This is a genomic window from Pseudovibrio sp. Ad26, from assembly GCF_001623285.1.
Classification (GTDB): Bacteria; Pseudomonadota; Alphaproteobacteria; order Rhizobiales; family Stappiaceae; genus Pseudovibrio; species Pseudovibrio ascidiaceicola.
Genome location: NZ_LMCE01000094.1, coordinates 111,374 through 221,742, shown reverse-complemented (window position 1 = coordinate 221,742; position 110,369 = coordinate 111,374). Strand labels below are relative to the sequence as shown.

Annotated in this window: 124 protein-coding genes, 4 tRNA genes and 1 pseudogene (2 of these 129 running past the window's edge); 91 read left to right on the top strand and 38 right to left on the bottom strand. The window is 51.4% G+C overall.

The window, feature by feature from the left end:
• A protein-coding gene (locus tag PsAD26_RS20780; protein WP_063296315.1) for a metalloregulator ArsR/SmtB family transcription factor crosses the window boundary here: on the top strand, positions 1-163 show its final stretch. It extends 176 nt beyond the left edge of the window; the window shows 163 of its 339 coding nt (coding positions 177-339); its start codon lies off the left edge, out of view; the stop codon is at positions 161-163.
• Positions 135-596, top strand: coding sequence for an SRPBCC family protein (locus PsAD26_RS20775; protein WP_063296316.1), 462 nt, complete (start codon positions 135-137; stop codon positions 594-596). The genes PsAD26_RS20780 and PsAD26_RS20775 overlap by 29 nt, the downstream gene beginning before the upstream one ends.
• A gap of 42 nt (positions 597-638) precedes the next feature.
• Here the strand turns inward: PsAD26_RS20775 and PsAD26_RS20770 are convergent, their stop codons facing one another.
• From PsAD26_RS20770 to PsAD26_RS20710, 12 genes are all read right to left on the bottom strand, one after another.
• On the bottom strand, positions 639-1,439 hold the full coding sequence (locus tag PsAD26_RS20770) for an ABC transporter permease (protein WP_063311939.1): 801 nt from the start codon (positions 1,437-1,439) through the stop codon (positions 639-641).
• Positions 1,432-2,199 carry an ABC transporter ATP-binding protein gene (locus PsAD26_RS20765; protein ID WP_063311938.1) on the bottom strand — a complete coding sequence of 256 codons (768 nt, stop codon included), beginning with the start codon at positions 2,197-2,199 and terminating at the stop codon, positions 1,432-1,434. The genes PsAD26_RS20770 and PsAD26_RS20765 overlap by 8 nt, the downstream gene beginning before the upstream one ends.
• A 63-nt stretch (positions 2,200-2,262) precedes the next feature.
• Entirely contained in the window at positions 2,263-3,282 is a 1,020-nt protein-coding gene (locus PsAD26_RS20760; protein ID WP_063311937.1) for an ABC transporter substrate-binding protein, read from the bottom strand.
• 404 nt (positions 3,283-3,686) lie between these two features.
• On the bottom strand, positions 3,687-5,849 hold the full coding sequence (locus PsAD26_RS20750) for an anthranilate synthase component I (RefSeq protein ID WP_063311935.1): 2,163 nt from the start codon (positions 5,847-5,849) through the stop codon (positions 3,687-3,689).
• A gap of 287 nt (positions 5,850-6,136) precedes the next feature.
• Positions 6,137-7,291 carry an acetylornithine deacetylase gene (gene argE / locus PsAD26_RS20745; protein WP_063311934.1) on the bottom strand — a complete coding sequence of 385 codons (1,155 nt, stop codon included), beginning with the start codon at positions 7,289-7,291 and terminating at the stop codon, positions 6,137-6,139.
• A gap of 72 nt (positions 7,292-7,363) precedes the next feature.
• The gene (locus PsAD26_RS20740) at positions 7,364-8,296 is read right to left on the bottom strand and encodes an ROK family protein (protein ID WP_063311933.1); all 933 of its coding nucleotides are present in this window, start codon (positions 8,294-8,296) and stop codon (positions 7,364-7,366) included.
• Between the two features lie 67 nt (positions 8,297-8,363).
• Positions 8,364-9,062, bottom strand: coding sequence for a class II aldolase/adducin family protein (locus PsAD26_RS20735; protein ID WP_063311932.1), 699 nt, complete (start codon positions 9,060-9,062; stop codon positions 8,364-8,366).
• A 72-nt stretch (positions 9,063-9,134) separates the two neighbouring features.
• The gene (locus PsAD26_RS20730) at positions 9,135-10,772 is read right to left on the bottom strand and encodes a dipeptide ABC transporter ATP-binding protein (RefSeq protein ID WP_063311931.1); all 1,638 of its coding nucleotides are present in this window, start codon (positions 10,770-10,772) and stop codon (positions 9,135-9,137) included.
• Positions 10,769-11,653, bottom strand: coding sequence for an ABC transporter permease (locus PsAD26_RS20725; RefSeq protein ID WP_063311930.1), 885 nt, complete (start codon positions 11,651-11,653; stop codon positions 10,769-10,771). The genes PsAD26_RS20730 and PsAD26_RS20725 overlap by 4 nt, the downstream gene beginning before the upstream one ends.
• Positions 11,650-12,597, bottom strand: a complete 948-nt coding sequence (locus tag PsAD26_RS20720) for an ABC transporter permease (RefSeq protein WP_063311929.1) — start codon at positions 12,595-12,597, stop codon at positions 11,650-11,652. Before PsAD26_RS20720 ends, PsAD26_RS20725 begins: the two co-directional genes overlap by 4 nt.
• Before the next feature lie 197 nt (positions 12,598-12,794).
• Complete coding sequence (locus PsAD26_RS20715) at positions 12,795-14,306, bottom strand: ABC transporter substrate-binding protein (protein ID WP_063311928.1); 1,512 nt, start codon at positions 14,304-14,306, stop codon at positions 12,795-12,797.
• 20 nt (positions 14,307-14,326) lie between these two features.
• A complete protein-coding gene (locus PsAD26_RS20710; RefSeq protein WP_063311927.1) occupies positions 14,327-15,640 on the bottom strand; it encodes an acetylornithine deacetylase/succinyl-diaminopimelate desuccinylase family protein in 1,314 nt (437 codons plus the stop codon).
• Positions 15,641-15,891: 251 nt separating this feature from the next.
• On the opposite strand from PsAD26_RS20710, the gene PsAD26_RS20705 reads away from it, so the two are divergent.
• Both PsAD26_RS20705 and PsAD26_RS20700 read left to right on the top strand, forming a co-directional pair.
• On the top strand, positions 15,892-17,280 hold the full coding sequence (locus PsAD26_RS20705; protein ID WP_063312024.1) for a mannose-1-phosphate guanylyltransferase/mannose-6-phosphate isomerase: 1,389 nt from the start codon (positions 15,892-15,894) through the stop codon (positions 17,278-17,280).
• A gap of 109 nt (positions 17,281-17,389) precedes the next feature.
• Positions 17,390-18,901 (top strand): phosphomannomutase/phosphoglucomutase, encoded by a 1,512-nt coding sequence (locus tag PsAD26_RS20700; RefSeq protein WP_063311926.1) that lies wholly within the window; start codon positions 17,390-17,392, stop codon positions 18,899-18,901.
• Positions 18,902-18,986: 85 nt separating this feature from the next.
• Here the strand turns inward: PsAD26_RS20700 and PsAD26_RS20695 are convergent, their stop codons facing one another.
• Both PsAD26_RS20695 and PsAD26_RS20690 read right to left on the bottom strand, forming a co-directional pair.
• A complete protein-coding gene (locus PsAD26_RS20695; RefSeq protein ID WP_063311925.1) occupies positions 18,987-19,826 on the bottom strand; it encodes a hypothetical protein in 840 nt (279 codons plus the stop codon).
• Between the two features lie 112 nt (positions 19,827-19,938).
• The gene (locus tag PsAD26_RS20690) at positions 19,939-20,829 is read right to left on the bottom strand and encodes a LysR family transcriptional regulator (protein WP_063311924.1); all 891 of its coding nucleotides are present in this window, start codon (positions 20,827-20,829) and stop codon (positions 19,939-19,941) included.
• Between the two features lie 190 nt (positions 20,830-21,019).
• Between PsAD26_RS20690 and PsAD26_RS20685 the strand changes: the two genes are divergently transcribed.
• Positions 21,020-22,519 carry a CoA-acylating methylmalonate-semialdehyde dehydrogenase gene (locus tag PsAD26_RS20685; protein WP_063311923.1) on the top strand — a complete coding sequence of 500 codons (1,500 nt, stop codon included), beginning with the start codon at positions 21,020-21,022 and terminating at the stop codon, positions 22,517-22,519.
• A 46-nt stretch (positions 22,520-22,565) separates the two neighbouring features.
• On the opposite strand, the gene PsAD26_RS20680 is transcribed toward PsAD26_RS20685, so the two are convergent.
• Positions 22,566-23,066 carry a hypothetical protein gene (locus PsAD26_RS20680; protein WP_208860527.1) on the bottom strand — a complete coding sequence of 167 codons (501 nt, stop codon included), beginning with the start codon at positions 23,064-23,066 and terminating at the stop codon, positions 22,566-22,568.
• Positions 23,067-23,517: 451 nt separating this feature from the next.
• Here PsAD26_RS20680 and cydD point away from each other — a divergent pair, with 451 nt between their 5' ends.
• Positions 23,518-25,323, top strand: a complete 1,806-nt coding sequence (gene cydD / locus PsAD26_RS20675; protein WP_063311922.1) for a thiol reductant ABC exporter subunit CydD — start codon at positions 23,518-23,520, stop codon at positions 25,321-25,323.
• On the top strand, positions 25,320-27,059 hold the full coding sequence (gene cydC / locus PsAD26_RS20670; protein WP_063311921.1) for a thiol reductant ABC exporter subunit CydC: 1,740 nt from the start codon (positions 25,320-25,322) through the stop codon (positions 27,057-27,059). Before cydD ends, cydC begins: the two co-directional genes overlap by 4 nt.
• Positions 27,060-27,156: 97 nt before the next feature.
• Here cydC and PsAD26_RS20665 read toward each other — a convergent pair whose 3' ends face one another.
• Positions 27,157-28,278, bottom strand: a complete 1,122-nt coding sequence (locus PsAD26_RS20665; protein ID WP_063311920.1) for a saccharopine dehydrogenase C-terminal domain-containing protein — start codon at positions 28,276-28,278, stop codon at positions 27,157-27,159.
• A 243-nt stretch (positions 28,279-28,521) separates the two neighbouring features.
• Complete coding sequence (locus PsAD26_RS20660) at positions 28,522-29,001, bottom strand: Lrp/AsnC family transcriptional regulator (RefSeq protein WP_057465942.1); 480 nt, start codon at positions 28,999-29,001, stop codon at positions 28,522-28,524.
• Positions 29,002-29,250: 249 nt separating this feature from the next.
• Here PsAD26_RS20660 and PsAD26_RS20655 point away from each other — a divergent pair, with 249 nt between their 5' ends.
• Complete coding sequence (locus PsAD26_RS20655) at positions 29,251-30,360, top strand: zinc ABC transporter substrate-binding protein (protein ID WP_063311919.1); 1,110 nt, start codon at positions 29,251-29,253, stop codon at positions 30,358-30,360.
• 192 nt (positions 30,361-30,552) lie between these two features.
• On the opposite strand, the gene PsAD26_RS20650 is transcribed toward PsAD26_RS20655, so the two are convergent.
• Positions 30,553-31,053: a MarR family transcriptional regulator gene (locus PsAD26_RS20650; RefSeq protein ID WP_181952086.1), complete on the bottom strand. Its 501-nt coding sequence runs from the start codon at positions 31,051-31,053 to the stop codon at positions 30,553-30,555.
• Positions 31,054-31,199: 146 nt separating this feature from the next.
• On the opposite strand from PsAD26_RS20650, the gene PsAD26_RS20645 reads away from it, so the two are divergent.
• Complete coding sequence (locus PsAD26_RS20645) at positions 31,200-32,078, top strand: DMT family transporter (RefSeq protein ID WP_063296335.1); 879 nt, start codon at positions 31,200-31,202, stop codon at positions 32,076-32,078.
• 67 nt (positions 32,079-32,145) lie between these two features.
• On the opposite strand, the gene PsAD26_RS20640 is transcribed toward PsAD26_RS20645, so the two are convergent.
• From PsAD26_RS20640 to PsAD26_RS20620, 5 genes are all read right to left on the bottom strand, one after another.
• The gene (locus tag PsAD26_RS20640; protein WP_057465945.1) at positions 32,146-32,382 is read right to left on the bottom strand and encodes a hypothetical protein; all 237 of its coding nucleotides are present in this window, start codon (positions 32,380-32,382) and stop codon (positions 32,146-32,148) included.
• A gap of 196 nt (positions 32,383-32,578) precedes the next feature.
• Positions 32,579-34,066: a hypothetical protein gene (locus PsAD26_RS20635; RefSeq protein WP_063311917.1), complete on the bottom strand. Its 1,488-nt coding sequence runs from the start codon at positions 34,064-34,066 to the stop codon at positions 32,579-32,581.
• Positions 34,067-34,368: 302 nt separating this feature from the next.
• On the bottom strand, positions 34,369-35,856 hold the full coding sequence (locus PsAD26_RS20630) for an NAD(P)/FAD-dependent oxidoreductase (protein WP_063312022.1): 1,488 nt from the start codon (positions 35,854-35,856) through the stop codon (positions 34,369-34,371).
• A gap of 11 nt (positions 35,857-35,867) precedes the next feature.
• Entirely contained in the window at positions 35,868-36,338 is a 471-nt protein-coding gene (locus tag PsAD26_RS20625) for a cupin domain-containing protein (protein ID WP_082830661.1), read from the bottom strand.
• Between the two features lie 439 nt (positions 36,339-36,777).
• Entirely contained in the window at positions 36,778-37,062 is a 285-nt protein-coding gene (locus tag PsAD26_RS20620; RefSeq protein WP_063311916.1) for a putative quinol monooxygenase, read from the bottom strand.
• A gap of 170 nt (positions 37,063-37,232) precedes the next feature.
• On the opposite strand from PsAD26_RS20620, the gene PsAD26_RS20615 reads away from it, so the two are divergent.
• On the top strand, positions 37,233-37,589 hold the full coding sequence (locus tag PsAD26_RS20615; RefSeq protein ID WP_063311915.1) for a helix-turn-helix domain-containing protein: 357 nt from the start codon (positions 37,233-37,235) through the stop codon (positions 37,587-37,589).
• A gap of 100 nt (positions 37,590-37,689) precedes the next feature.
• Here the strand turns inward: PsAD26_RS20615 and PsAD26_RS20610 are convergent, their stop codons facing one another.
• Positions 37,690-37,935 carry a hypothetical protein gene (locus PsAD26_RS20610; RefSeq protein ID WP_063311914.1) on the bottom strand — a complete coding sequence of 82 codons (246 nt, stop codon included), beginning with the start codon at positions 37,933-37,935 and terminating at the stop codon, positions 37,690-37,692.
• A 438-nt stretch (positions 37,936-38,373) separates the two neighbouring features.
• Here PsAD26_RS20610 and PsAD26_RS30370 point away from each other — a divergent pair, with 438 nt between their 5' ends.
• Positions 38,374-39,114 carry a calcium-binding protein gene (locus PsAD26_RS30370; protein WP_063311913.1) on the top strand — a complete coding sequence of 247 codons (741 nt, stop codon included), beginning with the start codon at positions 38,374-38,376 and terminating at the stop codon, positions 39,112-39,114.
• Positions 39,115-39,806: 692 nt separating this feature from the next.
• A complete protein-coding gene (locus PsAD26_RS20600; protein WP_063311912.1) occupies positions 39,807-40,586 on the top strand; it encodes a tetratricopeptide repeat protein in 780 nt (259 codons plus the stop codon).
• 127 nt (positions 40,587-40,713) lie between these two features.
• Here PsAD26_RS20600 and PsAD26_RS20595 read toward each other — a convergent pair whose 3' ends face one another.
• The 4 genes from PsAD26_RS20595 to PsAD26_RS20580 form a co-directional block, all read right to left on the bottom strand.
• Positions 40,714-40,977: a pyocin activator PrtN family protein gene (locus PsAD26_RS20595; protein ID WP_063311911.1), complete on the bottom strand. Its 264-nt coding sequence runs from the start codon at positions 40,975-40,977 to the stop codon at positions 40,714-40,716.
• A gap of 35 nt (positions 40,978-41,012) precedes the next feature.
• A complete protein-coding gene (locus PsAD26_RS20590; protein WP_063311910.1) occupies positions 41,013-41,585 on the bottom strand; it encodes a hypothetical protein in 573 nt (190 codons plus the stop codon).
• Positions 41,586-41,587: 2 nt separating this feature from the next.
• Entirely contained in the window at positions 41,588-41,872 is a 285-nt protein-coding gene (locus PsAD26_RS20585; RefSeq protein ID WP_063311909.1) for a hypothetical protein, read from the bottom strand.
• Between the two features lie 764 nt (positions 41,873-42,636).
• Positions 42,637-42,951: a helix-turn-helix transcriptional regulator gene (locus PsAD26_RS20580; RefSeq protein ID WP_063301859.1), complete on the bottom strand. Its 315-nt coding sequence runs from the start codon at positions 42,949-42,951 to the stop codon at positions 42,637-42,639.
• Positions 42,952-43,040: 89 nt separating this feature from the next.
• Here PsAD26_RS20580 and PsAD26_RS20575 point away from each other — a divergent pair, with 89 nt between their 5' ends.
• From PsAD26_RS20575 to PsAD26_RS20560, 4 genes are read left to right on the top strand one after another with little or no spacing between them, the layout of a single operon-like run.
• Positions 43,041-43,295, top strand: coding sequence for a hypothetical protein (locus tag PsAD26_RS20575; protein WP_063311907.1), 255 nt, complete (start codon positions 43,041-43,043; stop codon positions 43,293-43,295).
• The gene (locus tag PsAD26_RS20570) at positions 43,279-43,491 is read left to right on the top strand and encodes a hypothetical protein (protein ID WP_063311906.1); all 213 of its coding nucleotides are present in this window, start codon (positions 43,279-43,281) and stop codon (positions 43,489-43,491) included. Before PsAD26_RS20575 ends, PsAD26_RS20570 begins: the two co-directional genes overlap by 17 nt.
• 12 nt (positions 43,492-43,503) lie before the next feature.
• Positions 43,504-43,998 carry a hypothetical protein gene (locus PsAD26_RS20565; protein WP_063311905.1) on the top strand — a complete coding sequence of 165 codons (495 nt, stop codon included), beginning with the start codon at positions 43,504-43,506 and terminating at the stop codon, positions 43,996-43,998.
• Positions 43,995-44,513, top strand: a complete 519-nt coding sequence (locus tag PsAD26_RS20560; protein WP_063311904.1) for a hypothetical protein — start codon at positions 43,995-43,997, stop codon at positions 44,511-44,513. Before PsAD26_RS20565 ends, PsAD26_RS20560 begins: the two co-directional genes overlap by 4 nt.
• Positions 44,514-44,542: 29 nt before the next feature.
• On the opposite strand, the gene PsAD26_RS20555 is transcribed toward PsAD26_RS20560, so the two are convergent.
• The 7 genes from PsAD26_RS20555 to PsAD26_RS20520 form a co-directional block, all read right to left on the bottom strand.
• Entirely contained in the window at positions 44,543-44,863 is a 321-nt protein-coding gene (locus PsAD26_RS20555) for a hypothetical protein (RefSeq protein WP_063311903.1), read from the bottom strand.
• A 383-nt stretch (positions 44,864-45,246) separates the two neighbouring features.
• Complete coding sequence (locus PsAD26_RS20545; protein ID WP_063311901.1) at positions 45,247-45,663, bottom strand: hypothetical protein; 417 nt, start codon at positions 45,661-45,663, stop codon at positions 45,247-45,249.
• Between the two features lie 186 nt (positions 45,664-45,849).
• Complete coding sequence (locus PsAD26_RS20540) at positions 45,850-46,287, bottom strand: hypothetical protein (RefSeq protein ID WP_063311900.1); 438 nt, start codon at positions 46,285-46,287, stop codon at positions 45,850-45,852.
• 228 nt (positions 46,288-46,515) lie between these two features.
• The gene (locus PsAD26_RS20535; RefSeq protein WP_063311899.1) at positions 46,516-46,953 is read right to left on the bottom strand and encodes a hypothetical protein; all 438 of its coding nucleotides are present in this window, start codon (positions 46,951-46,953) and stop codon (positions 46,516-46,518) included.
• Positions 46,954-47,181: 228 nt separating this feature from the next.
• Complete coding sequence (locus PsAD26_RS20530; protein WP_063311899.1) at positions 47,182-47,619, bottom strand: hypothetical protein; 438 nt, start codon at positions 47,617-47,619, stop codon at positions 47,182-47,184.
• Positions 47,620-47,709: 90 nt separating this feature from the next.
• Entirely contained in the window at positions 47,710-48,138 is a 429-nt protein-coding gene (locus PsAD26_RS20525) for a hypothetical protein (protein ID WP_063311898.1), read from the bottom strand.
• The gene (locus tag PsAD26_RS20520) at positions 48,139-49,737 is read right to left on the bottom strand and encodes a pentapeptide repeat-containing protein (RefSeq protein ID WP_063311897.1); all 1,599 of its coding nucleotides are present in this window, start codon (positions 49,735-49,737) and stop codon (positions 48,139-48,141) included.
• 330 nt (positions 49,738-50,067) lie between these two features.
• Between PsAD26_RS20520 and PsAD26_RS20515 the strand changes: the two genes are divergently transcribed.
• From PsAD26_RS20515 to PsAD26_RS20505, 4 genes are read left to right on the top strand one after another with little or no spacing between them, the layout of a single operon-like run.
• A complete protein-coding gene (locus PsAD26_RS20515) occupies positions 50,068-50,349 on the top strand; it encodes a hypothetical protein (RefSeq protein WP_063311896.1) in 282 nt (93 codons plus the stop codon).
• Positions 50,337-51,104, top strand: a complete 768-nt coding sequence (locus tag PsAD26_RS20510; RefSeq protein WP_063311895.1) for a Rha family transcriptional regulator — start codon at positions 50,337-50,339, stop codon at positions 51,102-51,104. Before PsAD26_RS20515 ends, PsAD26_RS20510 begins: the two co-directional genes overlap by 13 nt.
• Positions 51,101-51,274, top strand: a complete 174-nt coding sequence (locus tag PsAD26_RS29730; RefSeq protein ID WP_193758323.1) for a hypothetical protein — start codon at positions 51,101-51,103, stop codon at positions 51,272-51,274. Before PsAD26_RS20510 ends, PsAD26_RS29730 begins: the two co-directional genes overlap by 4 nt.
• Positions 51,274-52,074: a phage antirepressor N-terminal domain-containing protein gene (locus tag PsAD26_RS20505; RefSeq protein WP_193758322.1), complete on the top strand. Its 801-nt coding sequence runs from the start codon at positions 51,274-51,276 to the stop codon at positions 52,072-52,074. Before PsAD26_RS29730 ends, PsAD26_RS20505 begins: the two co-directional genes overlap by 1 nt.
• 35 nt (positions 52,075-52,109) lie before the next feature.
• Here PsAD26_RS20505 and PsAD26_RS20500 read toward each other — a convergent pair whose 3' ends face one another.
• A complete protein-coding gene (locus PsAD26_RS20500) occupies positions 52,110-52,871 on the bottom strand; it encodes a hypothetical protein (RefSeq protein WP_063311893.1) in 762 nt (253 codons plus the stop codon).
• Positions 52,872-52,957: 86 nt separating this feature from the next.
• Here PsAD26_RS20500 and PsAD26_RS29455 point away from each other — a divergent pair, with 86 nt between their 5' ends.
• From PsAD26_RS29455 to PsAD26_RS20380, 26 genes are all read left to right on the top strand, one after another.
• Positions 52,958-53,200, top strand: a complete 243-nt coding sequence (locus PsAD26_RS29455; protein ID WP_153041544.1) for a hypothetical protein — start codon at positions 52,958-52,960, stop codon at positions 53,198-53,200.
• The gene (locus tag PsAD26_RS20495) at positions 53,200-54,339 is read left to right on the top strand and encodes a CHC2 zinc finger domain-containing protein (RefSeq protein WP_063311892.1); all 1,140 of its coding nucleotides are present in this window, start codon (positions 53,200-53,202) and stop codon (positions 54,337-54,339) included. Before PsAD26_RS29455 ends, PsAD26_RS20495 begins: the two co-directional genes overlap by 1 nt.
• Positions 54,336-55,994: a phage/plasmid primase, P4 family gene (locus PsAD26_RS20490; protein WP_063311891.1), complete on the top strand. Its 1,659-nt coding sequence runs from the start codon at positions 54,336-54,338 to the stop codon at positions 55,992-55,994. Before PsAD26_RS20495 ends, PsAD26_RS20490 begins: the two co-directional genes overlap by 4 nt.
• Positions 55,995-56,306: 312 nt before the next feature.
• The gene (locus PsAD26_RS20485; protein ID WP_063311890.1) at positions 56,307-57,038 is read left to right on the top strand and encodes a hypothetical protein; all 732 of its coding nucleotides are present in this window, start codon (positions 56,307-56,309) and stop codon (positions 57,036-57,038) included.
• A gap of 115 nt (positions 57,039-57,153) precedes the next feature.
• A complete protein-coding gene (locus PsAD26_RS20480; RefSeq protein WP_063311889.1) occupies positions 57,154-57,690 on the top strand; it encodes a phage tail protein in 537 nt (178 codons plus the stop codon).
• Between the two features lie 169 nt (positions 57,691-57,859).
• Positions 57,860-58,543: a hypothetical protein gene (locus tag PsAD26_RS20475; RefSeq protein WP_063311888.1), complete on the top strand. Its 684-nt coding sequence runs from the start codon at positions 57,860-57,862 to the stop codon at positions 58,541-58,543.
• A gap of 13 nt (positions 58,544-58,556) precedes the next feature.
• Positions 58,557-60,611, top strand: coding sequence for a terminase gpA endonuclease subunit (locus tag PsAD26_RS20470; RefSeq protein WP_063311887.1), 2,055 nt, complete (start codon positions 58,557-58,559; stop codon positions 60,609-60,611).
• On the top strand, positions 60,596-62,227 hold the full coding sequence (locus tag PsAD26_RS20465; RefSeq protein WP_063311886.1) for a phage portal protein: 1,632 nt from the start codon (positions 60,596-60,598) through the stop codon (positions 62,225-62,227). Before PsAD26_RS20470 ends, PsAD26_RS20465 begins: the two co-directional genes overlap by 16 nt.
• Positions 62,220-62,480 carry a hypothetical protein gene (locus tag PsAD26_RS20460; RefSeq protein ID WP_063311885.1) on the top strand — a complete coding sequence of 87 codons (261 nt, stop codon included), beginning with the start codon at positions 62,220-62,222 and terminating at the stop codon, positions 62,478-62,480. The genes PsAD26_RS20465 and PsAD26_RS20460 overlap by 8 nt, the downstream gene beginning before the upstream one ends.
• A 24-nt stretch (positions 62,481-62,504) precedes the next feature.
• Positions 62,505-63,569 (top strand): head maturation protease, ClpP-related, encoded by a 1,065-nt coding sequence (locus PsAD26_RS20455; RefSeq protein ID WP_063311884.1) that lies wholly within the window; start codon positions 62,505-62,507, stop codon positions 63,567-63,569.
• Between the two features lie 12 nt (positions 63,570-63,581).
• Positions 63,582-63,962: a head decoration protein gene (locus PsAD26_RS20450; RefSeq protein ID WP_063311883.1), complete on the top strand. Its 381-nt coding sequence runs from the start codon at positions 63,582-63,584 to the stop codon at positions 63,960-63,962.
• 11 nt (positions 63,963-63,973) lie between these two features.
• The gene (locus tag PsAD26_RS20445) at positions 63,974-64,984 is read left to right on the top strand and encodes a major capsid protein (protein WP_063311882.1); all 1,011 of its coding nucleotides are present in this window, start codon (positions 63,974-63,976) and stop codon (positions 64,982-64,984) included.
• Positions 64,985-65,056: 72 nt separating this feature from the next.
• Entirely contained in the window at positions 65,057-65,371 is a 315-nt protein-coding gene (locus tag PsAD26_RS20440; RefSeq protein WP_153041543.1) for a hypothetical protein, read from the top strand.
• Positions 65,372-65,373: 2 nt separating this feature from the next.
• Positions 65,374-65,748: a hypothetical protein gene (locus tag PsAD26_RS20435; RefSeq protein ID WP_063311880.1), complete on the top strand. Its 375-nt coding sequence runs from the start codon at positions 65,374-65,376 to the stop codon at positions 65,746-65,748.
• Positions 65,748-66,536: a hypothetical protein gene (locus tag PsAD26_RS20430; protein ID WP_063311879.1), complete on the top strand. Its 789-nt coding sequence runs from the start codon at positions 65,748-65,750 to the stop codon at positions 66,534-66,536. Before PsAD26_RS20435 ends, PsAD26_RS20430 begins: the two co-directional genes overlap by 1 nt.
• Before the next feature lie 15 nt (positions 66,537-66,551).
• Positions 66,552-67,166 (top strand): phage baseplate assembly protein V, encoded by a 615-nt coding sequence (locus tag PsAD26_RS20425; RefSeq protein ID WP_063311878.1) that lies wholly within the window; start codon positions 66,552-66,554, stop codon positions 67,164-67,166.
• Between the two features lie 12 nt (positions 67,167-67,178).
• A complete protein-coding gene (locus tag PsAD26_RS20420; RefSeq protein ID WP_063311877.1) occupies positions 67,179-67,379 on the top strand; it encodes a hypothetical protein in 201 nt (66 codons plus the stop codon).
• Positions 67,380-67,382: 3 nt separating this feature from the next.
• Positions 67,383-67,757: a GPW/gp25 family protein gene (locus tag PsAD26_RS20415; RefSeq protein WP_063311876.1), complete on the top strand. Its 375-nt coding sequence runs from the start codon at positions 67,383-67,385 to the stop codon at positions 67,755-67,757.
• Between the two features lie 22 nt (positions 67,758-67,779).
• A complete protein-coding gene (locus PsAD26_RS20410) occupies positions 67,780-68,739 on the top strand; it encodes a baseplate J/gp47 family protein (RefSeq protein WP_063311875.1) in 960 nt (319 codons plus the stop codon).
• A complete protein-coding gene (locus tag PsAD26_RS20405) occupies positions 68,732-69,469 on the top strand; it encodes a phage tail protein I (protein WP_063311874.1) in 738 nt (245 codons plus the stop codon). The genes PsAD26_RS20410 and PsAD26_RS20405 overlap by 8 nt, the downstream gene beginning before the upstream one ends.
• Positions 69,466-70,161, top strand: a complete 696-nt coding sequence (locus PsAD26_RS20400; protein ID WP_063311873.1) for a phage tail protein — start codon at positions 69,466-69,468, stop codon at positions 70,159-70,161. The genes PsAD26_RS20405 and PsAD26_RS20400 overlap by 4 nt, the downstream gene beginning before the upstream one ends.
• Positions 70,158-70,904, top strand: a complete 747-nt coding sequence (locus tag PsAD26_RS20395; protein ID WP_063311872.1) for a hypothetical protein — start codon at positions 70,158-70,160, stop codon at positions 70,902-70,904. Before PsAD26_RS20400 ends, PsAD26_RS20395 begins: the two co-directional genes overlap by 4 nt.
• A gap of 46 nt (positions 70,905-70,950) precedes the next feature.
• Entirely contained in the window at positions 70,951-71,376 is a 426-nt protein-coding gene (locus PsAD26_RS20390; protein ID WP_063302260.1) for a hypothetical protein, read from the top strand.
• Between the two features lie 338 nt (positions 71,377-71,714).
• Positions 71,715-71,891, top strand: a complete 177-nt coding sequence (locus PsAD26_RS29725) for a hypothetical protein (RefSeq protein WP_193758321.1) — start codon at positions 71,715-71,717, stop codon at positions 71,889-71,891.
• The gene (locus PsAD26_RS20385; protein ID WP_063311871.1) at positions 71,888-72,982 is read left to right on the top strand and encodes a GNAT family N-acetyltransferase; all 1,095 of its coding nucleotides are present in this window, start codon (positions 71,888-71,890) and stop codon (positions 72,980-72,982) included. Before PsAD26_RS29725 ends, PsAD26_RS20385 begins: the two co-directional genes overlap by 4 nt.
• Positions 72,979-73,536: a formyltransferase family protein gene (locus PsAD26_RS20380; protein ID WP_063311870.1), complete on the top strand. Its 558-nt coding sequence runs from the start codon at positions 72,979-72,981 to the stop codon at positions 73,534-73,536. The genes PsAD26_RS20385 and PsAD26_RS20380 overlap by 4 nt, the downstream gene beginning before the upstream one ends.
• Positions 73,537-73,828: 292 nt before the next feature.
• Here the strand turns inward: PsAD26_RS20380 and PsAD26_RS20375 are convergent.
• A tRNA-Thr gene (locus tag PsAD26_RS20375) sits at positions 73,829-73,904 on the bottom strand.
• A 603-nt stretch (positions 73,905-74,507) separates the two neighbouring features.
• Between PsAD26_RS20375 and PsAD26_RS20370 the strand changes: the two genes are divergently transcribed.
• From PsAD26_RS20370 to PsAD26_RS20355, 4 genes are all read left to right on the top strand, one after another.
• Positions 74,508-75,176 (top strand): response regulator transcription factor, encoded by a 669-nt coding sequence (locus PsAD26_RS20370; protein ID WP_063311869.1) that lies wholly within the window; start codon positions 74,508-74,510, stop codon positions 75,174-75,176.
• The gene (locus tag PsAD26_RS20365) at positions 75,173-76,207 is read left to right on the top strand and encodes a HAMP domain-containing sensor histidine kinase (RefSeq protein ID WP_063311868.1); all 1,035 of its coding nucleotides are present in this window, start codon (positions 75,173-75,175) and stop codon (positions 76,205-76,207) included. Before PsAD26_RS20370 ends, PsAD26_RS20365 begins: the two co-directional genes overlap by 4 nt.
• A 222-nt stretch (positions 76,208-76,429) precedes the next feature.
• Entirely contained in the window at positions 76,430-76,915 is a 486-nt protein-coding gene (locus PsAD26_RS20360) for a plastocyanin/azurin family copper-binding protein (RefSeq protein WP_063301300.1), read from the top strand.
• 165 nt (positions 76,916-77,080) lie between these two features.
• Positions 77,081-77,590, top strand: coding sequence for a hypothetical protein (locus PsAD26_RS20355; protein WP_063301270.1), 510 nt, complete (start codon positions 77,081-77,083; stop codon positions 77,588-77,590).
• A gap of 329 nt (positions 77,591-77,919) precedes the next feature.
• Here PsAD26_RS20355 and PsAD26_RS20350 read toward each other — a convergent pair whose 3' ends face one another.
• Positions 77,920-78,798, bottom strand: coding sequence for an RNA methyltransferase (locus PsAD26_RS20350; protein WP_063311866.1), 879 nt, complete (start codon positions 78,796-78,798; stop codon positions 77,920-77,922).
• A 422-nt stretch (positions 78,799-79,220) separates the two neighbouring features.
• On the opposite strand from PsAD26_RS20350, the gene PsAD26_RS20345 reads away from it, so the two are divergent.
• The 41 genes and pseudogenes from PsAD26_RS20345 to PsAD26_RS20145 all read left to right on the top strand — a co-directional run.
• A tRNA-Tyr gene (locus PsAD26_RS20345) sits at positions 79,221-79,305 on the top strand.
• Positions 79,306-79,324: 19 nt separating this feature from the next.
• Positions 79,325-79,398, top strand: a tRNA-Gly gene (locus tag PsAD26_RS20340).
• Between the two features lie 106 nt (positions 79,399-79,504).
• A complete protein-coding gene (tuf, locus tag PsAD26_RS20335) occupies positions 79,505-80,680 on the top strand; it encodes an elongation factor Tu (protein WP_063311865.1) in 1,176 nt (391 codons plus the stop codon).
• A gap of 111 nt (positions 80,681-80,791) precedes the next feature.
• Positions 80,792-80,867 (top strand) — tRNA-Trp (locus PsAD26_RS20330).
• Positions 80,868-80,986: 119 nt separating this feature from the next.
• On the top strand, positions 80,987-81,178 hold the full coding sequence (secE, locus tag PsAD26_RS20325; protein ID WP_063297949.1) for a preprotein translocase subunit SecE: 192 nt from the start codon (positions 80,987-80,989) through the stop codon (positions 81,176-81,178).
• A gap of 38 nt (positions 81,179-81,216) precedes the next feature.
• Positions 81,217-81,750, top strand: a complete 534-nt coding sequence (nusG, locus tag PsAD26_RS20320) for a transcription termination/antitermination protein NusG (protein WP_057464835.1) — start codon at positions 81,217-81,219, stop codon at positions 81,748-81,750.
• 121 nt (positions 81,751-81,871) lie between these two features.
• Positions 81,872-82,300, top strand: a complete 429-nt coding sequence (gene rplK / locus PsAD26_RS20315) for a 50S ribosomal protein L11 (RefSeq protein ID WP_057464834.1) — start codon at positions 81,872-81,874, stop codon at positions 82,298-82,300.
• Positions 82,301-82,306: 6 nt separating this feature from the next.
• Complete coding sequence (gene rplA, locus PsAD26_RS20310; RefSeq protein WP_057464833.1) at positions 82,307-83,002, top strand: 50S ribosomal protein L1; 696 nt, start codon at positions 82,307-82,309, stop codon at positions 83,000-83,002.
• A gap of 342 nt (positions 83,003-83,344) precedes the next feature.
• Positions 83,345-83,863, top strand: coding sequence for a 50S ribosomal protein L10 (gene rplJ, locus PsAD26_RS20305; RefSeq protein ID WP_063289485.1), 519 nt, complete (start codon positions 83,345-83,347; stop codon positions 83,861-83,863).
• 60 nt (positions 83,864-83,923) lie between these two features.
• Positions 83,924-84,292 (top strand): 50S ribosomal protein L7/L12, encoded by a 369-nt coding sequence (gene rplL, locus PsAD26_RS20300; RefSeq protein WP_063289484.1) that lies wholly within the window; start codon positions 83,924-83,926, stop codon positions 84,290-84,292.
• 202 nt (positions 84,293-84,494) lie between these two features.
• The gene (rpoB, locus tag PsAD26_RS20295; protein WP_057464830.1) at positions 84,495-88,637 is read left to right on the top strand and encodes a DNA-directed RNA polymerase subunit beta; all 4,143 of its coding nucleotides are present in this window, start codon (positions 84,495-84,497) and stop codon (positions 88,635-88,637) included.
• A 101-nt stretch (positions 88,638-88,738) separates the two neighbouring features.
• Entirely contained in the window at positions 88,739-92,941 is a 4,203-nt protein-coding gene (gene rpoC, locus PsAD26_RS20290) for a DNA-directed RNA polymerase subunit beta' (RefSeq protein ID WP_063297946.1), read from the top strand.
• A gap of 215 nt (positions 92,942-93,156) precedes the next feature.
• Entirely contained in the window at positions 93,157-93,459 is a 303-nt protein-coding gene (locus PsAD26_RS20285) for a hypothetical protein (RefSeq protein ID WP_063311864.1), read from the top strand.
• Positions 93,460-93,638: 179 nt separating this feature from the next.
• Positions 93,639-94,417, top strand: a pseudogene (locus tag PsAD26_RS20280) (SDR family oxidoreductase).
• Between the two features lie 581 nt (positions 94,418-94,998).
• The gene (gene rpsL, locus PsAD26_RS20275; RefSeq protein ID WP_057464826.1) at positions 94,999-95,370 is read left to right on the top strand and encodes a 30S ribosomal protein S12; all 372 of its coding nucleotides are present in this window, start codon (positions 94,999-95,001) and stop codon (positions 95,368-95,370) included.
• A gap of 16 nt (positions 95,371-95,386) precedes the next feature.
• Positions 95,387-95,857 carry a 30S ribosomal protein S7 gene (rpsG, locus tag PsAD26_RS20270; protein WP_063297944.1) on the top strand — a complete coding sequence of 157 codons (471 nt, stop codon included), beginning with the start codon at positions 95,387-95,389 and terminating at the stop codon, positions 95,855-95,857.
• Positions 95,858-95,881: 24 nt separating this feature from the next.
• Positions 95,882-97,957, top strand: a complete 2,076-nt coding sequence (gene fusA / locus PsAD26_RS20265; RefSeq protein WP_063311863.1) for an elongation factor G — start codon at positions 95,882-95,884, stop codon at positions 97,955-97,957.
• 48 nt (positions 97,958-98,005) lie between these two features.
• Positions 98,006-99,181: an elongation factor Tu gene (gene tuf / locus PsAD26_RS20260; protein ID WP_063289481.1), complete on the top strand. Its 1,176-nt coding sequence runs from the start codon at positions 98,006-98,008 to the stop codon at positions 99,179-99,181.
• A gap of 69 nt (positions 99,182-99,250) precedes the next feature.
• Positions 99,251-99,559: a 30S ribosomal protein S10 gene (gene rpsJ, locus PsAD26_RS20255; protein ID WP_008547405.1), complete on the top strand. Its 309-nt coding sequence runs from the start codon at positions 99,251-99,253 to the stop codon at positions 99,557-99,559.
• Between the two features lie 21 nt (positions 99,560-99,580).
• Entirely contained in the window at positions 99,581-100,297 is a 717-nt protein-coding gene (gene rplC, locus PsAD26_RS20250) for a 50S ribosomal protein L3 (RefSeq protein ID WP_057463439.1), read from the top strand.
• Positions 100,297-100,914, top strand: a complete 618-nt coding sequence (gene rplD, locus PsAD26_RS20245; protein WP_063311862.1) for a 50S ribosomal protein L4 — start codon at positions 100,297-100,299, stop codon at positions 100,912-100,914. The genes rplC and rplD overlap by 1 nt, the downstream gene beginning before the upstream one ends.
• Entirely contained in the window at positions 100,914-101,207 is a 294-nt protein-coding gene (locus PsAD26_RS20240) for a 50S ribosomal protein L23 (protein ID WP_057463437.1), read from the top strand. Before rplD ends, PsAD26_RS20240 begins: the two co-directional genes overlap by 1 nt.
• Before the next feature lie 13 nt (positions 101,208-101,220).
• Positions 101,221-102,054 (top strand): 50S ribosomal protein L2, encoded by an 834-nt coding sequence (gene rplB / locus PsAD26_RS20235; protein ID WP_057463436.1) that lies wholly within the window; start codon positions 101,221-101,223, stop codon positions 102,052-102,054.
• A gap of 12 nt (positions 102,055-102,066) precedes the next feature.
• On the top strand, positions 102,067-102,345 hold the full coding sequence (rpsS, locus tag PsAD26_RS20230; protein WP_057463435.1) for a 30S ribosomal protein S19: 279 nt from the start codon (positions 102,067-102,069) through the stop codon (positions 102,343-102,345).
• Between the two features lie 2 nt (positions 102,346-102,347).
• A complete protein-coding gene (gene rplV / locus PsAD26_RS20225; protein WP_057463434.1) occupies positions 102,348-102,728 on the top strand; it encodes a 50S ribosomal protein L22 in 381 nt (126 codons plus the stop codon).
• Positions 102,728-103,444 (top strand): 30S ribosomal protein S3, encoded by a 717-nt coding sequence (gene rpsC, locus PsAD26_RS20220; RefSeq protein ID WP_057463433.1) that lies wholly within the window; start codon positions 102,728-102,730, stop codon positions 103,442-103,444. Before rplV ends, rpsC begins: the two co-directional genes overlap by 1 nt.
• 43 nt (positions 103,445-103,487) lie before the next feature.
• Positions 103,488-103,901 carry a 50S ribosomal protein L16 gene (rplP, locus tag PsAD26_RS20215; RefSeq protein ID WP_057463432.1) on the top strand — a complete coding sequence of 138 codons (414 nt, stop codon included), beginning with the start codon at positions 103,488-103,490 and terminating at the stop codon, positions 103,899-103,901.
• A 23-nt stretch (positions 103,902-103,924) separates the two neighbouring features.
• Positions 103,925-104,125 carry a 50S ribosomal protein L29 gene (gene rpmC / locus PsAD26_RS20210; protein ID WP_063289479.1) on the top strand — a complete coding sequence of 67 codons (201 nt, stop codon included), beginning with the start codon at positions 103,925-103,927 and terminating at the stop codon, positions 104,123-104,125.
• Between the two features lie 10 nt (positions 104,126-104,135).
• Positions 104,136-104,378: a 30S ribosomal protein S17 gene (gene rpsQ, locus PsAD26_RS20205; RefSeq protein ID WP_057463454.1), complete on the top strand. Its 243-nt coding sequence runs from the start codon at positions 104,136-104,138 to the stop codon at positions 104,376-104,378.
• A gap of 58 nt (positions 104,379-104,436) precedes the next feature.
• Entirely contained in the window at positions 104,437-104,805 is a 369-nt protein-coding gene (gene rplN, locus PsAD26_RS20200; protein ID WP_057463430.1) for a 50S ribosomal protein L14, read from the top strand.
• Positions 104,805-105,122 (top strand): 50S ribosomal protein L24, encoded by a 318-nt coding sequence (gene rplX, locus PsAD26_RS20195; protein ID WP_057463429.1) that lies wholly within the window; start codon positions 104,805-104,807, stop codon positions 105,120-105,122. The genes rplN and rplX overlap by 1 nt, the downstream gene beginning before the upstream one ends.
• Positions 105,115-105,672 carry a 50S ribosomal protein L5 gene (rplE, locus tag PsAD26_RS20190; protein WP_057463428.1) on the top strand — a complete coding sequence of 186 codons (558 nt, stop codon included), beginning with the start codon at positions 105,115-105,117 and terminating at the stop codon, positions 105,670-105,672. The genes rplX and rplE overlap by 8 nt, the downstream gene beginning before the upstream one ends.
• A gap of 33 nt (positions 105,673-105,705) precedes the next feature.
• A complete protein-coding gene (gene rpsN / locus PsAD26_RS20185; RefSeq protein WP_057463427.1) occupies positions 105,706-106,011 on the top strand; it encodes a 30S ribosomal protein S14 in 306 nt (101 codons plus the stop codon).
• A 12-nt stretch (positions 106,012-106,023) separates the two neighbouring features.
• Positions 106,024-106,422, top strand: coding sequence for a 30S ribosomal protein S8 (gene rpsH / locus PsAD26_RS20180; RefSeq protein WP_057463426.1), 399 nt, complete (start codon positions 106,024-106,026; stop codon positions 106,420-106,422).
• Between the two features lie 44 nt (positions 106,423-106,466).
• Positions 106,467-107,000, top strand: coding sequence for a 50S ribosomal protein L6 (gene rplF, locus PsAD26_RS20175; protein ID WP_063297934.1), 534 nt, complete (start codon positions 106,467-106,469; stop codon positions 106,998-107,000).
• Between the two features lie 11 nt (positions 107,001-107,011).
• A complete protein-coding gene (gene rplR, locus PsAD26_RS20170; protein WP_057463424.1) occupies positions 107,012-107,365 on the top strand; it encodes a 50S ribosomal protein L18 in 354 nt (117 codons plus the stop codon).
• Between the two features lie 41 nt (positions 107,366-107,406).
• Entirely contained in the window at positions 107,407-107,970 is a 564-nt protein-coding gene (gene rpsE, locus PsAD26_RS20165) for a 30S ribosomal protein S5 (RefSeq protein WP_008548041.1), read from the top strand.
• 37 nt (positions 107,971-108,007) lie between these two features.
• Entirely contained in the window at positions 108,008-108,202 is a 195-nt protein-coding gene (gene rpmD / locus PsAD26_RS20160; RefSeq protein WP_057463423.1) for a 50S ribosomal protein L30, read from the top strand.
• 19 nt (positions 108,203-108,221) lie between these two features.
• Complete coding sequence (rplO, locus tag PsAD26_RS20155; protein ID WP_063311861.1) at positions 108,222-108,689, top strand: 50S ribosomal protein L15; 468 nt, start codon at positions 108,222-108,224, stop codon at positions 108,687-108,689.
• Positions 108,690-108,737: 48 nt separating this feature from the next.
• Entirely contained in the window at positions 108,738-110,078 is a 1,341-nt protein-coding gene (secY, locus tag PsAD26_RS20150) for a preprotein translocase subunit SecY (protein ID WP_063289476.1), read from the top strand.
• On the top strand, positions 110,075-110,369 hold the 5' portion of the coding sequence (locus PsAD26_RS20145; protein ID WP_057463420.1) for an adenylate kinase. The gene runs 278 nt beyond the window's last position; only the first 295 of its 573 coding nucleotides appear in the window; the start codon lies at positions 110,075-110,077; its stop codon lies off the right edge, out of view. Before secY ends, PsAD26_RS20145 begins: the two co-directional genes overlap by 4 nt.

Below are 110,369 nucleotides of genomic sequence, written 5' to 3'. Positions count from 1 at the left end.
TCAACGCGGAACGTCGAGATTCTACGCAGTAAGGCGTGAGGGCATCTCACCTTTGCGTGACTACCTTGATCAGTTCTGGGAGGACGTCCTGAACGCTTTTGCAACTGAAGTCACCGAACAACAGGAGATGGGGCATGATCACACCAGTGGTGAAAACGATTAGGGTGGACTGTAGTCCGGAAAGAGCCTTCGAGGTTTTTACAGGGGATTTCAGTAAATGGTGGCCAATTCAAACCCATTCTGTAACAGCAATGAATGGCAGCGAACTACCTGAGGTCTTTTGTGAGCGGCAGGAAGGTGGCAAGCTATATGAAGTCGCAAAGGATGGCACGCGGCATGACTGGGGAACGCTCAAAATCTATCAGCCCTCAAAAGCCCTCTCGTTTCTCTGGCACATTAATAACCCGGAGAGCATGGCAACCTGTGTGGATGTGACGTTTGAGAAGGACGGCGAGGGTACCAAAGTGGTTCTAAGCCATCATGATTGGGAGAAGATGGGCGAAATCGGCTCCACAATGCGCGAAAGCTACAACAACGGCTGGGTCAGCGTTTTTGAGGTGCATTTCAAAAACGCGTGTAATTCCAGTCCTGCTTAGGAAGCAAAGCCTCGCTGTTTTTTCTCCAGCGAGGCCTGTTTGTTATCCGCGCCAGTTCAGCAGGGCCTTTTCCACCTTCCCGATCAACCAGCTGACGCAGAGCCCCAAGATGGAAAGCATCGCGACGCCGACGATCAACTGATCTGTTGCGAATAAAGAACCAGCCATCAACACATAAGCGCCAATGCCATATTCTGCGCCGATCATTTCTGCAGCGACCAGTAGAATAATCGCGATACTTGCGGAGATCCGAGCTCCGGACAGGATCGCAGGTAAGGCTCCGGGCAAAATGATCTTCCGTACGATGGAAAGCCAGCTCATACCGAAGGATTGTCCCATGCGGACCAATCCACGCTCCACATTATCAACGCCGCCATAAGTGGCGATGACTGTTGGAAAAAATGTACCAAACAGGATTGTCGCAACTTTAGAACCTTCCCCGATCCCAAACCAGATGATGAAGAGCGGCAGCAAGGCAATCTTTGGAATTGGGAAAAACGCTGAGGTAAGAGGCAGCAGACTGGATCGTGCCAGTGAGAACAGCCCAATCAACAATCCCACCAAAATGCCGAGTGCTGTTCCAATGCTCCAGCCAAAGACAAGCCGATAAAGACTTGTGCTCACGTGCTTCCAGAATAGACCTGAATTATAGAGATCTAAGAAGGCCTGAAACGCTTCTGATGGTGCTGGTAAAACCAGATTGCTGATGATGCCTGTGCGGGAGCCAAACTCCCAAAACAGGACCAATGCCAGAAACACAAATGGAGCAACAAAACGGATAGGGCGGGGCTTAAACCCGCCTCCACGAAACGGAACTTTCTTGCGGTTTACCGGATCAGACATCGGCAAGCTCCCTGTCGGCAGCAAGAGCTTCTTCACGCATCATGTGCCACAACTGCTGCTGCACCTCCTCAAGCTCAGCGGCACGTTCACGGCGCTCATTTAGCGGGATAGAGATCTCTACAATCTCACGAACCTTGCCAGGGCGACGAGACAACACGATGACTTTGTGACCAAGGCGAACAGCTTCTGCAAGATTGTGTGTAACGTAGCAGGCTGAGAATGCCTCACGGGACCATAAAGCCACCAGATCATCCATCAGAAGTTCTCGTGTCTGGCTGTCCAAAGCTGACAGAGGCTCATCCATAAGAAGAAAGGCAGGGCTAACTGCCAACGCTCGCGCAATTGCTACACGTTGCTTCATCCCTCCGGAAAGCTGGCGTGGAAGTGCATCATGAAACTCTGAGAGGTTGGTGCGTGCAAGGACATCATCAATGATCGCCTTGCTCTGCTGTTTAGAGAGCTTGTGGTCCTCAAGCACCAAAGAGATGTTGCCGGCCACAGTGCGCCAAGGCAACAGCGCGAAGTCCTGAAAAATATAGGTGAGAGGGTTGAGAGACCCTTCTGGTGCCTGGCCTGCAATGTAGGCAGCGCCCTTGCTCGGCTCTTCGAGACCACCCATCAGACGCAGCAGCGTAGACTTTCCGCAACCAGATGGGCCGATGATCACGGCAATTTCACCGGGTTCAAAGGTCAGGTTGATATCATTAAGGACCTCGACAGAGCCGTAGGCATGCGAGAGTTTTTCAATTGAAATTTGCATGTAATCCAACCGGATTATGGGAAAAGGCATTGCCCACTCGTAGCGGGCAATGCGTATGTTGGATTAGAAGGTTTCGACGAACTTCACATCAACCAGCTTATCGAGTGTTACGCCTGCTGGTACCAGCTTCTCGCTCTTGAACCAGTTAAGCTGATCTTCCACACTCGCCATGTTTAGCGCAGCACCTTCGTTAAGACGCATCGCACCATTGCGAATGGATGGAGCAGCTTTCTCATAAGGACGATCAGCATAGACGTACTTATGAATGAGCTTCACCATGTCTTCCACAGCTGCATCACCTGCGGATTTGTCCACCAGAGCCGCGTTAAAGTCAGCCGCGCCTTTGGAGTAGGCACCGAGGAAGGTTTGAACCAGTTCAGGATTGTCATTAATGTTCTTCGTAGAAGTGAAGACAGTTGTTACCTGATAATTTGGCACGTAATCAGAAACTTTACCGATCATCTCCACCTGAGGTGACTTGGCTAAACCCTTTGCGATGTGCGGAACAATAGACCACGCATCAATTTGACCACTCTTCAGTGCCCCAATCACTGCGCCAACCTTCTGAAGGGGACGGATCTTGATGTCTTTGCGGTCAAAGCCCTCTTTATCCGCAATCTTATGTGCCATGTAATGGAAAGACGAGCCTGCCGTCGTCACACCAAAGCTCTTTCCTTTCAGATCAGCCGGTGTCTTCAGGCCTGCATCAAACGCAGCTTTGGAAGCAAGGATCATCTGGCCGTCAATGCCGGCTTCTTCCTGCAATGCGCCGCCAACAACTTTCACTGCGCCCTTGTCTGCAAGACTAATTAAGCCACCGGAAATCGCTGTAAGGCCGAAGTCCACATCGCCGGAGGCAATTGCAAGCGCCATCGGTTGCGCAGCCTGAAAGAACTTGAACTCAACTTCCAAGCCTGCTTCGTTGAAGTAACCCTTTTCAAACGCAACAAAATTCGCCGCATGAGAAGTGAAGCGCAATGCGCCGACCGTGATCTTCTCTGCTGCAGTTGCTGTAGTCGCAAACGTTCCTGTTAGAACCGCTGCGCCCATCAAAACGCCGCTTAAAATACCGCGTACCTTCATTTTTATCCTCTTAAGTGAACCTTGAGAGCAAACTCTCGTCAATCAAAGCGTATTCCCGAAAAGTGGCAATTGGTTTTCGGTAAAAACATGCAGGAAAAATCTTTTGCAGCCTTTGGATCTCTATAAAAACAACTGCGCCAATCACTTCAATCGTGCATAGATTAGTCATATAACGCAACCCGGCGCACATGAGACTTGCAATATTCTCAATCTGAACAGGTTCACCATCGCTATCTAGCGCATTTATATGCTGCAATTCATCAATAATGCGACCAAATATGCTTCTAGGTTTCGTGCAGATAAACCATCTGTACAAAACTCTAGGAAAAAGGCTGGAGGTGATCGCTCAATCCCAGCCTTTGATTTGGTCCAATTGATGAAATCAATTTGGTCAGAGACCAGATCTAATCTCTAGCAAGAAGCTTGGTCATCACATTTTCAATGATCTTGTGACCGCCGTCTTGATCTAGGGACATGATGGACTCCGGATGGAACTGAACGGCGCCAATAGGCTCGTTCTTGTGTTCAATTGCCATGATCACACCGTCTTTGGTTTCTGAAGTCACTTCAAAACAATCTGGCAACACATCCCGCTTAGCGAACAAAGAGTGATAACGGCCAACACTGACAGGTGAACTCAGCCCATCAAACAGCTTGGAGCTGTGACTAAAGGAAACAAGAGATGGCTTCCCATGTACAGGAACATCAAGCTGATCCAACTCACCACTAAATGCTTCGGTCAGCGCCTGCAGACCAAGACACACACCAAAGATTGGGAGCTTGCGAGCACGGGCTCTTTCGATGGTAGCTCGACAGTCAAAGTCCTTCGGAGAACCTGGGCCAGGGGATAGAACGACCAGATCCGGGTTAACCTGATCAAAGACTTCATCCAGCACCGGACTACGATAGGTGACAACCTCAGCACCTGTCTGACGGAAGTAATTTGCCAGTGTGTGCACGAAGCTGTCTTCGTGGTCGACAAGCAAAATCTTTTTACCTTTACCCGGCTTAGCTTTAACAACTTCCTCTTCAGCGGTAAGCGCAAGTCCAGCCTCGCGAACGGCAGCAATCATTGCAGACGCTTTCAGCTCAGTCTCAGCTTCTTCATCCTCTGGGATACTGTCATAAAGCAGCGTCGCACCAGCACGGATCTGAGCCACACCATCCTTGATGCGAACAGTGCGCAGCGTCAGTCCGGTGTTCATGTCACCATTAAACAATACAGCACCGATCGCGCCGCCATACCATGCACGAGAGCTTTTCTCATGGTCCTCGATAAACTGCATGGCCCAACGCTTTGGTGCACCAGTAACAGTTACAGCCCATGTATGAGAAAGGAACGCATCCAACGCATCCTTACCATCAAGCAGAGTGCCTTCAATGTGATCCACGGTATGGATCAGACGAGAATACATCTCGATCTGACGACGACCAATTACACGCACAGACTCTGGAACACAGATGCGGCTCTTATCGTTCCGGTCCACGTCAGAACACATGGTCAGTTCCGCTTCATCCTTGGCAGAGTTCAGCAGCTTGCGGATTTGCGCTTCATCTTCAATCGCGTTCTTGCCACGGCGGATCGTGCCGGAAATAGGGCAGGTCTCCACACGGCGACCACCAGTCACCCGTACATACATCTCAGGAGAGGCGCCAACCAGATACTCGGCGTTGCCTAGGTTGATGAAGAAGGAATAAGGCGAAGGGTTGATCTGCTGCAAACGTCGCGAAACAGCGGATGGCGGGTTTTTGCAAGGTTCATAGAACACTTGCCCGGGAACGGTCTCAAACAGATCACCGCGCTTGAAGTAATCGACTGCAGATCGCACTAGATCAGCATACTCACCCGGCTCATGGTCACCACGTTCTGGAGTTTCAGTCGCAGCCTTATAGGGCGTCTCTTCACCATCACGCGGCAGACCGTCTGTCGTCTTGGCGTTGAACTCAAAATCGTATTCCAGCACATGGGCTTTACGGCCATAGTGGTCAACAATCAGGATTTCATCGGGCAGAAACAACACCATGTCCCGCTGCTCGTCAGGACGCTGCAGTTTCTGATTGATTGGCTCAAACTGGAACGTCAGATCATACCCGAACGCGCCATAAAGCCCGAGCTGGTCATCGTCACAGGAAAACAGATCAACAAGTGTACGCACCACGGAGAAGGTTGAGGGCTGGCGGGAACGCTCTTCCTCTGAAAAGGCTCTGTCCGGTGTTTTGATGGTCAGATCAATGCGATACTCATCTGCATTGAAATCCGCGATGTCCTTGTGACCGTCCAATGCGCCTTGAACGGCAGGCATCAACACGCGCCCACGCTCGTTCAAAGCTTGAATGGTAATCTTGCGGTCGTTGGATTCGATCAGCAGCGGTGGGTTGGCCAGCGCCATATCCCAGCGCGTGTAGCGGCCCGGATATTCGTAGGAAGAGGAAAGCACCGCACCGCGTTGACGGTCCAGTCTGTCCATCCATTCGCTCGTACCAGCGGCATAATCAGCATTTCGGCTTTTACGACGGATGATAACGCCGCCTTTGCTCTTATAAGTCCGTTCTGCCGTAATCGGCATGGTCAATCCTCCGGGTCGTGCACACCTGTTTCCGATGTTTGCGAGGCGGTAGATACAACAAAGCCGCCTGCAGAAAATGCGGCGGCTTGGAAATTACAAGTCAACAAGACATGCGTGTTCAGCCACCGTCACCGGCGCCACCACCACAGCATGTTTTGTGCTTGCATAGTCATCATGCGATTTTCATAACCTAAGGAGCTCATAGGTGCAACTCCTGAAACAAAATTGCACCCAGCAATGAAAAGAAGAACCCTTCAACCCATCGTGAAGAGCTCTCCATCCTCAGCTTAAGCACACGAGTGCTGGATAAGGCGGTCTAGGAAACCGTCGCATTTGTCGAGTTCGGATTGCTTGATGTATTCGTCCGGTTTGTGGGCCTGCTCAATGCTGCCCGGGCCACACACGACGGTTGGGACTTTCAAGATAGTCTGGATCAAGCCTGCTTCCGTGCCATACGCAACTTTTGCATGGTCATTGCGGCCTGCCAGTTTCTTCGCCAGAACAGTCACATCCGCTTCCACTTCTGTATCCAGTCCTGGGATCTCGGAGTAAGGAATGAGCTCGATATTTGCATCTTCAGAAACTTTGCGCATTTCAGGAAGAAGCTCTTCTGTGGCATAACGCCTGATCTCGTCCATGCATGCCTGCAGGCTTTCGGTAGGCAAAACGCGGAACTCAAAAATCACTTCGCAGTGTTCCGGTACAATGTTGAGTGCAGTTCCACCTTTCATGACACCTGTGTGAGCGGTGGAGTACGGTAAATCAAACAGATCATCACTAGGACCTGCTGCCAGTTCCCGTGCCATCTCTTCCAGTTTTGCAACAAGGCGAGCACCATAATGCACCGCGTTTACGCCCTGTGGTGCGAGAGACGAGTGGCAGGAAAGGCCGGTAAACACAGCACGGTATGAGGCTTTGGATTTATGTGCCACCACAACCTGCATTTCAGTCGGCTCACCAACGAAACATGCTTCCGCCTGAAACCCTTCGCCAGCCAACTTATGAAGCACAGGCTGAACGCCGGTGCAGCCGGTTTCTTCGTCATAAGAGAACATGAGGTGGAACGGCTTGTTCAGCGATGCCTTGAGCATCTCTGGCACTTTGGCAAGAGAGCACGCAACAAAGCCTTTCATGTCGCAGGAACCGCGACCGTAAAGCAGACCGCCTTCCTCGCGAAGGGAAAAGGGGTTGCTTGTCCAGTCTTGTCCTTCGACCGGCACTACATCTGTGTGGCCTGAAAGAATGTAACCATCGGTCCCATCTCCACCGATCGTCGCAAACAGGCTCGCCTTCTCACCTGTCTCGTCTGGCAGTATGGAAGAAGAGACCCCCAGATCATTAAGATACTCTTCGATCCACTTGATCAGGGGGAGATTGGTTTTTGCGCTGACCGTGTCAAAGCTAACCAGCTTTGCAAGGATTTCTTGGCTTGTCATTGTCATGGAAATTTCTTTCAGGAAATCGGAATCGTGAGTTCTGACTATAGAAAGAGAAATGCATAAGGAAAAGTACGTTTACGAGCTTTCGTTGACATGCCGTGGCGTTGTTTCGCCCTTACCCCACAGCCAGGCAGCTCCGCGCACACCAGAGCTGTCACCGTGTTTGGCCTTGCGGATATCAAAATCATAACCATCAGAGAAAATGTAAGGACGCATTGCAGCAGGAAGATCCTTGTAAATCTCTTCCACGTTGGACATGCCACCAGCCAGTACAAAACAGTCTGGATCTAAAATGTTGGCTGCCATCGCCAAGGCACGGCCCAAGCGGCTTACATAACGCTGATACGTGCCCATAGCAGCTTCATCACGAGCGCGCATAAACTCAATGATCTCGCTGCCCTTAAGAGCCTTTCCAGTGGCATTCTCATAATCCCACTGAAAGCCTGTGCCAGAGCACAAAAGGTCAATCGTACCGTGGTGTCCGGTCCAATTGAGCGGCCCCGGGAACTCGCCTTCCTGCATCCATGGCACTGTGACGTTTCCCCATTCGCCGCCAATGCCATTCGCGCCTTTATGAGGACGTCCATTAATCGCTATGCCTGAACCACAGCCAGTGCCAATGATGACACCGTGAACAACACCGCATCCTGCTCCGGCGCCGTCAATGGCCTCAGATACTGCCATACAATTGGCGTCGTTCTGAATGCGCACTTCACGGCCAAGGGCATCGCACAGATCTTTGTCGAGAGGTTTGCCGTTCATCCACGTGGAATTTGCGTTCTTAACCAGTCCGGTACTTGGAGAGATGGATCCTGGAATGCCAATGCCTACTGTGCCGACTTCGCCAGTTGTCGATTCAGTTGCTGCAACAAGTTCGATAACAGCTTCTACACAGCCCTGATAATCGTTCTTGGGAGTTGGAACGCGCTTGCGAAACAGTTCTTCACCTTCGTTAGAAAGTGCCAGCGCTTCAATTTTGGTACCACCCCAGTCAAGTCCAATTCGCATGTTCCAATCATTCCCCCGTTACATGCATAAAAGGCCTAAGCCTCTGCATTTTTTGTTGTCTTCTGGCTTAGTCGCGTCGCTGGGGCATTTCAAAAGCACCTGCGTCGTCTCCATCCAATGTATCCAGCTGTTTACCGTAGCTTTTGAATTTTCTCAAAATCTCTTTCATCTCAGCAGGAGAAAGAGGTGCAGGTTCTCCCAGAACCAGTGCAGATAAATACTGATCTGCCAATGCTTCCACTTCACCGGCAAGCCCAAGCGCCTTGTGCAGCGAAGGGCCAAAAGCAATCTGACCATGATGCGCCAAAAGACAGGCAGTCCGGTCTTCAAGCGCATCGATCATTGCTTTAGAAAGGGCTTTGGTCCCGAACGTTGCGTAGTCTGCACATTTGATCTGATCTCCGCCAGCAACCGCCACCATGTAATGAAAAGCCGGAATGCCTTTATTATGAGTTGAAAGCGCAGTCGCTCTGGCTGAATGGCAGTGAACAACAGCCTCTGCATCTTTGTAGTTGCGGTAAATGTCCATATGCATACGCCACTCGGATGAGGGCAGAAAATTTCCAAAGTATCCGCTCTCAAGATCCATGAAGACAATCTTTTTCATCTCCAGGTCTTCGTAAGGAATGCCAGAAGGCGTAATCAACATGCCATTGTTATATCGGGCGCTTACATTGCCAGAGGTTCCATGTGTCAAACCAGTGCTTTGTAAAGCACGCGCCGTTCTTATTACTTCCCGGCGAAGCTGGTTCTCAGCTGTTGTCATAACATGTCTCCGCTTGCTGTCGCCTAGGCAAATGTAAGGCTAGCCGCACTGGTTTGCTTCAGGCAATAGCGCTCAATGCGTATGCTTGTTCTCTTCTTCTCTGCGTTTGCGCAAGGCTTCATTGAGGTCTGGTGCCGCAGAAACAAGGGTACGTGTGTAAGGGTGTTTGGGATTGGAAAAGACTTCTCCGGTTGGACCTTCTTCCACAATCCGGCCAGCGTTCATCACAATCACTCGATCAGTAATGGCCTGCACGACAGACAGATCGTGTGAAATGAACAGATAAGCCATACCCAGTCGATCGCGAAGGTCCGCGAATAAATCGAGGATCTGAGCTCTGATGGAAACATCTAGGGCTGAGACGGGTTCATCCGCGACGATCAGGCTTGGATTGGTGACCAGCGCGCGCGCAATCGCGATACGCTGCCTTTGGCCGCCAGAAAATTCGTGCGGATATTTGTTGGCATCTGCGGAAGAAAGCCCCACGCTTTCCAAAACCTCATGAACGCGTTTTTTACGTTGAGAACGAGACAGTTCGTTACGCATCAGGTGCAAAGGTTCTCCAACGGTACGTTCAACCGTATGCCGTGGATCAAAGCTTCCATAAGGGTCCTGAAACACAGCCTGAATGCCCAGTTGCAAATCCTGACGGTCTTTTCGTGAAACCGAGTAGGGGTCTTTGCCAAGAAACTGGATATGGCCTGCGTTTGGCGGTGTTAGTCCCAAAATAGTGCGCGCAAGGGTGGACTTGCCACATCCACTTTCACCCACCAGTCCCATGCTCTGACGCGGCGCAACGTGGAAGGAAACGTGTTGTACGGCCCTGTGCCATTGTCTGCGTGTGAAGATGCTGGCGCGAGGGAGAGGATATTCCCGCAGTACATTGCTCACCTTCAAGAGCGGCTGCGTGATCTCGTCAACAGGCTCTTGTCGTGGAACAGGTACGTGATTTGAGGCTTCAAACAGCTTCTTGGAATAGGGATGAGAAAGATTGTCGAACAGCTCGCAAGTTGGGCCTCGCTCAACAATCACGCCATCCTTCATAATCGCAACAGTGTCTGCCATGTCTGCAACAACTGCCAAATCATGCGAAATGAGCAGCATGGCCATCTGTTCTTTGCGTACGATGTCTTTCAGCAATGTCAGGATCTGCGCCTGAACGGTCACATCAAGTGCTGTGGTCGGCTCATCTGCAATCAGCACCTTGGGCTTACAGGCAATGGCAATAGCAATGACAACGCGCTGCCTCTGTCCGCCGGAAAGCTGGTGAGGGAAACGATCAATTAAACCATATTCAAGACCCAGGCCTACCCGTTCCAGAACATCAATGGTCTGGTCCATTGCTTCTTTGCGCGTAAGACCCTGATGCCAGCGAAGGCCTTCAGCAACTTGTTCGCCAATGGTGCGGGTTGGGTTGAGAGCGGTCAGCGGTTCCTGGAAGACCATAGAGATGTCTTTGCCGCGGACATGGGTCATCTCTGTGTCCGTAGCACGTGTGAGGTTCTTTCCCTCAAACATCAGATCGCCAATCTGATGAGCACCCTCTGGTAATAGCTGCATGGCAGAGAGCGCACTCATGGATTTGCCAGATCCACTTTCGCCAACAAGACCGAGGATTTTGCCCTGCTCAAGGTCAAAGCTCACATTGCGCAGGATCGGCTTGCCAGAAATGGAAACGCAAAGGTCAGTGGCGGAAAAGACAGAAGTCACGCAACTCTCCTCCGCATCTTCGGATCTAGCAAATCCCGTAGTCCGTCGCCAAGCAGGTTAAAGCCGAGAACGGAAAAGATAATCGCGAATCCTGGATAAAGCGCCAGTTGTGGTGCAAAGGCAACCATGGTCTGGGCCTCGTACAACATGCGGCCCCAACTCGCCATTGGTGGTTGCGTCCCCAAACCAAGATAGGAGAGGCCTGCCTCTGAAAGGATTGCAAGAGAAAGCTGAATGGTTGCCTGCACGATCAACAAATTAGCGATGTTCGGAATAACGTGTTCCAGAGTGATCAAAAACGAGCTCTTGCCGGAAAGACGGGCGGCAAGCAAAAACTCGCGTCCTGAAAGAGACAGGGCACCACCACGGGCGACGCGGGCAAAAACCGGAATATTGAAGATACCAATCGCAATCACAGCGTTGATAGTACCCGGTCCGAAAATAGACGTGATGAGCACGGCGGAGAGCAAAGAAGGAAATGCGAAAATCAGATCATTGGTGCGCATCACCAGTTCTTCCAGAAAACCCTTTTGGGCCGCAGCCAGAAGTCCTAATGGCACGCCGATCAGCATACCGATGCCAACAGCAATCAACGCTACAATGATGGAGGTGCGTGCGCCAACCATCAGCATGGAGAAGATATCGCGACCATACTGATCCGTCCCAAACCAGAATTCAGAACTCATCGGTTTAAGGCGCTTTGAAACATCCAGAACATCGATCGCATAGGGTGTCCAGAAGACGGAAGTAATCCCTGCGATGAGAATAACGAGAGCAAGCACTGCCCCGATCACGAAAGAACGGCTGTGAAGGGCCTTCTTCCAGATGGAGATTTCGTCAAAACTGGCAAGCGACGGATAACTTGGGAGTTCCTGATTCATGCACGTCGCCTCAGTCTTGGATCAATGGCTGCATAGGCGATATCGACGAGAAACGTCACAAAGATTGTAAGAGCAACGAGCAGCATGACACTGCTTTTCACCACGATCAGATCGCGCTGAGTAATACCCTGGAAAATCAAACGCCCTAAGCCTGGCAGGTAGAAGAGGTTCTCAATAATCACCGTACCTGCGATCAAGAAAGAGAATTGAAGGCCCAAAATAGTCAGGACCGGAATAAGTGCGTTGCGCACGCCGTGTCTCCAAAGCGTGGCTTTGTTGGAGAGCCCTTTAGCACGTGCTGTGCGGATATAATCTTCATGCAACACATCCAGCAGGGCTGAGCGCATCACGCGCGCCAGAATACTCGCCTGTGGCAAAGCCAGCGCGATAACAGGCAACAACAGTGCCTGCAGTGAGCCAAAGAAACTCACATCCCAGCCCGGGAACCCGCCAGATGGCAACACCCGCAGCACGATTGCAAACACGTAAACCAGCAAGATTGCAATCCAGAAATTTGGAATTGCAATGCCGATCTGGGCAACAGACATAATGCCTGTGTCGATGATCTTGCCATGATAGCGGGCGGAGTAAACGCCAATTGGGATGGCTATAACTGTCGAGAGGATCAACGCGCCAGTTGCAAGCGGAAGGCTGACCTGGATGCGTTCGCTGATCAGTTCAGAAACTGGAACCGAATAGGTGTAGCTTACACCAAAATCACCCTGCAGCATGCCCAGTAACCAGTTCACATAGCGGGTGGATACAGGAGCGTTAAGACCAAGTTCAGCACGCAAAGCCGCTAATGTGTCTGCCTGAGCATTCAGCCCAAGCATCACCTCAGCCGGATCACCGGGAATAACCTCAAGCACAACGAAGATGACGACGCTTGCGGCTAGTAGAGTTGTCAGTAAGCCTATGAGACGAAGGAACGCAAACCAGAGCATCGGACAAATCCGCAAAACCAATCAAACTTGCGTTGCACAAGCAAATTGCACAATGAGAGAAAAGGGTTACCCCTAAAGTAACTGTCAGTTTGGCAACCGCTTAAACCATATAATTTGGAATAGCAATTGAGAAGGACTGCGATTGCGGTTGCAACCGCAGTCCTGTGCAAATATCTACGTGTATTTGCTAGGTGTTTTTAGTTATTTGCCCAATAGACCTGTGACAGATCGTTACCCGGTGTCGGGGAGTTTCGCCAAAGCCCCTTCACATTGGCATTCCACACAGCAGACTTCGCCAGCTGGAACAAGTAGACGTTCACAGCATCCTCAGAGATGACTTGCTGTACTTGTTTCAAAAGCTCATACCGCTTCTCTTCATCAACAGTCACATTCAGCTCTTCAATCAGTTGCTTGAAGGCATCGCTGTTGTAGTTGAAGTAGTATTTATCGCGTGCATAGATACCAATATCCATTGGCTCAACATGAGAAACGATCGTGAAGTCGTAATTGGTCTCTTTGAAGACCTCGGAAAGCCACTGGGCCCATTCAACAGGAATGATCTTCAGGTCAATGCCGACTTTTTTCAGGTCAGAAGCAATCAGCTCACCGCCGCGGCGCGCATAGGTTGGCGGCGGCAGTTTCAGCGTTGCACTGAAGCCATCTGGATACCCTGCTTTGGCAAGGAGTTCTTTCGCTTTCGCTGGATCGTAAGGGTAAAGCCCTGTCAGATCATTATAAGCTGGATGGTGAGGAGCAAAGTGCGTTCCAATTGGCGTACCAAGTCCAAACATAGCCCCGTCAATCAATGCTTGCTTATTGACCGCATGCGAGATTGCCTGACGTACGAGCTTGTTCTTGAGCGGGCCGCGGGCGTTGTTCATTGCAAGGATGGTTTCACCCTCGGTCGTGCCAATCGCAACTTCAAAGCGTGGGTCCGCTTGAAACTGTACAATAGTTTCAGGAGCAGAAAAAGTTGGGAACGCATCCAGATCGCCAGAGATCATAGCAGTAAAGGCGGCATTAGGATCAGAGATGAAACGGAAAGAGGCTTTGTCCAGCTTTGGTTGATCTCCCCAATACTGGTCGAAACGGGAAATCCGAATTTCCTGCCCCTTCATCCAACGGTCAAACTTAAACGGTCCGGTGCCCACTGGTTTCGTTTTATTCGTTTTAGCCGTTTTAGGAGATACAATCACCGCATCGCCCCAGGCCAGATTGTAAGCAAGGTTTCCGCTTGGTGTGGTGAGTTTGATATCAACGGTTTGCGGATCTACGACAACCACATCAGAGATCGCTGCAAAGAGTGGCTTTTGTGCATTTACGCTGCCTTCAGCGCGTGCACGATCCAAGGAAAATTTCACATCATCAGCAGAAAACGGCGTTCCATCATGAAAGAGGACATCCGTCTGCAAATGGAAGCGATAGGTCATGCCATCTTCGCTCACATCCCATGACTTGGCGAGAGAGGGCAGAACACTTCCGTCTGGCCCGATACGCGTCAGGCCTTGAAAAATGTTCTGATAGACCACTTCATCGATAGCAGCTGCAGCGCCTGCAGTTGCATCAAGATGCGGTGGTTCGAGTACCATTCCCAAAGACAGGGAAGATTTGGCTTCAGCAGAACCGTGCGCACCTGTTAGTGCAGCAAGGACGAGGGCCGCGCCTCCGGCAAGGCAAAGCAGCCGGCTTTTTAATGACTTTGCATGCATTCCATTCCGTCCCTTATACTTTAAGAGTGCACGTGATCAGACAGTGTTCTTGTTATTGGTCTTGCATCAGGCTCCGTCAAAAGAGAGTACGCGGCCAATGCCATCACTTTGGCACTGTCAACGAGATCCTCAATTCCAACAAATTCGTCCGGCCTGTGCGCCATCTCAAGTTTGCCTGGACCATACGCAATACAATCGTGCAAGTGGCCCAATCGTGTTATGTGCTTCTGATCATAAGTCCCCGGAGAGACAACATATGATGCATCTTTTTGAAGCACGTCTTTAATTCCGCCTGCAACAGCGCGAGCGACTGGAGAGTCTTTCTCTGCCATCACGGGGAGAACTTCAAGGAGATCCTTAAGTTCATATTCGAAATTTCTACGTGTTTTACGCAGATTTTCTAATATTTCAACTATCTCTTGTTTCACATCCTCCAGCGGCTCCTCAATCAGGAAACGACGATCCAGTATGATGCGGCAACTATCTGCAACGCAAGGGGAAGGAAGACCATCGTGTCCTTCATCCTGTCCGCCATGTAGGGAGTTGATATTTAACGTGGATGATCGGGCGCCCGGAGGAATAACTGGCATTTGTGTTTGTTTTTTGCTGAGCGAAGGGTAAAGCTCGGTTTCCAGCACATTCAGGAAAGCACTCATGTGACGAATTGCGCTGTCACCCAAAAACGGCATAGAACCGTGAGCAATCGAGCCACGCGTCTCAATTTCACTCCACCACACCCCTCGATGCCCGAGACAAACCTGATCCTTATGCAATGGTTCAGGGATGATGACATGGTCGACACGTGGCTTGGAAAAGTAGCCATGTTCGGCAAGATAAGCCACACCGCCAAGACCGCCGGATTCCTCATCAACCGTTCCTGATATCTCGATGGCACCGCAAAACTCAGGGAAACATTCAATCAGACTCTCAGCCGCGATTATGGAAGAAGCCAAACCACCCTTCATGTCACAGGCACCGCGCCCAAAGACTTTTCCGTCTTTCACCACGCCAGCAAAGGGATCAACCGTCCAACCATACCCAACTTCGACAACATCAATATGGGAGTTGAAGTGGACACAAGGGCCGGGACCGCGTCCTTCATAGCGGCAAATGACATTGATGCGCGGGTAACGGTCAGAGTCTCCGGGGGTACTCTCTCCTCTGACATATTCGACAGAAAAGCCCTTACGTTTCAAACGTTCTCCGATGAACTCCGCACAGGGACGGTATGCTTCCCCAGGTGGATTGATTGTTGGAAATGCAATCAGGTCACGAGTGAGAGCAACCAGTTCATCCACTTTCCGCTCAACGGATTGGCTTAATTCCTCCCGCATCTTCCCCCCAGAACAAATGCTTAAATGAATTAATTAATATCGTGACCGTTCCCAAAACCGCTGAATACCCCTGAAAAATAATGGAGTACCTAACGGCAATGGGACTGGTAAAAAACCTTAATTATTTCCAAGAGAATGTGTGGAACACTGAAACTCCACGTGTTTTGAGGGTTTTGGGCGGCAACATCTAAGTTTACGAATAGTCTATTCGTTTGTTTGAAAGTGATCCTGAAAATATGACTGGCAATAGCATGAGCAAAATCACACCTGTGATTCTGTCGGGTGGGTTTGGATCTCGCCTCTGGCCTCTGTCCCGTAGAGAAAGGCCAAAGCAATTCTTGCCAATCTTCTCAGGTCAAAGCCTCTTTCAAAAGACATGTGAGCGTGTCAGATCAGAGCAGTTCCGTGCGCCGCTCGTTATTTCAAATCAAGACCACCGCTTTCTGATCGGCGAGCAGATGGCCGAACTTGGGATAGAGCCACAAGCTATCGTATTGGAACCATGCGGACGAAACACTGCAGCCCCCGCTGCACTCGCTGCACTTATGGCGCTTGAAACAGATGAAAATGCAATTGTCCTTCTGTTGCCGTCGGACCATCTGGTCGCTGATGACAAGGAGTTCTTGTGTGCCGTTGATGCCGCTCACGCAGCCGCGGAAGCTTGCCAGATCGTCACATTTGGTATTGAGCCAAGTGAACCCAACACCGGTTATGGCTATATCAAACTCTGTGAAGGCGGAGCTTCCGTCCGCAAAGTAGATACTTTTGTCGAGAAACCAGACTTGGCGACCGCTGAAGAGTTTCTCAAAGACGGCAATTACCTCTGGAACGCTGGCATCTTCATGTATTCCGCAGCCGCTATGCGTGATGCCTTCTTAAAACATGCGCCAGATATTTGGGAGCAGGTGGTCCTAGCTTCCCAAAATGCACGACGCGATCTGGACTTCCTACGGCTTGAAGAAGAAGCCTTCGCACAGGTGCGCAACATCTCTTTTGACTATGCGATTATGGAGAATGAAGAGAACGTCGCCTGCGTTCCAACCGACCCAGGTTGGAGCGATCTTGGATCATGGCCTGCCATTTGGGAGTCTATGTCGAAGAATGATGAGGGTAACTCGGCTTTAGGCGATGCGATCTTCGAACAGTCCAAAAATTGCCTCGTTTATTCTGAAGATGCCCTCGTCAGTGTTGTCGGCCTTGAAGATGTTATGGTCGTAAATACCAAGGACGCGCTCCTCGTCGCCGCAAAAGACAAGGCGCAGGACGTGAAGAAGGTGGTGGAGCAACTGGATAAGGCAAACCGGCCCGAAACTGTGCAGCACCGCCGCGTGTACCGTCCATGGGGCTGGAGCGAGCGCATCTCAGAAGGTGAGCGCTTCCGCGTACAGTCCATGATGATCGAACCCGGTAAAGGCCTGACCTTGCAGCGCCACATCCACCGTGCGGAGCACTGGGTTGTTGTAAGTGGCACGTTGGAAGTGACCATTGATGGGAAAGATGAGCTGATTTCAGAAAATCAGTCGGTCTTTGTCCCGCTTGGCGCAAGGCACAAACTACAAAACCCGGGAAAAATCCCGGTTCGCATGATCGAAGTCCAGTCCGGCGCATACATCGCCGAGGATGATATCTTGCGAGTATAACGTGAATTTGAAACCGTTGGGTGGGGGAACGCCCCACAACCAAACGGAGTTTGATAAAAGCGTCACGTCTCTGCATTACCAGTGGCCTGAAGCTTATCTAGGAGAGAATATGTCAGTTAAACCGGTTTCACAGCTAACGCCAAACACCTTGGCGTATGAAACGACACCGTTGGTCAAGCCGACCGGTTTTCGCGAGTACGATGCGCGCTGGCTCTTTGAAAAAGAGATCAACCTGAAGGGTATTCAGGCGTTGGGCGAGGGACTTGGAACCCTCATTCACGAACTTGGCGTACGTCCTGAGATCGTCACCGGTCACGACTTCCGCGGCTACTCCGCCTCCATCAAGATGGCACTGGTTACTGGCCTGATGTCTGCGGGTATCAAAGTGCACGACATCGGCCTCGCCATGTCTCCGATGGCTTATTACGCTCAGTTCGATCTGGATGTCCCATGCGTTGCTATGGTCACTGCCTCCCACAACGACAACGGCTGGACTGGCGTGAAGATGGGTGCAAACCGCCCGTTGACCTTCGGACCAGAAGAAATGGGCCGCCTTAAAGAGATCGTTTTGGAAGGTGCCAGTGACCTGCGTGGTGGCGGAGCTTACGAATACCATCCTGATTTGACTGACCGTTACATCGCTGACCTCACAGAGCGCGAAAAGTTCAAGCGTCCAATCAAAGCTGTTGTTGCATGTGGTAACGGAACCGCAGGTGCGTTTGCACCGCGTATTCTCGAAGCGCTGGGCGTTGATGTAATTCCACTCGACTGCGAGCTGGATCACACCTTCCCGAACTACAACCCAAACCCGGAAGACATGAAGATGCTTCATGCCATCCGTGACAAAGTGTTGGAAACCGGTGCTGAAGTTGGTCTGGGTTTTGATGGGGATGGTGACCGCTGTGGTGTGGTCGACAACGAAGGCAAAGAGATCTTCGCTGACAAAGTGGGCGTCATGCTGGCCCGCGATATCTCTGCCCTTCATCCAGAGAGCCAGTTTGTGGTTGATGTAAAATCAACTGGTCTGTACCACACCGATCCGGTCCTCAAGGCCAATGGTGCAAAGACCGATTACTTCAAAACAGGCCATTCCTATATCAAGCGCCGCGTAACTGAGCTTGGGGCTGTTGCTGGTTTTGAAAAGTCCGGCCACTACTTCTTCAACCCGCCAATCGGTCGTGGGTATGATGACGGTGTTGTCTCAGCGATTGCCATTCTGGATATGATGGACCGCAATCCGGATAAGAGCATGGCTGACCTGCGCCGCGATCTGCCAAAGACTTGGGGCTCCCCAACCATGGCAGCCAAATGCGCGGATGAGATCAAATACGATGTGGTTGATCGTGTGGTTGAGCGCTTCAAATCCATGCATGCTGAAGGCGCGAAGGTATCTGGTCAGGATATCGCTGATCTGATCACCGTAAATGGTGTCCGAGTTGTGTGTGAAGATGGAACATGGGGTCTTGTTCGCGCATCCTCCAACAAACCAGAATTGGTTGTTGTTGTTGAAAGCCCGGTCTCAGAGGTGCGCCTGCACGAGATGTTCAAAGCGATGGACGCAGTTCTTCGCGAGAACCCAGAGGTTGGCGACTACAACCAAACACTGGCAGAGCTCGCCTAAGATCTCTCATAAAAGACATAAAAACGCCGGTCGTTGAGGCCGGCGTTTTTCGTTTATGTGAGATCTGGTGACTGCTGTGTGCTGGCTAGTAGCCTGCAAAGTAGAGCAGGTCCACAATGTATTTGCGCATTGCAGGGCCATGTGGTGCGGGCAGGCCAACAAGAGCATCGTAAAGGCGGATCTCACTGTCACACAGTTGTTTGTCAGTTGGATCAGCAGCGAAAATGCGGCTTAGGGAGCCCATCGGATACACCTTCATCAACGCATCAAATGCTGGGTTCGCAGCCAGATACAAATCCGCATCAGTTGGCTTATCCGTGGCCTTACCAATCACACGCACTTTTGTCTGCGCAGGCTCTGCGGTGTAATCGATCATGAGCCCGTCGTCCTTGGCTTTAACCTGAGCATCAGCGAGCAACTGGAACAGTGCTAGCCCTTCCTGCATGCTTTCACTCTCCACCATGGCGTAGCTGTCCAGAAACGCACCAGTGGAACCGGAAAATACTTGAGCGCACACCAGCTCACCTTTGCTTTTCTTCAGCTTCAAGGTGAGGGCACGTTTCGCCTTTAGGACCGTGATGACCTTTTCATTATCAGCATATTTTAGCAGCGGGCGATAAACCTGAAGTGCGCGATAAAGCAAGTCATGCAGACGCTTTGCCAGTACGCGCTCATCTGCCCTGGATTGAATCTCTTTCTCAATCTGGCTTTGCAGGTCTTTGTAAAGACTCGGAAATTCAATCTTAATCACAGGCAGGGAAGGGATATCCGGTGCAAGAGTATCCAGTAGAGCCTGCTGGTATTTGCTATCAGCTGCGTGGCTTTCCTGTGTCAGAGATCCGCCAAAATCAAAGTAAAGCAGGGTCGCGACAATGGCGACAACAATCAAAGGGACGCCAACGAATTCCGCAAGCTTACCAATCATCTCATTTTGCCTTCAAGTTACAGTCGGGAAGTGGTGCGCACTGTATATTATAAATTATCAAAAATGACAATTTATAAATTTGAAGGCTTAATTCGTATTGTAATTCAAAGCGTTACAGATGATTTCTAAACAGATTTTTCTCCTGTTTTACCAAATCACCAATGAAATCAGAAACTGCTTTAATGCGGCGCAGGTGTCGTGCACTTTCATGGGTAACAAGGTAGTAACTCCGCGAAATACGCCGCTTCGGAAGCACTGGAACGAAATCGTCATTACCATCTGCAATGAAGCCGTGGAGGATACCGATCCCGCTACCAGCTCGTACTGCTTCAGTCTGGCCAAGTGCGCTGGCACATTCCAGACGAGACTGCCAGTCCTTGGAAAATTCTGCGGAGTAGTTGAGCGAAGAGGCAAAGATCAAATCGTCCACATAGCCAATCAGGCGATGTTCTTTCAGCTCTTCCTCGTTCTCCGGTAGCCCGTAGCGTTCGGCATATGCACGAGAGGCATAAAGACCCAATGAGTAGTCAGTCAACTTGCGGCTCACCAAGCGGCCATGCTCCGGTTGTCCAACGGTAACGGCCAGATCAGCTTCGCGCTTGGAAAGAGAAAAGGCGCGGTGCAGGGGCACTAACTGCAATGTGAGATCTGGATAGCGTTCATTCAGTGCCCCCAGACGCGGCGCCAGAAAAGCCACCCCAAAACCGTCGGGAGCACCTATACGCACAGCGCCGGAAAGCTCCACATCCGTCCCGCCGATCTCGGCGCGGGCAGAAAGCATCTCCGTTTCCATCGATTCAGCAAACTCAAAGAACCGCTCTCCCTCGCTGGTGAGCGCACATCCCGTGGTACGCCGATTAATCAACTTGGCCTGCAGAGCAGTTTCAAGTGCGGAAAGACGGCGGGCAACCGTTGCGTGGTTGAGGCCAAGCCGCTGCGCAGCGCCCAAAATCTGTCCAGAGCGTGCCACAGCAAGAAACACTCTTGCATCATCCCAGTTCATGTTTTTTGATAGCTCCCAGTCCACACGCTGCACGTCGTGTGCTTTAATTTTTGCACAACGGTTTCGAATATTATCTCATTGATATGCGAAAAATATAGTTCATGCTAGGGGCATAAAGAAATTCGCTCGCAGACCTGTAAAACGCATGTGTTTGCGGGCCGCAAGAATAGACTTGGAGAGGGAGGACCTCATGGAAGAGATCGGTCATTTTATCAATGGTAAGCGAGTAGCTGGCAAGTCCGGCCGCACTGCAGACGTTTTCAACCCTGCAACCGGCGAAGTAACTGCAAAGGTTGCTCTGGCAACTGCAGCAGAAATGCAGGAAGCAGTAGCCGTCGCTGAAAAAGCGCAGCCAGCATGGGCAGCAACCAACCCACAGCGCCGCGCTCGCGTTATGATGAAGTTCGTAACCTTGCTTCACCGCGACATGGACAAGCTGGCATCCAAGCTGTCTTCCGAGCACGGTAAAACACACCCGGACGCTAAAGGCGACGTGATCCGTGGTCTCGAAGTTGCAGAATTCTGCATCGGCGCACCACACATGATGAAGGGTGAGTTCACCGAGGGTGCAGGTCCTGGCATCGACATGTACTCCATGCGTCAGCCTCTGGGCGTTGTTGCAGGCATCACGCCATTCAACTTCCCGGCAATGATCCCGATGTGGAAGTTCTGTGTTGCGATTGCAGCTGGTAACTCCTTCATCCTCAAGCCATCCGAGCGCAACCCGTCTGTGCCAATGATGCTTGCTGAACTGATGCAGGAAGCTGGTCTTCCAGACGGCATCTTGAATGTTGTAAACGGCGACAAGGAATCCGTAGACGCGATCCTTGATGATCCAATCATCCAGGCTGTTGGCTTCGTTGGTTCCACTGCGATTGCTGAGTACGTTTACACCCGCGGTACAGCTTCCGGTAAGCGCGTTCAGTGCTTCGGCGGCGCGAAAAACCACATGCTCATCATGCCGGATGCTGATTTGGATCAGGCAGCTGACGCTCTGGTTGGCGCAGGCTTCGGTGCTGCTGGCGAACGCTGCATGGCAATCTCCGTCGCTGTTCCTGTTGGTCAGGAAACTGCAGACCGCCTCATCGAGAAGCTCATCCCACGCGTTGAAGCTCTCAAAGTTGGCCCTTACACTGCAGGCGACGACGTTGACTTCGGTCCAGTCATCACTCCACAGGCACGTGAGCGCATCCTTGGTCTGGTGAACTCCGGCGTTGAGCAGGGCGCAAAGCTCGTTGTTGACGGACGTGACTTCAAACTGCAGGGCTATGAAAACGGAAACTTCGTTGGTCCTTGCCTGTTCGACAACGCAACCAAAGATATGGACATCTACAAAGAAGAAATCTTTGGTCCAGTTCTGACTGTTGTACGTGCAGAAACCTATGAAGAAGCTCTGAGCCTGCCAATGGATCATGAGTACGGCAACGGCACAGCAATCTACACCCGCGATGGTGACACTGCACGTGACTTTGCAAGCCGCATCAACATCGGCATGGTCGGCATCAACGTTCCGATCCCTGTGCCACTCGCATACCACACCTTCGGCGGTTGGAAGCGTTCTGGCTTCGGCGATCTGAACCAGCACGGCCCAGATGGCTTCAAATTCTACACCCGCACCAAGACAGTGACATCCCGCTGGCCTTCAGGTGTGAAAGAAGGTGCAGAATTCTCTATCCCAACAATGGGCTAAGCCTTCGGGATAACAGTTTTGAAAGGCGCTCTTCGGAGCGCCTTTTTTATTCGTTGCTGCCAAGAGGGTAGGCACAGGGAGCAGCTCCAACCGCGCGGCAGGGTTCATAATATGTAATCTTGCTGGTGCTTCCGTCATCCCACGTCAGCTGTACTGCAAGAGCCTGTACTGTCCCGCCAGGAAACTCCATTATGTAGGGCTTATGGATGCTCTGTGCTTCCACGCGGAAGGGGTATTCAGGATCGCAATCAGGAATGGGAAAGCTCTTATCCAGATCCTTGGAGTCGATCGAATACTTAATTTCTTTCAGCCTGCAACGCAGCGACATGATGGGTGCAAAGTTGATGATTTGCTTGTTGTCCAGAGTCTGGAAGGTGATCCAACCCTCTGGCTCCAGGTCACTGGCCATCGTCTTGAAAATGTCCAGTGGTGGAATCACATCATCCCGTTCTGCAGTAAATCCGGCTTTTTCAGAGGCAAAGGATGAGGAGGCAAGGCCCAGGCCCCAAATTGCCGCCAGACACAGGCGGCGAAAAGAGCAAAACATGGCAGGTTCTCTCCTTTTTGTTGTTATTCAGCAATATCAACTCGTTAGTTCGATGTAGGCTGAGAGCTATAAGAGAACTCGGGGACCCTAGCGGAAAGCAGTTAATATTCCCGAAAACTCGGGGATCCATGAGCCAATTTGATTTTTATCGTGGCAGCTCTTCGGTAAAACCCCGTAAACCTCGGCAAAGCAACGCTCTGCGGGGCACCTATGATCTCTCAATATGCGCACCTGTGCGCTTATGTCCCATACAAATTGGGGGGTCTTCGCCTCTGAGTTTGTTGCGATTTATTAAAAAACTGGAGTAATTCTAACGAGCGTGTTGCAATCACAGACCGGACGGGTCGATTCCATTGCGCAAGCAAGTCTAGGCAATTGAAGAGTTTTTTCGGAAATTGTCTTTATGAATTACAGGCAGATGCCCCGGCGAAGAGGGAACCGGACAAGCGGAATGACTGAAAACCTAGCAAACGTAACAGAGCTATCTGATGCAGACGTCGCGGAGGCAAATGCCCCCGCCAAGAAACGTGGACGCAAAAAATCCGCGGGTCAGGTTTGGCTGCAGGATGCGGTTCGCCCGGAAATGAAACTGGTGAAACGCGGTGCAATGTTACAAGGCCTCTCGGAACTCCTCTGGATTCCGCAGGCAGCATTATTGGCATTGGCAATCGCTGGCCTGATCGATCCACACGGACCGGGCCTGGATCCATTCTATGCAACAGCTTCCATACTTATCTTAGCCGTGATCCGCCATTTTCTGCGCATCAAGGGCGGTGAGATCGCAGTTCGCGCAGCCTCAAAGGCGCGCCATAGACTGGAAACCAGTCTGCTGAGCAATCTGACCAACCTGTCACCGGCAACCGAACTGCCTGCAAGTGGAAAAATCGCGTCCATCGCGGTGGAACACATTCAGGCAATCGGCCCTTATCTTGGCCGTTTTCTCCCAATTCAGGCGCGTCTTTCACTCGTCCCTCTCATCTTGATTGCGTCTGTCGCCTATGTCAGCTGGTTTGCAGCTCTGTGTCTGCTGATCTTTGGCCCGCTGGTGCCGGTCTTCATGGCAATCGTTGGTATTCGCGCCAAGAAAGCCAGCGATCGTCAGCTTGGCGTCCTTGCCGATATGGGCGGGCTGCTGCTGGACCGCCTCAGAGGCATGGAAACTTTGCGTCTGTTCGGCGCGGTTAAACGCTCGGAAGACGACATCCGCAAGCTGGGTGGCGACTTCCGCACATCCACCATGCGCGTTCTTCGTATTGCTTTCCTCTCCAGCACTGCACTGGAACTGTTCAGCGCCGCCGCAATTGCAATCACCGCAATCTACGTCGGTTTTTCCCTGCTTGGAGAATGGAGCTTCGGCGCATATGGTTCTCCGCTCACGCTGGCCGGTGGCCTGTTCGTGCTGATGATCGTTCCCGAATATTTCGCACCACTTCGCGCCTTTGCAGCAGCCTACCATGATCGTGCAGCAGGCATTGCAGCAGCAGATCATATCGTTGAACTGCAAAAGCAGCTGGAGGACGATGGTCAGGAAGATATCATCGGGACTGGGCTTGATGTTGTGCCGCTGCCAGCAACAGGTGCGCTGACGATCAGAAATCTGAGTGTTTCCCGCGGCCACCGCAAGATCCTCTCTGACGTCAACTTGTCTCTGGGAGAGCCGGAACTGGTCGTTGTCAAAGGTCCGAGTGGAACCGGTAAATCAACCCTGATGGATTGCATTCTCGGCTTCTTACCAGCCGATCAGGGCCAGATCGCTTATGGCGGGCTTCCTCTGACCTCTTATGGTCTGACCAACTGGCAACAGTCCATCTCTGTCCTTTCTCAAAATCCTGAGCTGTTCCACGGCACGCTACGCGCCAACCTGCGCCGTGCTGATCAATCAGCAGACGATGCAACACTTACACAAGCCTTGAAGCTTGCTGCAGTTGATGAGTTGCTCGCCAAGATCCCAGGAGGCCTCTCAGGCCAGATTGGTGAAGACGGCAAGGGCTTGTCATTAGGGGAGCGTCGCCGCTTTGCGTTGGCACGTGCTGCCCTGCGCGAGGACGCAAGACTGATCATTGCAGATGAACCAACTGCCGATCTCGATGGTGCAACCGCACAGAAGGTTGTCACAGCTCTCAAGCAGTTGGCACACAACAAACCAGTTTTGGTCGCAACTCACGATCCGCGCGTTGTCGGCTCAGCCGACCGCGTGTTGACCCTGAAAGAAGGTGTGCTGGTTGAGTTGAATGAACGTGAAGGAGAACAACAATGAGATCGTCCCTTCGCATCATCTGGCTTTTGCAAAAAGAAGAACCGCTCGCATTCTGGGGTGGTCTGTTCCTAGCATTTCTCCCAGCCGCAGCAGGCATCGCATTGCTGGCAGTCTCTGGTTACTTCATCACCGCAACGGCCCTTGCTGGCCTCTCAGCAGGTGCAGTTGCTTTCAATACCTCATCTGCGGCAAGCAGTATCCGCCTTTACGCCTCCATGCGCATCTTCGGTCGCTATATTGAACGGGTGATCACGCATGACGCGACCTTTCGTTTTCTCGCGAACCTGCGTTCCGGCGTTTTTCGCGGTCTTGTTGCCCGGGAAAGTAATGGCACACTGAGCCAACGCTCCGCGACGGCGCTCTCCCGAGTGGTGAGTGATGTGGATCAGCTCGATGGCTTGTTCCTGCGTCTTGTAGTGCCACTTGCCTCAGCAACCATCATCACTGGTCTGACACTGGTTATCCTGTGGCAGTACTCCCCAATGGCGTCGATCGCTCTGGGGGCTGTTCAGGCAGCAGGGCTCACTATTCTGGCAAAATCAGGCGGTCACAGCCAAAAGGCACAAGCGCGCAAACTCAATGCAGCCCGTGATGCTCTGCGTGTTCGTGTCTCGGATCTGGTGCGGGGACGACGTGACCTTTCCGTCTTCGGTGGTCTGGAGCAACAGCGTGTTGCCGCACTCAAAGCAGTCAACCAATTGGACGATGTGCAAGAGCAGAACGAATTGACAGACATGCGCAATCAGGCTGTGGTGAGCACCATGAGCCAGGTGATGGTCGCTGTTACGTTCCTGTTCGCAGCTTATTCCTATCAGCAAGGGCAAATGGAGCTGAAGCACATCGCTCTGTTCGCCTTCGTTGCTTTGGCTCTGCCAGAGCTGCTCATCTCCCTTGCCAACAGCGCAGGCAGCTGGAGCAAGATGTCTGGCGCAGCTGACCGCGTCCGGTCCCTGCTCACAGTAGGCCAGGACAGCGAAGCGCTTCAGAACGCCCGCAGCAATTCTGAGACACCTTCTTTTGAAGTTGGCGAAGACGCTTTGAACCTTAAGGACATCCACTTTGCCTACACACCAAAGGCAGCTGCTATTTTGGACGGTGTCGACCTTGCGCTGCCAACTGGTAGTCGCACAGTGGTAATCGGCCCAAGTGGTGCTGGCAAGTCCACACTCGCGGCTATCGTTGCACGTTTGCAAACGCCGCAATCTGGTGCGATTCAGATTGGCGGCGTTGAGCTGAGCGGTATGGCAGAAGACAAACTGCGCGCTGCTTTGACTGTTGTCGGTCAGCGTACGCAGATCTTCCACAGCACCATCGCAGAGAACCTGCGCGTTGCCCGTGAAGATGCAACCGATGCAGAGCTTTGGGAAGCACTGGCCCATGCTGGTTTGAAAGAGCTTGTCGAAGGCAGACAGGAAAAGCTGGTAACCCATCTGGGTGAGGGTGGTTTGGGTCTGTCCGGCGGTGAAGGTCGCCGTCTGGCATTGGCTCGTGCGTACCTGCGTAATCCGGAAATCTGGGTGGCGGATGAGCTGACAGAAGGTCTCGACCATGCCACTGCAGACAAGGTGCTCGCATCTTTCCGCGCCATGACCAGAGGCAAAACCGTCCTCATGGTCTCGCACCGTGCCAGCGAGCTGGAAGGTGCAGACCGCGTTCTGGTCCTTGAAGATGGCAAGCTGGGCGAAGTCACCCTGCCACTATCCGACGAGATCAAAGGCCGTCTCCGCGACGATTGATCCGGGAAACTAAGTCTAAAAGAAAAGCGCAGCCTCAGAGATGAAGCTGCGCTTTTTTGTTGTCTCAGTGGTCGCAAAAGGGATCAGGTCGACAGCTTTATGCTGCGATCTGACGCCCCGGTGTTTCGTGATCAGACCCATCGTTGTTGTAAAGACCGCCGAAGCGATTGGAGAGGAAGTCATCTAGGTTGATGCTTTCCTGCTTCACAAAGCCTTTGGCGTTCAAACTGCCATCCATCAGCAGATCCAGCGTGGCACAGATGCTGGCCGCTGTGGTGATCTGAATACCGCTCCAGTGCTTGCCCATGATCTCACGGTCATTGACCACATGAGAATAAGACTTCTGCTGGAACCGACCATCTTTCATACCTGTGGCGGTGATAAAGATGAGCACGCGGTCCTGCATGGTGACCGGAATGGAATCTTCCATCACCTCTTTCAGCAAATCACGCTTGTTGATGAAGCCTAGATCCTTCAGCAGCAGCTCCATGATGTCCCGGTGACCCGGATACCGGATGGAGAGGTAACGCAGGCTCTGCACCTTGTCCTTCAGCGTCTCAGAAAGAGAACCCAGACCACCGGACGTGTTGAACGCTTCATAATCAACGCCATCCAGAGAGAAATGCTGCAGACCGGCCAAAGCTGGCACCTTGGTCAACTCACCGTTCTCGATGGCAAGACATGGGTTGCAGTACTCGTTGATCAGGCCGTCGGTTGACCAAGTGAGATTGTACTTCAGCTTGTTGGTCGGGTAGCGGGGCAGGGCGCCCACACGCAGATGCAGATCTTCAAGACTGTCAAACTGCTTTGCAAGATCATAACCGGCGATGGACACAAAACCAGGTGCGAGGCCGCATTGCGGAGCAAAGGCCTTGTTGGCGCCTTCTGCAATCTTCTCCACTTCAGCAGTGCTGGCCACATCTTCGGTCAGGTCAAGATAGTGGCAGTCTGCATCTTTTGCGGCCTGCGCGATCACCGGCGTCAGGAAAAACGGTGCAGCTGAAATGACAGCGTCGCATCCTTTAAGAGCTTCTGTGAGTTTTCCCAGATCACTCACATCCAGTGCTTCTGTTGTCACATGCGGCACGTCCAGCGCACTCAGCGCTTCCACACTCTGGTCCAGTACCTTGATCTGATAATCACCTGAACCTTGTAGCAATGCAGCGATCATCCCACCGATCTTACCTGCACCCACAACAGCAACATGATGTCGGCTCATAAGCCCCTCCAAGCTTGTTTCTATTGACTAGGAGTCTACGTGAAAACACTGCCGGAGTTTACGGGGCAACTTGCCGAAATGACGTTTTATTTCGTGTAAATGACGGTAACTATGTCATATTGACATTAAAATTGTAAATATGACGAATTTTACGTGCAGTACTCACACGATTCGAGACAAGGAAAGCAGGCAAAAAGTGCCACTTAAATCGAATGGGCAAAATAAACGAATGCTCAGGATCTGTTACTTCTCAAGGCTATAGGTATTTTGAGGCATGAAAGGCCGCTGTCGCTCAAACTTCTTCGTCAGCACGATAGAGGACCGCGTGCGCTCAACACCCGGAATAGCAGCAATCTCGTCCAGCACAGCATCCAGCTCTTCCAGACGGTCAGGCTCAACAATCAGGCAGAGATCAAATTCACCGGAGATGGTCAGACAGCTGCGGATTTCAGGGTAGGACTCCAACTGAGCAATCAGTTCGCGAGAGCGTTGCTGGGCAACGGAGAGCATGACAAGTGCCTGAACCCGCTTCTGATCCTCTTGGTCTCCCAAAATAGCTGTATAGCCGATAATGATGCCTTTGCGTTCAAGCCGGGCAATGCGCTCTTGAACTGTTGAGCGGGCAACATCCAGACGTCGTGCAATAGAAGACACCGGCTCCCGAGCGTTTCCCTGCAAGATGGCAATTAGCTTGCGGTCCAGCTCATCCTTAATCTCGGCCATAGAAAGTCCTTTAAATTTTGCGGCAATATAACAGATATCTCGTTAATTTGGCAGTAGGATCAGGCAAAACTAACAGTTTACTGGCTAAGTGCAGAACGAACCTGCTGAGATCAATAGAGTATTTACCCCGTCATTTTGAGTTTTGCCCAGTCTTGAATTAATCACAAAAAGGCCGTTGCACTCCAAAATTTGTGACGTTATAAAGTAACAAATCGAATGTAATATTATAACAAAATGGTTGTGAGACGTATGAAGCATCTCTTAGGTTCACTAAGCATTCTCGGTCTTCTTGCCGGAAGTGTATCCTTTCCTGCTTTGGCTCAGGCCGAGGTCAATGTAGTGGCATCCATAAAGCCAATTCACTCTCTTGTGGCGAGCGTGATGGAAGGCGTAGGTGCGCCTGATCTGGTGGTGGAAGGTGCTGGCTCTCCGCACACTTACAGCCTGCGCCCCTCAACAGCACGCAAAATTGCTAATGCAGATGTGGTATTCTGGGTTGGTCCGCAGATGGAGAGCTTCCTTGAAACACCGCTGGATAACCTTGCAGATAACGCAACGATCGTGACGCTGAAAGATGCCCATGGTCTGACACTTCTGAATTTCCGTGAAGGTGGCAACTTTGAAGGCCATGACCACGGCACACATGCAGGTGAAAGTGCCGCTGAACATGCCGAGCATGCTGACGAGGCGCATGAGGATCACGACCACGAGAAGCATGATGACCACGCCGACCACGATCATGAGAAACACGAAGATCACGCTGACCATGATCATGACAAGCATGAAGAGCATGAAGAACACGCTGAGCATGCAGGTCACGATGAACATGGTGATGAAGCCGTAGATATGCATATTTGGCTGTCGCCACAAAACGCGATCGCCATGCTGCATGAGATTGAAGAAACCCTCTCAAAAGCTGATCCTGCAAACGCGGCCAAGTACGCTGCCAATGCAAAAGCAGAAGCCGCTGAGATTACTGAGGTCTCTGAAGCACTGAAAGCAGACCTGAAGAATCTCCAGACCAAGCCGTTCGTGGTGTTCCACGATGCTTACCGCTATTTTGAAGAGGCTTACAACCTCAATGCAGTCGGCTCAGTTACAGTCAGCCCGGAAGTGCTGCCGGGAGCAAAGCGCCTGTCTGAAGTGCGTCAGAAGCTGGAAGGTTTGGGCGTCAGCTGCGTCTTCTCTGAAGTACAGTTCAATCCGCGCATGGTTGCTGTGCTGAAAGAGGGGACTGGGGTTAACTCCGCTGAACTTGATCCTCTCGGATCAACGCTGGACTCAGGCCCGCAGCTTTACACCGAGTTGCTCAAGGAAATGGGCGGTGCCTTCAACACTTGCCTCTCCGGCAACTCTTAGGTCTGAGAGATAACAAAAACAAAAGTCAGACAGGCTGTGCGAAGTCAACGAGCACTGCCTGATCTGCTCACCCCCAAACTGAGCCACGGGTAACCACCACGTACCTGTGAAGATCATCTACCAGTTTTCATGGATGAGCGAGTGTGAAGGATATACGGGGAAGTAGCTTGCATTGCCCAAGTTAAAAGCAGGCTACATCGTTCCGTTTTCTTCCAGCCTGTGGCTCCATCTTTCCAAAATACCCTCAAGGGCCTCCCTATCCTGCGGGTCCAGAACCTTGAGCATCTCTGCTTCCATTTCAAAGTGCGCTGCTGCAGCTTCCTCCACCAGGGAGCGGCCTTTGTCCGTCAAATGGATCATCAGAGCCCGGCGATCTTCCGGATTAGGATTACGGCACACCAACCCCAGCTTTTCCAGCTTATCGAGGCGGCTGGTCATGGTGCCGGAGGTCAGCATGCTGGACCTGGTCAGTTCAGTCGGGCGCAGTGCATAAGGCTCACCGCTCCGGCGCAAGGTTGCCAGAACATCAAAGTCACCCGTCGCCAGACCAAACTTCGCAAAGTTGGCTGAAAGATCTTTGTTGATCTGCATGTTGAGACGCATCATCCGCGCCAGCACATACATCGGGCTGGCATCAACTTCAGGATGTTCGCTCTTCCACTGGCGCACAACGCGTGCAACGTGATCACTCATTGTCATTCTCAATAATCTGGCTTGCAGCAATACAAAGCTATATTGCAGAGGAATTACTTGATATCAAGATACTTGACGCTTCTGCGTATATATCCTAAGCATCATATCGAATTAATTTGAGATCAAGATAATTGAGGTCGAAGTACATGCTTGTTCAGCTGCGCACGGCGCTTACGCCCGCAATTTGGGGCACCACCTACGCCGTTACAACGTTGCTCTTGCCCGCAGAAGACCCTGTCTGGATGGTGGTCTATCGCCTGTTACCCGCAGGCTTGCTGCTATTGGCTTTTGCTCCGGGTTTGCTCAAAGGCCCTTGGGTGAAGAGAGCGATGACCATTGGCCTGACCAATCTTTCCATGATCTTCTTTGTGTTCATTGCCGCTTTCCGCCTCCCAAGCGGAATGGCCGGAACTCTTATGGCAACACTGCCCTTGCAGATCATCTTTTACATCTGGATTCTGGATGGCAAAACACCCGTCGCCCGCCAGCTCATTGCGTCTCTCATCGGGCTGTTCGGTGTCGGCTTGCTGTTACTTGGCGCTGTTGAGTTGGATTGGATCGGTATCGGCGCTGCAATGGCCGCCTGCCTGAGCACCTTCACAGGCGTTTACCTCAGTGGTAAATGGGGCCGGCCAGACGTCAGCATGGTCACATACACAGGCTGGCACGTCACATTAGGCGGTCTCTACGCCGTACCAATCGCACTTGTACTGGAAGGCGCCGCTCCGGTGCCGGACCTGAACATGGTACTGGCCTTCTTCTGGATCGGTATTTTGGGAATGGGCCTGGCATCGGTCAACTGGCTGAAGGGGATCGTACAGCTCAACCCAACAACCATAGGCTTTCTGTCTCTGGTCAATCCGGTATCCGCTGTCTTATGCGGTCAGTTGCTGGTGGGGGAGCAGTTTGGTGTGCGCCAGTGGGTCGGCATTCTCATCGTGCTGGGAAGTATCGTCTTTGCACTAAAAACCCCTGGCACAAGAAAAGCCACAACACAAACCAAGGATGTGGCTGCAACCAGTTAGGCGCATTTTCAAAAAGTGCGCCCGATTGTGAGGGAATGGCACGCACCTTAAATTGAAAAACTAAGGATTAGCGCAGGTAAGCGATATAAGCATCCTGCGCTTTTTGCATGGCCTCAACCTTGTCGTTGACGTCACCTTTGCACACAACACCATTGTGATGCAGTTCCCACCGCCATGGCTTACGCGCTTCATCATCACCTTCGCGATGAACCCGCATGCTCATCTCGGTATTGAGAACGCCTGTCCCTACAGTGTGATCCGGAACATTTCTCCAAAGCTGTCGCCACTGAAACTTCTTGGACATAGTAATCTAACACCCGATGTTCTTCCTATGTTCTCATTGTGAAATGATTCCATTAAAATTCTCCTAACGGATGTTAAGGATTAAATCCGAGATGGCGCGAAAACAGCCCAAACACGGGGTTGGGCTGTTTCTTTTTTGATGAAATTTTCTGTTCCCAAACACCAGATCTCAAGCGGTATGTCTTGGGCAAACCAGATTATCGGCTCGGTTTCGGCGGAGTCTTGACCTTACCATCCGGCGAGACTGTACCTTTAGAGCCGCCTTCCAAATCAAAACGATAGGCATCTCTGTTAACAGCGTCATCTTCTGCTGTTTCCAGCTTGGTCTCGAGCTCTCCGACAATCTCTTCACTGGAGATCTCAAACCCCTTGCCTTTGATCGGTTCGGAGAAGGGTTCGGTATAAAGGTCAGAACCCCATTGAGGCTTCAGGCCATGATTGGCGGCACCCAGATTCACCTCAACGGCAGAGTGGTGCTCATCACCCACCAGATAACCAGTCGCCAACCATCTACCCAGTTCTTTCACTTGGTTTTCAGCGTTTGGACCTTCCAGACCCAGTTCCTTCATCACACCTTTGCCAAGCAGGCGAATACCGGTGAGGAAACGGTCAGTGGTTCCGGATGGCCCAGCAACGGTTGGTTTGTTGTGTAGCTCTGCATCCTTGGCAAAACCTGTTCCATCCTTCACATCCCAAACTGAAAAACCAGGCTGGTGTTCAACAATAACCTTATCTTTCGGCATTTCACCGCCTTTGACAGGTTTGTTCTCTTTGAACTGGTAATCCTCTCTGTCATGTCGGTTACGTGGATTGGTTTTTGCAAAATTGATTTCGCGTTCCGTCAGGCGCTTGTTAGCTTCCAGATCAGCAGCCGTTGCCCAGGCACCATCGCCGCCTTTCTTGCTGCGCTCACGATATTTCCGCTGGTTCTCTGTCAAACTCTGACCTGCAAGCGCGTCATTTTGAGGAACGGGTCCATCGACTTGATCTGTGCCGGGGACATCGCCATAAAGCTCAGGATTCTTGGAAGCGTTCTGCGTGTTCTCGTTACGATAAGTGTACAGCTTTAACTCATCTGGATCATCGTCGGATCTTGCATTGCGCGGGCGACCGAACTTGAAGCTGTGCAGGTAATCAATATCGATGATGTCTTTCATCTTTTCCTGAAGTTCAGGGGAGTGATAGATCTTCTCCATGGCCTTTCGGAAAGCAGGGGAGTTGGACAAATCGAAATAGGCCGTGCCTTTTTCGCGGATTGTCACATCGCTATCTTCTTTGCCCTTCTTGGCACCGTCGACAATCTTGGTAAAACCGCCAGCACCCAGCTGACCGACAACACCGTATTTCGGATTGTCGCCCGTATAAGCCTGCATGGCATCCATCATGCCCTTGAGCTCGTCGTCACCTTCAAGCCGCGTGAACACGGTCACAATGCTCTTGATCAGGCTGTCAGCTGTCTTGTGTGCGGCTGGACTATCAGAAGCAATCTGCGCCATCGATGCTTCAACGGCTTTGTTGTCAGCAACGCTCAGCACATCAGCCTTGGGCATGCTGGCTTCTATCTGCTCAGCCTGCTGCACACTATCAGGAAAATCGATACCAAGATGCTGACATACGCGTTTCGCCCAGCTCAGCTCGTCTTGATTTCCTGAACTCTCAGGTTGTTGTTGTGCACCACCCAGCATAGACACACTCCTTAGACAGATGACCATTTATTCTCATCTCTCGACAATGTCGGGGGCGTGTTGCGTAGGTTTTAAAATAATCGATAAAATATCGTGAGAAGCATTCACAAAGATCACGATGGTTATATCGGCATTGTTATGTTGCAAGTGGTTTGATTAAAACGCCGCTGATCACCGTTTAAAGGTGGTTCTCCAGCACCTTCAGCAAAACCGAAGGCGCTGGAGAGACATTTAGAGATTATACGTGAGAAACAATCATTTAGCGCTATAGGCTTAACAGATGACGGCGTCTCACGATGTTGTTATTGCGCAAGATACTGCGGAGCTGACTTTAGGTAACTCCCATAGGCCTGCGCATTGGGATAGGAGAACTGCTCTGCAACAGGATTACTGCGCTTGCGTTTGGCCGCTCCAATATCTTCCAGCAGTTCATCAAAATGCTTGAAGTGGAATGGAGCTGAGCACAATCCGCCATAAACCTGAGCTGCTGGCCGGTCATCACGCCGCCAATCCAGCATCTCATCAATGTTCTGACGCATCTGTCCATCCGTTGGTTGCTTCTCCAGCTGCCCATCCGCATAGCGCACCAGCCAGTTGGCAATCATCTCTGCAGAAAGCACCGTGCAGAAGCTGGAATTGAAGCCCACAAACCCCATTTCTGGCAGGTCAGGGTTTACAGAAAGACGGTAGGTCCGATACTGCCCGTCCTTTTCAATCAGCTTGTCACGATACTCTTTTGCCAGATACGGAATGCCCAGCTTCCACCCCACCGCAAGCACCGAAACATCACAGCCCACTTTATCGCCGCTCGTTAGCACTGCCTGACCATCTTCATAATGATCAATCGTGCCTTGAACCGGCTTGATAACGCCGCTCTTGAACCCCTCAAACAGTCCTGGGGTGACAATGGGAATAGAGCAGGAAATATCCTTCTCAATCGGCACCTTTGGCACCATATCCCACTTCTTCAGTCCCAACTGAAGCTTCAGCAACATCTCAAGACCGCGGAAATTTGCCCAGATCAGCGGCTTTGCAATTGCAGCCATCGCCTTTTGTAGCGGATTTCTGCCCCAGCTGTTGAATTGCAACTCCTGCGCCCGCATGTAAAGCAGCCGCTTGAAGTTGATGCCGCCCACAAAGTACGGCACCCGCCACACCGGCTCACGATACACCAGTGTCACTTGAGAGGCCCCATTCTTCGCCGCATTAACCGCCACATCTGTTGCCGACTTGGAACCACCCAGCACCACCACCCGTTTGCCCTTGGCAAGGGACGGATCGGTATAGTCGGAAGAGTGCATGACGTGCCCGCCCTGCGCCTCAAAACTGTCCTGTCCCGGATGGCTGATAATATTCTTTTCAGAAAACTGTCCCGTTGAGATGACGACAAAATCGAAGTCTTCTTTGCGAACCTGCCCTGCCGCATCGAGCGTCAGTGTCCATCCTGGCTGGCCGTCCTCCCGGCGGTCCATGGAAAGGACCGACGTATTCAGCTGAAACAACCGATGCAGCTTGTGTTTATGAGCATAGGAATGCAGATAAGCATGCACTTGCGGCCCCTTGGGCCATTCCGGATACTCCTTGGGCATAGGATGATCCGTATAACAATACAGATCTTTTGGAGACTGGGTCTGCACCCCCGGATAGGATCTGGAAAGCTCCCAGACCCCGCCAAAATCGTGGGTGCGCTCATAGCCGAACACTCGGTGCCCACGTTCGTCAAAGGCTTTGGCAGCCGCAAGACCGCTCACGCCGCCGCCAATGACAGCAACTTTCTTCTTCTTCACCATGTCAGCCACCTTTATTCAGCTGGTGGCGGTAAGAAGTCGACTTCATGCAAGGCAGAGATGCGCACAAGCTCTTCTGGATCTGTTACGCCGTCCAGGGCCTCAAACAGATCATAAAGCTTGCGGGAAGGGGCCACGCCAAACACACAGGTTGCTTCATCGCCGGAGCGGTTGAAGATCCCATGCGCAATTCCGCGTGGCATTCTGATTGTGTCACCCGGCCCGGCTTTGTGGCAAGCTTCCCCAAACTCCACCTCAAGGGCACCAGTCAAAACTGTAATCCACTCATCCTGCGTTGGATGAATGTGCGGTGGCACAAAGGTCCCGTCCGGAATAGTTGCATGCCAGATAAACACGTTCTCGGTCAGCACTTTAGGTGTGTATGTATGGCCAACAACATTCCAGCTGGTGTTGTCATTAAGGCCTTCCCCCACAAGCGTCACACCTTGCAAAGCACCTTCCGGCATCAAGACTTGATCAGACATAATTCCCTCCTCATCAATAGAATAAAGTGGCTGCTTAGCTCTGATTATTTATTTTGAAAATTTATCAATCTATCTCCGCAACTCCTCCGCAACTCCTCCGTCATGAATACATAGAAATACTAGACATTCAGGCGGCGTTGGTCAGGTTTATCTCGCATCTGCGAGATAAATATTTACCTAGTCTGGATAGATTCTTTTTTAAACTTAAAACAATGATATCTGCGAGGAGAGATAGTTCAAGCTTAAAATGTTATGGGGCTCTACAAACTATCGATTTTGGAGGATGAAATGAAAAGTGTAGAACGCATAGGGAAGGACGTAACCAGCGGGATTTGCTGGGATTCGTCTGAGAAGGTTTCGGTTGTTACAATGTACGATAAAATTATGCAGAGCCCTCACAACATTGGAAAGACTCTGCAAAATACTCTCGTAGCAGCTGTTAGATGCGTGTCATCTCGTTCACAGTAAACGCGTCAACGGCGCCCTCTGTTGCCACCATGTAAGCAGCCAGATGAGGGGCGCTCATGTGCTCCTGCCACAGCTCACGTGTTTCCCAGTTCTCATAGAACATGAAGTGAGCGGGATTTTCATTGTCCACGTGCAGATCATATTGCAGGCAACCAGCTTCAGCGCGGGTCACATCAATCAGCTTCTCCAGCTCTGCTTTCACAAGATCTTCCTTGCCTTTGGCTGCATGGATATTGGCGACGATGGTCAAGGTCATGGGAGCAATCCTTTCTTTTGTTTTGCTGGCAGAGAACTTATATAGTCGCTATATTAATAACAAGTACGCACAATTTTGGCCTATAGGTACAAGAAGTATACTAATGCGTAGCCCCGAAAAGAGATTCCGGTTTTCCAATAGGATTACGCGCAAAAATAAAGGCTTAGAGCATGAGTGATAAAAACCAACGCTTCGAACAATACAATTGCAGTCAGGGATGCCCGGTGGAAGCTGCTCTGGAGCTGATTGGAGGCAAGTGGAAAGGCGTTATCCTCTACCACCTGATGGAAGGGACACAGCGTTTCGGTGAGCTGAAAAAACAAGTCGGAACAGTCACTCAACGCATGTTGACCAAGCAGCTGAGAGAGCTGGAAACCGACGGTCTGGTCTCCCGCAAAGTCTTCGCTGTGGTTCCACCTCACGTAGAGTACTCACTCACACAAAAAGGAGAAACCCTGCGCCCCATTATCACCGCACTGCGCGATTGGGGCGTCGATCATGCTGTACAGGAAAAGCAAGAGGCTTGAAGAACGAAGAAAGAGCGTATCGACCAGAATGACCCTGGCGCTCAAGCAAGGATACGCTCAAAACATAAGAGATAAAATGGTGTGACGAGATCTGACCTCTTTAATGGCCCTCACCAAACGGCCACGAAAATGGCCAGAAAAACGGTCCAAGTCCAACCGTGCCGAAGAATAAGAAGTAAGCGCCAACCATGCGCACCAGATCCAGTTTATAAAGTGCCAGCGCCGCCTCGTAAAACACGTAAGCACTAAACACCATAAATCCAACCCCAAGCAGCACCTGCACGCCAAGGATCACCATTTCCTGAAAAGGCCGCGAAGCCTCCGGCTGTGTCGCACGACCACTCATCGATCTATTCCCTCTTCTTCATCCAAACTCACCCCAAACCCTACCAGATCCCCCCATCACTCACATACCACAATGTTGTGTGCTGGGAGGCGACAGATCTGACTACAAAACAATGTAGCGAGGACCTGCAATGCTAATTGAGAAGTATATGGCAAAGTTTTGGGTGGCCGTAGATTCTGTGAGAGGTCGATATCAACCAGAAAATTGACAGCGCCCTGATGAAAGTAACTCATCTAGGTTTTGTGAAAATTGAAGAATAAAAAATAATAAGATGTATTATACATATAAATCTATTTCAGGCTGTAATTGCTAAAATTAATTAGTCTCATCAATGAGATATATTCGATGTTATTTGAGTAAATTAAGAGTTAAATCATATTTGATATCACTTTTTTCAGTGAAAGCCTTCCGGAGTAATTTCTTATTTCTGAGGCTGACATGTCTGATTCTGTTACTTCAATATCATCTCAAAACGTATCTCCTTCATCTGAAGAGCAAACGACAGTTTATTATTATGAATATGGTGGTGGTCATGAAACGATCATCGATGTGCATGCAGACAACTCTGAGATCAACGAGCTGGTTGTCGGGTCCGGATATCAGCCATATGACGTGCAATTCAGCCGCCCATCTGGCACGGACAACGATGACCTTCTGCTGACGTTCCACGATGGCGGGACGTTGCTGATCAAGAACCAATTTGCCGATGGCCAAGGCCTCCAGACCATCCGCTTTACTGAGGCTGACTATTTTGTCCTATCAGATTATGAGATCATGGAGGCCACGTTCAACTCCACTGACGGTGATGATGTCATCCATGGCGGCGATCAGGGCGACACGCTTTATGGCGGATTCGGTAATGATACGCTTCATGGCTATGAGGGCGATGATACGCTGATCGGTGGGGATGGCGACGACATCCTGACCGGTGGTGCAGGCAATGATACCTTCAGGTTTGAGTATACATATTTCGGCAACGACACCATCACTGATTTTGATGTTGATACTGAAGTTATTCAGTTTGAGTTTGGAGTACTGACAAGCTTTGGCGAACTGTTGGAAGCTGCAAGTGATATGGGAACAGACGTTGTCATTCAGCTTGATGATGAGACATCGATTACTCTGAATGGTGTTCAGACGGACAACCTTCAAGAGAGCAATTTTGAGTTTCTGATCTAAGCGCCATAAGTCGTTATAGAAGGTTGATATTTTGGGGCGGTCGGTTTGCAATCGGCTGCCCTAAGTGCATTTCAAGCGAATACTTTGATGAACCACCACTAGACCTGCCCAAACCAATCTCCTCACTCGTCTTAACCATCCATTCCGTCATTGCAGTCCATTCGTACGTTTCTGGTGGGTCTGACTTGCCAATTTGGTACAGAAAGGGCAAAAGACTGCGACTTGAGGCAGTTTGAGACCGTCGTGAATGACTGAAGCAACAAAAAAACTCTATAATATCAAGAACCCCGTCTTCGCAGTCGCGCCGATGCTTGACTGGACGGATTACAAATATAAGTGATTAAAAAACAATGCATTGAGTGTGTTGGTATGTTCAGTTCGTACTTGAAGTCGTACTAATATTCCAAAGCGGTTTTGTTATGCAATGTATAGGGCTCAGCACTTCTAATTAGTTCAGCTTGCAAGTATCCCAATTTTCAACCCAGATTATTTATCTCCATCCAAACGATTAATCCAGATTACCTGCGTCCAGCCACCGGTTTGCGAGTAGGAATGGCGAGAAAGTTATCTATGGAGTTAAGCAAGTTTCAAGCTAGATTTGAGTTGTAGAAGAAGGTTGCCGGATTGCGCTAACTAGATGTCACTAGGTTAAGCGAAAGATCTATTAGTTTATATGTTTTCAAGAGATGAATATGTTAAAAATATTATCCGAATTTCGTAAGGCAATTCTAATTACTGTATTGCTTGTGTTTTCTTCGATTAATGCCTTCGCGTCTGATGATGTAGAAGAACTTATAAAACGTGCAGAGAATGGCAATGCCAATGCGCAGTTTAGTTTGGGAATAAAGTACGAAATCGGCCAGGGAGTCGCGAAGAACTCCTTTAAGTCTGTGAGATGGTATGGTCTCGCAGCAGAACAGGGAAACGTCGATGCTCAGTACAGACTCGGTAAGATGTACGCAGTGGGCAGAATAACTCCACAAGACTACGTATTAGCTCATAAATGGTACAGTATGGCTGCCAAGAAAGGGCATGCGCGTGCACAGCTTAATCTGGGGGTCCTTTATGGCAAGGGAATGGGAGTGCCCAAGGATCTAAAAAAGTCCGTAAAGCTGTATACAAAGGCTGCGCTCCAAGGGGAACGGGTCGCTCAACATAATCTAGGCGCAATGTACCTTTTTGGCGAGGGGGTCGCTGCTGATGAAGAAAAGGCTATCAAGTGGCTGAGTTCAGCTGGGAAGAAAGGTTATGTTCATTCGCAGCATTTGCTAGGTATCAAATATCGAACTGGAATTGCTGGAGAGCATGATAGTACAAAAGCGTTGATTTGGTTTTCTCTTAGCGCTGCTGCAGGGGAAAGGGATGCTGCTGCTTATGTAAATACGATAAAGTCTGAGCTCGGTGAGGCAGAATTGGCCTTCGCGGAGAGAGAAATATCTCGTCTTAAACAGGAAATTGCTGAGAGCAACTGACCGAAGTCAATTGATCCTGGCGGGGAATAATAATAGCAAGTTATATCGATTAGGTTTGCAAGGTACCTCACTGATAGGCGAAAGAAAAGGCCGCACAAGGGGCCTATATCTTTTTATTTGAGCAGTTTTATCTTCCGAACATCGCATTGTTTTCTTTCGTAGCTTCTTCCCTCTTTTTGTCCAGGTAATGCGCCAGATCCACGAGGTGGACGCCTCTGGCGCATTTTTGGCTGTCTTCGATCCGGACAATTGGAAGGTCGATCTCGCCGCTGTTGTGCTTGCGAAGGAATTTTTGCAGCGTCAGATGTCCGAAGAAGTCTTTACATACTTCCTGCACGGGTATGATTGTTTTTCCAGAGTACTGAGCCAGTAAGAGAAACTGGGTGTTCATAGAGTCACCTTCCAGAGTTCGAAAATCAACTTTAATTACGCCGCATCGCGCTGCTTTAAAGAGGGATGCCTACAGCATTCTTCCATCGCTTCAGCCCAGTCCAGAGCCGCCATTTCAGGGCTCTTAGGCTTGATAGTGGCTGCAAGAGGAAGCGTTGGGCCTGACAGGCTTCTGCGGGAGAGTTGGTTGAGAGTTGTGATGGTGGCTGCGTGTCGGATCTCTTCAAGTTTGCGGCTCTCTGCCCTGGAAAGTTTCGCTGGCCTTGGGATGAGGTCCCCAAGGGCTTTGGCAAGCTCGCATAGACCGCCTTGAGGTCTCTGGAGTGTTGTTTGGCCGCTATCGCAGTCTGTCTCCACATAGGCGAGGTTGGCCAAGATCACCTGTAGCCCGGAGGTCATCATCAACGGCTGGAGAGGGCGCGGTGTAAACCGGGTGGCCAGCAAGTTGAACTGGGCCTGAGAAAGGAACACATCTGTGAGGTTCGGCAGAGCAGCCACGCGGCCCAGAACGATGCCGACCGATCGCCATGTAAGCCTTGATGAAGATGGATGCGTCAGGTTGATGTAACAGCGCTCAGGCAGGGGAATGAGGTTTGTGGGCTCTTTCATATTCACCCCCGACCCAGTTTGTTGAGTGCGACTTGGCAGAGTTGCCAGCCGTCGCGGTAAAAATCCTGTAAGTTTCGGATCTGGGCGATGACAGCCGGACTGTCCTCCGGGGTATCTTTCAGAACCTGTTTCAGGTCCTCTCGTTTCAATGCAATTTCACCGAAGCTCGGAGCAATCTGGTCAAGTAGCATATGACCTTGCTGCTCGGCAGTGCTGGTGGTGGGAACTTGCCAAGGCTGAGGGCGTGGGTCGGCGGTATGGGCGACCAATGTCAGATAAGAGCTCATGCAGAAATCTCCTGAGCGTAGGTAAAAGAGTGGCGCGGGCACAAATGTTGGTGGCAGCACCCGCGCCGTTCGCCTGCCGTTTGAGGGGATCTGGGAGGCAGGCGAATTGAAGTTTGAAAAGCATTTCTGATCTGGATTAGAGGTGCTCTTTGACGCCTAAATCAGATCAATCATTCGCACCAATTGATGCGCATTATAATGCGCATGTCAATATTAAAATGGATTATAATGCGTATTGGTGAGTGTGAATCAGTGCTCTGGCCTGCGAGAGAAAGTCGCCTTGTATGGAAAATTGTGCACATGATGTGTGGACAAGCATTGCACCCAGAAGCACATAACCAATAATCATTTAGCTGAGCGCATTAGAGCGTACGCGAGCCTTCTTCGAAGAAGTTAGCCTTTCAGTAGAAGGGAATAGGTTAAGTGCGCCGCCCTTCACTGAAATCAATTCAGCCTGAATGTGAAAATCTCGCAAATTACTGATTATCAATAAAAATTCGTTGCTCTTTAATTTTTCGCTCTTTGACTTGTGTTCCCGATAAATCGGTAGATAGCCTGTGCAGTGAGAGATCCATTCATTGGATTAGTGGAATTAGCACTGGGGCTCTGAAGGCATTGGCTGGACTACAGGAAGACACCAAAAACAAGGACGTTAAGTTCGCTGAGAAAATCAGGACCTTGTCATCTGTTGAACTTGTGAAGGTAGCGATAGAAATTGAGCGCCTGAAGGAGAAGGCAAAGTCCTCCGGGCAGTCTTAAAGTGCTTACTTTTGGGAGAAGCCGTCAATCATGCGGAGGATGACCTTTTTATCATCTTCGCTTAACTGATTGAAATCCTTGATAAGCTGAGAGTGATCCGGCCCATCTGAGCCATAAAACAAATCACCGACATTGCTGCCCAGCTCATGTGAAATTGCGGAGAAAACTTCGATAGTCGGGGTGAAGTTCTTCAGCATTTTGTTGACGTAATCAGGACTTTTCCCAATGGCTAAGGAGAGGGCGCGTGCAGTTACGCCCTTCTTATCCATCTGATCTTTAAGGTTTTTACGCCAAGTTTCCATGCGAGGATAATAATCCATGCATTTCATTTCGTCTAGCGTACAATACTGCGTTGACTTGTTCGCAGTATACTCCATACTGACCTCGTTTTCATTGGAGGTGATTTGGTATGCAGACGGAAAGATCCGAGATCAGCGAAGCGGACTTCAAGCTTCCCACCAGAGCCGACATCATCAATCTCATCGACATGGCTTGCCACGAGTTTGATATGACGCCCGCCCAGCTGGGACAGCGCGCCGTGGGCAATCCTCATCTGCATCTGCGATTGCGCACCGGAGCCGATATCCGGCTTTCCTCACTCAGAGGTCTGGTGCTGTTCATCAAGTTTTGTCGTCAGGAGCGGGTCCATGAGATCGAGCTCTGATGCAGCCCGCAAAACCTCGGGCAAACCGGCAAGCGGCGAGGGCGCTTTGCACCTGTCGCCGGCCATGGCCTTGCTGCCGTTCAGCATCGTGCTCCAGTTTTTCCAAATTCCATTTCTTTGCCTGCATCAGCTCGGCTCCGCTGTTTTGGATGGGCAGTCTGCAAGACTGCCCCGGCGCTGTCAGCGAAACACTTGAGGATAGTTTTGCATGTCCCGCTCACAAACCAGTCGCACCCTGCCGGAATCTGACTATTCCCGCCTGTTTGCCTACTCCAAAGCTCTGGTGAAGCTGAATGGCGGGGTGGAAGCGGCCAGCATGGTCACCCGCGTGGCGCCGTGCCAGCTCTCCCGCTATGGCAACCAGCAAAGCCATGATGCCATGCCGGTGGACGTGATTGCCGATCTGGAGCACGAGGCCGCTGATCCCGTACTCACCCGCATCCTGGCCCGCATGAGTGGCCACGCCCTGGTCAAACTCCCACGAGAAGCCGCCGAGCCCGACTGGATCGGCAACATGGGCCTGCTCTCCAAAGAGTTTTCGGATGTGATCTCCCGCGTGGCCGAGTGCCTGAAGGATGATGGTAAAGTCTCTGCTGATGAAGTGAAACGTCACCACCTTCGCAAGGAAATCGCAGAGCTGATCAGCGTGGCCGTCAAGCTGGATAAAACCTGCGAAGCCATTGAGCGGGAGGCAGACAAATGATCCAGTCCCCAACCATCCGGCGCAGAATTGTGCAGCACCACACCAACAACATGAGCCTGCGCGCCATCGCTGGCATCTATGGCTGTTCAGAGGGTGACGTTGAGAACGTGATCAAGACAGAGACAGCCGAACGGATCATCCTGTCTGGTGTGCCTGTTTCGGGCGGTGTGGCGCTCTATCCGGTGCAGAGCAGGGATGCTGACCTCACCCCGCAAATCCGTCTGTTTAAGGCGTTGCCGGAGGACGTCCGGACCTTTGCATCCGGTGTGGCAAAAACCTGCAAGGTGCCCGTGGGTCGCCTGTTCACCTCAAACAGCAAACGAAAGCAGGATGTCTTCTGCCGCGGCTGCTTCTATTACGGCCTCAGCTGCCAGTTCCACTGGAACTACGAGCGCATCGCACACGCCTCCGGCGTCAGCGTCCACGTCGTCTGCCGAGCGGTCAACCGCTACTGCACTCAGGTAGGCGCACCACGTCCAAGCGAGCTGCTGAATGCACGGAGGGCGGTGGCGTGAATGCAGCTGATGCAGTGGCACCAAGAGCCTTATCCGGCTTCGGTATGTTTGCCTCTGAGAAGACTGCCCGCATAAACGCGTTTGCGTTTTCTGTGCTGGGTAGCTGGTTTGTAATGAGGCCAGAACACAAACCCCAAAAGCATCATCACACAGCCCGCAATCAGTTGCGGAACCGGATCACTGTTTTCATCGCTCAGCAGCATCAGAGCAGAAACGATCAGTTGCAGCGCTGCATTAACCCAAAAGGTGATGGACACACACACACGGCCACAAAGGCCCAGCAAGCCAATCACAGCAAATGTGTTTTGGGACTTGATATAGGGGCGAGGCTGATCGGCTTTGTCTTTCATGAAAAACAGGTCCGTTACATTGAAGTATCAATTGAATTCAGAAAAAGAGACATGCGCTCACTCACGAGAAAACGCATGTCCAGAGGAGTATTTGGAAGGGCGAATAGCGCGCAAAACGCACCATTACCGCGAGGGCAAGTTTGCAATAAAGCAGCCCTCAGAGTCTACACCTTGGCGGATGAAAAAAATTCATGCGCAATGCATGTATTGCGAATGGTGTTTGATCACTTCGAAGCGACTGACGAGACGTTTTACAAACAGGGGTTGCAGAGTGGCAGGCTGGTTGATTTTGACAACTGGTTTAGCTGCCTCTGGCAAATCACCGTGTCCCAAAAACCAAAGGTTCGCCTCGATCCTTTAAGGGAGACGGGTCGATGCTAGGGCTAGCAGTTGATGTATATAGCCAATATGGCGACAATGCTTATCACAAAAAAAGCGAGAATAGGAATGGGGTCAATGGCCCACAAACCAATCACATTGTAAGAGGCCGGCAAGCCGACAAAGGAAAGAAAAATAAGCATTATCCCAATAGGCAGCACAAGAGCGGTCACCACAATCTCAAAGAGGCCAAGCTTTCTGTACCAGAGCAATATGCCGATAAGGGCAAATGCCCCGAATTGTTCTACCCACTGAAGCAAGGAAAGCGGTTCGGATCCCTGGATGAAAGTGATCCAAAGCATGCTGCCTCCAAAGGCAAATGCAAGTATAAATGTGTATTTCTTTATGCGACCAGCCTTACTCCTTGTCTGGCTTGGCTCGTCGGTAGCGATTTCACTTTGGTTCCTATCACTCTCAGCCATCAATTTGCTCAAAAATTCCTAGTGTTTCCAATGGCGCAACTGTCGCTCAGTTTTCTGATGTGTGTCCAGTCTGTCGCCAGTGAAAAGAATTCAGTGGTTGCTCTGCCTCACCCAGCTTATGGAAGCAGTGAGGAGAGTTATGGGCAGTTTATTGAGCGCCTAGGTTTGTATCTGCACTGTCTGGTTCTAGGGCGTACGAATGATATTGATTGCCATAATGGCAGAAATACTTGCCACAAAAAGGACGGGCAGGATCAAGGGCTCAACTATCCAACCACCAATTACGCCGTAAGAGATCAGCAAGGAAACAACACCCAGGAAGGCAAGAAAAAACAATTTCATACCGATGCTCAAGACAAGAACTGTCACAATGATATCAAAGATGTCGAGCTTTATGTGCCAGAGCCATATACCGATGCCGATCAGTGCAAATCCCCCGACAAGTGTCGCCAACTGAAACGTGGAGAGCGGTCCGGATGCCTGAATATAAATGCTCCAGAGTACGTTTCCGCCAATGCTGAAGGCAAGTATAGCTGCGTATTTTATGGCGAGACTGGCTTTACTCGGTGTCTGGTTTGGTTCTGTGGTGGCGTGTGTACTTTGGTTCCTGTCACTCTCAACCATCAATTTACTCAAAAATTCCTAGTGTTTTCAATGGCGCAACTTTCGCTCAGTTTGCTGATGTGTGTCCAGTCTGTCGCCAGTGAAAAGAATTCAGTGGTTGCTCTGCCTCTCCCAGCTTATGAAAGCGGTGAGGAGGGGTATGACGATCATGAAGATGTAAACCGCCAGAACCATTTGAGTGATGGTCAGCTGGTTGAGCGCCCCGGTTTGTATCTGTGCTGTGCGGTGCTAAGGCGCACGAATGATATTGACCAGCCAATAAGGAGCAATGCTGCCGATCGTCAGACCAAAGCAGGTATCAAACCCCATTTGCGATGCATCAATATGTCCGTCGTAATCAAGGAAGGCGATTGCAGCGGCAAAGCCGAAGAAGAGGGCAACCACACCAACGTTTATCAGGACAATCCGACAGATCAGAATGATGATGTTGATCTTCTTGGGCCAGAGCCATACACCAAGACCGATTGCAACTGGACTGCCGATGAGCAAAGCCAACCCAAGTATGGGGGGCAGGTCATACAGCTGGCGATAAAAGAACCAGATGCCCTGTGCTCCTGCGACGAACGCGATGTCAGCAGCATACTTCTTTATAAGTTCAACTTTGCTCAGGGGCTGGCGTGGATCATCGGTAGCAGCTCGCGTTTGCGTATCGCTGGTAGTAACCATCAATTTGCTCAAAAATTCCTAGTGTTTTCAATGGCGCAACTGTCGCTCAGTTTGCGGAGGTGTGTCCAGCCTGTCGCCAGTGAAAAGAATTCAGTGGTTGCTCTGCCTCTCCCAGCTTATGAAAGCGGTGAGGAGGGGTATGACGATCATGAAGATGTAAACCGCCAGAACCATTTGAGTGATGGTCAGCTGGTTGAGCGCCCCGGTTTGTATCTGTGCTGTGCGGTGCTAAGGCGCACGAATGATATTGACCAGCCAATAAGGAGCAATGCTGCCGATCGTCAGACCAAAGCAGGTATCAAACCCCATTTGCGATGCATCAATATGTCCGTCGTAATCAAGGAAGGCGATTGCAGCGGCAAAGCCGAAGAAGAGGGCAACCACACCAACGTTTATCAGGACAATCCGACAGATCAGAATGATGATGTTGATCTTCTTGGGCCAGAGCCATACACCAAGACCGATTGCAACTGGACTGCCGATGAGCAAAGCCAACCCAAGTATGGGGGGCAGGTCATACAGCTGGCGATAAAAGAACCAGATGCCCTGTGCTCCTGCGACGAACGCGATGTCAGCAGCATACTTCTTTATAAGTTCAACTTTGCTCAGGGGCTGGCGTGGATCATCGGTAGCAGCTCGCGTTTGCGTATCGCTGGTAGTAACCATCAATTTGCTCAAAAATTCCTAGTGTTTTCAATGGCGCAACTGTCGCTCAGTTTGCGGAGGTGTGTCCAGCCTGTCGCCAGTGAAAAGAATTCAGTGGTTGCTCTGCCTCACCCAGCTTATCAAGGCGGTGAGGAGGGTTATGGGGATCATGAGGATGTAAACCGCCAGAACCATTTGGGTGATGCTCAGCTGATTGATGGCCTCAATCTTGAAATCCGCCAGACTAATGCGGATGAACGCGACTGCGGCGAACATCTGCACTTGAAAGAACAGGGTGACCAGCAGGGCTTTGAGCGGGCTGAAAACGGGCTCTATCCGCGTTGCCAGCCAGTAAACGATAACCGCCCCGACAATGCAAAGAAACCCGGCCAGAAACCAGTCCCGCAGCGTGCTGTCCTGATAGATCAGATAGATGCCCAGGCTCCACAAATTACCCGCAAAAACAAACCCAAACCCACGCAGTTGTCCTGGCAGGTAGGATCGGAAAGCCCTTGGCAGAGCAGGGGGCAAAGTAGTCATCTAGGCACTTTCCCGTTCTCGGTTAGCAGTATCAGAGCCTTTGTCTGGATTTCCTGCTGGAGGAGCGCTGTTACTAGGCTTAGAGGACGCAACACGTTCGCCATTCTTATCCACGAGGATGACTCGCTCCCATTGGTCGGTGATAAACAGGTGTTTCCATTTCTCTTCAATCTTAGCAGCGGACATTTTGGCGCCTTTGAACTCCGCCTTCGTAAGAGTTGCTCCAGCAAAATTCGCTTCCTTGCAGTTTGCACCTTGAAATTCTGCTTCGCTCAAATCCGCTTCTTGGAAATCTGCCTTCCACAAGTTTGCTTTTGTCAGATTAGCTTCACGAAGCTTTGCTTTTTGAAAAATCCCACGTCGAAAGTTACTCTTTCTCATTTTAGCAGAAGGCAATTGGGCCTCTGTAAAATTACATGGCAGCGGTATCCATTTTTCTGCTTTCAGGAAGCAGAAACCCATGAGCTTAAGTTGGAGTTTCTGCAAACCTTTCTTCGTAAAATAGTTCTCGATCTGAAAGGTAAAGTAGATAGCTACAATAGCTACAATAGCTGCAACAATGAAGTAGGAGAAACCAATCCAGAGTGGAATAACTTGTATGGCACCCAGAAGGATCAAGAAACCGGAAGGGATCATCCAAACAATGGCCAAAAGTCGGCTCAAAAGTACTCCAAGTTGAGAGTTAGCTTTCTTCAAATTTGCATTCTCAAATATCGCTTTTGTAAAATCAGCACCAACCAAGTTGGATTTCTTCAACTCTGCTCCAGAAAAATTGCTTGCTGTGAAAGTGCCGTTGCTAAGATCCGCACCGTTCAACAAGGACTTACGCAAGTCCGATCTTTGAAGTTTGAAGCCATTGAAGCGCCCGTTGGGCACTTTGCATTCGGAGAGATCAACCCGGTCGACGTCAAGCTTTGCTTGATCGTGGAGGCGCTCCTCGATGTAGTGCCTTATATCTCCCAGGCATGTAAAAGCTATTTTGATATCAGATGTTTGCTTGCGATCTTCGATCGTAAGCTTGTTGAGGTTATTCCTCCCGTTGCCGCTACGCAGTGCTGCTATCTCAGCTCTGCGGCGCAAAATGAACGATCGAAGCAAATCCTCGACGATATAGAAGTATGTTCGTGGTTCTTGCTTGACCAGTTCTTTAAGAGACGAGATGCCAGCTTGTCGCAAGATCAGCTGATCTTCCGACAACAACTTTGCGGCATTTTGAAAGCGCTCATTGTTAAGGCCTCGCTCAGACAGAGAGGTTTGTTTTACGCTACTGCGAGTTCTGCGTATCGCCAGATACAGGGCAGGTATACCAACAAGAACCAAAAACAGATTTCGAAGGACTTCCGACTTGTTTATTGCCGGGCCAGTGTCGACTTCTTTGGTCGTGCCTGCTTCTCTAGCCACGTTGGCTTCAGTTCCGGTCCAATAAGCAAAGTCTATTCTTTCGACGCTGTTTTCAATAAACCAATCGGTGATGATGCTTCCAACAGAAAGCGCATTTGCAATCGCCAAAAGGAAGAAAGCGACAATAAACCCCAAATACCAGCCAGCAAGGATTTTGATTGCGTCCCGTCTGCCGAAGAACCAGCGCAGTTTTTCCATTTAAGTATTCCCAATACAAATATCTGCAACCTATCCGCGATTCCGAGCTCGTTGACAACAGGTACAAATCAGGTCATGATTCCGCTCAGCTGGTGGTTTACCAGTGAGTGCGTCACACAAAGGCGTGCGGGGATTGGCGTCCCTTCCTATTCTACAGGCGCACGTACCGCGCCACGTTTCTCCGTGAGCGTGGTTTTTTATGGTCGGGTGAATGGGAGAGTCTGCGGACTCGCCGTATCCTGTAGGACGGTAACGCCAATCCTGTTCGCTCGACCACCAAAGATTGGCGTCTGCGGTAGTCGGGTTCAACCGATCTACAGGAGATTTGCCATGGTAGTGCTGGCAGATAACGCGACACGTGCGTGCCGAGACCTACGGAATTCCCTTGAAAATATTGATTTAGCTGTGGCCCAGTTCGGTGCGCTTCTGCACGCCATGTCTGCGCTCGGCAACAACCTGCCTCCCCATCAGTGCGAGGCAGTGCAGTCCATTGTGACCCTGCAATCTCTTCTTCTCACCCATCACACAGAGATTTTCACCCACACCCAATCCGCGTGGGACTCCACCCGCGTGCTTTTGCCAGTTAAAGGAGTTTCGGAATGCAGCATCTGATCAAAATTGAAAATGGTAAGCCTGTAACGGACTCACTGGTGATTGCGGAGGTGTTTGGGCGGGAGCATCGCGATGTTTTGCGTAGCGTGCGAAGCCTGATTGATGACAACACAATAGGTCTGCGAGAATTTGCGCAGATCTCTTATGTCGATCAGCAGAACCGTCATCAGCCTATGTATCAGCTGTCTGAAGCAGCGGCATTGGTTGTTATGCCGTTCATTGGTGGCCGGAAAGCAAGAGAGGGCCAACGCAAGCTCGTTGATGCCTTTCTGGAGTATCGGGATCGACTGGCTTCCAGCAATTATGACAGGGCTCCGCAGGTCATCTCCATTGAAATGGAAATGGCCGTTGCAGAAGCGGCAGGACGGGCGCTTGCCATGTCTGACAGCTCCAAGCTCAAGATGATTGAAACCGTGGCCAACAACCACGGCTGCGCAACCAACATGTTGCCTGATTATGTCAATGAGAGAGCCTGTCTGGCGCTCACAGCGCTGCTTAAGGAAATTGGAGAAACCCGCTCAGCCCGCGCCGTTAACAAGGTGCTGCTGGACCTCGGCATTTTGGAGGAGCGCACCCGCACCTCCACCAGTGGCAAGGAAAAGCGCTTCAAACTGCTGACAGAAAAAGGCCTGTCCTTCGGCAAAAACCAAGTCAGCCCTAACAATCCGCGCGAAACCCAACCTCTCTACTACATCTCCACTTTCAACGACCTGATGCAGCTGATCGAAGCTGCCGAGCGAGGAGCAGCGGCATGACCAAAGAAAACATCGCTCTGTTCACTGAGAGCGACAAACTTTTGATGGTTCAGGAAGCCCGACTGATCTTCGGAGAGGAGGCTGCCAAAGCCCTCTGGTTCAAACTCGATTTGCCACGCGTTGCCGGAATGACATCCCACCCGTCTGCACAATCCAAAGGAGCGAAATGATGACCGGAATGATTACTCAAGTCGACTTTCATGGTGACACACTTTGGGGCTTTGAGCAGGTTGACGGTGTTTATATCGCTCTGAAGCCAATTGCAGAATCCATGGGCATTCAATGGAACGCACAAAGAGAGCGGATCAACAGAGATCCGATCTTAAGTGAAGGTACACGTATCATACGTGTACCTTTTGGTCGTGGCGGTTCTCAAGACACAACTTGCCTGCGTCTGGATCTCATGAATGGTTGGTTGTTCACCATTGATAGCACCCGGATCAAGGATGAGAGCGTCCGCATTCGTGTTTTGGAGTATCAACGCGAATGTTATGGAGTGTTGTCACAGCACTTCTTGGGTTTGCAGCAAGACCCAATATTTTCTGATGAGATATTGGATGAAGACTGCGGCGCTCAGAGTGAATTGGGTAACAAATCCAGATTGGTCGAGATTGCTAATCGCATCTCCGGCCCACGCGCTGCCTGTGAGCTGTGGCGCAAACTGGACTTGCCAATGGTTCCGTCTTTAGCCCCACGCGGAGGCCTCGCATCCAGAAGCGTCGTCTCCGGAGCAGAAGAGCAATTGCGCTTGTTCATCGAAGAGGGATGCCGACTGGATCCAGAACACACGATGACCGCGCGAGCCATGTTCCTGGCGTACAAAGGCTGGGCTCGCTCAGAAAGAAACCCCATCATCACCGAAACCGCCTTCGGTCGCGCCATGCTCCAGCTCACGCAAGACTACAACTTCGTGAAAAACAAAGGCCGCGTCGTGACTTATCGTGGTTTGCGGGTGAAGGAGGTAGGGTGATGGGCACTACCACAAATAAGGTCAGTACGACATGCTCAGTGCATTTTAATCTGGATTCCTGCAATTCTTTTGAACTCCGAAAGGTCTTCCTCGTAATCTGCCTTAAGCTTGTTGAGTTTATGGAGATACTTCGCTGCAAGCTGAACCGTATTATATTCTTGCTGAACTCGTTTCTTCGCGATGTTGATTGGAACGTTTCCTTCGTACCTCTTCAAATCAACTACAAGCTTTTCAATAACCTTAAGGTCACTAGTCGATATCGCTTTCATGTAAGATTGCATTGGTGCTCCCAGTCCATCAGAAAGATATTCATCCATTGTCAATCTAAACTGCTCTCGAAGAGAAATTGCTTCTTTATCAAGATATTTTATCGAGGGCGAAAGGCTATCTTTAAGCCTATCCAGAGCATCATCCATTCTCCAGAGATAACTTCGAGATCTTACCGAGTTTTCTATGTCTTTATGACGAATTTCCATAGCTTTAATGAGAAGCTTAACAAGCCTATCTGCTTGCACTTCTTCACGAAGAAACCATGCTACGCATTCGATTTCTTTTTGAATATTATAGGCAGCTTCTCGCGTCTGAGTTGTCAGACTAATACTGTTCCCAATGTTGGCTGCTTTAACCTGCCTTCTCAAAAAGACGAAGCCCATGATCGTGATAAATGGGATAGACACTGTTGCGGCAAGAGAGGAGATCTCAAGGGTTGTTCTCCAATCAGATGCGATCAGAAATGCAAGAACTATAACTCCCACAAGGGCACCAATAATACCGCCAATGATACTGCTGAAGTACACTTATCTCATCCCACATATTTATACTTGAAACAGGGTACTAACCGAGTCTCTCCGATCATGCACGCGTCAGTTGAGAGGTGTGCAGCATGACTCTCAAGATAGATCGCCGTAAATCCCCCAGAACAACGGTGGCAGGGCATTCCGAGCATCCTTGCATGGCTGAGGACTGCTCGCGCTGGGGCTCTCGTGGTTACACCATGGATGATGCAGGTAAGCGGTTGCAGCTGTGGTTTTGTCCGGAGCACGCGAAGCAGTATGAAACGGATGTTGCGGCTGCCAAGCGCACGCCGCCACCACCACGACCGCCCAAGCAAGGGAGGCTGGTGTGATGCGGTATTCCACTCTCGATTTGTTGCGATTGAAGCAATCTGCTGACCTGTATGGTCGCATTTGCCGGCACACCACGCTGCGCAAATCTGGCCGGCTGTATTCCGGCAAATGTCCGTTTCCCGACCATGACGATCGTAATGCCAGCTTTGTGTTTGACCCTGTCAGCAACAGTTTCCGCTGCTACTCCACCGCCTGTGGCCGCTCCGGATCCATCATCGACTGGATGATGGAGTTTGAGGGCTTTTCCAGCTTTGCTGATGCGGTTGAAGCATTGGGCGGGGCACAGATTGCCCGTGATCAGCGCTGGCAGGACAAGCAGCACAAGCTGATGCAGGACAACAAGGTGCTTGCGGCAGCGCACGCGGCCTCCACACAGGAAAAAGCACGTCAGGCGGCCTATAAGATCTTTTCAGCGGGGACAGAGCTTTCCGGCAGTGTTGCAGAAACCTATCTGCGCGAGGCGCGGGGGCTGGGTGACATATCGTTGCCCGGCGCGGTGCTGCGGTTTGCTGCGGATCTGCCGTACTGGGCAGAGACTGCGAAGGGGCGCTTCGAGATCATCCATCATGGACCTGCGCTGCTGGCGGCCTTTCAAAATAAGCAAGGCCGGTTTGCAGCAGTGCACCAGACCTGGCTGAACGCGGATGGTAGCGGCAAAATTAAACTAAGCCTTGAGGATGGGCTGCGGTTGCCAGCCAAAAAGATCCGCGGGCCGTATATGGGTGCCAGTTTGCGGCTTGGCCCGCGGATCCCAGTGATGGGCGTGGGTGAGGGCATTGAGACCTGTCTGTCCTGTGCGCCCTTTGGCCTTTCGTGCTGGTGCGCGGGCTCGCTTGGCAATCTGGTGGGCTCTGGCAAGCCTGACGGGATCTGCGAGCCGCATCCGGTGCGTACCGGTCACCTGTTGCCATCACGGCAACCGGACATGGCCAGCGCGCGGGCGTTTCTGCCATTTGAGGCGCGGTCCATGATTGTTTTGGCTGACAGTGACACCAAAGACCTTGAAGCACTGAAAGCTCAGCTGGAACGGGCTGTGCGGCGCCTGCGGTTTGAGGGGCGGTCAGCGCAGATCTTATGGCCACCGCTTGGGATGGACATGAATGACTGGATACTGGCGAACGGGAGGGATGCGGCATGAGCACCATGAGCCAGGCGATTGAGGGCGCGATGCAGCCAAGTGACGATCCCCTCATCACCCCACTTTCAACCGAGTTTGCCGAAAAACTCTCGCGCTGCGCCCTTTATGACCAAAATGATACGGGCAATGCCAAGCGGCTTCGGGAGCATTTTGGCGAGGAGTTTTTGCACGTGCGGGAGGTGGGGTTTTACACCTTCAAAGGCACCCACTGGGATTTGACCGGCGGCGAGGAAGTGATGACCCGCTATGCGCAGCGCACGGCGGAACTGATCAAAGAAGAACTCGACTACCTTGGCTATGAGCCCTGGGAGGAGCTGGTGCTAGAAAAAGCCAAGGCGGTGCCGCGTCTGGCAGAAGAAGCGGCGCTGACCAAAGAGCAGGAAGCGCTGCTGAAGGATGCGGAGGACGTGAAAAAGGCCCGCTCCGGCAGGCGGACTGCGCGCAAGAAGTTTGCGGTTTCCAGCGGCAATTCCAACAAGATCAAAGGCATGATTGTGCAGGCCCTGCCGCATGTGACCTATGCGCCAGAGGAAATGGACGAAGACGACCTTGTATTCAACACGCGCACGGCCACGCTGCAGCTGCACCCTGAACCTGATGGAGAAGGCGGGCAGGTGATGGTGCCGGATTCCGTGACCCATGACAGAGCCATGCGGCTTTCCAAATGCGCACCGGTGAACTTTGACCCCAAAGCGGAATGCCCGCGGTGGCAGACGTTTCTGGACTTCTTCCAGCCTGATGTGGGCGTGCAGCGCTTTTTGCAGGTGTATGCCGGCTATTGCCTGACCGGGCTGACGGCAGAACAAAAGCTGCTGTTCTTCTATGGCGATGGGGCCAATGGCAAATCCACCTTTGTGGAGGCGATCTGCGGGCTGATGGGTGATTATGCTGGTCAGCTGAACCCGGAAAGTGTGACGGGTACAGGACAGCGGCGTGGTGACCAGGCAACGCCCGATCTGGCAACGCTGGTGGGCAAACGGCTGGTGCGCGTTTCCGAACTGCCCAAGGGCGAAGCGGTGAAGGAAGAGCTGATCAAGGCGCTGACGGGTGGAGAGCCCATGCAGGTCCGCCGGCTGCATCAGGGCTTCTTTGACATGACGCCGATCTTCAAGGCGATCATGAGCGGTAACGACAAGCCCTTCATCAAAGGCAATGACTATGGCATCTGGCGGCGCTTGCTGATCGTGCCGTGGTCCGTGCGCATCAGTGAGGAGCAGAAGCGACCGATGGCCGAGGTGCTGGCCGAGTTTGAGGCCGAGCGATCGGGCATTCTCAACTGGATGCTGAAGGGGCTGCAGATCTACATGGAGGAAGGGCTGGATGTGCCGCCAGCCGTGGAAGGGCTGACGCAGGATTACAAGACCGAGCTGGACCCGATACAGCAATTTGTGGATGCCTGTCTGGAGTTTGCCGAGCCGCCGGGAGAGGACCCGAACGAGCCCTCCATCACTGGCCGCGCCATGTATGACACCTATAAGAAGTGGTCTGAAATCTCCGGCCTAAAGCCTTTTACGGAAACAGCTTTAGGGCGCGAGCTGCCGAAGAAACCGGGCATGCGCAAGGTGATGACCCGCATCCGCAAATACGCCAATGTGCGCTTCAATCTGCCAGCCGAGATGCGTCCTGAAACGATGAGTTGGGAGGCTATGGGATGAGTGTAACTGAGCCCGCGAGGGTGCGAGGGTATGCGCGAGGGTTAAGCCGTGTGCCTCGCGCCGGATTTCGTAAAACCGTGAATGGGTTAGAGGATAGCCGCGAGGGCGCGAGGGTATATCGCGCGCCTGCGCATATATAGGGGAATGGGGAATAGCTTTTAAGGAAAAGACTTCTCATATGCGTAATTAGTCAACTAACCCTTGAACCCTCGCGGAGGGTTATAAAAACAATTGATATTAAAAGATAAAATGGCCGCGAGGGTCTGATTTTAACACTCGCGGTACCCTCGGAACACTCGCAGGAGATCAATTATGGTTCAAACGCTGCGCGCATCACCGGAATACATTGGCCGGCTCAAACAAGAGCAGGCAGAGCAGAACGAAGTCCGTAGAATTGATCTGGTCAGCTTGCTGGACTGGACCTACGGCGAGCAGAAGGCTCATCTGGATATCGTGAGCGATGATGAGGCACGGCACTTCGACGTCCGCTGTGCGTTGAACTCACTTGAGCAGCTGCTGCATCTGCGCACCTTCGTGGATGGCGGCGGGCGCTCATGTGTGGAGCTGCATCCAGATGCCGAGGCCGTGCATGGCGCGGTGAAGGAGTTTGCAGCTCAGTCCGATGATTGCGCCTATGCCGCTGGTCTGCTGATCTACTACGGCGCAAACCGGACACAGCCGGAGAAACCAGCACTGAGTGGCCGTAAGCTGCAGGAAAAGCGCGATCGGACCGGGCGCACGGTGATGAGCTACTGGCGGGCTGATGGTGAGGAGCTATTTGCTCGTCCGGGCACAAAACTGCCAAAGCCTCACGACTACGACGGGCAGGGCTGCCGCGTCGGGCAGGCCTGTGAGCTGCAGGTGGTATCCGTTGAGAGTGATTTGGAAGAGTTCTTGCTGGAAACCTACACCTACTGGTGTGCAGCGCTCGAAATCATAAGCGGTGCGCTACCGATGTTGAAAACTCACAAACTCAAGAAGTTTCAAGCACCTGAGTTTGATCGGAAGGCTGTGAGATTGCTCGAAATGAGCTCAGTGGCTTGAAATGACCCGCGTCGTTTGACAGCCTGACAGCGGAAAGAAAACCGCCTTGAGGGACAACCTACAGGGCGGTTTTTTATTGAGAAGTGACACATTGCTTGTTTCCTAAGGCCTCAACATGTTCACAGTTAGCTTCGACAAACGAGACCTTGAGGATCTCATGCGTGGGCTTGGCAACTTGCCTGGTGAGATCAAAGGAAAGGCCATTGCTCGCGCCCTCAAACATACGACAGCAATTGCCAAAACGCGTGTCATTCGAAAGTCCGCAGCATCTACAGGAATGCGGCAAAAGGATATTCGCAGTGTAACCATTGCGGTGAACACAGGAGCAGATACCGCCAGTGTTATTATGCGCTCTGGTTGGATACCGCTCTACCAGTTGGGGAGTGTCCGCCAGACACGGGATGGTGTATCTGTTCGCAACTGGGGAACACACCAGGGCACATTCCTTGCCACGATGGCCTCTGGTCATGCTGGAGTGTTCAAACGATCAAGCGCAGCACGCCTTCCAGTCCGCGAACTTTGGGGGCCAAACCCTGCTGCTGATGTTCAAAACCATGAAGATGAATTTATGGACGTGCTCGAAAGCGTCGCCGACGAAAAGCTACGTCCTCGGTTGGAACACGAAATCGACCGGCTGCTCCGCTCGCTTTGAAGGCGCGGCGGCGGCTGAGAAAAAAAGGGACCGTACAAAACATCCTTTCCCCGCGGGGGGCGCAGCTCCCGGGGTTTAGTCAGTTTTACAGGTTGAAAATTTGAGTTGTCAGGGTTGTTAGAGTTGCCAGCAGCCGGTTGCCAAGGTTGCCAGAGGTGGAGGCATACAAATGCAAGATGATGCACCGCTGGTGATGGCAACATTTGTACAGGTTGCCGATCGCGATGGAGTTTCAAAATCGGCAGTTTCAAAAAACGTGCGCAACTACGCAGACAATCACAGCTTACCAGTTGAGCGCGATGGACGTGGACGGATTACGTGCTTCTCGCTTGCTCACTATGACCACATACGCGCTCGTTTTACGAACCCGCTCAAGGCGTCCGCCAAGATACAAGCTATCGTTGCAGCTCCAAGTCCTGCTGCGCCATCTCAAGGTCAACCAGTCCCTGTGCCTGGTGCTGACCCGCAAAGCCTTAACGAGGGCAAGCGCCAAGAGACATGGCTTAAGGTGCTCCGGCTCCGGCTTGCAATGCAGGAAGAGCTTGGAGCACTGGTGCGCCGCGATCTTATGGAAGATGCGCTCGCCAAAATGGGAGGCGAGATCAAATCCGTTGTTGCGCGGCTTCCCAATCGAGCGGATGACCTGGCAGCGCGTGTCACCAAGGATGGTGTCCATGGCCTGCGCCTGGCGCTGAAGGATGCTGCCTTTGAAGTTGCGGAGGAGATTGCCGAAGCAATGGAAGCGTCTTTTCAGGAGGCACCTCAGTTTGATGACTTGCCAGAAGGTGTTGTCGGGGCTGAAGCAAGTGCAGAAGAACTCATGCTTGCAGGGGAACAACAGGAAGAACTTTAACAACAGGTGAGCCATGCAGGGAACTTTGGGAAGTTTGCGAGGGGCAAACACAAGAGTTTACGGTGCAGCACGTCTTGTTACGAGAGTACTTGCAAAGGCGATCCGCCCTAAGAAGCCGCTGCCTTTTCATGAATGGCTCCCAAAGAACATTGAGCTGGTGGACGGGCCGAGGCGTGGAGAGCTTTGGAATGCTAAAGACGCTCCGTATTTGCCGGAGATTGCGGCGTGTCTGTCTGCTGATCACCCTTGCAACTATGTCTGCGTTCGCAAATCTCAGCAGACCGGTGTTTCTATCCTAGGGCTTTCCTGGAGTATCTATCTGGCGGAAAACGCACCCGACAATATTTTGTATGCAGTGCCTGGCGATCAGGCACTGAAAGAAACCAATTCCATGAAGATCATGCCTTTGATTGAGGCATGGGAGAAGCGCACTTCCAAGCAGGTGATTGAACCGATTACAAGCCGCAGCGGTAAAGGGTCGACCACCTTTGAGAAGAAGTTTCCAGGGGGCGCACTGTCGCTTGCTAATGCCAATTCGGAAATGGATCTTTCCTCCAAGACGATCAAGTATGGGGTGAAAGACGAGGTTTCCAAGTGGGAAGAGACGGACAATGGCGGCGATCCTGAAGAACTTTTCTTTGGACGCTTCACTGCATTTCGTCGTGAGAAGTCCTATAAAATCTTTGCTCTTTCTACTCCGGAACATGATAGCGGCGATGAAGACGGAGAAGGTCCGGGTCATTGCCGTATCGACCGCGATTTCAAGCGCTCAGACCAACGGTTTTGGCACATCCGCTGCCCGTCCTGCGACTTTGAACAACGGCAGGACTGGAGCGGGTTTCAGATAAACCGGGAAGATCCAGAGGAAAGTACCTACCTTTGTGAGGAATGTGGCCACTTCATTACAGAGGCTGAGCGCGTAGTTGCTGTTCGCAAAGGGCGGTTCATTGCTACAAAGCCAGACGAGGGACGCCAGCCGGGTTTCCATGTGGATGCGTTTTGCTCTCTGATGATGAGTTACGGCGATATCGCGCGGGACTTTATCAACGCAGAAAAACGAAGTGAAGCAGCCAAAAAGAACTTCACCAATCTGGTGCTCGCCAAGGCTTACGCCATGCGCGGCAATGCTCCCAAACATGAACGGCTTATGGAACGGCGTGAACAGCTGGAGCGTGGCAAGATCCCGGCTGAAGGCCTGTTGTTTGTGGCCGGCGCGGATGTTCAGCACTACGGCATCTATGTGGAGGCAGTGGCCTTTGGTGATGACCGGCAGAGCTGGTGCGTGGATGCGCACTTTCTAGAAGGCTCAACGGATGACATTAAGGCGGGTGCATGGCTTAAGCTGGATGAGTTTTACAAGCAAGGCTTTAAGGACGCATGGGGCATGGAGCGCCGGCTGGATGGTCTGGCGGTGGATGCTGGTGACAGTGGCCGTATGGAGCAAGTGCTCAGCTGGTGCAGAGCAAGGCCTGACACCTATGCCATTAAAGGGCAGGGTGGGCGCGGTGTTCCTGCGATCGGACTGCCGCAGAAGAAGTCAGTCAACAAACGAGGCAAGCGCGTGAAAGTGCGTGGCTCTCAGCTTTGGCCTGTTGGAACATGGGGCCTTAAGCACGAGTTCTTTGGCAGCTTGCATAAGTCTGGGATGGCAGCTGGCGCTGAGTGTGATCCTCCTGGTTACTGTCATTATGGGGTTTGGCTGGATGAAGAGTACTTTCTTCAAATCACCGCTGAGTATTTTGACCAGAAACTGGTGAAGGGCCGGTTGCTTGAGGAATGGAAAAAGTCCCGGAAGGACAACCACTTCCTTGATTGCCGGATCTACGCCATGGCGATTGCCGAGCATTTGGGCCTGACTTCAAATACTGACAATGACTGGTCTCGGCTGCGAAAGCGGTTGGTGCCTGCAAAGGACCTGGACTTGCTCTCGCCTGAAGCTGTCAAGGCAAACCAAGCCAGCACTCCCACCAAAACATCACAGATAAAAGCAGCTCCAGCTCACGACAACGGATGGGCGGAGAGGCAGCAGCGTATCAGGAAGAGGCGCGAGAAATGGCGGAACCGTTAAAAGCGCTTGGGCGGTTGCTTAACCGGAGCGGGAAACCAGCACCACCTGAGAAGGGAACAGGGCAGGTTGCAGTGCGCAGCGTCAGTCGATATCTGCGCGATACTCGCTCTAAGGTTCTGGCAACACGTCCAGCTCCGCTCACAAACAGCCGGGATGATATTCGTTTGTCCTGGCGCCGCTGTGCAGGGCTGGCGCGTGACATCATTCAAAACTCAGGGCGGCTGAAAGGCGCTGTGGATCAGGTGATTGCAGATACGGTTGGCTCCGAACTGCTGCTTAATCCCAAACCGGACTTACACGCTGCGGGCTATGATGCGCAGGAGACCGCTGAATGGTGCCGGATTGTTAAACAGCGCTGGAAGCGGTTTGCCTGGAACCAGGCTGAATGCGACATGCGCGGTAAGTTCACCCTGCCACAGTTGGTTGATTGCTCTTTGCGAGACTACATCACCTTTGGCGAAGTGACAGGCATGCTGGACTATATGGGCAGTGCTCAACGGGCGCGTTACGGCATCAAGGCCGGAACAAAGCTCTGCCTGTTTTCACCGCAGAAGCTGGTTCAGGACACGCTGGAACATGACTGTTTGTTTCAGGGTGTCTACCATGATGAGAATGGCCGCCCGATTTCCTATCTGATTGAAGAGGCGAGAAACGGTCAAACCGTCAAAACAAGGTATAACGCTCGCGATCTGGCTGGGCGTGCTCAGGTCTTGCATATTTTTGATCCCACCTGTGCAAGCGATGTACGTGGGATTTCCGTTTTAGCGTCTGCCTTTAGAAAGCACATCCAGCACGAAATGCTTGAGGATGCCACGCTGCAAACCGCTATTTTGCAAACCTTGTTTGCTGCTGTTTTGAAGAGTGAGTTGCCATCAGAAGAGGCGTTTGCTGCGATCGACGCGATGCAGGACACCGAAGCCGGCAAGGAGTTCAAAGACTCTTTTTCTGATTATCTCCTAAGCACCCTGGATAAGTCCGCAGAAAATTCCGTTCATTTGGGCAGTGATCCTACGGTGTCACATATCGCGCCGGGTGAAGATTTTGAAATCAAAACGGCTGGCACGCCAGGGCCTCATTACTTGCCGTTCTCAGGTTCACTTGGGCGGGAAATGGCGCGGGCGATCGGGATCACCTATGGCGGCTTAACCATGGATTATTCCAACGCCACTTACTCCAGTGTGCGGATGGAAAATGCGAGCATTTGGCCGGTTGTGACCAGGCGGCGAGAGCGCATTGCTGCTCCAACTTATCAGGCTGTTTACGAAAGCTGGCTTGATGAGGAAGTGGGTGAGGGGCGTATCCCGTTCAAGGGCGGATATGAAGCCTATTCTGCATTGCGTGAGGAAGCATCCTGGGCTCAATGGCAAGGCCCAGCCAAGCCAACGGCAGATGATGCAAAAAGCGCGAAGGCGTCCAGCATACGATTGGAGAATGGCACGTCATCCCTTGCTCATGAATGCTCTGAAATGGGCATCGACGAGGAGGAGCTGTTTGAACAGCGCCTTTCCGAGCACCGGCGATATCTGGATGCGGGCATGCGCTCACCCTATGAGCCAAAGACTTCGCAGGTAGCGGAAGTCAGCCGTGACGAAACGCAAGGGGCTATCGATGAGTGATCAGGTCAAAATCGGTTCTGACATGGTTTCCATCAATCAGCCTTGTGCTGTTGCAACGGCGCTCCGCAAAATTGAGCTTGTTGTTGCTGCTGGTGGTCGCCGGGAGACCGTCCGCTTCGGGCGGGATGAAGTGACTTATTCAGCCGCTAATCTACCAGCGTTGCAAAAGCTCATTGCCCAGTATGAGGCCAAATGCAGCCTTGCAGCGGGCGGCAAGGTTCGCCGCCGGGCTCGCTCAGTTCGCTGGTGCTGAACCCACCCTTTAAGGATATCCAAAATGCCGGGAATTTTACAGGACGGCGAACTCATTCTTTATGGGTTCGTTGGCGAAAATTATTGGGATGAAGGCTTTACAGCATTGGAAGTGCTAAATGCTCTTGCTCTGCATGGTCGTGATGAGCCGATCACCGCGCGGATCAACTCAGGCGGTGGCTATACCGATGAAGGTATTGCCATCTTCAATGCTCTGAAGACGCATAAGGGCAAAGTGTCTGTCATCATCGACGCAATGGCTGCATCTGCTGCCTCAGTCATTGCCATGGCTGGTGATGAACGCACAATGCGCGCCGGTGCATTGATGATGATCCATGACCCATCCGGGGGAACATGGGGCACAGCAGCAGATCACGAGGCGATAGGTGAACTACTAAATAAGCAGGCTGATCAGCTTGCGGGCATATACGCAGATGTCACCGGTAAGACACCTGGCGAGCTGCGCCAAATGATGGTTGAAGAGACCTGGATGAATGGCAGTGAAGCTCAGGTTCAAGGTTTTGCAACCGTTGATGAGGCTGCTCAGGCAGTGAGTGTGTCTGCCTTTGACTACCGCACTTACAACTGTGCACCCGACACTTTGAAACAACTTTCCAAAACAAAGAACTGGAGCGCTAAAGCTGAGCGCTCTCCAGCAGCATTCGTCGCGCAACCGACGGTCAATCAGGAGACACAGCCTATGACGACACAACCTGCGGCGGATGCCAACTCCGTCAGCCCCAACACTGACCAGACGCAGTCAAATGCTGCCAATGAGGCAACAGCAGAGCGTGAGCGCATCAGTAAGTTCCTCAATTGTGAGGAAGCTGTGGGACGCACTGAACTTGCAAAGTACCTCGCGTTTGAGACCACAACAAGCTTTGAGGATGGCCAGAAGGTGCTTGCCAAAGCCCCTAAAGCAGAGGGAACTGAAAAGCCTCAGGAGGATGTACCCAGTACGCAGGCCAGCACTTACGAACAAGAGCGGCTCCGTTCAAGCAATCAAGCCAGTAACTATGGCTCACAAAAGACCACGACAACCGCATCTCTCAACCGCGCCGACATTTTTGCTGCTCGCAAACAGGCATAAGGATTGCACAACATGGAAACGAAAGTTCAAGGGCCCCGTAATTGGGCCTTTTTGCTGTCCGTCGCTCATGGGAATTTGAGTACGGATACGGTCACTCTTGCCGAAGGGCAGGACACTTTGGAAGCTGGAACAGTGCTTGGCAAGGTTACTGCAAATGGTGAGTACGTCATGTCACCAGCAGCTGAAGAAGCCGGGAAGGAAGGCGCTGAAACAGCAACGGCCATTTTGGCAGTTAGAATAGCTAGCGCCTCAGGTCCAACCAAAGCTCTGGTGGTCAATGGTTTAGCTGAGGTGAAGTCTGACCTGCTGATCTTTGACGACAGTGTTGATACCGCTGCAGAGATTTCCGCTAAACGTGAGCAGCTGGCTGCTGCCTTCATTAAAGTTCGATAGGAGCAGCGAGTATGCCAGGACTAGATATTTTTAACGATGATGCTTTCTCGGTTCAAAGCCTGACTGCAACTGTAAACCAGATGCCCTATCGACCTGGGCAGATCAGCAAATCTGGTCTGTTTGAGGAAGATAGTGTAACGACCACGATGGTTTCAGTTGAACTGAAAGATGGGAAACTGGGGCTTATTGAGCCAACTGCACGAGGTGGAGCTGGTGAGACTTCTGGAGATGATGAGCGCAAGTTGATCCCATTTGAGGTCGACCATTATCAGCGTGATGATGCCGTGAAGGCTGATGAAGTTCAGAACGTTCGCGCCTTTGGCAGTGAAAACGAAGTTGAGCAGGTTCTGGACCGGGTGACATCCAAGATGGATCGTCACCTTGCTGATTGCGATATGACGATCGAGCATCAGCGTGTCGGTGCGATTAAGGGTCTGGTTAAATCCAGATCCGGGACAACTCTTCATGACCTTTACGCGCGTTTTGATATTGCTATCCCCGCATCAATTTCGCTAGATCTGGGAAATGAAGATGCCAAGGTGGATGAGCTTCTCGCCACTGATGTTCAGCATTCAATTGAAGACAGTCTGGACGCGTTTTATGACGGTTTTCACGTCTACACTGGTCGTGAGTTTCATCTGAAACTCTGGGGTCACAAGCGTATCCGCGAAACGTTCCTGGCGACAGCCGGTGCAGCTCAGCTTCGCGAGGCAGTGCCTGACACCTTTACAGTCGGCAGCTTCACGTTTGAGCGTTATAAGACAGGCGCTGGCGCCAGTGCCAATGCAGGTGGGGCCTATATTGCTCATAATGAGGCACGGGTTGTGCCCGTTGGAGTTCCTGGGCTGTTTATCACGCGGTTCGCACCAGCTGACTATATTGAGACCGTGAACACTCCTGGCTTGCCGCGCTACGCGAAACAGTATCCGCAGGCAAATGGTAAAGGGGTGTCTCTGGAAGTGCAGACCAACGCTATTTCGCTTTGTACTCAGCCGGCAGCACTTAGAAAGCTGACGCTGTAAAACTCCTCCTAACAACATTTCATTGAAAGGTCTGGCGGCAGTGTTTTGTCGCCGGGCTTTTGGAGTACGTCGATGTCGAAGAAGAAGAGAATTTCTCTTTATAGCTCTAGCGTTTTGAGCGGTAAATCAATGGGGAAGGATGAAGACTTTCGCCAGAATCGCGACAAACCCTTTCTTGCGCCCGAAGGCTATGCCGATCACTTGATTGCAGAGGGTTTTGCTTATGTGCCTGAGAAGACGAAGAAGTCGCAGGAAGCTCCTGTAAACTCTGGTTCTCAGAACGGCAAGTCAGCTCAGGATCTGTCTACTGGCACTGGAGCCGGTGACGGTTCTGGTGGCTCGAAACCTGAGGACCAGACCGGCACCAGCGGAGTTAGTGATGCCTGATCATGTCTGAGCTTGATGACCTTCGGGCTGAACTCACCGAAGAGGTGGATGACGTCATGGGAGAGCCGGTTTTGCTGGCTTTCCTTGACGGTGAACAGCGCAGCGATGCTACCCGCGAAAATACGGCGGTGAATGCGGTTTTGCGCTGTGGTGCAGGGCATGCGTTCAATCTTGCCAAGGGATCGAAAAAAGAGCGCACCAGCCTTTCTGCAGAGCCATCTTTCTTGGAGCTTTCCCGCTCTGACTATGACGGGCCGATGCCCAAGACCGGTGACAAGGTGCAAGCACTCACCCGCGCTGGCCTCCCGTGGTTTGAAGTCCTGGATGTTTCCGATCGCGGTGCCTCCCGCATTATTCTTGAACTCGGAGAAGCCTAATGTCGCTTGCCCGTATTGCATTGCGTCACTGCGCCGTAGAGGCGTTAAAAACAGCTGGAACACTAGTTGGTGCCAACATCCTTGATAGCAAGGTGGCGGCGCTTCAGGTGAGTAGTGATGGAAGTTTGCGCACCGATGAGGAAGGCCCTTTTATTGCCGTTTACACGGATGTTTCTAATTCGGGCGAGTTGGGTGGTCGCTCGCTGCGCGTAAATGGTCACCTGGATCTGGTTTTTAATTTCGGTATTACAGCTGCGATGACCCAGACCAACGAGAAGGGTGAGAGTGTTGTCGTTGGGCTGGAAGTGCCTGCAACAAGTCCCAACTTTGAGTTCTTTCTTGATGCCTTAACGCGGCAAATCAAGTTCGCTCTTCTTGATCCTCAAAACCCTTGGTCTGAGCTGCTTAAGGGATTTGCTCTAGACTTTCGAGCTTGTGAAGAGCTGCGCCATGGCAATGCCCGCGATGGGGTGCGGTTGGTGAGTGGTCAGTTGCGGCTAACCGTTGAGCTAGTTGCAGATCCTGTTCCAGGAGCAGCACTGCCTGAGGCCGGGATTTGGAGCCGGTTTCTAGCAAAGCTTGCTGAAAGTGATCCGGAACAATGTGAGCGCTTGCAAGGTTTGCTTGCCTGGAACGGTCGGGAACAGGATGACCGGCTTTCCTTCCTTCATGGGCTATCTGGCCTTGAAGCGGATGCGCTGAAACTGACCAGCGCTTCCAAGACCAATCCTTCAGCAACATTTTCCAGCGAACAACCGGAAGGCACACTCAGCGCCGGTTCCCCGTAACTTGGAGCACGCGCAATGTCGCAGGACCTGCCAGACTTAATTGCTGAACTGCATTTTGAGGTCGCCGAGATCAAACGGCGGCTTGCTTCGCGCACGCGGGAAGGGGTGATTTCTGAAGTTGATGCGGCCAAAGGCAAAGCACGGGTCAGGCTGACAGATTCAGATACGCCCATGCTGACGGGCTGGCTACCCTGGACCGAGCCGGCAAGCGGCGCCAATAAGACCCACAATCCGCCTTCGATTGGTCAGCAAGTATCACTGACCAGTGAAAGCGGTGATTTAACCGATGCCCGCATTGGACCAGCACTGCCAAGTGACGACAACCCCAGACCGAGCGCAAAAGGAGATGACCATGTCCTGGCGCAGGTTGGGGCGACAAAAATTATCGTTTCTGGTGGTGGCGATAAACTCCAGCTCAGTGTTGGGAATGCATCCATTATCTTGGTTGATGGGCGGATGACTTTCAGCGTTGCTGGTACGTCCATCACCTTGACGCCTTCAGGCATTGAGGCCGCAGGCGATGTGGATTTGAACTCCGGCTATGTGAAGTCGGAAGGCACCACAATAGACCACACCCACATTCATTCTGGAGTGACACCTGGTCCATCGAAGACCGGCGCTCCTGTTTAATTGGAGAACACTATGGAAAAGAAACGCTACCGTGTTTTGCGAGCAGGCTTTTTGCATGGCACCTATCGCAGCGAAGGTGAAGAGGTTGAGCTGTTTGAAAAACAGGCCAAAGTTGATCTTCCGCCCCTTGGCAGTCGGCTTACTGAGATGAGCGTGAAAACCACAAAGCCGGCAGCTGCAAAAAGCAAGGCTTCCTCTCAAAAGGCCAGTTAGGGCATGGCTGGTAAGGACCTTGATGAGACAACCGGTGGGGAAGTTTCAGGTTGGGCTCACGTGGTCCAGTCCATCAACCGGCTGTTCTCAACTCCAAAAAACACGCGGGTTTTCTTGCGTGAGTTTGGATCTGACCTGCCAAACCTGGTGGATGTTCCCTCAAATGATGCTGGCATTCTGGCGCTGTTTGTGGCTGTCGCAACTGCTCTGGAGCAATGGGAGCCAAGGTTTTCTTTAAGCTCCCTAAGCGTATCACAGGCTGAACCTGGCAAGATTCTCTTGAACCTGGTTGGCACCTATTTGCCAAGAGGCCATCACGGCGACACCACGCCGGAAGGTGGAGAGCAAACCTTATCTGTGCCGATCTCTGGCCTTTAACTCCCGACATCAGGATAACACCATGAGCCGCTTTGCTGCGCTTGATCTGGCGACACTGCCGGAACCCTCCGCTGTGGTGGAACTGGACTATAATGCTTTGCTTGAAGCACGCCTTGTTGAGCTGGACCGTCATTTGCGTGATGGCCGCTTTGAACAGGCTGAAGCTGATGAGATCATGGCACTGGCGCGCTCCATTGCAGCATCGCCCGCCCGCTATATAAGTGAGGCAGGAGCATCGCGCGAGCTTTACATGAATGCGCGCATCAATGCGGCGGTGAAATCAGTTCTGCTTGCAACGGCAACCGGATCTGATCTTGACCATCGCGGAGCAGGGCGGGGCGTTGCCCGCTTGGTTCTGGATGACAGTGACCCTGAAAATACCATTTATGAGGATGACGAGAGTTATAGGGCACGCATTCAGCTGGTGCTGGAAAGCTACTCTCCCTATGGGCCGGAAGGCGCATACGTATACTGGGCTTTGCAGGCCTCCGGTGATGTGTTGGATGTTGTGCCTTATGGGCCTGATGACAATCTGGACCCGCCAATTCCTCCTGCTGAACCTGTGATTTGTGTTCTTTCCAGAACTGGGGACGGGGCAGCGAGTGACGCTTTATTGGAGAGCGTTTATCGGAACCTGAAATCAGACAAACGCAGGCCCGTGGGTGACAAGTTGACGGTTATCTCTGCGACACCTGCTCACTATGAAGTTGAAGCTGAGCTGCAAGTTGTTTCAGCTGCAACGGCCTCGCTCGTTGAAGAGCAGGCGCTTGCAACCTTGCAAAAGTTTACTTCAACGCGCCTTGCCATAGGTCGCCCGCTCTATCGCACCACACTTGCGGCGGCATTGAAAGTTGATGGTGTGGAGGAGGTGATCATCACCAAGCCTGCGGCTGATGTGATGGTCGGGCCTTTCGAAGCACCTTACGCGTCTTCTGTGAAAATTACCGTTACCTCCATCACTGGAGGCTGGCGCAATGTCTGATAAGGCTTCCCGCCAAACTGTGCTGCCGCCGAACTCTGCTGATATTGCCGTGGCAATGGATCTTGTTGAAGACCGTATGTCTGGTCTTCCTGCTGAGGTTATTCGCGATTGTCTGGACCCTTTGAAAACACCTGCAAGCCTGCTTGACCATCTGGGCTGGGAGCTTTCCGTTGATGTGTGGGACCGGGAATGGCCTGAGCAAGTCAAACGCCGTGTGCTGGCTGTCTCCGAAGAAGTGCACAAATACAAAGGCACCCCTTACTCAATTAAGACTGCCCTCACAGCTCTTGGGGTGGCAGCGCACTTGCTGGAATGGTGGCAAGAGGGCGGTTCTGGCGTTCCCGGCACGTTTGAGATTACAGCTTATGCCAATGAGCAAATCTTTGCTGATGGGCCAGTTCTGGATACCAGGTTGCAAGAAAACATCCTGAGCACAATCTCAGCAACTAAACCAAAATCGCGGGGCTTTAGTTTCCAGATTGGAGCGCAGTTTGAGACGTCGCTCAGTATTGGTCTTGCAGGTCGTTCCAATGCCTTCACGCAGCCGATGGGCGCAATGGCTCTGCCCGAAAGTGGAGCAACTGTAGGCGTAGGTGCAATGGCACGTGGTGTTGCCTTTCTGGCGCAAACAGCTGAGCCGGTTCTGCCGCAAATGGGGGCGGTTGCCGCCACTGTTGCAGTCGCACGAGCTTGTTCATTCATTTCAATTCAAGGAGAGCTTTTGACATGAGCCTTAAGGCCATCAATCCAACACTTACGCGCGCTGGCATGCGGGCTATCTTTGATGCCTCAGATGCCAGCCTTCATGCCAAGATTACGCATCTGGCCTTTGGCACTTCGCGTTATATGCCAACAGGTAATGAGAACAGTCTGAAATCAGAAAAGGCCCGTGTTGAGATAATTGGATCTCGCTATCTGGATGATTTCCAGATGGAGATCACGGCCAAGATTGACGGGAACACCGGGTTCACACTGGCTGAGCTTGGTGTGATGTTAGAGGATGGCACATTGCTGGCCGTATGGTCAGACCCTGACACGCCATTAGCTCAATACACCCCAGGCGTACCGATTGCTTTTTCCTTTGTGCTTGCGCTCACTGGGCTTCCGCAAAACGTCATTCAAGTCACCGGTGATGTGGATCTTCAGCTCTTCTTTGGGGAGGAGTTTGCGGGCACAGCCACCTCTATGATTGCTCTGCAACACGAAAACTTTCAGCTCAATCATACCGTGCGCAGTCTGAGCAAGGCGCTTTCCATTGCTCAGACTGGTCAGGCCGAGTTGCTGCGCCGGATTGAGGTGCTGGAAGGCATGGTTGACCACCAAACGAACACCCGCACCGAGCAGCTTATTTTGGGTGCGTCTCTTGCATCCTCACTTCTCACCGTTCAACGCCACACCATTGAAAAGGATCAGTTGCAATGAGCCTGACACAAAGCCTGAAAGAGGTGGTTCAATCCACCACAGCTCTGACTCAAGCCGTCCAGAAAACCTACTCGCAGCACAATGCTGAGATCCAAAAAATCCTGAATATCGCCCCAGAGCTTCAGCGGACTTTCTACGTGGATGCTGTGAATGGTGACAACAGCAATGATGGCTCTCAGGATGCGCCACTTAGAACTCTACGCAAGGCTGCTGACCGGGTGCCGCGCCATGGCAGAGGTCATCTTCATCTTCTGAGTGATTATCATATGACCGAGGCAGTTTATGCCAGAGACTGTTATATCAATGTTTACGGCGATGAAACCGTACATCGCAGGGTTACCTTTGGAAGCTATCTCCATGCGAGTGATGGCGAAGAGAGCCGTGCATTACATGGTTTCAGATGGGTAGGATCAAGTTACTTTAATTTTTGTTATCTGGATCTCAGACTGCCCGTTGTTGTTACTGATCAGGTCGGAGTTTCTTCAAGCACTTATTCCGCCATCGTCTCTTGTGCCACTTCTGCCAACACTGGCAATCAGGGGGTGACATTCAGATACGGCAATATCCACATCCCTACGGAAGAGGAAGGTGCTCCTGCTGGTCATGTACTCGGACCTGCTGGGCCGGTTGCCGTTTTCTTCTCAAACATAACGGCCTCTGGCGCTGGTCTGAAAAAGCGTATCAGCCGAAATGATCGTGCAGGCTCTTATGTGATGAATATCACCCTTGATGAACTTCCATAGGCTTTAGCTAATCTCCCTTTTTGACTTGATCTCATAGGATCGAATTATGCCAGATGTAAACGAACAGACCGACAACCTGAGCCTGAAACATGCAGGCAAAACCTACATTGCCTGGAGCAAAGCGGACTTGAAAGCGGCTGGTGTGCCACAGGCTACCATTGATGAAGCCCAAAAAGGTGCCCGTCTCACAACCATCAAAGCAGAATGCCGCAAGCGCATTTATGCCCGCGCCAGCGCTGAGACCCAGATGAATATGGCAACGGCTGCTGCTGCCATTGCTGGCAAAGCCGTTGCTGATCGAAGTGCTGATGAGGTCACGCTTTTGACCAGCACAAAGGCTGCACTGGATTGGGTGGGTGCTATGCGCTCCAAATGCCTGGAACTTGCTGAAGATCCGGGCACTGATTTCACACAGGATGCCAGCTGGCCGGAGTGTCCGCCAGAAGTGGTTGCGCTGACAGAGCAGTTCTAACAAGCCGGAACATATCCGGCGAGATAATCGCCCGGTGACTTCAATATGGAGCGGAAGGCCCGGAAGGTTCCGGGCACCGGGCATCCCGCGCTAACAAGAAACCCGGCCAATGCAATGAAGCATAACACTGCTCCCGCCGCATCAACTCACCTGAAATGAGCTGCGGGACTGTCTTATGCGAGACGAGAAATGGAGTCTATCTATTGCCGGAGCTGTTCGGCACTCCTCCTCAAGAAAGAAGAAAACGCCCTACAGGGGCGCGTAGAAATCAAGTGCCGCCGTTGTGGCACCTTCAACGATCTGAGGCCGGATGAGCCCAAGAAAACAACAGATCGCACATGAGTACAGAGCACCTTCCTCCCCTCCCTGACAAAGCACCAGGTATCCCGCCTAAAGACCGCTACAAACGCCAGTTTGGCATTTTGATCATTGCAGAAGACGAGCAGCAACAAGCAACCATCTATGACGGCGTTCGCGCCCTGGGTGGAGCTAAACTCAAGGTGGTTGCAACATGAAGCTGAACATAAACCACCAAAGCCCGGACTATGACAGCTTCCGTATGGCACGGCTGAAGTCCTTGTTTAACTGCGAAGACGGCAACCACTTTAAGCTGAGCGTTGACCTTCCCGTTGAGGACATGGACTGGAAAGTGGGACTTATCGTCGGCCCCTCAGGGTCTGGTAAAACCAGTCTTGGACAAAGCATCTTTTCAGATGCCTCTTATTTCAAAGGTTTTGACTGGCCGGATGATCAACCCATCATTGACGCAATTTCTCCCCATGAGGAAATGGATCATATCACGGGCGCATTATCGGCTGTTGGCTTAGGCAGTGTGCCCGCCTGGACGAGACCCTACAAAGCCCTTTCCAATGGCGAAAAGTTCCGCGCTGATCTGGCCCGGATCTTATGCGAGACACCGGAAACCATCGTCATCGATGAATTTACCTCTGTCGTAGACCGGCAGATCGCAAAGATTGGTGCAGGTGCATTCGCCAAAGCATGGCGCAGGCAGGCTTCAGGACAAGCGGTGCTCCTGTCCTGTCACTATGACATTATTGAATGGCTGCAACCCGATTGGATCTTAGATACGGCAACAGGGAAGTTTTCCGGGAGGTGTCTTCGGCAACGCACCAAGCTTGACCTCGACATATACGAGACCAACTGGCGATACTGGCCGCATTTTGAAACGCATCACTATTTGAAGCTTCCTCATATGATCGCAGCAACCTGTTATGTCGCCTTTGTTGGCGATGAGCCGGTTGCTCATCTTGCCGTCAGTACACGCCCAGGCCTGGTGGAGGCCCGTGCTTGCCGAATGGTGGTCATGCCTGAATGGCAAGGTGCAGGCGTTGGGATGCGGTTCCTCAATGCTGTTTGTGCCGCATGGCGGCGAGGTCAGAACCGCTACAACAAACCCATGGCCACACTGTTCCATACCAGCCATCCAGCTCTAGCCGAAGCGCTTCGGCGTAGTCCGTTATGGGCTCAGGTGTCCTGCAACCTGACCGGGGGCAAAGCTTCTCGAAACGTCGCTGCGAAAGGCCGGTATGGCGGACATTTCCGGGCGGCTCAAGGCTTTAGATACATAGAAGGAATGCCATCATGAAAGTCGTGGTAATTGGACAAAAATGGCTCGGCGTGCAGGCTTTGGAAATGGCGCTGAACGGCGGTCATGATGTTGTGAAAGTCATAGCACCGGAAAGCGACAGACTAAACACCAATGCAACGAGCAAGGGTTTGGCCGTGTCAGCTCCGCCTTCTCAGCAGGCACCCGTCACGGCTCTCGATGTGCCGGATTGTGACGTGATTATCTGCGCTCATGCTCATGTCAAACTCGCCCCCTGTACGCTCTTAAAACCACGTCATGGCGCTATCGGGTATCACCCATCTCTATTGCCTCTATATCGCGGCAAAAACGCAATTGCTGACGCCTTGAAAGAACACCAGAAAATCATTGGTGGAAGCGTCTATCTCTTGGATGATGGCTGGGACACAGGACCAGTCCTTTTGCAGGATTGGAGCTTCGTACAGGACGGAGACGACGCTGCTTCAATCTGGCGACGGGTGCTAGCTCCTATGGGATTGGAGCTGCTGGAACGAGCTGTATTTCATTTAGAAGCATTTGGACATTGGCCAGAGGCGCAGATGCAGAGAACTTAGCTCCCAAAAGAGTGTCTTAAACGATCACTAAACCGGGCGTTAGAAAGTCACGTTTTGTCGTCCTTCTAACGCTCATATTTTGTAGGGAAAGAAAAAAGGCCGCTGTGCACGTTATATCGCCCACCTATGCAAAATCTCACGCCGCGCCACAAGAGTATTTGGAGAGGGTAGGAGGGGCGAAATCCTGCTTACCAAAACGCCCATTTGCTTACCATATGCTGACAAAAGCCAGAAAAGCAAAAAGCCTCCCGAGGGAGGCTTTGAAATTCCCTTGATAAATCAAGGAGAAGAGTGGTGCCGGCAGCAGGGATCGAACCCGCGACCCCCTGATTACAAGTCAGGTGCTCTACCATCTGAGCTATACCGGCGTCGTCTTCGTTGGAGGGGTATTTACGGGCGCTGGCGGGGTTTGTAAATCCCAAAAATGCAAAAATTTGGAAGAATTCACAGGGGAGAGAATTTTTTGGGCTATTTGGGGCTCAAAATGGCCGATTGGACGTTTCTTTTCCACACGCATAGGGCTCAGCCTATTGATATTGATAGAAAAAATCTTGGTTTACGCGTTTGCGTTGTTTTGTGCGTTTGTTTGAGAGGTATTTGAATTTTTTGAGTTCCTACGTAGTTGCGGCTGGGAAGTGCGGGTTGTTTCAGTCGGATCTGGCTGTATCGGCTTTGATGAGAGCTGTGCTGCTTTATTCCCTTTTTTGGCGATATCTGAATGAGGGGAGTCGCGCCGGCAGATTTGGTTGATGTCGGTATTGCAAAGTATGTGATCCGTGCCAGCCTTATTAAGAGACAGCAGTTGAGTGAGGGCGCTCATTAGGAGTTCCTATGTGTGTGTTCTGCTTACCGTTGGGGAATGAGTGAGATTTCAAACAGGACGAGAGAGTTTATGGGGCTTAACTTTGGCTTAAGCTTGGGGTGTACCATGCGCATATGTTTGTAAGTTTCTTGGTCAGCAAGAGAGTTGAATGCGGATTTTAGTAGTGGAAGATGAAAGACGTATCGCTCAGCAAATTGAAAAGGCCCTGGTGGCTGCGGCGTTTTCAGTAGATCTCTGCGGATGTGTTGAGGATGCGCGAATGCTCATGAAGTCTGAGATGTTTGACGCATTAATTGCTGATCGAATGTTGCCGGATGGAGATGCGATTGAGATTGTTTCGTCCCTTCGGGAGGAAGGCAACGATCTGCCAATTCTTATGCTGACCGCCCGTGATGCAATTGAAGATCGCATTGATGGGTTGGAGGCTGGCGCAGATGATTATCTGATCAAGCCGTTTGCGATGTCTGAGCTTGTTGCAAGAATGCGAGCTTTGTTGCGCCGACCAGGATCCGTGTTTGGCAAAACTGAAACTGTCGGCAGTCTTTCTTACAACTTTAAATCTCGAACAGCCACGGTCAACGCGGTGGCCTTGCCCTTGCCAAGGCATGAACTGCTGGTTCTTGAGAGCTTGATTAGCAACCGTGGACAGGTTGTGACCAAAGACGATCTCTTGAACAAAGTCTATGGGCTGGAGATTCCAGAGTCGAACACGATACCGGTTCATGTTCACAATCTTCGGCGCAAGTTCAAGCAACTGAGCGCAGGGTTGGAGATTCATACCTATCGTGGGCTGGGCTACATGTTGGACAGCTTATGAGTAAGCTTCAGTCTCTTGAGAACAAGCTTGTCGTTCGAATCTCAGTCATTCTTATCGGTTCGTTTTCTGTGATCCTCGGATGGCTCTGGGTTCATTTGTTTATTTTGCATGAGCCACTGCAAGCCAGCAGTCATCAGCAAGCCTTTATGGAGCTCTTTTCAAATGTTGGCTGGGTCGTTCCGGTTATGATGCTTGCAACAATTTTTGTGACTGCACATACGTTAAGGCGCAGTTTGAAACCTCTTCGGCATCTTTCACGTCTTACGGCTCAGATTAAACCGAAATCTCTTGACCAGCGGCTCCCTGTGAGAGATTTGCCTTCCGAAGTAGCCCCGATGGTGAAAGCGATAAACGCCATGCTTTCTGGCATAGAAGATGGTTTTACAACGCAGCGCCACTTCACCGAAAATGTTGCGCATGAGCTGAGGACGCCGTTGCAGGTGTTGGGTGCTGGTTTGGAGGACTTGCAACAAACGCCTCAAGTGATTGCTCTAAGGGGTGATCTTGATAGAATGGCTCGTTCCGTGGATCAAATCCTGACAATTTCCCGATTGGAAACGCGATCTGAAGAGCAGGAAAAGGTTAGTGATCTAAATGCTGTAGCTGTCACTGTGCTTTCCTATATTGCACCTTTGGCGACGAAAAAGAATGTCAGGCTCTCCTTGGAAAAGGAAGCAGGTCCTCTTTGGGTGCAGGGTGATAAAGGGCTGATTGGAGATCTGCTGCGTAATCTAGTTGAAAACGCTCTTGCAGTGTGTCCGTCAAACGCTGGTATTTGCGTTCGAATTAGCCCCGCAGGAACACTTGATGTGATTGACGAGGGGCCAGGTATTCCATCTTGCTATAGAGACAAAATTTTTCAGCGCTTTTGGCGGTTGCCAGATAGCAAAGTGCAGGGAACTGGTCTGGGACTGGCAATTGTCGGAGATATAGCAATGCGCTGCCGGGCAGAAATATCCATCCATGATAATCTGGGTGGAGGGAGTGTTTTCCGTGTTGTTTTTGCTTCTGCCACGGCCTTAACCTCCTGAAGTGAAGGTCTTTTACTCTGTAATTTCGCTGCTTTAAGACCGGAAGACCGAGCGATAATCATAAAATTTCATCCAAGGCCGTCATGCCGGCTGCGATGCTCCTGAATGGAGGGTTTCAGCGGTCTCGTACGCCTGCGAAACCGGAGCGCTCCTAAAACTGCGTTAAAACAAGGGCTTTATCGGTTGCCGGGTCTCTTGAGCAAATTCAGGAGTTAGATAGCGGTGAAAACCGTTGCCCCATGCAAAATCAAAAAACATGAGACAATCTTCATGAATAAAAGAAGTACGCTTGTTTTAATGCCAGCGCTCGTTTCCTTTTTACTCTCAGTAACCGGTTCTAATGCAGGTGCAATCCATACAATCAGAATGGATCGGGATTTCTTCAGCCCTGCCTATCTGGAAGCACAAGTCGGCGATACCGTGCGGTTTGTGAATGTCAGAGGAACTCACAACACCGTCTCAATTTCCGGGATGATACCTGCAGGAGTATCGCCCTGGCGGAGCAGGCTTAAGGCGACTTATGACCTCACGCTGACGAAGGAAGGTGTTTATGGATATAAATGTCTTCCACATTTCGGCAAGGGCATGGTGGGGCTGATTGCTGTCGGCAAGCAATATAACAATTTACCGCAAGCAAAAAGCACCAAGTTGCCAGCCAAAGCAGCGGCGGTTTTTCAAAAGCTATTTCGCAGAGTTCCACAAAACTGAACGCTTAAATCTGCCTTAAAGTAAGGTGGGTAATCAGTGCTCAAGCAAGTGAGGCCAGTGTAAATACTGATCATTTTTTACTCTTCTTGCGAAGACAACGCTGGGTGAGGCGTCAACTCATCATTCAGTGGTTTCTGCCAATTTTAGCACTCCCCCGAGGTCCGTATGAAACGAGCATCTGCGCTTTGCATCCCTATTTTGAGCCTGACATTGCTTTTGACAGGTACTGTGTATTCTTCAGGTTATCTGGCGCATGCCGAAAAAGTCCCTGACTGGAGAGAGACAGGCACACCAGAAGAGCAGTTGAAAGCATTGGTGAAAATTACGCCGGGCACATCACACTGGATGCCAGAAATCGCCTATCGCTTCCAAACTATGTACTGGGCAGGCAAGCAGGATAAATGGGAGTTTGCAGAGTACCAAATCGAAGCCATGGAAAAAATGATGGCTCGGGTTGCTACAGCACGCACCAAGCGGGCTCCTTCTATCAATATATTTCGTGAGAACGTTTTTGGAGATTTGGACGAGGCGGTTAAAACTCAAAACTTTGAGGTTTTTGAAGAGGCTGTTGCGGTTATGAGCTCAGAGTGTATGGCGTGCCACACTCGAGAGGGTTTTTCCTACATCACAGTACCCGCTGTTCCTACAAAGCCAGATAGCATCGTTCTCGACTAAGGCCTGCGCTCGAGCAGGGTTGATGAAAGACTTGCCGTAGATCATCAGAATGCTAGCCCCTGAAAATGGTCAGGGGCTAGCATTTTAATTTACATTTGGTGCTGTTTGGAGCGTTGAGCGTGATAAAGAAAAGGGGGAGGCAGTATTGGCGAGCCATAGACGGGATGCTGATTTCTTAGAGCCTAACCGGCTGGTCCAAGATACTCGGGCAATGCATCCCTTGGGTGCGGCATCCGACTATCCGGTTATGGTTCGCTGAGCTAGCTTCGGGCTCGAAGGGCATCACTTAGATCATGAGCGCTAGGCGTCGGAGACCCGGAGGCTGTCGGTTAGGACAGCCCCATTTTCATGCGGGCCACGTAGAGGGACAGGATCGCTGCGTTGGAGACGTTGAGGGATTTGATCTCTCCCGGCATGTCGAGGCGGGCGAGGGCGTCGCAGTTTTTGCGGACGCCTTCACGTACACCTTTTCCTTCTGAGCCGAGGACCAGCAGGGTCTTATCCGTGAATGTTGTATTTTCGACGGAGTTCGGGCCTTCGCTGTCCAGTGCGATTGCCTGATAGCCTTTATCTCTCATTTCATCGACAAAACGAGACATGTTCGGGACGCGGACGTGTTTGATCATATCCAGTGCGCCACTTGCTGTTTTGGCAAGGACCGGACCTTCTTCAGGTGCGTGGCGGCGGGTGGTGACAACAGCGTCAGCACTCAAGGCGACGGCGGAGCGGAGGATAGCGCCGACATTGTGCGGATCGGTGACCTGATCGAGTGCCAGAACAAGCTGACCGTCCTGGAGTTCTTCCGGTCCATATTCAGGAAGGGCATCTACCAGCAGTGCAGCGCCCTGATGGACGGCATCTTTGCCAACCAGCTTGTCGATGTCGCGGGGGCTGGCTTCTTCAACCGGAACGTCAATCTTAAGATTGCGCTCTTCCAGCCGCCGTAATGCGTTTTGCGTTATGAGGAGCTTGTGGCGAGTGCGTTCCGGATTCCTAAAGGCGGCTTCAATGGTGTGAAGTCCATATATATAGAAAGGGCCGTCTTCAGCAGCTGATTTCTTCAGCCAGGGCTTGCTCTTTGAAAATCCACCAGATGGTTTTCCATCGGGCCGGCTTTTCTTATGGGGGCGATCATTGCCTCGCTCGGGGCTTTGCTCAGGGCTCCAGCGGTTGCCGCTTGCGCTCTTTTGTTTTTTAAAGTTGCTCATAGCCTCTCGATACTCCGGCGATGTTTTCGCTTCAAGGGAATAAAGGGGGGAGACTAAACATTCCTTTTTTGCTGCTTATGTAAAAAGAGCAGGTCCAGTGAATTTGAGAGGGTGTTCATGTGTGTGATCTTTTCATTTTGCCAAAAAAAGAATTTGCACCAAAATTGCCGGGTTTGGTGAGAAGAGCTGTGATTTAGCAAGGTCATACGTAGATTCCGACGGTTAGTTCTCTGACAAAAAAAGGGGAAAACTAACTGCCCTGTTGATTTTGCACAGGCACATGCAAAAGAGGCGTTGACAGATGGCGTTCTCAGCGGCATAAACCGCGCCACAGGACGCGGCGCAACTGCTTAGCGGTTAAGCGGCGTGTTTGGCAAAACGAGTTTCAAAAAGTTCTCTTTTAGAGAATTTTTGTCGATCTCGGAGGAGTGCCCGAGTGGCTAAAGGGGGCGGACTGTAAATCCGCTGGCTATGCCTACGTTGGTTCGAATCCAACCTCCTCCACCATCGACTTGAAATTGGTAATGCGGGTGTAGCTCAATGGTAGAGCAGCAGCCTTCCAAGCTGAATACGAGGGTTCGATTCCCTTCACCCGCTCCAATCTCTTCTCGCTCTTTGCTGAAGGTATCCTAACAGAATCCTTGGGGTCTTTTATTGGCTTCAAGCCTTGATCGACGGAACTACGATTAAATAGAGAGCTACGCCCATGGCGAAGGAAAAATTTGAACGTAATAAGCCGCACGTCAACATCGGCACAATCGGCCACGTTGATCACGGTAAAACTACACTGACTGCTGCGATTACTAAATCTTTTGGTGATTTTAAAGCGTATGACGAAATCGACGGTGCTCCTGAAGAGCGCGCACGTGGTATCACTATCTCCACAGCGCACGTTGAGTATGAAACTGACGCTCGTCACTACGCACACGTTGATTGTCCAGGTCACGCCGATTATGTAAAAAACATGATCACCGGTGCTGCACAGATGGATGGCGCGATCCTCGTTGTTAACGCTGCAGACGGCCCAATGCCTCAGACACGTGAGCACATCCTGCTCGCTCGTCAGGTTGGTGTGCCTGCTCTGGTTGTCTTCATGAACAAAGTTGACCAGGTTGACGACGAAGAGCTGCTTGAACTCGTAGAAATGGAAGTTCGTGAACTTCTTTCTTCCTACGAATTCCCAGGCGATGATATTCCAATCATTGCTGGTTCTGCACTTGCTGCTCTTGAAGACCGCGATGATGCGATCGGCAAAGACAAAATTGTAGAACTGATGGCTGCGGTTGATGACTATATCCCAACTCCTGACCGTCCACGCGATCTGCCATTCCTGATGCCGATCGAAGACGTGTTCTCTATCTCTGGCCGCGGTACTGTTGTAACCGGTCGTGTAGAGCGTGGCATCGTTCATGTTGGTGACGAAGTTGAGATCGTTGGCGTTAAAGACACATCTAAGACCACTGTTACTGGTGTTGAAATGTTCCGCAAGCTGCTCGATCAGGGCGAAGCTGGCGACAACATCGGTGCATTGATCCGTGGTGTTGGTCGTGAAGATGTTGAGCGTGGCCAGGTTCTTTGTAAGCCAGGTTCCGTTACTCCTCACACCAAGTTCAAGGCTGAAGCATACATCCTCACCAAGGAAGAGGGTGGACGTCACACTCCATTCTTCACCAACTACCGTCCACAGTTCTACTTCCGTACGACTGACGTGACTGGTGTTGTTTCTCTGCCAGAAGGCACAGAAATGGTGATGCCTGGTGATAACGTTGCAGTCTCTGTTGAGCTGATCGTTCCGATCGCTATGGAAGATGGTCTGCGCTTCGCTATCCGTGAAGGCGGTCGTACCGTCGGCGCTGGTGTTGTAGCTGAAATCATCGAATAAAGACTTTTAAAGTCTTTACATATCGTGCCGCGGTGGTTATTGCGGTACGGTTCCTTCCAGTGAGTTGATTATTGGTCGGAAAAAGGTTTTGTCCCATGCTTGGGACTTTGTAGGGGTATAGCTCAGTTGGTAGAGCGACGGTCTCCAAAACCGTAGGTCGCGGGTTCGAGCCCTGCTGCCCCTGCCATCTCTTTGGTTGAGAAAAATCTTGATTAATCGAAGTTGGTGGCATATGAAGAGTTTTTCAGGGATAGGGTGCGTGGAAGAATCTACGCGCCCACCTGTCGTGTAATGGGCCGGGACCGGATGGCAAAAACCAATCCTTTTACATTTATCCAGCAAGTTCGTTCTGAAACTGCGAAGGTAACTTGGCCGACGCGTAAGGAAACTGGCGTGACCACCTTGATGGTGTTCATTATGGTTTTCCTGGCGGCGATGTTCTTTCTTGCTGCTGATCAGCTGATGAGCTTAGGTATCAGTTTTCTGCTTGGCTTCTAAAGGCTTAGCGGGCAATTATAGTAGGAACGGGATTTAAGATGGCTAAGCGCTGGTATATTGTGCACGCTTATTCGAACTTCGAGCGTAAAGTTGCTGAAGCGATTAAAGAAAGAGCTCAGCAGCAGGGTCTTGAAGATTCATTTGACGAAGTTCTGGTTCCGACCGAGAAATTCGTAGAAGTACGTCGCGGTCGCAAGGTTGATGCTGAGCGTAAGTTCTTCCCAGGCTATGTTCTGGTGAAGATGGAGATGAGCGACGATGCTTATCACCTGATCAACGATACGCCGAAAGTTTCTGGCTTCCTTGGTAATGACAAGAAGCCGATGCCGATCTCCGAGGCCGAAGCGCAGCGTATTCTTAATCAGGTTCAGGAAGGTGTCGAAGCTCCGAAACCTTCTGTCAGCTTTGAAGTTGGTGAGCAGGTTCGCGTTAGCGATGGGCCGTTTGCCTCCTTCTCTGGTCTCGTCGAGGAAGTCGATGAGGAACGGGCACGTCTGAAAGTGACAGTGTCCATCTTCGGCCGGGCTACCCCGGTTGAACTTGAATACGGACAGGTCGACAAAGTCGGTTAAGTCCGGGATGGGGCGGCAGGTGAAGCGCACTTTCGTCGGTGTGCTGGAAGCCAGACCGCCCGCTCTCTTATCCAGTGAAATGCGCTAAGCGTGATTTCACAGATCCATTCTGGAGAGAATTATGGCGAAAAAGATTGACGGCTACTTAAAGCTTCAGGTGCCAGCAGGCTCTGCTACACCATCCCCACCAATTGGTCCTGCGCTGGGTCAGCGCGGTCTGAACATCATGGAATTCTGTAAGGCGTTTAACGCTAAGACCCAGGATGTTGAGAAAGGCGCTCCTTGCCCAACCATCATTACTTATTACTCCGATAAGTCTTTCACTTTTGAAGTTAAGACAGCTCCTGCTTCTTTCTTCCTTAAGAAAGCTGCGAAAGTCAAATCTGGCTCAGCAACTGCTGGTCGCGGTACCATCGCGTCCGTGACTAAAGCTCAGGTTCGTGAAATCGCAGAAGCTAAGATGAAAGATCTCAACGCTAACGACATCGAAGCAGCAATGCTGATGATCGAAGGCTCCGCCCGTTCCATGGGTCTGGAAGTTACGGAGTAAAGTATCATGGCTAAAGTAGGTAAGCGCATTAAAGCTGCTCGCGAAGGTATTGATCGCAACAAAGAGTACGCAGTTAGCGAAGCTCTTGGTGTTGTTAAGTCTGGCTCCACTGCGAAGTTCGACGAAACCATCGAAGTTGCAATCAACCTTGGTGTTGACCCACGTCACGCAGACCAGATGGTTCGTGGTGCATGTGTTCTTCCAAACGGTACCGGTAAAACTGTACGCGTTGCTGTATTTGCTCGTGATGCGAAAGCGGATGAGGCAAAAGCTGCTGGCGCAGACATTGTTGGTGCTGAAGAGCTGGTTAAAGAAGTTCAGGGCGGTACCATCAACTTCGATACCGTCATCGCAACTCCTGACATGATGCCACTCGTTGGTCGTCTTGGTAAAGTTCTCGGTCCTCGCGGCATGATGCCTAACCCTAAGGTTGGCACTGTGACCCCTGATGTGACCAAGGCTGTTACAGACGCCAAAGGTGGTTCTGTACAGTTCCGCGTTGAAAAAGCTGGCATCATTCACGCTGGCGTTGGCAAAGCTTCTTTTGAAGCTTCCAAGCTGGAAGAGAACGTGAAAGCGTTCGTTGATGCAGTGATCAAAGCTAAGCCATCAGGTGCAAAAGGTACTTACGTTAAGCGCGTAGCCCTTTCATCCACGATGGGACCTGGCGTGAAGGTTGATCTTGGTTCTATTACCGAGTAAACACCTCGCCTATAAGAGTTACCTCCCGCTTTCATGTGGGAGGTTTTACCGCTGAAAGACTGTTATGGTCGTTCGGCATCCCTGTCCGAGACTGCAGGTGCCAACGTTTGTTGGTTTAAGCTTTTGATAAGAAAGGCCTGCATAGATGGAGAAGAACTGATTTGGTTGATATGCAAAATGCAATTCAACCTTGCGGTTCGAACCAAATTGCCTTGCTGCGTCTCTCCGGCGCGTAAGGGGACAGGACCCTAATCGTCGTTGTCGAGGTTGGGTTTAGCCCAATTTTGATGCGGCAAAGGCAAACCGGCGGCAATGAGAATTGCTGCCAACTGGAGAAGGCAAGTGGAAAGAGCGGATAAGCAAAAGTTCGTCAGCGATTTCAACGAAGTGTTGTCTAACACTGGCGTTGCAGTTGTTGCGCACTATGCGGGCCTTTCAGTTTCTCAGATGACTCAGCTGCGTGCTGATGCTCGTGAAGCTGGTGGTACCGTAAAGGTTGCTAAAAACCGCCTTGTCAAGCTTGCCCTTCAAGGCACTGAACTAGAGCATATCAGCGACCTGTTCACAGGCCCAACTGTCATCGTTTATTCCGATGATCCAGTTGCTGCGCCTAAGGCTGCTGCTAACTTCGCTAAGGCTAACGAAAATTTCGTAATCCTTGGTGGTGCTCTTGGTTCAACTAACCTGGATACTGCTGGTGTTAAAGCACTGGCAGCGATGCCGTCTCTGGACGAGCTTCGTGGCAAGCTGGTGGGTATGCTTCAGACCCCAGCGACCCGTATGGCCATGGTTACGAGCGCACCGGCCGGGCAACTTGCTCGCGTCTTCAATGCGTACGCCGAGAAGGACCAAGCCGCGTAAGGCGGAACCACATAATTTTTGTCAAAACCGAAAACGGTTCGAACAACAAGGTACTGAAAAATGGCTGATCTCTCAAAGATCGTAGAAGAACTCTCCGCACTGACCGTTATGGAAGCTGCTGAGCTGTCTAAACTGCTCGAAGAAGAGTGGGGCGTATCTGCTGCTGCTCCTGTAGCTGTTGCTGCTGCTGGTCCTGCTGCTGAAGCAGCTGAAGAACAGACTGAATTCGACGTGATCCTGGCTGACGCTGGCGCGAAGAAAATCAACGTGATCAAAGAAGTACGTGCGATCACTGGTCTTGGTCTGAAAGAAGCTAAAGAGCTCGTAGAAGGCGCTCCAAAAGCTGTTAAAGAAGCAGTTTCTAAAGACGAAGCTGCTGAGCTGAAAAAGAAGCTCGAAGAAGCTGGTGCAAAAGTAGAACTCAAGTAATCCTGAGTTCTTCAGATATTGGTCCCGGAGTAATCCGGGACCTTTTCCGTACCCTGGCGGGTTTCCCGGCCGGGGTAAACGTCCCAACGGGGGAGGGTGCCTGAACAGCGCCCTATTGTGGACGGTTCTGAGAAGCTACGTTTTCTGCCATGCAGGGCGTCGTTTTTCTGAACCGTCACCTTGAGTGATACGAGGAGCGACAATGACGCAGACGTTCAACGGTCGCAAGCGGGTCCGTAAATACTTCGGATCCATCCGCGATGTAGCGGCTATGCCAAACCTTATCGAAGTGCAGAAGGCGTCTTATGACCAATTCTTGCAAGTTGATAAGGTTGAAGATAACCGCGTTGACGAAGGCCTAGAGGCCGTATTTAAGTCCGTATTCCCCATTTCGGATTTTGCAGGCAATTCCCTTCTTGAATTCGTAGATTACGAATTCGAAGCACCAAAGTATGATGTGGAAGAGTGCCGCCAGCGTGATATGACTTACGCTGCGCCACTGAAGCTTACGCTTCGCCTCATCGTGTTTGATGTGGATGAAGATACTGGCGCAAAATCGGTTAAAGACATCAAAGAACAAGATGTCTACATGGGCGATATTCCGTTCATGACCGATAACGGTACCTTTGTGATCAATGGTACAGAACGCGTTATCGTGTCTCAGATGCACCGTTCCCCGGGTGTATTCTTTGACCATGACAAAGGTAAGACCCACTCTTCCGGTAAACTTCTGTTTGCTGCACGTGTGATCCCTTACCGTGGTTCATGGCTCGATATCGAATTCGATGCTAAGGACATTGTCCACGCACGTATCGACCGCCGTCGTAAGATCCCTGTGACATCTTTGTTGATGGCGCTTGGTCTTGATAGCGAAGAGATTCTCAATACCTTCTATAACCGTATCGACTACGTACGTAACGGCGAAAACAGCTGGTCCGTACCGTTCGATGGTGCTCGTCTTAAGGGTACTAAAGCAACTGCCGATATGGTTGATGCTGCTAGCGGTGAAGTGGTTGTTGAAGCTGGTAAGAAAATTACCGCTCGTACAATCCGTCAGTTGACCGAAAAGGGTGTTAAATCTCTTAAGGGTACTGATGATGATCTGTTTGGCCAGTACCTTGCCGAAGACATTGTTGATACGCGTACTGGTGAGATATACGCTGAAGCTGGTGAAGAGCTGACTGAAAAGCTTCTTCATGAGCTTATCGAGCGTGGCTACCACGATCTGCCTGTTTTGGATATCGACTACGTTAACGTTGGTCCTTTCATCCGCAACACGCTGGCTGCTGACAAGAATGACGGCCGCGAAGGTGCTCTGTTTGACATCTACCGCGTTATGCGTCCTGGTGAGCCGCCAACCATCGAAACCGCTGAGGCTATGTTCCAGTCTCTGTTCTTCGATGCTGAGCGCTACGACCTTTCCGCGGTTGGCCGCGTGAAGATGAACATGCGTCTTGACCTTGAGTGTGAAGATACTGTTCGTGTTCTGCGTAAAGACGATATCCTGTCAGTGATCAGCCTGCTGCTTAATCTTCGTGATGGCCGCGGCGAAATCGATGACATCGATAACCTTGGTAACCGTCGTGTTCGCTCCGTTGGCGAACTGATGGAAAACCAGTACCGTGTTGGCCTGCTGCGCATGGAACGTGCGATCAAGGAGCGTATGAGCTCCGTTGAGATCGACACTGTGATGCCTCAGGATCTGATCAACGCAAAACCTGCTGCAGCAGCTGTACGTGAGTTCTTCGGTTCTTCCCAGCTGTCTCAGTTTATGGATCAGACCAACCCACTGTCTGAAGTGACGCATAAGCGTCGTCTTTCAGCGCTTGGGCCTGGTGGTTTGACCCGTGAGCGCGCAGGCTTTGAGGTTCGTGACGTTCACCCAACACACTATGGTCGTATCTGCCCGATTGAAACACCGGAAGGTCCGAACATTGGTCTGATCAACTCACTGGCAACTTTTGCACGTGTGAACAAGTATGGCTTTATTGAAAGCCCATACCGCCGTGTTATTGATGGCCTTGTGACGAAAGACGTTGTCTATCTCTCCGCTATGGAAGAGAGCAAGTACTACGTTTCTCAGGCGAACGCTGAGATGAACGAAGATGGTAGCTTCGTGAACGACCTGGTTCAGTGTCGTCATGCGGGTGAAAACATCTTGGTCACCTCTGATCGCGTTGATCTGATGGATGTGTCTCCTAAACAGCTGGTTTCCGTTGCAGCCTCGCTCATTCCGTTCCTTGAGAACGATGATGCGAACCGCGCACTGATGGGTTCCAACATGATGCGTCAGGCTGTGCCGCTCGTTCGTGCACAGGCTCCATTTGTTGGCACCGGTATGGAACCAATCGTTGCTCGTGACTCTGGCGCTGCTATTGGCGCACGTCGCGGCGGTGTGGTTGACCAGGTTGATGCAACACGTATCGTTATTCGTGCGACTGAAGATCTGGATCCTTCCAAGTCCGGCGTAGACATCTACCGCCTGATGAAGTTCCAGCGTTCCAACCAGGATACCTGTATCAACCAGCGTCCGCTGGTGAACGTAGGTGACCGGGTTCGTAAGGGCGATATCATCGCAGACGGTCCTTCGACTGATCTGGGTGATCTGGCGCTTGGCCGTAACGTTATGGTCGCGTTCATGCCTTGGAACGGCTACAACTTCGAGGATTCCATCCTTCTGTCCGAGCGCATCGTTCGCGATGACGTCTTCACCTCCATCCACCTTGAAGAATTTGAGGTGATGGCGCGTGATACGAAGCTTGGCCCTGAAGAAATCACTCGCGATATTCCTAACGTTTCTGAAGAAGCGCTGAAGAACCTTGATGAAGCCGGCATTGTTTATGTTGGTGCTGAGGTGAAACCAGGCGACATTCTCGTTGGTAAGATCACTCCAAAGGGCGAAAGCCCAATGACACCGGAAGAAAAACTTCTGCGTGCGATCTTCGGTGAGAAAGCTTCTGACGTTCGCGACACATCCATGCGTCTGTCTCCAGGTGTATCCGGTACTGTTGTTGAAGTTCGTGTATTCAACCGCCACGGCGTTGAAAAAGACGAACGCGCGATGGCTATCGAGCGCGAAGAGATTGAACGTCTTGCGAAAGACCGCGACGACGAACAGGCAATTCTTGACCGTAACGTCTATGGCCGACTGGCTGAGATGATCATGGGTCATGTGACTGTTGGTGGTCCGAAGAACTTCCGCAAGGGTGTTGAGATCGACGGAAACGTTCTGAACGAATTCCCACGTTCTCAGTGGTGGCAGTTTGCTGTCGAAGACGAGCAGCTGATGAGCGAGCTGGAAGCGCTTCGTGGTTCTTATGATGAGAGCCGTAAGCGTCTGGAACAGCGCTTCATCGACAAGGTTGAGAAGCTGCAGCGTGGTGATGAGTTGCCACCTGGCGTGATGAAGATGGTTAAGGTCTTCGTTGCGGTTAAGCGTAAGATTCAGCCTGGTGATAAGATGGCTGGTCGTCACGGTAACAAGGGTGTGGTTTCCAAAATCAACCCATGTGAAGACATGCCATTCCTGGATGACGGTCAACACGTTGATATCGTTCTGAACCCACTCGGCGTTCCATCACGTATGAACGTTGGTCAGATTCTTGAAACACACCTTGGCTGGGCTTGTGCCGGCATGGGGCAGAAGATCGGCGAGCTTTACGACGAATATCGTAAGTCTGGCGAGATCGAGCAGCTTCGTGGCAAGGTCGTTGAGATCTACGGCGACAACATCAAGGGTGAGCCGGTTCAGGAATACGACGACGAAGGCATTGCTAAACTTGGTGAGCAGCTGCGTCATGGCGTTTCCATCGCGACTCCGGTCTTTGATGGTGCACGTGAACCTGACGTTGTTGACATGCTGAACATTGCTGAGATGAAACCATCCGGTCAGTCTACATTGTATGACGGACGTACCGGTGAACAGTTCGACCGTCAGGTCACTGTGGGTTACATCTACATGCTCAAGCTTCACCACTTGGTTGACGATAAGATCCACGCGCGTTCTATCGGACCTTACTCTCTTGTTACTCAGCAGCCGCTGGGTGGTAAGGCGCAGTTCGGTGGTCAGCGCTTCGGTGAGATGGAAGTGTGGGCGCTTGAAGCTTATGGCGCAGCGTACACCTTGCAGGAAATGCTCACTGTTAAGTCTGATGACGTGGCAGGTCGTACCAAGGTTTATGAAGCTATCGTCCGGGGTGACGACACATTTGAGGCGGGTATTCCTGAGAGCTTTAACGTTCTCGTCAAGGAAATGCGTTCCCTGGGCCTCAATGTCGAGTTGCAGGATAAGGAACCGCGTCAGAAAGCCAATGATGACGCTGAAGCAATCGATGCCGCGGAATAAGACCTTTCAAGGTATTTCGCTGTAAGTCATGTATTCATGCCGGAAGAGGGGAGCCTGCTTATTAGCACGCTCCCCGACCTGCGCATTTTAGGAGAGAGCTGATGTCGCAAGAGGTCATGAACCTGTTCAATCAACAGGCTCCCGCACAGACCTTCGATCATATCCGCATCTCGATCGCCAGCCCGGAGAAAATTCTGTCCTGGTCGTTCGGTGAGATTAAAAAGCCGGAGACGATCAACTACAGAACTTTCAAGCCAGAGCGCGACGGGCTGTTCTGTGCTCGGATTTTCGGTCCTATCAAGGACTATGAGTGCTTGTGCGGTAAGTATAAGCGCATGAAATATAAAGGCGTTATCTGTGAGAAGTGTGGCGTTGAAGTCACCTTGTCCCGTGTACGCCGTGAACGTATGGGCCACATTGAGCTTGCTGCTCCTGTTGCGCATATCTGGTTCCTGAAGTCGCTGCCGTCCCGCATCGGCATGCTGTTGGATATGACGCTTAAGGATCTTGAGCGCATCCTGTACTTTGAGAACTACGTTGTTATTGAGCCGGGCCTTACTCCTATGAAGCTGCGTCAGCTGCTTTCGGAAGAAGAGTTTGTTGCGGCTCAGGACGAATACGGTGAAGACAGCTTCACTGCTATGATTGGTGCTGAAGCGATCCGTGAGATCCTTGCCAGCATGGATCTGCAGCGTGAATCTGAAAAGATCCGTCAGGAAATTGCAGAAGCAACCACAGAGCTGAAGCCTAAGAAACTGGCGAAGCGCCTGAAGGTTGTTGAAGCGTTCATCGAGTCTGGAAACCGTCCTGAATGGATGATCCTGACCGTTGTTCCTGTAATTCCACCAGATCTGCGTCCGCTGGTTCCACTGGATGGTGGCCGTTTTGCTACGTCTGACCTCAACGATCTTTATCGTCGTGTGATCAACCGTAACAACCGTCTGAAGCGTCTGATCGAGCTTAAAGCGCCTGACATCATTATTCGTAACGAAAAACGTATGCTGCAGGAATCTGTAGATGCGCTGTTCGATAACGGTCGTCGTGGTCGTGTGATCCAGGGTGCAAACAAACGTCCTCTGAAATCCCTTTCAGACATGCTGAAGGGTAAGCAGGGTCGTTTCCGTCAGAACCTTCTCGGTAAGCGCGTGGATTACTCCGGTCGTTCCGTTATTACTGTGGGTCCTGAACTGAAGCTGCACCAATGTGGTCTGCCGAAGAAGATGGCGCTTGAGCTGTTCAAGCCGTTCATCTATTCTCGCCTCGATGCAAAGGGTTATTCTTCCACTGTTAAGCAGGCGAAGAAGCTCGTTGAAAAAGAGCGTCCGGAAGTTTGGGATATCCTTGATGAAGTGATCCGCGAGCACCCGGTTCTCCTGAACCGTGCGCCTACGCTTCACCGTCTTGGCATTCAGGCCTTCGAACCTACCCTGATTGAAGGTAAGGCAATCCAGCTGCACCCACTCGTTTGTTCCGCGTTTAACGCTGACTTCGATGGTGACCAGATGGCTGTTCACGTTCCGCTTTCTCTGGAAGCGCAGCTTGAAGCCCGTACTCTCATGATGTCCACCAACAACATTCTGCATCCGGCGAACGGTGGTCCGATCATCGTACCGTCCCAGGATATTGTTCTTGGCCTCTACTACCTGTCCATTATGGCAGATGGTGAGCCAGGTGAAGGCATGGCCTTCGGTAACATGGGTGAGTTGCACCACGCGCTGGAAAACGGTGTTATCACTGTTCACTCCAAGATCCGTGGCCGCTTCAAGTCTGTTGATGAGCTGGGCAACCCAACCTCTGAAATCCATGAGACCACTCCTGGTCGTCTGATGATTGCAGAGCTGCTGCCGAAGCACTTCGAAGTACCGTTCGATTCCTGTAACAAGCTGATGACCAAAAAAGACATCTCCAAGATGATCGATACGGTTTATCGTGCTTGTGGCCAGAAAGAGACCGTTATCTTCTGTGACCGCGTTATGCAGCTTGGCTTCAAAAACGCATGTCGTGCTGGTATCTCCTTCGGTAAGGATGACATGGTTATCCCTGATACCAAGGCGACACTCGTTGAAAGCACCACCACTTTGGTGACTGAATACGAACAGCAGTACAACGACGGTCTGATCACTCAGGGCGAGAAGTACAACAAGGTTGTTGACGCCTGGGCGAAGTGTACTGACAAAGTCGCTGATGAAATGATGGGCCGCATCTCTGCGACCGAGTATGAAGAGGACACAGGTCGTCAGAAACAGATGAACTCTGTTTACATGATGGCTCACTCCGGTGCGCGTGGTTCTCCAGCGCAGATGAAGCAGCTCGGCGGTATGCGCGGTCTGATGGCGAAACCAGATGGTTCCATCATCGAAAACCCGATTATCGCGAACTTTAAAGAAGGTCTGTCGGTTCTCGAGTACTTCAACTCCACCCACGGTGCCCGTAAGGGTCTAGCCGATACGGCGTTGAAAACTGCGAACTCCGGTTACCTGACACGTCGTCTCGTGGACGTTGCACAGGACAGCATTATTCTTGAAGTTGACTGTGGTTCTACCGGTGGCATTACCGTTCAGCCAATTGTTGATGCTGGTAACGTGATCGCGACCCTTGGTATGCGTGTTCTTGGCCGTACTGCGGCTGAAGACATCCGCAACAACAAGACTGGCGAAGTGCTCGTTCCTAAGGGACGTATGATTGACGAGAAGGACGTGGAGCTTCTTGAAGCTGCCAAGGTCCAGATGGTCAAGATCCGCTCTGTGCTGACTTGTGAAACCAAGACTGGTGTATGTGCGACCTGTTATGGCCGTGACCTTGCACGTGGTACTCCGGTGAACATCGGTGAGGCTGTTGGTGTTATTGCTGCGCAGTCCATTGGTGAGCCTGGTACTCAGTTGACCATGCGTACGTTCCACATTGGTGGTACGGCACAGGTTGTTGATAGTTCCTTCATTGAATCCAACTTTGAAGGCACTGTGAAGATGCGCAACCGCAATGTGGTTCGCGACTCCGACGGCAACAACATTGTCATGGCACGTAACATGTCCATCATTATCGTAGATAGTGACGGTAATGAGCGTTCTACGCATCGTCTGACTTACGGTGGTAAAATCTTCGTTGACGAAGGTGACGTCATCAAGCGCGGTGATCGTATTTCCGAATGGGATCCGTACACTCGTCCGATCCTGACAGAACTTTCCGGTCGTGTTGGCTTTGAAGATCTGGTGGATGGTTCTTCTATGCAGGAAACTGCTGATGAAGCGACCGGTATCACCAAGCGTGTTGTTATCGACTGGCGTTCTTCTCAGCGTGGTGCTGATCTGAAGCCTGCGATGGTTATTCAGGATGACAGCGGCAAGATCAAGAAACTGGCTCGCGGTGGCGATGCTCGTTCCCTGCTTTCCGTTGACGCTATTTTGTCAGTACAGCCTGGTGACATGGTTTCTGCTGGTGACGTTCTTGCACGTATTCCTCTGGAATCTGCAAAAACGAAAGACATCACCGGTGGTCTGCCTCGTGTTGCAGAACTGTTCGAAGCACGTCGTCCGAAAGATCACGCGATTATCGCTGAGCTTGACGGTACGATCCGCTTTGGCCGAGATTACAAAAACAAGCGCCGCATCATCATCGATCCTACCGATGAAAGCCTGGAGCCTGTTGAGTACCTCATCCAGAAGAACAAGCACTTCCACCTGCAGGAAGGGGACACTATCGAGAAGGGTGAATACCTTGTTGATGGTAACCCGGCACCGCACGACATTCTTGCGATTAAGGGCGTAGAGGCACTGGCTGCCTTCCTCGTTAACGAGATCCAGGAAGTTTATCGTCTGCAGGGCGTGGGCATTAACGACAAGCACATCGAAGTGATTGTTCGTCAGATGCTCCAGAAGGTTGAGATCACTGATCCGGGCGAAACAGAGTACTTCTCTGGTGAGCAGGTCGATAAGATCGAATTTGATGCAGCTAACCAGCGTGCGATTGATAATGCACGTGATCCTGCCAAGGGTGTTCCAGTTCTTCTGGGTATCACGAAGGCAAGCTTGCAGACTCGTTCGTTCTTCTCTGCTGCATCGTTCCAGGAAACAACGCGTGTTCTGACTGAAGCAGCTGTCTTCGGTAAGATCGATCCACTGGACGGTCTGAAAGAGAACGTGATTGTTGGTCGTCTGATCCCAGCGGGTACAGGCGGGGCGATGAACCGCACTCGTAAGATTGCGACACTGCGTGATGATCTCATCCAGGACGCTCGCCGTTCAGCTTCTACTGCTGGAACTGCGGACTCCATGCTTGAAGATTTCAGCCGTGACGGTCAGTTCTAGTGAGCTGCAAAATCTAAATTGAGGTCAAGCCGCCCTTCGGGGCGGCTTTTCCGTTTATGGCGGATGGTTGCTTGTGGGTGACCTGCCACTAACAAGAAAGACGCGTATCTGAATTTGGAAGCTGAGGCTCCTTGGCAGATACGTCTGGTGTTTTGAATTGAAACGCATCCTTTCGGTCGGGCTGGACAGATTGAGTGCGTGATGAAGGAAATAAAATGTCTGATCAGATTGAAGAAGATAATGGTGATGACACCCCTCCAGTTGTCTACCTGATTATGGGCCGTGCCTGGAAAGAGGAAGACGGTGAAGAAGAAGATGGTCTTCCGTTCCATGTGATGGTGACCGCGCCTGATGACGATGGTGCAGTTCGCCGTGCCGTTGAAGCGTTGGGTGAACAGGGTTTCGTGGATGCAGCTCTTGATCAGCTGGGATACATCACGGAAACACCGGAGGAAGAGTTCTTCGTTCAGCCTTATAAAGATGCACTGGCAGGCAATGTTTCAGTGATCACGTTCTAAAAATTGAACTGATGATCCGATTTTAGATTTTGGAAAGGAGAGGGTGACCTCTCCTTTTTTGCGTTTAGGGAGAAGGGAGGTGTAAATGCCTCTCTGCTGGGTGGCTTCAAAAATGTAGTGATCTTGCCTGACTTGTGAGTACAGTGATCTTTTGGCTTTGCAGTTGAAGCCAGAGTTAAATGGAGCGAACGTTCTTGGGGAATGCTACTTCGAAGACTGTATTGGTAACAGGTGCCAGCAACGGCATTGGTCAAGCCACCGCGGTTGCTTTTGCCGAAGCTGGTTATGATGTCTGTGTGAACTATCATTTTGATCAGGCTGGAGCGGAAGAGACTGTCCGGCGATGCAAAGAGGTTGGCGTTCGCGCGATTGCTGTTGGTGCGGATGTAGCTGATCTTGAAGGAGTGCGTCAGATGTTTTTCATTTGTGATGATAGACTCGGGTCGATTACTTGCCTCGTGAACAATGCCGGCATCATAGGCGGATCGTCCTCCTTGGTGGAGTTGGATAGTTCGGCATTGGTTTCGACTTTTCAGACAAATGTGTTCGGTATGATTTACTGCATGCAAGAAGCAGCTAAACGCATGAGGACTGATGAAGGTGGTTCTGGTGGTGCGATTGTAAATATGTCTTCGGTTGCTGCCGTGATGGGGAGCCCTGGGGAGTATGTTCACTACGCCGCCTCAAAGGGTGCGGTGGAAACACTGACGGTTGGTGCAGGTAAAGAGTTTGGGCCACTCGGCATTCGGTGAATGCGATCCGAGTGGGAACAACCGCGATCGACATGCATCAGCGGGAGGGAAATCCTGATCGCCCGGCACTTGTTGCTGCTGCAACACCTCTTGGTCGTATAGCCGAACCTTCAGATATTGCAGAGGCAGCTGTCTGGCTTGGGTCTTCCGGGGCAGGATTCGTGAGTGGGACCACACTGACGGTTGCTGGTGGCCTTGCTCCATAACTGGGTGTGTTCGGTGTTTGAGGCTCGAGGCGCCGACGTGCCTTCCCCCTGTGGCAGTATTTGCACTTAAAGGGCGCAATTGAATTTGAGTTAATGCTGCAAGAATCAAGTGCCTTGCGAAAATGACGATGAGTCAGAGTAGGGATGTGCTTAACTTCCTTTTAATCTTCAGAGTCAAACTGCAATGAACACTTAAGCGCCTCCAAATTTTGAGGTCTTCCGCGAGGAAATTGCTGAATCAACGCGAATCTTGGGATACACCGTATGAATCTGAGAGTCTGGAGCTAAGAATCTCTTGGAAGGGACTTGACGAACAGTGTCCTGATGAGTAGGTTCCGGCAACCTTATGGCAAGCAGTAAGCAATGTCCTTCTCCTGAGGCGCCTCGCCTCGGAGTACTGAAGCTTAAACGTTGTCGGGTTCAAAGGCGAATACAAGTCGAATGCAAGACCGCGGATCCGTCCGTGGTCCTCTGGTTTCGCAGTGCCCTTCACGAATAATCGTTCGTGGATTTGGTGCGCATGCGTATGTCTACCAGAAACTGCGTCCGGTCGAAGAGCAAAAGTAGTTAAAGGGCAAATTATGCCAACGATCAACCAGTTGATCCGTAAGCCGCGCACAGTGCCGGCGAAGCGGAACAAAGTTCCAGCGATGGAAGCGTGCCCGCAGAAGCGCGGCGTGTGTACTCGCGTATATACAACCACTCCTAAGAAGCCTAACTCAGCGCTTCGTAAAGTGGCAAAAATCCGTTTGACCAATGGCTTTGAAGTCATTGGTTATATCCCGGGTGAAGGTCATAACCTCCAAGAGCACTCCGTTGTCATGATCCGTGGTGGTCGCGTAAAGGATTTGCCTGGTGTTCGTTACCACATCATCCGTGGCGTTCTTGACACCCAGGGTGTTAAAGATCGTAAACAGCGTCGTTCCAAGTATGGCGCTAAGCGTCCGAAATAATAGGATATAGACCGATATGTCCCGCCGTCACGCCGCTGAAAAGCGTCAAGTTATTCCGGATCCTAAGTTCGGAGATATCGTCGTTACTAAGTTCATGAACGCAGTAATGCTCGATGGTAAAAAATCCACCGCAGAACGCATCGTATACGGTGCATTCGATGCGATCGAAACTAAAGCTAAGGCTAGCCCGCTCGAGATGTTCCATCAGGCGCTCGAAAACGTTATGCCACAGGTTGAAGTTCGCTCCCGTCGTGTTGGTGGTGCAACTTATCAGGTTCCAGTCGAAGTTCGTACAGAGCGTCGTCAGGCACTTGCTATCCGCTGGCTGATTTCTGCAGCTCGCGGTCGTAACGAAACCACAATGGTTGGTCGTCTGTCCGGTGAATTGCTGGATGCTGCGAATGGCCGTGGTAACTCCGTTAAGAAGCGCGAAGATACTCACCGGATGGCTGAAGCTAACCGTGCATTCTCGCACTACCGTTGGTAATCACCCTGGATAGAGGCTGACGCTATGTCACGTACGCACAAAATCGAGGACTACCGTAACTTCGGTATCATGGCTCACATCGATGCTGGTAAGACGACCACTACAGAACGTATTCTGTATTACACTGGTAAGTCCCATAAGATCGGTGAAGTTCATGATGGTGCAGCTACCATGGACTGGATGGAGCAGGAGCAGGAGCGTGGTATTACCATTACTTCAGCTGCTACGACTGCCCACTGGAACGGTAAGCGTCTGAACATCATTGACACTCCAGGTCACGTTGACTTCACGATTGAAGTTGAGCGCTCCCTGCGTGTTCTTGATGGTGCAGTTGCACTTCTCGATGCGAATGCTGGTGTTGAACCTCAGACTGAGACCGTATGGCGTCAGGCTGATAAGTACAACGTTCCACGCATGATCTTCGTCAACAAGATGGACAAACTCGGTGCTGATTTCTACCGCTGTGTAGAAATGATCGAGAAACGTCTTGGCGCAACTCCAGCTTGTGTTCAGCTGCCGATCGGCGCTGAAAGCGAATTTGCTGGTGTTATCGATCTGCTGAAGATGAAAGCATTGGTTTGGAATGGTGAAGCTCTTGGAGCAAGCTGGGATGAGCTGGATATTCCAGAAGATCTCGCTGACCAGGCTGCTGAATACCGCGAAAAACTGATCGAGATCGCTGTAGAAGTAGAAGAAGAAGCTACTGAAGCATACTTGGAAGGCGAAATGCCATCCAACGAAAAGCTTCAAGAGCTTATTCGTAAGGGTACCATTGCTGGCAACTTCGTTCCAGTATTGTGCGGTACAGCATTCAAGAACAAAGGCGTTCAGCCTCTTCTTGACGCTGTTGTAGATTACCTTCCTAACCCGGTTGAAGTACCGGCGATTAAAGGTATCGACGCCAAGACTGAAGAAGAAACCACTCGCGAATCTTCTGATGAAGAGCCGCTTGGTATGCTCGCATTTAAAATCATGAACGATCCGTTCGTTGGTTCTTTGACCTTCGCACGTATTTACTCTGGTGTGCTGAATAAAGGCTCATCCGTGCTGAATACTGTTAAGGGCAAGCGCGAACGTGTTGGTCGCATGATGCAGATGCACTCAAATTCCCGCGATGACATTGATGTAGCCTATGCAGGCGACATTGTGGCTATCGCAGGCCTGAAGGACACGACCACTGGTGATACGCTTTGTGATCCTCTGAAGCCTGTTATTCTGGAACGCATGGAGTTCCCGGATCCGGTTATCGAGATCGCTGTTGAGCCTAAAACCAAAGGTGACCAGGAAAAGATGGGCCTTGCCCTGAACCGCCTGGCTGCTGAGGATCCGTCCTTCCGCGTGAAGACAGATGAAGAGTCCGGCCAGACAATCATTGCTGGTATGGGCGAACTTCACCTGGACATCCTTGTTGATCGCATGAAGCGTGAATTCAAGGTTGAAGCAAACATCGGTGCACCTCAGGTTGCTTACCGTGAAACCATTACCAAATCTGCTGATGTGGATTATACCCACAAGAAGCAGTCCGGTGGTACTGGCCAGTTTGCTCGCATCAAACTCTCTATCGAGCCAAATGTTGTTGGTGAAGGTTTTGAGTTTGCTAACACGATTGTTGGCGGTAACGTTCCTAAGGAATACATCCCTGGTGTATCTAAAGGTATCGAATCCGTCATGTCCTCTGGTCCACTTGCTGGCTTCCCGATGGTCGACATTAAAGCTACCCTCACTGACGGTGCTTACCATGATGTTGACTCGTCTGTGCTCGCATTTGAGATCGCAGGTCGTGCTGGTTTCCGCGAAGCTGTGGCTAAAGCAGGTCCAAAGCTTCTGGAACCTATCATGAAGGTTGAGGTTGTCACTCCAGAAGACTATATGGGTGACGTGATTGGTGATTTGAATTCCCGTCGTGGACAGATTGCCGGTACCGAAAACCGCGGTGTCGTGACCGTTATCACTGCTATGGTTCCGCTGGCCAACATGTTTGGTTACGTGAACAACTTGCGTTCCATGTCCCAAGGACGTGCGCAGTATTCCATGGTGTTCGATCATTACGACCAAGTCCCGCAGGCTGTTGCTGACGAGGTTATGGCGAAATACGCCTAAACCTCATTAGACCAGTCAAAGGGATTCAAGAGAGAACGGAGAGATCCGATGGCTAAAGAAAAATTTGAACGTAATAAGCCGCACGTCAACATCGGCACAATTGGCCACGTTGACCACGGTAAAACTACACTGACCGCAGCGATTACTAAATCCTTCGGTGATTTTAAAGCATACGACGAAATCGATGGCGCTCCTGAAGAGCGTGCTCGCGGTATCACTATTTCAACAGCACACGTTGAATATGAAACCGAAGCTCGTCACTACGCACACGTTGACTGTCCAGGCCACGCTGATTATGTGAAAAACATGATCACTGGTGCTGCACAGATGGACGGCGCGATCCTCGTTGTTAACGCTGCAGACGGCCCAATGCCTCAGACACGTGAGCACATCCTGCTCGCTCGTCAGGTTGGTGTGCCTGCTCTGGTTGTCTTCATGAACAAAGTTGACCAGGTTGACGACGAAGAACTGCTTGAACTCGTAGAAATGGAAGTTCGTGAACTTCTTTCTTCTTACGAATTCCCAGGCGATGATATTCCAATCATTGCTGGTTCTGCACTTGCTGCTCTTGAAGACCGCGATGACGCGATCGGCAAAGACAAAATTGTAGAGCTGATGGCTGCAGTTGACGACTATATCCCAACTCCTGACCGTCCACGCGATCTGCCATTCCTGATGCCGATCGAAGACGTGTTCTCTATCTCTGGCCGTGGTACTGTTGTAACCGGTCGTGTAGAGCGTGGCATCGTTCACGTTGGTGACGAAGTTGAGATCGTTGGCGTTAAAGACACATCTAAGACCACTGTTACTGGTGTTGAAATGTTCCGCAAGCTGCTCGATCAGGGCGAAGCTGGCGATAACATCGGTGCATTGATCCGTGGTGTTGGTCGTGAAGATGTTGAGCGTGGCCAGGTTCTTTGTAAACCAGGTTCCGTTACTCCTCACACCAAGTTCAAAGCTGAGGCATACATCCTCACCAAGGAAGAGGGTGGACGTCACACTCCATTCTTCACCAACTACCGTCCACAGTTCTACTTCCGTACAACTGATGTGACTGGTGTTGTTTCTCTGCCAGAAGGCACAGAAATGGTGATGCCTGGTGATAACGTTGCTGTTTCAGTTGAACTTATCGTACCAATCGCTATGGAAGATGGTCTGCGCTTCGCTATCCGTGAAGGCGGTCGTACCGTCGGCGCTGGTGTTGTAGCTGAAATCATCGAATAAGAATTGAGTTCGAACTGCGGTTTGATCTTGTGTTAAACCGCAGTTGCCTTGCTCAGTTAAGGATTAGTCATGAACGGTCAGAATATACGGATCCGCCTGAAGGCGTTTGATCACCGTGTTCTTGACGCTTCCACTAAGGAAATCGTGAACACGGCGAAACGGACCGGCGCACAAGTGCGTGGACCAGTTCCGTTGCCGACGCGGATTGAGAAGTACACAGTACTTCGCGGACCGCATGTTGATAAAAAGAGCCGTGATCAGTTCGAAATGCGCACTCATAAGCGTCTTTTGGACATCGTCGACCCAACACCACAGACAGTAGATGCTTTGATGAAGCTCGACCTGGCTGCTGGCGTTGATGTCGAGATCAAGCTCTAAGTGCGGCAAGGGGACACAGTAATGCGTTCTGGAGTGATCGCACAGAAGGTGGGTATGACCCGTATCTATAACGCGGCAGGCGAACACGTGCCCGTTACAGTACTGCGTCTAGACAACTGTCAAGTTGTTGCTCACCGGACGGCAGATAAGAACGGCTACACTGCGCTTCAGTTGGGCGTAGGTGCGGCAAAAGTTAAGAACACGAACCGCGCGATGCGTGGCCACTTTGCAGTTGCAAAAGTTGAGCCTAAGCGCAAACTCGCTGAGTTCCGTGTTTCTGAAGAGAACTTGATCGAAGTTGGTGCTGAGCTTACAGCTGACCACTTCCTTAACGGTCAGTTCGTGGATGTAACCGGCACCTCTATCGGTAAGGGCTTTGCTGGTGCGATGAAGCGTCACAACTTCGGTGGTGGTCGCGCTTCTCATGGTGTGTCTGTTTCACACCGTGCGCACGGTTCTACCGGTCAGTGTCAGGATCCAGGTAAGGTGTTTAAAGGCAAGAAAATGGCCGGACACCTCGGTGCTGAACGCGTAACCACTCAGAATCTGAAAGTTGTACGTACTGACGTAGAACGTGGTCTGATCATGGTTGAAGGTTCTGTACCTGGCTCTAAAGGCGGTTGGATCCTGGTTCGTGATGCAATTAAGAAGGCTCTGCCAGAGAACGTTCCTGTACCAGGTGCATTCCGTCAGAACTCTGCTATTGCAGCGGCTGAAGCCGGGAAGGAAGGTGAGTGATGGAACTCGAGGTTAAAACCCTCGGCGGTAACGCAGCGGGTTCGATCACAGTGTCTGACGAGATCTTTGGTCTCGAGCCACGTATCGACCTAATCCAGCGTGTTGTTCGCTGGCAGCTTGCAAAGCGCCAGGCTGGTACACATAAAACTTTGGGTCGTTCCGAAGTTAATGGTACCACCAAAAAATTCGTACGCCAGAAAGGTTCTGGCGGCGCACGTCACGGTAACCGTAAAGCACCTCAGTTCCGTGGTGGTGGTAGGGCATTTGGTCCAGTTGTGCGTGAGCACGCTCATGAGCTTCCTAAAAAAGTTCGTGTTCTGGGTCTGAAGCATGCTCTGTCTGCAAAAGTAGCTTCTGGCAACCTTGTTGTTGTTGAGGACGCGAAATCAGCAGAAGCCAAAACCAAGGCTCTGAAGGACCAGCTTGGTTCTCTCGGATTGAACAGTGCGTTGTTCGTGGACGGTTCTGAAGTAGATGCAAACTTCGGTTTGGCTACTCGTAACATTCCACTCGTAGATGTACTGCCGGTACAGGGTATCAACGTTTACGACATTCTTCGTCGTGATACGCTGGTCCTGACCAAAGCGGCAGTTGCAGCTTTGGAGGAGCGCTTCTAATGAGCAAGCTCGTTCACTACGACAAAATCGTATCTCCGGTGATCACCGAGAAAGCTACTTTTGCCTCTGAAGAGAATAAGGTTGTTTTCAAGGTTGCTCTCACTGCAACAAAACCGGAAATCAAAGCAGCTGTTGAAGCTCTGTTTGGCGTAAAAGTCAAAGCAGTCAACACACTGGTTCGCAAGGGTAAAACCAAGCGCTTCAAAGGTGTTGTCGGCAAACAGAACGACTTCAAAAAAGCTGTGGTCACTCTGGAAGATGGTCAGTCCATCGACGTGACGACCGGTCTGTAAGGGGTAGGACAAAATGGCACTTAAGACATTTAATCCGACATCTCCTGGCCGTCGTCAGCTGGTCCAGGTAGACCGTTCTGATCTTTGGAAAGGCAAGCCAGTCAAGAAATTGACTGAAGGTCTGTCCAAGTCCGGTGGTCGTAACAACCACGGTCGTAAGACTGCGAACAACATTGGTGGTGGTCACAAACGTACCTACCGCCTGATCGACTTCAAGCGTCGTAAATTCGACGTTGTCGGTACTGTTGAGCGTCTGGAATACGATCCAAACCGCACCGCTTTCATCGCTCTCATCACTTATGATGATGGCGAGCAGGCATACATCCTTGCACCACAGCGTCTTGCTGCTGGCGATAAGGTTGTAGCTGGTGAAGCTGTGGATATTAAGCCAGGCAACGCTATGCCTCTGGCTTCTATTCCAGTGGGTACCATCATCCACAACATCGAGATGAAGCCAGGCAAAGGCGCGCAGATTGCTCGCTCAGCTGGTGCTTACGCTCAGATCGTTGGTCGTGATGCTGGTTACACAGTCATCCGTCTGCTTTCCGGTGAACAGCGTCGCGTTCTTGGCACCTGTATGGCTACCGTTGGTGCGGTATCCAACCAGGACCACGCGAACATCAACCTTGGTAAGGCTGGTCGTTCCCGTTGGCTGGGTCGTCGCCCACACGTTCGTGGTGTTGCGATGAACCCTGTCGATCACCCACATGGTGGTGGTGAAGGTCGCACCTCCGGTGGACGTCATCCGGTTACCCCTTGGGGCAAGCCGACCAAAGGCAAGCGCACACGCAGTAACAAGTCCAGCGATAAGTTTATCGTTCGGTCTCGTCACGCGCGTAAGAAGTAAGAGGAACGGATCGTGGCACGTTCGATCTGGAAAGGGCCGTTTATTGACGGTTACCTCCTGAAGAAAGCGGATAAGGTTCGTGAATCCGGCCGGAATGAGGTCATTAAGACCTGGAGCCGACGTTCTACCGTTCTGCCGCACTTTGTGGGGTTGACTTTTGGCGTCTATAACGGTCAAAAGCACATTCCTGTTTTGATCAGTGAAGACATGGTTGGGCACAAGTTGGGCGAATTCGCTCCTTCTCGTACCTACTACGGCCATGGCGCTGACAAAAAGTCAAAGAGGAAGTAGCGATGGGCAAGCAGAAGCATGAGCGGATGCTCCCAGACAACGAGGCAAAGGCGGTTTGCCGCATGCTGCGGGTTTCCCCGCAGAAGTTGAACCTCGTTGCTGCATCCATTCGCGGTAAGAAGGTTGGTACAGCACTTGCTGATCTGACTTTCTCCCGTAAGCGCATTTCAGGCGACGTCAAGAAGACCTTGATGTCTGCTATTGCTAATGCGGAAAACAACCATGATCTCGACGTCGACAATCTTGTCGTCGCCGAGGCTTATGTTGGCAAAGCGCTTGTCATGAAGCGTTTCCAGCCGCGAGCTCGTGGTCGTGTTGGACGGATCCTAAAGCCGTTTTCCAACCTGACTATCGTGGTTCGGGAAGTTGAGGAGACTGCCTGATGGGTCAGAAGATTAATCCAATCGGTTTTCGTCTTGGCATCAACCGTACCTGGGACTCTCGCTGGTTTGCTAGCAAGAACGAATACGGCGATCTTCTTCATGAAGATTTTCGCATCCGCGAATATCTGCTTAAAGAACTTAAGCAGGCTGCTGTATCCAAGGTCGTCATTGAACGTCCGCACAAAAAGTGCCGTGTAACTATTCACTCTGGTCGTCCAGGTGTTGTTATCGGTAAAAAAGGTGCAGACATCGAACGCCTTCGCAAGAAGCTGTCCGAGATGACAAATTCGGAAGTGCACCTCAACATCGTTGAAGTGCGCAAGCCGGAGACCGATGCAGCGCTTGTTGCAGCATCTATCGCTCAGCAGCTCGAGCGTCGTGTTGCTTTCCGCCGTGCCATGAAGCGTGCAGTTCAGTCTGCAATGCGTCTTGGCGCCCAGGGCATCCGTATTAACTGCGGTGGTCGTCTTGGTGGTGCGGAAATCGCACGTATCGAATGGTACCGTGAAGGTCGCGTGCCTCTGCACACTCTTCGTGCAGACATCGACTACGGCACTGCTACAGCACACACCGCTTACGGCGCGTGTGGCGTTAAAGTCTGGATCTTCAAGGGCGAAATCCTTGAGCATGACCCAATGGCTTCTGAACGTCGTGCGACTGAAGGTGGTGGCAAGAGCGAACGCCAAGGTGGCGGTCGGCGTGAGCGCGCTGCGTAAGCAGCGCCTTCACACGGCTTAACTATTAAAGCGAGAGAAAACGATGCTGCAACCAAAGCGTACTAAGTTCCGCAAGCAGCACAAGGGCCGCATCCATGGCAATGCCAAGGGTGGTACGGACCTCAATTTTGGTGCCTTTGGCCTGAAAGCCATGGAACCAGAGCGGATCACCGCTCGTCAGATTGAGGCTGCCCGTCGTGCAATGACCCGTTACATGAAGCGTGCGGGTCGCGTGTGGATCAGAATCTTCCCGGACGTTCCTGTGTCCTCCAAGCCGGCTGAAGTCCGGATGGGTAAGGGTAAAGGTTCTCCTGAGTACTGGGCGTGCCGGGTGAAACCTGGTCGCATCATGTTCGAAATGGACGGTGTGTCTGAAGATATTGCTCGTGAAGCAATGCGTCTGGCCGCTGCTAAACTCCCAATCAAGTGCCGGTTCGTCCAGCGCATTGGTGAGTAATCGGACATCGAAAGGAAAAGGCCATGAAGGCTAGCGACGTAAGAGCTAAGACCTCAGATGAGCTCAAGGCAAACCTGGAAGAACTGAAAAAAGAACAGTTCAACCTGCGTTTCCAGAGAGCAACTGGTCAGCTCGAAAACACCGCTCGTGTCCGTCAGGTTCGCCGGGACATTGCGCGGATCCAGACAGTCTTGCGCGACAAGCGCGTGTCTGACAACGCATAAGGAGCTAATGATGCCAAAGCGTATTTTGCAGGGTGTCGTTGTTAGCGATGCGAACGAAAAGACAGTAACGGTGAAGGTAGAGCGTCGCTTTACCCATCCTTTGCTGAAAAAAGTTGTGCGCCGTACGAAGAAGTATCGTGCACATGACGAAAATAATTCTTACAAGGTTGGCGACACCGTTCAAATTGAAGAGTGTGCTCCAATCTCTAAGAATAAGAAATGGACCGTTGTTTCTACGGAAGCAGCGAGCTAGTGAACGCATCCAGCATTTCTAACTTTTAGAGTGCTGAGAAAGAACAAGGCGACGAGTCATGATTCAGATGCAAACTAACCTCGACGTAGCCGATAATTCCGGCGCACGTCGTGTCATGTGCATCAAAGTGCTCGGCGGCTCCAAACGGAAGTATGCTGGCGTTGGCGACATCATTGTTGTCTCCGTCAAAGAAGCAATTCCTCGGGGTCGTGTAAAGAAGGGCGACGTGATGAAAGCGGTCGTCGTACGCACGGCTAAAGACATCCGTCGTGCTGACGGCAGTGTGATCCGGTTCGACAGCAATGCTGCCGTCCTGATCAACAACAACAAAGAACCGATCGGAACACGTATTTTTGGCCCAGTTCCTCGTGAACTGCGTGGCAAGAATCACATGAAGATCATTTCGCTTGCGCCGGAGGTGCTCTGATGCCCGCGAAGATCAAAAAGGGCGACAAAGTCGTCGTAATTGCCGGTCGTGACAAAGGAAAGACTGGGGAAGTTCTCCAGATGATTCCATCTGACAACCGCGCTGTCGTGCGTGGCGTTAACTTGGTGAAACGTCACCAGCGCCAGACCCAACAGAGCGAAGGTGGTATCATCACAAAGGAAGCTCCTATTCAGCTTTCCAATATTGCCATTGCTGATCCTAAGGATGGCAAGCCGACCCGCGTCGGTTTCACGACTAATGATGCAGGCGCCACTGTTCGTGTCGCTAAGCGTTCAGGAGACGTGATTGATGGCTGACGCTACTTACACTCCACGGCTCAAGGCGCACTACAATGATGTAGTGCGTGGTGAGCTTCAGGAGAAGTTTAACTACACCAACCCAATGATGATTCCTTCGGTCGAAAAGATCGTTTTGAACATGGGTGTTGGTGAAGCTGTTGGTGACAGCAAGAAGGCTCGTATCGCTGCTGAAGATCTTAGCTTGATTGCTGGTCAAAAGGCGGTTATTACCCGTGCTAGAAAATCTATCGCGACCTTCAAGGTTCGTGAAGATATGCCGCTGGGTACTAAAGTTACACTTCGTCGTAACCAGATGTTCGAATTCATGGATCGTTTGATCACAATCGCGCTTCCGCGTGTACGTGACTTTCGTGGCTTGAATCCGAAGAGCTTCGACGGACGTGGCAACTACGCTATGGGACTTAAAGAACACATTGTTTTCCCTGAAATTGACTACGATAAAGTAGATCAAATGTGGGGTATGGACATTGTTGTTTGTACCAATGCTAAAACCGATGACGAAGCGCGTGAACTGCTGCGCGCGTTCAACTTCCCGTTCCGCAAATAAAAGCGGTATACGGGAAAGGAACGAGGACAGACGATGGCGAAGAAAAGCGCGGTCGAGAAAAACAAGCGGCGCGTAGCTCTTGTTAGTAAATATGCTGACAAGCGTGCTGCCCTGAAGGCCATGGCCAAGGACGAGAGCTTGTCCCTGGAGGAGCGTTTCAATGCACGGCTGAAGCTTTCAAAGCTGCCGCGCAATTCCGCGCCTACACGGGTACGCAACCGGTGTGAAGTCACAGGTCGCCCACGCGGTTACTACCGCAAACTTAAGATGTCGCGTATTGCGCTTCGTGAGTTGGGTTCCCTGGGCAAGATCCCGGGTCTCGTGAAGTCGAGCTGGTAAGGAGTTACTGCTATGTCGATTTCCGATCCAGTCGGGGATATGATCACGCGCATCCGTAATGCGCAGATGCGTCGCAAATCTAAAGTAAGCACACCTGCTTCTAAGTTGCGCGCGCACATCTTGGACGTTCTGATTTCTGAAGGTTACATCCGCGGTTATACCGCTGTTGACTTCGGTGCAGGCAAGTCTGAGCTTGAAATTGAGTTGAAGTATTTCGACGGTGAACCAGTGATTCGCACCATTGAGCGCGTATCTAAGCCTGGTCGTCGTGTGTATTCTTCAGTCAAGAACATCCCACACGTTGCAAACGGCTTGGGTGTATCTATTCTGTCTACTCCTCAGGGCGTAATGGCAGACCACGATGCACGTGAGAAAAATGTGGGTGGTGAAGTACTTTGTCGCGTCTTCTGACGCGGCATTGCACGATTAACTAAAATAACAGACAGGTTGATCTTATGTCTCGAATTGGCAAGAAGCCAGTCCCCGTGCCAAGCGGGGTAACGGCAACGATCAACGGCCAGAATGTTATCGTTAAAGGCCCGAAGGGGGAACTCTCCTTCGTGGTCAACGATCTCGTTTCGGTCGATATGGCGGATGATGGTATCCGTCTTGATCCGCGCAACCAGTCAAAGACTGCGCGTTCTTTGTGGGGTATGTCCCGCACCATGGTCGCTAACCTTATCACAGGTGTGACCTCCGGCTTCGAAAAGCAGCTGGCGATTACCGGTGTTGGTTACCGTGCACAGGTTCAAGGTAAGACCCTTAATCTTGCTCTTGGTTTCTCTCATGATGTCAAGTTTGACATTCCTGAGGGTGTAGAAATCAAATGTCCGAAGCCGACAGAAATTGTCATCAACGGCATTGACAAGCAGCAGATAGGGCAGGTTGCCGCGAACATTCGTGAATATCGCCCACCTGAGCCATACAAAGGCAAGGGTATTCGTTATGCGGACGAGTTCATCGTTCGTAAAGAAGGCAAGAAGAAGTAACGGTACGGACCATGGCGAATGGAAATTCTTTCGAACGTCGTCGCGCCCGTGTGCGCCGTTCGATCAAAAAGGTAGCGAATGGTCGTCCTCGGCTGTCCGTTTTCCGCTCATCCAAGCAGATTTACGCTCAGATCATCGACGATACCAAGGGTGTAACCCTTGCGTCCGCGTCTACCATTGAGAAAGACGTAAAAGTAGAAAACGGCGGCAATAAAGATGCTGCTGCTGCTGTAGGCAAGCTTATTGCTGAACGCGCTATTGCTGCTGGTATCAAAGAAGTCGTGTTTGATCGTGGTGGTTATATCTATCATGGCCGTGTTCAGGCCTTGGCAGATGCAGCACGTGATAGCGGTCTGAGCTTCTGATCAGCGCCTTTTGGTGCTCCTAGAGAACGGGAAACATTATTATGGCGAGACAGGATAACCGGGATCGTGAAGAGCGCGACAGCGAATTTGTCGATAAGCTCGTTCACATCAACCGCGTCGCTAAAGTTGTAAAGGGTGGTCGTCGTTTCGGCTTCGCCGCTCTTGTAGTAGTTGGTGATCAGAAAGGCCGCGTTGGCTTTGGTCACGGTAAGGCTCGTGAAGTGCCAGAAGCCATCCGCAAAGCAACAGAAGCTGCTAAGCGTACTATGGTTCGTGTGCCACTTCGTGAAGGTCGTACTCTTCACCACGATGTTGAAGGCCGTCACGGCGCAGGTAAAGTTGTACTTCGTGCAGCACCTGCCGGTACCGGTATCATCGCTGGTGGTCCAATGCGTGCTGTGTTTGAGACACTTGGTGTCCAGGACGTTGTTGCGAAGTCCCTTGGTACTTCCAACCCGTACAACATGGTTCGTGCGACTTTCGATGCACTGAAAAAAGAAGACAGCCCGCGTTCTGTTGCAGCACGTCGTGGTCTCAAGGTATCTTCCTTGCAGGCTCGTCGTCGTGACAACGATGATGCGGCGCCAGTAAAGGCTGAGGCATAAGCCTCGCTTTTGCTGACTGAGAACAAGGGTTAGTGTCATGGCTAATACTGAAAAGACTGTAACAGTCGAACAGATCGGTAGCCCGCTTCGCCGTCCTGCTAGTCAGCGTGCTACGTTGATTGGTCTGGGTCTGAACAAGATGCACCGTCGTCGTACTCTGAAGGATACTCCAGAAGTACGCGGCATGATCCGTAAGGTTCAGCATCTGGTTCGCGTTTTAGACGAAGCATAAGCGGACCGGGAGAACTATCATGAAGCTCAACGAACTCCGGGATAACCCGGGTGCTGTTTCGGACCGAACCCGCGTAGGACGCGGTATCGGTTCCGGTAAGGGCAAGACTGGCGGCCGTGGTGTCAAAGGTCAGAAGTCCCGTTCGGGTGTTGCTATCAAGGGCTTTGAAGGCGGGCAGATGCCATTGCATCGTCGTCTTCCAAAGCGCGGCTTCACCAATATCTTTGCTAAGGACCTTAACATTGTGTCCTTGGGTCGTGTTCAGACAGCAATCGACGCTGGTAAGCTTGACGCTTCCGCGACGGTGACTGTTGAAGCACTTGTTGCAGCAGGCGTTGTTCGCCGCGTTCTGGATGGCGTACGCCTTCTGTCCGACGGTGAACTGAAATCTGCTGTGACTTTCGAAATTGCTGGTGCTTCCAAAACTGCTGTTGCAGCAGTTGAGAAAGCAGGCGGCAAGGTCGTAATCAAGGAAGGCAAGGCTTAACAGCCTTGTCTTTTTTTCGGGGTGTATCCAAACTGACCGGAGCGCGGAATGGCTTCTGCTGCCGAGCAACTTGCTTCAAACCTTAACTTTTCTGCCTTTGCTAAAGCCGAGGAACTGAAGAAGCGGATCTGGTTCACGCTAGGCGCGCTTTTGGTTTATCGATTCGGAACCTATATCCCTCTGCCTGGAATTAATCCTGACGCGCTTGCACAGGCCTTCGGAAACGTACAAACTGGCATTGTTGGCCTGTTTAACATGTTCTCCGGCGGTGCTGTCGAGCGTATGGCTATTTTTGCCCTCGGCATCATGCCTTACATTTCTGCGTCGATTATCATCCAGCTTATGACTTCTGTTGTTCCTACTTTGGAACAGCTGAAGAAAGAGGGTGAGCAAGGCCGGAAAAAAATTAACCAGTACACACGTTTTGGTACAGTGATTCTGGCAACCTTCCAGGCCTACGGTATTTCCGTTGGTCTTGAGGCTGGCGCGAACATTGTTATCGATCCGGGCTGGTTTTTCCGTATTGCAACAGTTCTTACCCTTGTTGGTGGTACTATGTTCCTGATGTGGCTGGGTGAGCAAATCACCTCTCGCGGCATTGGTAACGGCATTTCTTTGATCATTTTCTCCGGTATTGTTGCCGGGCTTCCTTCTGCGATTGCTTCCACTTTGGAACTTGGTCGTCAGGGCGCGCTCGCAACTCCAATCATTCTGGCAGTTATCATACTGTCTGTGGTGGTTATCGGCGTTATCGTCTTCATGGAACGTGCACAGCGACGGTTGCTGATTCAGTATCCACGTCGCCAACAGGGCAATAAGATGTTTGAGGGGAACACTTCGTTCCTGCCACTCAAACTCAATACGGCTGGTGTTATTCCACCGATTTTTGCGAGTTCCTTGTTGCTGGTACCAGCGACTGTAGCCAGTTTCCAAACCGGTGATTCCACTGGTTCGATGGCGTGGTTGACAACAATCACTGCGCTGCTGGGACACGGTCAACCAGCCTACATGGCTCTTTATGCAGCATTAATCATCTTTTTCTGCTTCTTCTACACCGCGATTGTTTTCAATCCGTCGGAGACAGCAGACAACCTCAAGAAGCATGGTGGCTTCATTCCAGGAATTCGTCCAGGCGAACGTACTGCGCAGTACATTGACCATGTGCTAACTCGCATTACGGTTGTCGGTGCAATATACATTACTCTCATTTGTTTGTTGCCAGAGTTCCTGATCTCAGCAACGGGTGTGCCGTTCTACTTCGGTGGTACGTCTCTGCTCATTGTTGTTAGCGTCACCATGGATACCGTTTCTCAGATCCAGGGACACCTTCTTGCTCATCAGTACGAGGGCTTGGTGAAGAAAACGAAGTTGAGGGGGAAACGTAGATGAGATTGATTCTTCTTGGCCCTCCTGGTGCTGGTAAAGGCACTCAGGCAGGTCGACTTGTTGCGGTGCATGGTATTGTCCAGCTTTCTACTGGTGACATGCTTCGTGCAGCTGTTGCAGCTGAAACCGAAGTCGGCTTGAAGGTTAAAGATGTTCTGACACGTGGTGACCTGGTTTCTGATGACCTGATTTGCTCCATCATTTCTGATCGTATTGATCAGGCTGATTGTGCAAAAGGCTTCATTCTGGACGGTTTCCCACGCACCATTGCTCAGGCAGACGCTCTTGGCGAAC

What these genes read in the sequence shown, in the direction of transcription:
- PsAD26_RS20775 (WP_063296316.1), top strand. Translation starts at nt 135, where the DNA reads ATGATCACACCAGTGGTGAAAACGATTAGGGTGGACTGTAGTCCGGAA.
- PsAD26_RS20770 (WP_063311939.1), bottom strand. Translation starts at nt 1,439, where the DNA reads ATGTCTGATCCGGTAAACCGCAAGAAAGTTCCGTTTCGTGGAGGCGGG.
- PsAD26_RS20765 (WP_063311938.1), bottom strand. Translation starts at nt 2,199, where the DNA reads ATGCAAATTTCAATTGAAAAACTCTCGCATGCCTACGGCTCTGTCGAG.
- PsAD26_RS20760 (WP_063311937.1), bottom strand. Translation starts at nt 3,282, where the DNA reads ATGAAGGTACGCGGTATTTTAAGCGGCGTTTTGATGGGCGCAGCGGTT.
- PsAD26_RS20750 (WP_063311935.1), bottom strand. Translation starts at nt 5,849, where the DNA reads ATGCCGATTACGGCAGAACGGACTTATAAGAGCAAAGGCGGCGTTATC.
- argE (WP_063311934.1), bottom strand. Translation starts at nt 7,291, where the DNA reads ATGACAATGACAAGCCAAGAAATCCTTGCAAAGCTGGTTAGCTTTGAC.
- PsAD26_RS20740 (WP_063311933.1), bottom strand. Translation starts at nt 8,296, where the DNA reads ATGCGAATTGGACTTGACTGGGGTGGTACCAAAATTGAAGCGCTGGCA.
- PsAD26_RS20735 (WP_063311932.1), bottom strand. Translation starts at nt 9,062, where the DNA reads ATGACAACAGCTGAGAACCAGCTTCGCCGGGAAGTAATAAGAACGGCG.
- PsAD26_RS20725 (WP_063311930.1), bottom strand. Translation starts at nt 11,653, where the DNA reads ATGAATCAGGAACTCCCAAGTTATCCGTCGCTTGCCAGTTTTGACGAA.
- PsAD26_RS20720 (WP_063311929.1), bottom strand. Translation starts at nt 12,597, where the DNA reads ATGCTCTGGTTTGCGTTCCTTCGTCTCATAGGCTTACTGACAACTCTA.
- PsAD26_RS20715 (WP_063311928.1), bottom strand. Translation starts at nt 14,306, where the DNA reads ATGCATGCAAAGTCATTAAAAAGCCGGCTGCTTTGCCTTGCCGGAGGC.
- PsAD26_RS20710 (WP_063311927.1), bottom strand. Translation starts at nt 15,640, where the DNA reads ATGCGGGAGGAATTAAGCCAATCCGTTGAGCGGAAAGTGGATGAACTG.
- PsAD26_RS20705 (WP_063312024.1), top strand. Translation starts at nt 15,892, where the DNA reads ATGAGCAAAATCACACCTGTGATTCTGTCGGGTGGGTTTGGATCTCGC.
- PsAD26_RS20700 (WP_063311926.1), top strand. Translation starts at nt 17,390, where the DNA reads ATGTCAGTTAAACCGGTTTCACAGCTAACGCCAAACACCTTGGCGTAT.
- PsAD26_RS20695 (WP_063311925.1), bottom strand. Translation starts at nt 19,826, where the DNA reads ATGATTGGTAAGCTTGCGGAATTCGTTGGCGTCCCTTTGATTGTTGTC.
- PsAD26_RS20690 (WP_063311924.1), bottom strand. Translation starts at nt 20,829, where the DNA reads ATGAACTGGGATGATGCAAGAGTGTTTCTTGCTGTGGCACGCTCTGGA.
- PsAD26_RS20685 (WP_063311923.1), top strand. Translation starts at nt 21,020, where the DNA reads ATGGAAGAGATCGGTCATTTTATCAATGGTAAGCGAGTAGCTGGCAAG.
- PsAD26_RS20680 (WP_208860527.1), bottom strand. Translation starts at nt 23,066, where the DNA reads ATGTTTTGCTCTTTTCGCCGCCTGTGTCTGGCGGCAATTTGGGGCCTG.
- cydD (WP_063311922.1), top strand. Translation starts at nt 23,518, where the DNA reads ATGACTGAAAACCTAGCAAACGTAACAGAGCTATCTGATGCAGACGTC.
- cydC (WP_063311921.1), top strand. Translation starts at nt 25,320, where the DNA reads ATGAGATCGTCCCTTCGCATCATCTGGCTTTTGCAAAAAGAAGAACCG.
- PsAD26_RS20665 (WP_063311920.1), bottom strand. Translation starts at nt 28,278, where the DNA reads ATGAGCCGACATCATGTTGCTGTTGTGGGTGCAGGTAAGATCGGTGGG.
- PsAD26_RS20660 (WP_057465942.1), bottom strand. Translation starts at nt 29,001, where the DNA reads ATGGCCGAGATTAAGGATGAGCTGGACCGCAAGCTAATTGCCATCTTG.
- PsAD26_RS20655 (WP_063311919.1), top strand. Translation starts at nt 29,251, where the DNA reads ATGAAGCATCTCTTAGGTTCACTAAGCATTCTCGGTCTTCTTGCCGGA.
- PsAD26_RS20650 (WP_181952086.1), bottom strand. Translation starts at nt 31,053, where the DNA reads ATGAGTGATCACGTTGCACGCGTTGTGCGCCAGTGGAAGAGCGAACAT.
- PsAD26_RS20645 (WP_063296335.1), top strand. Translation starts at nt 31,200, where the DNA reads ATGCTTGTTCAGCTGCGCACGGCGCTTACGCCCGCAATTTGGGGCACC.
- PsAD26_RS20640 (WP_057465945.1), bottom strand. Translation starts at nt 32,382, where the DNA reads ATGTCCAAGAAGTTTCAGTGGCGACAGCTTTGGAGAAATGTTCCGGAT.
- PsAD26_RS20635 (WP_063311917.1), bottom strand. Translation starts at nt 34,066, where the DNA reads ATGCTGGGTGGTGCACAACAACAACCTGAGAGTTCAGGAAATCAAGAC.
- PsAD26_RS20630 (WP_063312022.1), bottom strand. Translation starts at nt 35,856, where the DNA reads ATGGTGAAGAAGAAGAAAGTTGCTGTCATTGGCGGCGGCGTGAGCGGT.
- PsAD26_RS20625 (WP_082830661.1), bottom strand. Translation starts at nt 36,338, where the DNA reads ATGTCTGATCAAGTCTTGATGCCGGAAGGTGCTTTGCAAGGTGTGACG.
- PsAD26_RS20620 (WP_063311916.1), bottom strand. Translation starts at nt 37,062, where the DNA reads ATGACCTTGACCATCGTCGCCAATATCCATGCAGCCAAAGGCAAGGAA.
- PsAD26_RS20615 (WP_063311915.1), top strand. Translation starts at nt 37,233, where the DNA reads ATGAGTGATAAAAACCAACGCTTCGAACAATACAATTGCAGTCAGGGA.
- PsAD26_RS20610 (WP_063311914.1), bottom strand. Translation starts at nt 37,935, where the DNA reads ATGAGTGGTCGTGCGACACAGCCGGAGGCTTCGCGGCCTTTTCAGGAA.
- PsAD26_RS30370 (WP_063311913.1), top strand. Translation starts at nt 38,374, where the DNA reads ATGTCTGATTCTGTTACTTCAATATCATCTCAAAACGTATCTCCTTCA.
- PsAD26_RS20600 (WP_063311912.1), top strand. Translation starts at nt 39,807, where the DNA reads ATGTTAAAAATATTATCCGAATTTCGTAAGGCAATTCTAATTACTGTA.
- PsAD26_RS20595 (WP_063311911.1), bottom strand. Translation starts at nt 40,977, where the DNA reads ATGAACACCCAGTTTCTCTTACTGGCTCAGTACTCTGGAAAAACAATC.
- PsAD26_RS20590 (WP_063311910.1), bottom strand. Translation starts at nt 41,585, where the DNA reads ATGAAAGAGCCCACAAACCTCATTCCCCTGCCTGAGCGCTGTTACATC.
- PsAD26_RS20585 (WP_063311909.1), bottom strand. Translation starts at nt 41,872, where the DNA reads ATGAGCTCTTATCTGACATTGGTCGCCCATACCGCCGACCCACGCCCT.
- PsAD26_RS20580 (WP_063301859.1), bottom strand. Translation starts at nt 42,951, where the DNA reads ATGGATTATTATCCTCGCATGGAAACTTGGCGTAAAAACCTTAAAGAT.
- PsAD26_RS20575 (WP_063311907.1), top strand. Translation starts at nt 43,041, where the DNA reads ATGCAGACGGAAAGATCCGAGATCAGCGAAGCGGACTTCAAGCTTCCC.
- PsAD26_RS20570 (WP_063311906.1), top strand. Translation starts at nt 43,279, where the DNA reads ATGAGATCGAGCTCTGATGCAGCCCGCAAAACCTCGGGCAAACCGGCA.
- PsAD26_RS20565 (WP_063311905.1), top strand. Translation starts at nt 43,504, where the DNA reads ATGTCCCGCTCACAAACCAGTCGCACCCTGCCGGAATCTGACTATTCC.
- PsAD26_RS20560 (WP_063311904.1), top strand. Translation starts at nt 43,995, where the DNA reads ATGATCCAGTCCCCAACCATCCGGCGCAGAATTGTGCAGCACCACACC.
- PsAD26_RS20555 (WP_063311903.1), bottom strand. Translation starts at nt 44,863, where the DNA reads ATGAAAGACAAAGCCGATCAGCCTCGCCCCTATATCAAGTCCCAAAAC.
- PsAD26_RS20545 (WP_063311901.1), bottom strand. Translation starts at nt 45,663, where the DNA reads ATGGCTGAGAGTGATAGGAACCAAAGTGAAATCGCTACCGACGAGCCA.
- PsAD26_RS20540 (WP_063311900.1), bottom strand. Translation starts at nt 46,287, where the DNA reads ATGGTTGAGAGTGACAGGAACCAAAGTACACACGCCACCACAGAACCA.
- PsAD26_RS20535 (WP_063311899.1), bottom strand. Translation starts at nt 46,953, where the DNA reads ATGGTTACTACCAGCGATACGCAAACGCGAGCTGCTACCGATGATCCA.
- PsAD26_RS20530 (WP_063311899.1), bottom strand. Translation starts at nt 47,619, where the DNA reads ATGGTTACTACCAGCGATACGCAAACGCGAGCTGCTACCGATGATCCA.
- PsAD26_RS20525 (WP_063311898.1), bottom strand. Translation starts at nt 48,138, where the DNA reads ATGACTACTTTGCCCCCTGCTCTGCCAAGGGCTTTCCGATCCTACCTG.
- PsAD26_RS20520 (WP_063311897.1), bottom strand. Translation starts at nt 49,737, where the DNA reads ATGGAAAAACTGCGCTGGTTCTTCGGCAGACGGGACGCAATCAAAATC.
- PsAD26_RS20515 (WP_063311896.1), top strand. Translation starts at nt 50,068, where the DNA reads ATGGTAGTGCTGGCAGATAACGCGACACGTGCGTGCCGAGACCTACGG.
- PsAD26_RS20510 (WP_063311895.1), top strand. Translation starts at nt 50,337, where the DNA reads ATGCAGCATCTGATCAAAATTGAAAATGGTAAGCCTGTAACGGACTCA.
- PsAD26_RS29730 (WP_193758323.1), top strand. Translation starts at nt 51,101, where the DNA reads ATGACCAAAGAAAACATCGCTCTGTTCACTGAGAGCGACAAACTTTTG.
- PsAD26_RS20505 (WP_193758322.1), top strand. Translation starts at nt 51,274, where the DNA reads ATGACCGGAATGATTACTCAAGTCGACTTTCATGGTGACACACTTTGG.
- PsAD26_RS29455 (WP_153041544.1), top strand. Translation starts at nt 52,958, where the DNA reads ATGACTCTCAAGATAGATCGCCGTAAATCCCCCAGAACAACGGTGGCA.
- PsAD26_RS20495 (WP_063311892.1), top strand. Translation starts at nt 53,200, where the DNA reads ATGCGGTATTCCACTCTCGATTTGTTGCGATTGAAGCAATCTGCTGAC.
- PsAD26_RS20490 (WP_063311891.1), top strand. Translation starts at nt 54,336, where the DNA reads ATGAGCACCATGAGCCAGGCGATTGAGGGCGCGATGCAGCCAAGTGAC.
- PsAD26_RS20485 (WP_063311890.1), top strand. Translation starts at nt 56,307, where the DNA reads ATGGTTCAAACGCTGCGCGCATCACCGGAATACATTGGCCGGCTCAAA.
- PsAD26_RS20480 (WP_063311889.1), top strand. Translation starts at nt 57,154, where the DNA reads ATGTTCACAGTTAGCTTCGACAAACGAGACCTTGAGGATCTCATGCGT.
- PsAD26_RS20475 (WP_063311888.1), top strand. Translation starts at nt 57,860, where the DNA reads ATGCAAGATGATGCACCGCTGGTGATGGCAACATTTGTACAGGTTGCC.
- PsAD26_RS20470 (WP_063311887.1), top strand. Translation starts at nt 58,557, where the DNA reads ATGCAGGGAACTTTGGGAAGTTTGCGAGGGGCAAACACAAGAGTTTAC.
- PsAD26_RS20465 (WP_063311886.1), top strand. Translation starts at nt 60,596, where the DNA reads ATGGCGGAACCGTTAAAAGCGCTTGGGCGGTTGCTTAACCGGAGCGGG.
- PsAD26_RS20460 (WP_063311885.1), top strand. Translation starts at nt 62,220, where the DNA reads ATGAGTGATCAGGTCAAAATCGGTTCTGACATGGTTTCCATCAATCAG.
- PsAD26_RS20455 (WP_063311884.1), top strand. Translation starts at nt 62,505, where the DNA reads ATGCCGGGAATTTTACAGGACGGCGAACTCATTCTTTATGGGTTCGTT.
- PsAD26_RS20450 (WP_063311883.1), top strand. Translation starts at nt 63,582, where the DNA reads ATGGAAACGAAAGTTCAAGGGCCCCGTAATTGGGCCTTTTTGCTGTCC.
- PsAD26_RS20445 (WP_063311882.1), top strand. Translation starts at nt 63,974, where the DNA reads ATGCCAGGACTAGATATTTTTAACGATGATGCTTTCTCGGTTCAAAGC.
- PsAD26_RS20440 (WP_153041543.1), top strand. Translation starts at nt 65,057, where the DNA reads ATGTCGAAGAAGAAGAGAATTTCTCTTTATAGCTCTAGCGTTTTGAGC.
- PsAD26_RS20435 (WP_063311880.1), top strand. Translation starts at nt 65,374, where the DNA reads ATGTCTGAGCTTGATGACCTTCGGGCTGAACTCACCGAAGAGGTGGAT.
- PsAD26_RS20430 (WP_063311879.1), top strand. Translation starts at nt 65,748, where the DNA reads ATGTCGCTTGCCCGTATTGCATTGCGTCACTGCGCCGTAGAGGCGTTA.
- PsAD26_RS20425 (WP_063311878.1), top strand. Translation starts at nt 66,552, where the DNA reads ATGTCGCAGGACCTGCCAGACTTAATTGCTGAACTGCATTTTGAGGTC.
- PsAD26_RS20420 (WP_063311877.1), top strand. Translation starts at nt 67,179, where the DNA reads ATGGAAAAGAAACGCTACCGTGTTTTGCGAGCAGGCTTTTTGCATGGC.
- PsAD26_RS20415 (WP_063311876.1), top strand. Translation starts at nt 67,383, where the DNA reads ATGGCTGGTAAGGACCTTGATGAGACAACCGGTGGGGAAGTTTCAGGT.
- PsAD26_RS20410 (WP_063311875.1), top strand. Translation starts at nt 67,780, where the DNA reads ATGAGCCGCTTTGCTGCGCTTGATCTGGCGACACTGCCGGAACCCTCC.
- PsAD26_RS20405 (WP_063311874.1), top strand. Translation starts at nt 68,732, where the DNA reads ATGTCTGATAAGGCTTCCCGCCAAACTGTGCTGCCGCCGAACTCTGCT.
- PsAD26_RS20400 (WP_063311873.1), top strand. Translation starts at nt 69,466, where the DNA reads ATGAGCCTTAAGGCCATCAATCCAACACTTACGCGCGCTGGCATGCGG.
- PsAD26_RS20395 (WP_063311872.1), top strand. Translation starts at nt 70,158, where the DNA reads ATGAGCCTGACACAAAGCCTGAAAGAGGTGGTTCAATCCACCACAGCT.
- PsAD26_RS20390 (WP_063302260.1), top strand. Translation starts at nt 70,951, where the DNA reads ATGCCAGATGTAAACGAACAGACCGACAACCTGAGCCTGAAACATGCA.
- PsAD26_RS29725 (WP_193758321.1), top strand. Translation starts at nt 71,715, where the DNA reads ATGAGTACAGAGCACCTTCCTCCCCTCCCTGACAAAGCACCAGGTATC.
- PsAD26_RS20385 (WP_063311871.1), top strand. Translation starts at nt 71,888, where the DNA reads ATGAAGCTGAACATAAACCACCAAAGCCCGGACTATGACAGCTTCCGT.
- PsAD26_RS20380 (WP_063311870.1), top strand. Translation starts at nt 72,979, where the DNA reads ATGAAAGTCGTGGTAATTGGACAAAAATGGCTCGGCGTGCAGGCTTTG.
- PsAD26_RS20370 (WP_063311869.1), top strand. Translation starts at nt 74,508, where the DNA reads ATGCGGATTTTAGTAGTGGAAGATGAAAGACGTATCGCTCAGCAAATT.
- PsAD26_RS20365 (WP_063311868.1), top strand. Translation starts at nt 75,173, where the DNA reads ATGAGTAAGCTTCAGTCTCTTGAGAACAAGCTTGTCGTTCGAATCTCA.
- PsAD26_RS20355 (WP_063301270.1), top strand. Translation starts at nt 77,081, where the DNA reads ATGAAACGAGCATCTGCGCTTTGCATCCCTATTTTGAGCCTGACATTG.
- PsAD26_RS20350 (WP_063311866.1), bottom strand. Translation starts at nt 78,798, where the DNA reads ATGAGCAACTTTAAAAAACAAAAGAGCGCAAGCGGCAACCGCTGGAGC.
- tuf (WP_063311865.1), top strand. Translation starts at nt 79,505, where the DNA reads ATGGCGAAGGAAAAATTTGAACGTAATAAGCCGCACGTCAACATCGGC.
- secE (WP_063297949.1), top strand. Translation starts at nt 80,987, where the DNA reads ATGGCAAAAACCAATCCTTTTACATTTATCCAGCAAGTTCGTTCTGAA.
- nusG (WP_057464835.1), top strand. Translation starts at nt 81,217, where the DNA reads ATGGCTAAGCGCTGGTATATTGTGCACGCTTATTCGAACTTCGAGCGT.
- rplK (WP_057464834.1), top strand. Translation starts at nt 81,872, where the DNA reads ATGGCGAAAAAGATTGACGGCTACTTAAAGCTTCAGGTGCCAGCAGGC.
- rplA (WP_057464833.1), top strand. Translation starts at nt 82,307, where the DNA reads ATGGCTAAAGTAGGTAAGCGCATTAAAGCTGCTCGCGAAGGTATTGAT.
- rplL (WP_063289484.1), top strand. Translation starts at nt 83,924, where the DNA reads ATGGCTGATCTCTCAAAGATCGTAGAAGAACTCTCCGCACTGACCGTT.
- rpoB (WP_057464830.1), top strand. Translation starts at nt 84,495, where the DNA reads ATGACGCAGACGTTCAACGGTCGCAAGCGGGTCCGTAAATACTTCGGA.
- rpoC (WP_063297946.1), top strand. Translation starts at nt 88,739, where the DNA reads ATGTCGCAAGAGGTCATGAACCTGTTCAATCAACAGGCTCCCGCACAG.
- PsAD26_RS20285 (WP_063311864.1), top strand. Translation starts at nt 93,157, where the DNA reads ATGTCTGATCAGATTGAAGAAGATAATGGTGATGACACCCCTCCAGTT.
- rpsL (WP_057464826.1), top strand. Translation starts at nt 94,999, where the DNA reads ATGCCAACGATCAACCAGTTGATCCGTAAGCCGCGCACAGTGCCGGCG.
- rpsG (WP_063297944.1), top strand. Translation starts at nt 95,387, where the DNA reads ATGTCCCGCCGTCACGCCGCTGAAAAGCGTCAAGTTATTCCGGATCCT.
- fusA (WP_063311863.1), top strand. Translation starts at nt 95,882, where the DNA reads ATGTCACGTACGCACAAAATCGAGGACTACCGTAACTTCGGTATCATG.
- tuf (WP_063289481.1), top strand. Translation starts at nt 98,006, where the DNA reads ATGGCTAAAGAAAAATTTGAACGTAATAAGCCGCACGTCAACATCGGC.
- rpsJ (WP_008547405.1), top strand. Translation starts at nt 99,251, where the DNA reads ATGAACGGTCAGAATATACGGATCCGCCTGAAGGCGTTTGATCACCGT.
- rplC (WP_057463439.1), top strand. Translation starts at nt 99,581, where the DNA reads ATGCGTTCTGGAGTGATCGCACAGAAGGTGGGTATGACCCGTATCTAT.
- rplD (WP_063311862.1), top strand. Translation starts at nt 100,297, where the DNA reads ATGGAACTCGAGGTTAAAACCCTCGGCGGTAACGCAGCGGGTTCGATC.
- PsAD26_RS20240 (WP_057463437.1), top strand. Translation starts at nt 100,914, where the DNA reads ATGAGCAAGCTCGTTCACTACGACAAAATCGTATCTCCGGTGATCACC.
- rplB (WP_057463436.1), top strand. Translation starts at nt 101,221, where the DNA reads ATGGCACTTAAGACATTTAATCCGACATCTCCTGGCCGTCGTCAGCTG.
- rplV (WP_057463434.1), top strand. Translation starts at nt 102,348, where the DNA reads ATGGGCAAGCAGAAGCATGAGCGGATGCTCCCAGACAACGAGGCAAAG.
- rpsC (WP_057463433.1), top strand. Translation starts at nt 102,728, where the DNA reads ATGGGTCAGAAGATTAATCCAATCGGTTTTCGTCTTGGCATCAACCGT.
- rplP (WP_057463432.1), top strand. Translation starts at nt 103,488, where the DNA reads ATGCTGCAACCAAAGCGTACTAAGTTCCGCAAGCAGCACAAGGGCCGC.
- rpmC (WP_063289479.1), top strand. Translation starts at nt 103,925, where the DNA reads ATGAAGGCTAGCGACGTAAGAGCTAAGACCTCAGATGAGCTCAAGGCA.
- rpsQ (WP_057463454.1), top strand. Translation starts at nt 104,136, where the DNA reads ATGCCAAAGCGTATTTTGCAGGGTGTCGTTGTTAGCGATGCGAACGAA.
- rplN (WP_057463430.1), top strand. Translation starts at nt 104,437, where the DNA reads ATGATTCAGATGCAAACTAACCTCGACGTAGCCGATAATTCCGGCGCA.
- rplX (WP_057463429.1), top strand. Translation starts at nt 104,805, where the DNA reads ATGCCCGCGAAGATCAAAAAGGGCGACAAAGTCGTCGTAATTGCCGGT.
- rplE (WP_057463428.1), top strand. Translation starts at nt 105,115, where the DNA reads ATGGCTGACGCTACTTACACTCCACGGCTCAAGGCGCACTACAATGAT.
- rpsN (WP_057463427.1), top strand. Translation starts at nt 105,706, where the DNA reads ATGGCGAAGAAAAGCGCGGTCGAGAAAAACAAGCGGCGCGTAGCTCTT.
- rpsH (WP_057463426.1), top strand. Translation starts at nt 106,024, where the DNA reads ATGTCGATTTCCGATCCAGTCGGGGATATGATCACGCGCATCCGTAAT.
- rplF (WP_063297934.1), top strand. Translation starts at nt 106,467, where the DNA reads ATGTCTCGAATTGGCAAGAAGCCAGTCCCCGTGCCAAGCGGGGTAACG.
- rplR (WP_057463424.1), top strand. Translation starts at nt 107,012, where the DNA reads ATGGCGAATGGAAATTCTTTCGAACGTCGTCGCGCCCGTGTGCGCCGT.
- rpsE (WP_008548041.1), top strand. Translation starts at nt 107,407, where the DNA reads ATGGCGAGACAGGATAACCGGGATCGTGAAGAGCGCGACAGCGAATTT.
- rpmD (WP_057463423.1), top strand. Translation starts at nt 108,008, where the DNA reads ATGGCTAATACTGAAAAGACTGTAACAGTCGAACAGATCGGTAGCCCG.
- rplO (WP_063311861.1), top strand. Translation starts at nt 108,222, where the DNA reads ATGAAGCTCAACGAACTCCGGGATAACCCGGGTGCTGTTTCGGACCGA.
- secY (WP_063289476.1), top strand. Translation starts at nt 108,738, where the DNA reads ATGGCTTCTGCTGCCGAGCAACTTGCTTCAAACCTTAACTTTTCTGCC.